Genomic DNA, 115,343 nt, shown 5'->3' with positions numbered 1-115,343 from the left:
GCCAGATGCTCCATATCATTAAAATCCAGCACATTCCGTTCCCGCTTTGCCTCCCGGTAGGCAGCATCAAACCGTTCTGTCACATCTAAGAGCACACTGAGAGGCTTTCTTGTCCCGGCAAGGCTTTTCTCCACCTCCTCCGGGCTTTGGGCCGCGTAATATTCCCTGCATTTGGAGACTGCCTTCTTTACCCTGTCCCGGCATCCGCTCACAAAGGCCTTCTTCTCCTGGTCAATCTCCTTGCTGCGGATGGAAGACAGACGGTCAAAGGACAGGCCCGCCAAGGCCTCATACATGGCTTCAAAGCTTCCCTCTGATGCTGCACGGCCCACTGTTTCCAGCTTTCCCAAATCACTGAACAGCATGGGCTCATAGGCCAGAGGCCCGTTTTCCTCCCGGCATACTGTCAGTGCGCCTCTCACCTGCTCTGCCAGCTCCTCCATCTGAAGGCTCACATCCCTTAAAAGGAACTTCATCCAGGGACTGTCCTCCAGCTGGCTCATATGCTCCTTCCAAAGCTCTTCGCGGCACTCCTCCAGCCACGCAAGGGGCCATGGATGGCTCTGGGCAAACTGCCACATCTGGTAGATCACATCCTCGATCCCCTTATCGGACCGCCCTCTTCCGAAATGCTCCACAAACAGGCCAAAATCCCCGCTGTCCTCTGCATAGCACGCCTCCAGCACCTGGCCCATCACATCCCCCTTCAAGAGGGACAGCTCCCCCTCATCCCCGATGCGGAAGGAGGGGTCAATATCCAGGCTGCTGTAATGGTTCCGTATCACATTCAGACAGAAGCTGTCAATGGTGGTGATATGGGCCTGGGGAACAAGGGCAGCCTGGAGCCAGAGATGTTCATCCTCCGGGTGCTCTCTCAGCTTCTTCTCCACCGCAGCTCCGATGCGCTCCCGCATTTCTGATGCAGCAGCATTGGTAAAGGTCATGACAAGCAGCTGGTCAATGTCCAAGGGATGCTCCCCCTCGCTGATCATCCGGATAATGCGCTCCACCAGCACGGCCGTTTTTCCGCTTCCGGCTGCCGCTGACACGAGGAGGCTGCGGTTCCTGCTTTCAATTACCTGCTGCTGTTTCTCTGTCCATTTTACTGCCATGAGAATCCCTGTCTCCTTTCACGCCATCTATACCTCTGTCCTTTGCAGGATCGTCCGCGGCACTTCCCGCTGCATCCTTTACCGGACCAGACACGGCCCTGCCTGCCGCACCCTCTGCGCCATCTCCTGCAGCACCCTCCACACGTTCTTCCTCCTCGATCTCTTCCCATATCTCCTCCGGCTTCCTGTTCTTCAAACGCCGGAAACCAAAGCCCGATGTCTTCGTATCAAAACCACAGACCGCATGATAGGGACAGTAATCGCAGGAGGTACGGCTGCCCTGCTTATAGGGCTTTAAGTCCACATCTCCTCCCAGGATATCCTGCCCTGCCTCCCTAAGCCGCCTGCCCACAAAGCGCCTCAGGGCGGAAAACCTCTGGGTGCTGGCCACGGAGGATCTGCTTTCCTGGACATACCCGTCCTTTACCGCAACAGGGATCACATCGGATTCCTTCCGGATCTCCCTGTCTAAATGGCTGATGATGGAAAGCTCGCTGTTTACCAGCCCATTCATCCGAAGCTGCCTTAAAATATCCCTTTCGATGTCTTCCTCTGTCATATCCTCCCTCTGGTCTGCAAAGGGATCCTTGATATGATAGTAGAATATCCCCGCAGGCACGGTCTCCTTGCCCGGATGCCTCCTTCCCTCCAGCTCCAGGGCAGCGTCCATATAGACCACCAGCTGGAGCTGCAGGCCGTAATACAGGGCTGCCAGGTCAAAGGCCGTGCTGCCTGATTTATAATCAATGATCTTTACAAATACCCTATCCTCATCCTCACAGACATCCAGCCGGTCAATACGGCCCTTTAGCTGCAGCTCCTCCTCCTCAGAGAGTGCAATGCGCATTGCCTTCAGATTATCCGCCGCAGAAAAGGACACCTCAAAGCCGACTGGCTCAAAGTCTCCCTTCTTCACCTGCTCCGCCAGAGCCCAGATGGTCCTGTCTGTCATGCGCTCCACCCTGCCTGCCAGATATCCATTTCTGGCAGAGCTTGACATGATGGTATTGCCGTAGCCTGCTGTCACCTGGGCCACACATTCCTTCACAAGGTCCCTGCGGCTTTCGTCTGTCATCCTTCTCCAGTCCTGTCCCCGCTCCTTCATGACACCAAAGCACCTGTCAATGGACTCATGGAACAGGTTTCCCATGTCCACTGCCTCCAGCTCATACTCCTGACGCTCCAAAAGCTCCAGGCCGTATTTCAGAAAATGAGCGTAAGCGCAGGAGGCAAACTGCTCCAGCCTTGTGACGCTTCCCTGGAGAATGGAGCCGTAGAGGGCCTTTGCCGCTGCTCTGCCGATTCCCCTCTCCTCAAAGGAATAAAAGGCAGCCTCCACCAGCCATTTCACCTGGTCTCTGCAGGCCTGGCCACTGTAAAAATGGCGGTACAGCTCTAAAAATGCACGGTCCGCTTTTCCTGCCGCCCTGTCACGCAGCCCCTGTATCAGCTTTTCACGCCCATCCTTCGGGCTTAACACCGGCCAGTCCGCCGAACTGCTGTCTGACTCCCTGATCGATGGAAAGAGCTTCTCCACCTCCCCGATCAGGCTGGAGGGCCTCTGGCTCTTGCCGCTTCCTGACATGGAGGCATAAGTGAGGATCAGATACCTCGAAGGCTTGGACAGGATCATGTAGAGGTAATATTTCTGGATACAGCCCTCCTCCTTTGCAGTGGGCGCCAATTCCAGATCCATGGAGCGGAATACCTCCCGGTCCCCGTCTGTGAGAATGCTTCCCCCCGGCTTTTTCTGGGGCACAATGCCCTCGTTGACGCCCACAAAGAACAGGACCTTCACGGACTCCAGACGGCTTCTCGTGATATCCCCCACCATCACCTGGTCAATGGTAGCAGGGATCACGCCCACCTTGATCTCCTCAAAGCCTGCATCCAGGATCTGGATGTAGTTTCTTCTGTCCGCCTTTTCCTCTCCCAGCAGGCTTTCCAGACGCACCAAAAGCTCCAGCACCAGATCATATACCTGCCCGTATTCCCTTGCCAGGTTTTCATCCCCAGGCTCCCTGCGCTCCAGGAAAAACGCCTGGTAATCCTCCAGCTTTTCCCGCAGCTCCATGCTTTCCAGATATTTTCTCAGAGCTGCGGACACGGAACCGATGGTGGCTCCCTCCTCTTTAAAGGCCTGACGCAGCTCCTTTAAGGGCTCCAGAAGCCGTTTACGGTAGGCATTTAACTCCATTAGATCCAGCTTCTCCCCGCCTCGGTACTGTCTCTCCCAGACAGTATCCCACTGCTTCCAGCCCCGGATGCCCAGAGCTCTTACATAATTTTCCAGGCGGTCTGTCATTTCCTCCACATGGGATCTGTCCTCGCCTCTCTCATACACCAGCCCTGTCTTCAGATACCGGAACACACTTTCATAGGAGCAGTCCTTCACGGTCTCCAGGGCTGCCCGGATCAGCTCCACCATGGGATTTTCCAATATGCTTTTCTTGTCATCCAAAAAGCAGGGGATTCCCTCCTCCTCAAACTGGTGGGCGATCTCCCTTCCATAGGAGCTTAAATTCCCTGTGATCACCGCCGCATCCCGGTAGCGCAGTCCTTCCTCCTGCACCATCCTGCGGATACACCGGCATACATAAGCCACCTCATCCTCCGGATTTTTTCCCCTGTAGACCTCCAGGCAGCCCGCATCCCCTTCCCAGCTTTTTCCCCTGTACCGGTAAAGGTTCTGCTCCAGAAAGTCCAGCTGCGGGCTGTCTGCAAACCGCCAGCCCGGACGCTTCCCGCAGCGCACATCCTCCCTGCGCTCCACATTGTGCCGCTTTGCCAGCTCTGACAGGCGGCATACGGTATGGCGTCCCATATAGAATAAATGCTGCATGCTGCATTCCTTATATGGATTTTCCCTCAGATCCACGGTGACAGAGCAGACCACCTCCCTGGCATGGAGCATGAACAGCTCCGCCAGCCTGTACTGCACCGGAGTAAAGCCCGTGAAGCCGTCCAGCAGTATCACGCTGTTCTTAAGCGTTTCCCAGCGCACGATCTCCCTGCAGAGGATGTCCAATACCTCCTCCGCCGTGATGCATCTGGATTCCATATAGTCCTGAAATTCCCTGTAAATAATCTCCAGATCCTCCAGCTTCTGCCGAAGGAGCACATGGTCCGTCTCCTCCCGGACTTTTTTCAGCTCCTGGAGGCCAATGCCATACTGGCAGAGCTCTGAGATCTGGGACTTTAACTGGCTGATAAACCCGGCCTGGTCCAGATGGCTTCCATAGAGGGACAGCTTTCCCCGTTTCCTGCCTGCCACCTTCCTTAAGATCATGGATTTCCCCATATCGTCCAGCACTGCCGGAAGCTGTACGCCCAGATCTTCAAATACCCGGTAGGCCAGACGCTTAAAGCTCAGGATATCAATGTTCATGACCCCATGCCGCGGATGGAGCCGTATGATCTCCTTCTGTGTCTGCATGGTGTACTGCTCCGGCACCACAAAGAGGTACTGGATATCCGGATGGGCAAGGGACTCCCTTACCGCCATTTCATATAATGTCCTGGTCTTGCCGGAGCCTGCCCCGCCCATTACAAACTGCAGTGCCATGTTCTTTCCTCCTACTGGTTTGAAATTTCCTCATATTTCCCCCGGCATCCTCATAAGCTTTAACAAACTATCCCCAGAGGTCCTTACTATGAGTGCTAAAACAAAAATTGTGGTACTTCGGATGAAGGAGATCATCTATACCGCAATCTTCGTAGGCCTTGCCATCTTTCTGATCACCCTGTGCTTCATCATGTTCCGGCCGAAAAGCGGTCCGGCCTCCTCATCCTCAGGCACAGCCATCTATGTACCCGGCGTATACAGCGCGGCCCTGACCCTTGGAAGCGAGCAGGTAAATGTGGAGGTGGCCGTGGACAGCGACCGCATAAACTCCATTGCCCTCATACCCTTAAGCGAGGCCGTCACCACCATGTATCCGCTGATGCAGCCCACCTTAGACAGCCTGGCAAGCCAGATCGTCACAACGCAGTCCACAGAAAACCTTACATACCCCAGCACATCCCGCTACACCTCCGCTGCCCTGTTAAATGCGATCAACACGGCTCTTGACAAGGCTGCTATCCATTAGTATACTGCACCCCGGCCATTTTGACCAGACGCAAAGCCTCCCAGGCCTCCGCATTTTGCGCCACGGCTGCCGTGAGGCTGTCTGGCACTCCGGTTTCAGACATAAGAAGCACTAAGGCAGCCGCGGCGCAAAATGCAAAAGCCCAGAACAAAAAGGATAAGCCGCTGTCCCCTTACATCAAGAGACAGCGGCTCTTTCGTCAGCCCTGCAGACAATCCCTATTCTTGTAACTATTCAGCCATGCCATCTTCTTGTTTTCAAAAAGCATGAAAACAAAAAGCTTTGGCTGTCCGCCATATGTCAATTTGTGCGGAATTTCCTGCTTTTAAACACATATACGTGGATAACAAGGGTAAGGGCAAACACGCCCATGGCAGTCCACACGGCCTCTGCAGGAAAGCGGTTGAGGCCGATGATAAAGCTGCACAGCGCATCTACCAGGAATACCCACTTCTCCACCGCGTAAATCTTATCCAGATCATAGTCCTTCTTATTGGAGGAGCCTACAAACATGAGAAAGTCATCCCCGGTAAACAGGTCAATCCCCTCTGCCAGGCAGACGCCTCCCACACATAAAAACAGTATATCCATCCGGTTCCTCTCCGGCCCTTCGCTATCAGGCCTTGACTGCTTCCGTCCTGTTCTGCTCCACGAACTTCCTGATATTGGAAGCATTTGCAAACTTCTGTACAATGCCGTCACGCACAATCACCAGCGTAGGCGCCTGCATGATGCCGAACTTCTCAGCCAGCTCAGGATGCTCCTCTGCATCGATCACCTGATACTCCACTCCCTTTAAGAACTCCTTCGCACTCCTGCAGTTGGGGCAGGTCTTCGTGGTAAACAGATAGAGCTGGGGCACTCCCTTTCCCTTTGGAGCTCTCTCCTCCTCCATGGAAACAGTACACCTGCAGCCGGCAGCCATTCTGGATATGCCGTGCTTTAAGGTGGAGCGCTTCATGTCATAGTTGGTGCGGTTCTTGTACTCCTGTGTCTTTCCCTCGTTCCAGTTCTGCACCGGACGGTAGTAGCCTGTGATCCTGCTGTATACCTCTGCCTTTTCGCCGCAGATCGGGCAGGTGAAATGCTCCCCGGTCAGATAGCCATGGCTCTTGCAGATAGAATAGGTAGGAGACATGGTATAGTAGGGCAGCTTATAATTCTCTGCAATGGTGCGCACCAGGTTGGCAGCCGCCTTCCAGTCAGGCAGCTTCTCGCCCAAAAATGCATGGAACACCGTACCGGAGGTGTAAAGCGTCTGGAGCTCATCCTGGATGTCCAGAGCGTCAAATACATCTGCTGTGAAATCCACCGGCAGATGGGAGCTGTTTGTATAGTAAGGCGTATCGCCGTCAGCGCCGGCTGTGATGATATCCGGGTAGCGCTCCTTGTCATGCTTTGCAAGGCGGTAGGTGGTGGACTCTGCCGGGGTTGCCTCCAGATTGTAGAGGTCTCCGTACATTTCCTGGTAATCGGACAGGCGTTCTCTCATGTGGTTTAACACATTCTTTGTGAACTCCTGGCATTCCGGTGTGGTCATATCCTTTCTCAGCCACCTTGCATTCAGGCCAGCCTCATTCATGCCGATCAGGCCGATGGTGGAGAAATGATTCTCAAAGGTTCCCAGATAACGTTTCGTATAGGGATATAAGCCCTGATCCAGCAGCTTTGTAATGACCTCTCTCTTTGTCCTTAAGGAGCGGGCACTGACGTCCATCATGTGGTCCAGGCGCTTGTAGAAATCAGCTTCATCCTTTGCCAGGTAAGCGATCCTTGGCATGTTGATGGTCACAACGCCCACAGAGCCCGTGCTCTCACCGGAGCCAAAGAAGCCGCCGGTCTTCTTCCGAAGCTCCCTTAAATCCAGGCGCAGGCGGCAGCACATGCTGCGGACATCGCTGGGCTTCATATCGCTGTTGATATAGTTGGAGAAATAAGGAGTGCCGTATTTGGCCGTCATCTCAAACAGCAGGCGGTTATTCTCCGTGTCAGACCAGTCAAACTCACTTGTGATGGAATAGGTTGGAATGGGATACTGGAAGCCGCGCCCGTTGGCGTCGCCCTCGATCATGGTCTCAATAAAGGCCTTGTTGATCATATCCATTTCCTTCTTGCAGTCCTTGTACTTAAAGTCCATCTCCCTGCCGCCTACAATGGCGTTCATCTCCGCCATATCATCCGGCACGGTCCAGTCTAAGGTGATGTTGGAAAATGGCGCCTGGGTACCCCAGCGGCTGGGGGTGTTCACGCCGTAAATAAAGGACTCAATGCACTTCTTTACCTCTGGATAGGTGAGGTTATCTATCTTTACAAAAGGAGCAAGGTAGGTATCAAAAGAGGAAAATGCCTGGGCTCCTGCCCATTCATTCTGCATAATGCCCAGGAAATTTACCATCTGGTTGCACAGCACGGATAAATGCTTTGCCGGTGAGGAGGTGATCTTTCCTGTAATGCCTCCCAATCCCTCAAGCAGCAGCTGCTTTAAGGACCAGCCTGCACAATAGCCTGTGAGCATGGACAAGTCATGGATATGGATGTCCGCATTGCGGTGGGCATTTGCGATCTCCTGGTCATAGATCTCGCTGAGCCAGTAATTCGCTGTCACTGCTCCTGAATTGCTTAAAATGAGTCCGCCCACAGAGTAGGTCACGGTGGAGTTCTCCTTTACGCGCCAATCCTCCACCTTCACATAGCTGTTCACCACATCCTTGTAATCCAGAATGGTGCTGTTCATATTGCGGATCTTCTCACGCTGCTTTCTGTAAAGGATATAAGCCTTTGCCACGTCCGTGTAGCCTGTCTGCTCCAGCACGTGCTCCACGCTGTCCTGTATCTCCTCAACGGAAATCTTTCCATCCTTCATCTTGCTCTGGAAATCAGCTGTCACTCTCAAGGATAAGAGTTCCAGGATCTCATTGTTATAATCCTTTGATGTTGCTTTAAATGCTTTCTTGATCGCCTCTGTGATCTTATTCAGACTAAACTCAGCGATCTCCCCATCCCTCTTTACTACCTGAATCATTTAAAAAACTCCTTTCACATAACAAACACGAAACCCCGCCTTTTGGCACTCTGCCAAGCCTAAAAGCGAGACATGATCCCATTATAGCAGACCACAATTAAAAACACAATATCTATGTCTTACATTTTTTGTAAGACTAGATATTGTGTCTTATTATTTTTACTTATAACTATCCTCAATCCTTGTAAAGTCCGGCAAAAAGCTCCGCCGGCACATAGGCCTTCACAGCCACTCCGTCCTCTCTGTACTCCTCGCTTAAAAGCTGTCCGTATTTCCGTATGGACTGGATACGGCCTGTCTGGGAATAAGGATACACCTTTTCCAGGTAAACCCTCCTGCTGCGGATAATGGTCTTTAGGACCTCCTCCAGATCCTTTAATCCCTCTCCTGTCCTTGCCGATATCCTGACCTGATAGTCCGAGGAAAAATCCCTGGGGATCTGGCGCTCCTTTCCGTCCTCCTGAAGCTCTCTTAAGCGGTCCATCTTGTTGAACACGGTCACAACCGTCTTGTCAACGATCTCAAGCTCCCGCAGGGTCTCCTTCACCACATGCATCTGCATATCCATCTGCGGATTGGAACAGTCCACCACATGGAAAATGATATCGCTGTAGCGGGCCTCCTCCAGAGTGCTCTTAAAGGCCTCGATCAGGTGATGGGGAAGCTTGCGTATAAAGCCTACGGTGTCTGTGAGCAGCACCTGCTGCCCGTCCTCCATGGTAAAGCTCCTGGTGGTGGGGTCCAGGGTGGCAAACAGCTTGTCCTCTGCCAGGATCCCTGCATTTGTCAGCCTGTTTAACAGGGTGGACTTCCCCGCATTGGTATAACCCACAATGGCGGCTGTCAGAGAAAAATTCTTCCCCCGCTGCTGCCTTGTGACCTCCCTGTGGCGCTTCACATCCTCCAGCTCTCCCTTCAGCTGGCCGATCCTCTGGTGGATCAGGCGGCGGTCTGTCTCCAGCTTCTTCTCACCAGGTCCCCTGGTGCCGATACCGCCTCCCAGGCGTGACAGGGAATTGCGCATTCCCACCAGGCGCACTGCCCTGTATTTTAGCTGGGCCAGCTCCACCTGTATCTTGCCCTCCCTAGTGTTCGCTCTGGATGCAAAGATATCAAGGATCACCATGGTCCTGTCCATGACCTTTGTATCCAGAGCATCCTCCAGATTTCTCAACTGAGCCGGGGACAGCTCATCATCACAGATCACTCCTGTTGCCTGAAGATCCCAGAGCATTTCCCGCACTTCATCGATCTTTCCCTTGCCCAGGTAGGTACCTGGGTGGACATTCTCCCTGTTCTGGATCACGCGCCCGACTGTGCGGGCCCCTGCGGTGGAGGCCAGCTCACCAAGCTCGTCCAGAGAAGCCTCCGCATCATCCTCACTGCCCGTGCTCACCGCCACCAGTATTACCTTTTCCTCTAATTCCTTTAAATCAATCATTTCTGCCATTGTTTCAATCCGCACTTTCCGCAAAGCCGTCTGCCGCAGGCAGCCGCCGTATTGCACCGGCCGGCTTTGGCTGCTGATGCTATCTCGTGCTCAGAAAATCGATCTCATGACGGGCATTTTCATCTTCCCCGAAGACATCGATATATTCCATAAACTGCTCCAGTGCATCTTCATACTGCTGTAAGTATTCACATGCAGCCGCCCTGTTATACGCCAGCTCCTGAAGTAATGCCCAGTCCTTTCCATTTTCCCGGGTCACCGCGGCAGCTACCTGCGAAAGAGGCGCTCCTGTACCGGCATGGTACTGGGTCCCTATGATCTCGAACCCCTTGTTAAACGAATCAAGAGCTCCTTTGTAATCCTCCCCAGCCATCTGGCATAAGCCCATCTGATTATAAATCTGCCCATGTGTGATCCCCTTTCTCACTGCCTCCTCATAGAGAGACATCGCCTGCTCATATTTCCCTGCATCCACACAGGCACTGCCTGCAGCGATCAGAGCCTCCTCCTGGCCCGGTGAATACCCTTCTGCCTGATCCGCCGCAAAGGCCTCCTGATACACGGAAACTGCCTGATCTTCCTCTCCTGATCCTGCCAGGCACACAGCCTTTAAATACTGGTAGGAGACGGCTGATCCCTCATCTGCCTCAATGAGCAGGTCGTAGGTATGGATGGCTGCCCCGTAATCCGCCAGCTGAAGCTCTGCCTCCGCCCGGTAGCGCAGCACATCGCTGTTAAAGGCATGATCCTTCTTTCCTGAGGACTCCAGGGCCTGGTCAAAGGATGCGATGGCGCCCTGGTAATCCCTGTCCGCCATTTTCCGGATCCCCTCCTCGCGAAAGCCCCTCTTTTTCGAGGAGGCTAAGGAGGTGATCAGGCGAAAGGTACCTGCTGCCACAAGGGCCACCAGCAGAAGGCAGACTGCCCAGGCAATAAGGGCCTTTATAAGCCTCTTTCTCCTGCGCCGCCTGCGGGCACTGCTTCCCATCCTTGCCCCTGAGGACATTTTCCCGGAACCAGCTCCCGGTCTGGGGCTATAGCTGCTCCGTTTTCCTGTTTTTCTTCCTGCACTGCCCATAATTACGCCTGTCCCGGATCGGTGCTGCCGAATCCGCCATTGCGCACGCTCACACAGTCATCATCCAATGTGATCCCATAGGGAATGAAGATCCCCTGGGCAAAGCCTGCCCCGGCTGCCAGCTCCACGGTTTTTCCCTCATTGGTATCATTTGTCACTTTAATGAATATGTGGCCTTCATTGTCTGAGTAGAAATAATCGCTGTCAATGATGCCCACGGTATTGTTCAGCTGAAGGCGGAACTTAAATCCCAGGCTGCTGCGCGGGAATACCTGGAGAACCCAGTCCGGATCCATCTCGGCCCGGATGCCGGTGGGTATCTTAACTGTCTCCCCCGGCTTTAAGGTCACCGGCTCAGGAGTAAAAAAGTCATAGCCCGCAGAACCGGAGGTTGCCCTTGCCGGCAGGCGTATGCCTTCATAAACAGCCCTTATCTCCTCCTCTGCCCTGTCCCCAAAGGTATCGGTCCAATCTCCCTTAAACTGTTCAAAACTAACTTTGTGAAATTTTGCAATTCTGTGCATGCTTTGTCCGTCCTTTTCTTGTTTCAATCCACGCTCGTCAACTGAAATCCGTCTCTACTGCTCCTCATAAAGCACAGCCTGTCCCATAAGGAGGGAGCGCTGCACATCGATCACACGCTGGTTGGAGCTGCCCTTCCAGTGGAGCTTGTTGTCCTTCAGCCTGACAATGAATTCTCCATCTACCACCACGTCTATATCACGCATCATGGGAAGCTCACAGACCTGCTCCCAGTCATAGCCTGTGTAAAGCCAGATGGTCTTTTCCGGGAATCTCCTGCGGATCTCCCCTGCCAGCCTTCCGATCTCCTCCCTGTTCTGGGGGTGGAGGGGATCCCCTCCGCTGAAGGTCACACCGGAGATATAATCCTTCTCAAGCTCATCAAAAAGCTCCTTTTTGGCTGCTTCGTCAAAGGGGATCCCTCCTCTGATATCCCAGGTAATGGGATTGTGGCATTCCGGACAATTATGGCTGCAGCCTGCCACCCACAAGACCGTGCGCAGGCCCTCGCCGTTTAACATATCGTCCTTTGTAATATTGTGATAACGCATAAAACTATACTCCTGCTTCTTTTACTGCTTCATCCTCCAGCAGGGATGTGCAGTGAGGACAGCGCACAGCTGCTATATGGATCTTTGTCCTGCAGTATGGGCACTCCTTCTCCGTAGGAGCTGCCGGAGCGGCTGGTTCCTCGTGCTTTTTTCCCAGCTGGCTCAGACGGTTCAGCTGCTTTACAACAATGAACACTACCATTGCCATTAAAATGAAATTAATGGCCTGGGTGATAAAAGAGCCGTATTTGATCAATGCTACAGAGCCTGCCTCCTCCACTGTGGCATAAGACTTTCCATCCAGGGCAATAAACATATTGGTGAAATCAATCTTTCCTGTAAGAAGGCTTAAAATAGGCATGAAAATATCATTAACCAGAGAATTTACAATGGAAGTAAACGCACTTCCGATAATCATACCTACTGCCAGATCGATCATGTTCCCCTTAAGGGCAAACGCCTTAAACTCCTCAAGAAACTTCTTCATCCTTTATACCTCCACATACTTTTCTTCTGTCCGGTCCGCAGACCGGATCTCTGTATAACGATACCAGTCTATCATAAACCCGGAAATTTTACCACTTTATTTTTTCCGGCTTCATTATTAGAAGTATGTTCCATTGCTTATTGTTTAAAATCCAGTTATAACTTCGTTTTTAGAAGTATCAGATTACCAGCTTCGGGAGAAAACATGAAAATTTCCGTCAACAGTACAAAAAAGAATCTTATAGGCGGTCATATACGTGACCTCCGGCTTGCAAACAGGCTTACACAGTACCAGATGGCTGCAAAGCTTCAGTTGGAGGGCTACAATTTCAGCGAGCTTACGATTTTGCGGATCGAAAAGGGCCAAAGGCTTGTAACAGATGTTGAGCTGAAAATTCTATGTGAGTTCTTTGGAGTTTCCCCAAACATACTTCTGGATTTTCCTTCTTAAGCCGCTCTTTTAACTGCTCTCCTTTAAGGCTTTCTGCCGCCAATACAGCTGTCTGGCTATTTTGTTTTTCCCTTTATTCACTTTATAGTGTATACATTCTGTACTTCTTTTCAGCCTAATGTTTTTCCCGGTACTAGGATACAATAATACAAAGATTCTGTGAAACATGTTGTATGTTTGGGTATTGGTGGTGAGAACATGAGTTTTGAGCTGGAACGCATAGAGGAGCTTTGCAGGGAACGTGGCTGGAGCCATTATCACCTTGCGGTTGAAATGGAAACATCTCCCAACAACATCGGGAACCTGTTCCGCCGCACCACCACGCCCAGCATTCCCACGATACGGCGGATATGCGATGTCATGGGGATCACCATGGCCCAGTTCTACAGCACAGACGGCATTCAAGTGACCTTAAGCGAACACCAGAAGCGCATTTTAGATCTGTTCGACCACCTGGATCAGGCAGGCAAGCTCCGGGCAGAGGCCTATATGGAAGGGCTTTCAGCGAAGGATCCTGCCAGAGATTGACAAGCACCCGTGATTTGGTTATGATGAGCCTGTAAAATGTTGCTATGGAGGTATCATAATGGAAATCAGAGAGATCGGAAAGTCAGGGATCAAAACAAGCGCTATCGGCCTCGGCTGCTGGGCCATTGGCGGCGGTACATGGTGGGGAGAGAATGACGACCGCATGTCTGTAGAAACCATACACAAGGCTGTGGACATGGGGATCAACTGGATCGATACAGCCAGGGTATACGGCTTCGGACACAGCGAAGAGGTCGTTGGAATGGCCTTAAAGGAGATCCCCCGTGACAAGGTGGTGATCTCCACAAAATGCGTCCTCCAGTGGTATGAGGAAAAGGGAGAATTCCATTTTTCCAGGGATGGCCACATGGTATACAGGGACCTGTCCCCAAAGGCTGTCCGGAGAGATCTGGAGATGAGCTTAAAGGCTCTTGGCACAGACTACATTGATGTTTACTACACCCATTGGCAGTGCAAAACCTATGGCCTTGTTCCCATCGCCGATACCATGGGCGAGCTTCTGAAAATGAAGGAAGAAGGAAAGATCCGTGCCATTGGCGCCAGCAATGTCGATCTCCGGACCCTAGCCGATTATGCGGCAGCAGGCCAGCTGGATGTGATCCAGGAAAAGCTGAGTATTCTGGACAGACGCCCGGAAGCAGAGCTTCTGCCCTTCTGTGAGGAACACGGTATCTCTCTCCAGACCTACTCTCCCATTGAACAGGGACTTCTGGCCGGAAAGGCTTCCAACAACTACGTGGCAAAGCCCGGCGAGGTACGGGAAGGAAAGCTGTGGTGGCTGCCTGAAAACATCGCCATTGCCAATGAAATGCTGGCAGGCTGGAAGGATCTGACGGAGAAGTATGGCTGCACCCTGGCAAATCTCTGCATCAAGTGGAATTCCATGCTGTCCCCCAATATCCACGTACTCTGCGGCGCAAGGAAGCTGTCCCAGATCGAGGATACAGGCAGGTCCTTGGATATTCCATTAAGCCGGGAGGATTTCCTGCGGATGAAGGCGGACGCGGACAGCGCCATTGCCAGACGCGTGAATCCTTAAAAAGCCGGTAAACGGAACTAAAACGTCAAACCCGGCCGGGACGGCTTTTTTGCCGCCTCGGGCCGGGTTTTCTTTTTTCATCGGTGATCCTTTTTCTATGATTTCTTTTATGACGCTCTTACATGCTCTTTCTCTCAGCGATCTCCGCCATCTTTGCCTCATTGAGCCTGGTATCTCCCTTTACGCGGGAATAGCTTAAGTACCCGTTCATGCGCTCGATCTTTGTCAGGTTCTTGCTGCCGCACACAGGGCATACGTCCATCTCCAGCTCCTCGTGGCCGCAGTCGTCGCAGTAGGCCAGGGACAGGTTCACGCCCTCATAGAAGCCCATCTTCATGGCGCGGCGCACCAGGGTGCGGATCGCCTCCTTGTTATAGCTGATGGGGTATTTTACGTACTGGATCTTGCCGCCGTTAGAGAGCTCCCAGAAGCGGTATTCCAGATCCTGCTTCTGGATCGGGGTGATATCCTCTGTCACATGGCAGTGGAAGCCGTTGCTCACATATTCCCTGTCGGACACATTTTCCACGATGCCGTACTTCTTGCGGAACTGCTTTACCTGGAGGCCGCAGAGATTCTCCGCCGGTGTGGCATAGATGGCGTACAGGTTGCCGTCCTCCTCTTTGAACTGCTCGATCTTCTTATTGATATGCTCCAGGACCTCCAGGGCAAACTTTCCGTCCTGAACCAGGGACTTTTTATTGTAAAGCTCCTGCAGCTCGTTAAATGCAGTGATGCCGAAGGAGGCCGTGGCTGTCTTTAACAGAGGCTTGATCTTGTCGTGAAGACCCAGGTGGCCGCCGTAGAAGCCGCCCTCGCAGTAAGCCAGCGGGTTGGTGGAGGCCTTCATCTCGCCCAGGTAGGCGTATGTCCTGATGTGGATCTTGCGGATGAGCTCCAGATAATAGTCCAGAACCTCATAAAAATCACGGCTCTCCTGTCTGGCCTTGGCCAGGATCATTGGCAGGTGAAGGCTCACCACGCCGATGTTGAAGCGTCCCACGAATACAGGGGTGTCCTTGTCATCTGCAGGATACATGCCGCCTCTCTCATACCAGGGAGACAAAAAGGCGCGGCAGCCCATCGGGGAGATGATCTTGCCGTAGCGCTTGTACATGCTGGCAATGTAGCCCTTTCCTGTCAGGGAAAGCCAGTCAGGATACATGGTCTTGCTGGAGCAGTCCAGGCCGGCCTCAAACACGTCCTCCAGCTCTCCTCCCGGCCCGTGGAGCTTCTCATCATAGAGGAACACGATCTTCGGGAAGAGTACAGGGCGCTTGTGGCCCTTCTTTCCTTCTCCGCCCTTGCGGACATTCAGCATGGTGATCGTGGCCATTTTCGCAAAGCGGCTGGTGCCCGTACCGGCAGTCATGGTGATAAAGGGATAATCGCCGCGGCTGGAGGACACAGAGTTAAACTTGTACTCCCAGCCCTGGAAGCCCTGCTCCATGTCCCTCTGTACGTCCTTCCAGGCCACCTCCTGGGCCTTTTCCCTTGGCAGGCCAAGGTCCATATATTTGTCAATGTATTTCGCGTAGGATTTCTCTGCATAGGGGGCAAGGATCTCCTCCACGCTTGGAACCGTAAAGCCGCCGTACTGCTGGCTGGCTGCGCTGAGCACGATGTCTCCGATAACGTCAAAGGCCACGTCCAGGGTCTTCGGCTCATTGTACCAGAGATTTCCCATCTCAAAACCTCCTGTGAGGACGGTCTTTACATCAAACAGGCAGCAGTTCATGGTATCCCTTCTGGCGGACATATCGTGGATATAAATGTAGCCCTCGCGGCAGGCCTGGAGCTCCTCCACTGTCATGAAGAACTTCTGGTACAGGGACTTATTTAACTCATTAAAGATCAGGCTGCGCTTTGTGGATACCAGAGCGCTGTCTGTATTGCTGTTCTCCTTGTCCCCAATGTACATGATAGACTGGCTCTTCTTGTATACATCATCCAGCATCTGCACAAAATCCTGCTTGTAGTTGCGGTAATCGCGGTAGCTCTTTGCCACTGCAGGATTCACTCTCTCTAAGGCTCCCTCCACAATATTGTGCATCTGTGCAATGGGGATAAAGGGCTGCTCCATACTCTCCGCCTTTTCCTCCACAAATTCACAGATGAACTTGATTTCCGCATTGGAAAATGTTATCATAGCACGGTTGGCCGACTTGCTGATCGCCGCCACAACCTTCTGGACATTGAACTCCTCTTTTGTCCCGTCCTTCTTTACCACCTTTATCTCAGAACACTTCATCCTTCTACCTCTCTTGCTTTATTCTCCCATAAGATACAATATATTGTGTTTTTATATTTTCTCAGACACATGATATACCAATCGATGTATGTTATCGTACCACGTAAGAAGCTGTCCGTCAAGATGGTTTTCACGTTTTTATACGTAGGAAGCCCCCCTGGCCCGGAGCGCTACATTTGGATCCAGCCAAACACATTTGCAATGGAGCTTGTCAAAATGATCACGAGGCATACAGGGGCAAGATACTTTACAACGAAATTATAAAGGCTCTGGCGCTTAAATGCAGACGCGCTCTTAATCTCCTCTGCGATCCGCTCCCTCCCTACTACCTTCACTACCAGGATACAGGTGCACAATGCCGCAATAGGCATCATCACGGAATTTGTCAGAAAATCAAAGAAATCCAGGATGGACATGCCCAGAATGCTTATAAAGCTCCAAACTCCACCTCCCAATACGCTTGCCGTTCCCAAAAGGAGCATAAACACAAACATCAGGATGCAGCAGGCTGTCCTTCCCAGGCCTGTCTCATCCTGGATCGTGGAGACACTGGTCTCCATCAGGGATATGGCGCTGGTAAGGGCAGCAAACATTACCATGAGGAAAAATACCCCGCCTACCAGATTCCCCATCCCCATGCTCTCAAATACCTTTGGGATAGTGATGAACATCAGGGACGGTCCTGCCTTCAGCATCCCCGGATCTCCGCCCGAAAATGCAAACACCGCCGGGATGATCATGAGTCCTGCCAGCAGCGCAATGGCCGTATCAAATAATTCCAGCTGGGAGGTTGTCTTCTCAATGTCCGTATCCTTACTCAGGTAAGAGCCATAGGTATACAGAACTCCCATGGCAATGGACAGGGAGTAGAACATCTGCCCCATGGCTGCAACTACTGTCATGATAGAAAAATTTTTCAGGTTCGGGATAAAGAGATAGGTGATGCCGCCCACTGCCCCCGGACGGGTGACAGAGTAGGCTGCCACAAAGACGGCAAGGATCACAAGCAAGGGCATCATCACCTTCGACACCAGCTCCACCCCGTGCTTCACTCCGGCAGCCACTACACAGAATACAGCAAATACAAATAAAAAGAACCATATCTCCGCGGATCCTGAGTTGGAAATAAAGCCTCCAAAATAATTATCTGCTGCCAGCTGCACCGAATTCCCAATAAGGTATTCAAACAGGTATTTGGCGACCCATCCCCCGATGACGCAATAGTAGGGCACGATCAGCATGGGGATCACTGCATTTACCCAGCCTCCAAACTTCATCCAGCCCTTATTGCCAAAGGCGGAAAAAGCACCCACAGGGCTTTTTCCCGTCATACGTCCAATGGCTGTCTCAGATAGAATGAGCGCATACCCAAAGGTGAGCATCAATATCAGATAAATGAGCAAAAAAATACCCCCTCCGTATTTTGCTGCCAGATAAGGGAATCTCCAGATATTTCCAAGCCCAACTGCGGATCCCGCAACAGCCAGGACGTATCCCATCCTCCCCGAAAAGCTGCCGCGGCCTGTCCCTCCCTGGCCCGGATTTCCCCCTGTCACATTGTCTTTCATTCTTGCTAAACCTCCAATCGTATATTCACGCTATATAGATTACCATTGAAAGTCCGGATGGGCAAGCACAAATAAATCCTCCTGACATGAAAAGAGAGCTGTCCGCGGACAACTCTCCTTTTTTCCTACTGGATCTCGAAATCCACTGTCACCTGGGCCTCCACGCTGACCTCACCTGGCATCACAGCCATATCTGCGGCAGCTGCGCTCTCTAAAGCCATGCGTTTTCCCGCAGTAAGAGAATTATAGCCAGAGTATCTTGTGTAGGGATTGTAGCCAAATTCCTGGATGCTGGAAACCCCTGCCACTGACATGCCCCCGGCTTCCGCCAGTGCCTGTGCCTTTGCCTCGGCAACCGCCATGGCTCCCTTTAAGGCTTCCTGGTAGCTTTCATCATAGCTGCTGGAAAAATAGCTGACAGAGCTGATCTGGTTCACCCCGGCTGCCACGGACTGGGAAAGGATCCCTCCTAAGTCTCCCACCGGGATATCCGATACGGTGATCTGTGTATTCATCTCATATCCTGTGATCTCCTGTCTCCCGGAATCCCAGTTGTAGATCGGGTTCATGCCATAGGATGAGGTCTGGATGGAGTTTTCCGCCACTCCCAGGCCCTTTAAGGTCTCAATGGCCTGCTCTAAGTCCTTGCCATTTTGCTCCTGACAGGCTGCTGCCGTATCTGCCTGAGTGTAGATACCGTACTCGATCTGCGCCATATCCGGCACCACCTTGACCTCCTCCCTGCCTGTGACTGTGATAACATGAGAGCCCTCCGCATTCTGTATCTTAATGGTATCCGGCATCTGCACGCTGGAACTGCAGCCAGCCAGTCCCAGGACTGCCGCTGCAGCCGCCGTCGCCACTCCTGCTCGTAAGAGCTGCTTCATCCGTTTTTCATTTTCTGCATATCTCATCATTGTTCCTCCCTTTTTCTTTCTGTCTCTATCCTACCAGAAAAATGAAGAAATGGTATTTCTTTTCTCTTAAGTATCCGTTTACGATTCATTACAAGTTTATTTACAATTCTTTCGGTAAGTTTTCATGTTTACTCAATGTTTCAATGTTTACAACGATATCGCAATAGGGCGAAAATGGCAGAAATAGCATGATTACTGTGCCATGATGAAGTGCTGCCGACTCTTTCCAGCGGAAGGAGGTGAGCCAGTGGAATTATTTATCTCTTTTATGGTCTCCGTTGGAGCAAGTGTAGTTGGCTACTACATATGCAAATGGCCGGACGGTGATAAGCAGGCAGCAACAGCCAGAACGGAAGCGCTCACCGAAAAAAAACCGCGCAGACACGTCATTTCACGTACCTGCGCGGTTCTGCTCAAAATGGAGCTGAGGGGAATCGAACCCCTGTCCGAAAACCAATTCCCTGTTCTTCTACTATCATAGTCCTTTATTTGACATTCCCTCCGCCATCAGAGAAAGAACACCCGGATGGTTTTAGTAGCTTCATGATACGCCCGCATGCTCAAAGCTTTGCATGTGTCGTTTCCCACATAATCGATGCCAGGGTCTTAAAGTGTGGGTGCTCTAAGTCTGACAGCTGCCATTAGGCAGCGATTGCTAATTCGTCGTTAGCGTTTATTTTTAATTTTGCCATTTAACCCATCGCATGGGGATAGCTTCACCAGCTGCATGACCCCCGTCGAAACCAGTACAACCCCTGAATAGTCCGTATCCTGTGTATCTGGTATGCCAACGAAGCAATTCGCTTTTATAGCTTAACAGCTTTCCTTCTTTCTGTCAAGAGCTGAAAATTTACCGATATGCACGCCATTGGAGTTCCAGATCAATATATCCTCCAGCGCGGGGGATGGGCCAGCGATAATGTTATGAAAACTGTATACCGCAATGTAATTGATCTGGAATCTGCGAGGCAAAGAAGAAAAATCAACAAGCATTTTTCAAAGGTATCACACGAGACCCGAAAAGCCTAGTATTTACGCGGGTTCTAAGTGGGTTCGATCCCCCTCAGCTCCATTTTGAGCAGAACCGCGCAGGTACGTGAAATGACGTGTCTGTGCGGTTTTTATTTGTATAACAGCAAAAAACGGCATCTGGCACAGTTATCCGGATGCCGTTTTGCTGACACTCTGAAGTGCTCTCTGCTCAACCCGGTTTTCTCTTCGTATTTGGCCCCATGCCCTCCCGGCGGGAATTGTGGGCCTGGTTTTGGTTCTCTGGCTTCCCGCTTTCGTACCGTTCTGTGTTCGGTCCCATAAATGTGCCGTTATGCCAGTGGTCGTTAAAGGTTTCCACCTGGCGTGCCTGACGCTCCAGGCTTTCTGTTGATTCCTGCTTTCCCTGCATATTCATCACCTCATAAACAGTATGGACCAGCAGCGGCAAAATTATGCCCATCAGGCAGGTTGTCACACTTTTTCCTCTTGTCCATATATTATTATTATCTCAACAAAGAGATGCGAAAGGAGATCATAATATGATGGAAGATAGAAATACAAACTGCCCGAAACCCTGCCCCAGGTGCTGCCCTTGCCCAACACTGTTAGACATTGCCAACTCCATTGCCCATGAGGAAGATGCCCTTGCCTGTATCTTAAACGCAGAGTGCGCAAAGATCAACAAGGTCGTATCCACCTACAGCGATGTTGAAACCTTAATTGCCATTGACACCTCTGTCCAGGCGACCTTAGAGCGTATTACTGCTCTTGAGGGCGTACTGAAAGCAAAGCTGGATTCCATTCTTCCGCTGTTATCTGACTGCGACTAGAAATTCTTCTGAAAGGAGTTTTCCTTATGTGTGATTCATGCGATAACGAAGCTAGAAACACCTGCTCCCGTACCCGGAGAGAGCAGCATGTACACGAGATCATCGGCAGCACCTTTATTGCCGAGAGATGCGAAGACGCCCATAACCACCGCTTTGCAACGGTTTCCGGCGAAGCCATCCCATGCATGGGCAGCCATGTCCATGAGGTCACCTTCCGCACGGATTCCTTTGACGGGCATGTCCACGAATTTACAGGCACCTCCTCCCTTCCCATTCCGGTAGGCGATGGAAGGCATGTCCACTTTGCCAAAGCATGCACCACTGCAGCAGATGGGCACACCCATCAATTCCGGGTTGCCTCATTGATCGATAACCCAATTGAGGACTGCTAAATAACTGGCCGGGAGCGCTGCTCCCGGCACATGTTATTACAGACCCGTTGGAAGCCTATTATCGTTTATATGTCCTCCCGAACCAACGGCATACTCATGCACCGCGGGCCGCCTCTTCCTCTGGACAGCTCGGAGCTGGGCATTTCCAGCACTTCAAAACATTCACAAATTCGTTACAAACTGTTCATAGAATGCTAAAACTATCTTCATGATTCCCGGATATACTAAATCATGTAAAGAGCTAATGCTATTAAACTTTTTTTCATAATACTCGGCCGGCAGGATTTATCCTGACCGGCCTCCTCCTTTTTCTTTCCTGTTTTTCCATCCGCCAATTGTCTCCTTAATTTATCGAAAATTCGCGAATTTTTCGAAAATAATTTTCTTCAAAAAAACACTGGACAAACTGTAATTCCTATGGTATTATAAATGAGCTGTCAGTGATGAGGACAGCAAAGAGATAAGGCCTGATGGTCAAGCGGTCAAGACGACGCCCTCTCACGGCGTAAACCCGGGTTCGATTCCCGGTCAGGTCATAAAGAGCAAGCAGATTGATGCTTGCTCTTTTTTCGTTATCACAGCTCTGCATTCTGCATTCATCTGCATCAATGAAACAGCAAGGCGCCGCAGCTTCTTCTCTGCAGCGCCTGTCTCCCATCACTCTGTCACAACCACGTAGCTGGCCCTTCCGTAAAACCCCTTTTCCTCCATATTGCTCTCATCCCACTCTGCAACCAGTTCATACACCCGGTCCGGCTTCAGCGCAATGAGATACACATCCTCATAGACCTGACTTGAAAGGACCTTTGCATCGATCGTTCCAACATCCTTTCTATCATATTCCTTTACTGTAAGGCTGTCCGGTTCCCTTATGCATGTGACAGCATAGGAGATCTCCTCCAGCTTATTGTACCTGGGAAGCTTTAAGTGCTCCATGCCCTCTGCTGCCTCCAGAGGGCATGCGCCGCAGGCAGCGATACCAACGCCTTCGCCGTTTTCCACATAATTCCATGTGTAATCCCCCGGCTGGACCTCAAACTCTGCCCACGTACTGGACAGCACATCATTCAGCTTAAGAGAAGGCGCTGATGTCAGAGGGGTATTGTTATCCTTTTTACTCAGAAGCGCACCTGTTCCTGCGTCAAATACATATTCCTCCTCCACATTCCCGCTGCCATAATCAGTTTTCCTGAACATGATCCTGCCCTTCTCCTTGTCCAGCTCCTGTGCATAAATATAGCGGATGCCATCCTCCAGTTTTTCCTTTGATCCGATCCAGAAGGGATAATCTGCCAGCTCCTTGCTCCCCACTAATTGGTTGGAGATCTTCACCTCAACTCCCTCATCTGTTATGATGGGGTGCTCAAAGTCTGCAAATTCTGCGATCTTTGCCTCTCTTCCCAGCTCCTTGAGATACGCCTCGGCATATGCCCTTTCCTGATCCCTCAGCTGATTTCTGATCTCCTTCGGCGGATCAATGCAGGTCTGCCACTGCTCCTGTGGGAACATTTCACGGATAGAACTTAGATAGCCGCTCCCATCCTCCGGCTCTCTGTAGGATATCAGTTTATCTTCACTTTCCGTATCCGTGGAAAATACCATAACCGCCGGGATCACACCGCTTCCTGCTTCCTTTACAAAATACTCCTCATTTTGGAACTGGTATTCGCCGTACATTGTCAGCACATAGGCAGTGACTTTCCCATGGTCTTCCTCTGTCTTTAAGATCACATGGCCTTCTCCTGCACATTCCTCCCCGGTATAGACTCCCCTGTTAGCAAAGAACACAGCCTCTGAAACCAGTGTATCCAGATCAAAAACGTCGGCCTTTTCGGAAGGCTCTGCGGCATTCCCGCTTTCATCTGTGACCTGCGCCTCTGTTCCCAGCACTTTTGTCTCCGCTCTCTCTTGTCCCTGACAGCCCACAAGAAAAGCCGGCGTCACAGCTACAGCCAGAAGCATTTTCATAAACCCTCTCATCATTTCCTCCTTTATGCTGTACTCCTTAGCCCTACTATATCAGATTTTCCTTTGGTAAGCTTTAAGCTTTGCTTACAATTCTGCATGTTTTCTATAACATTCCGCACCTCCTGTGCTTCATTTCTATCGGAATATGGGCTTTCTGCCGGCTCACATGGGTACTTTGGCTTGCATTTCCTTCCTATCTATGATATAGTAGATATAGTACCAAAGGCTGAAACGCCTATAAATCAGGCATTTTCAGCCAACAGAAACCGAGTGTTCGAGACCTTCCACTCGTAAAACAAAACTAAAGGAGATTCGCACCATGAAACATTCATCAAACACAGGCATTTACTTTATGACCCATGCCGCAGCCATTGCAGCGGTCTACATTGTGCTGACAATGATGTTCCAGCCCATCAGCTTCGGGCCAATCCAATTCCGTATTTCAGAGGCGCTGTGCGTTCTGCCATTTTTTACTCCGGCAGCGGTTCCCGGACTATTTATCGGCTGTCTGCTCTCTAACTTCTTCTGCGGGGCAGCTGTGCTGGATGTGATATTCGGAAGCCTTGCCACACTTTTAGGAGCTCTGGGCTCCTACGCTGTCAGGGAGAGGAAGTGGGCCGTATGTGTGCCGCCCATCCTTGCCAACACCCTGATCATCCCCTGGGTCCTGCGCTATGCCTACGGCTCCGAGGATATGATCCTGTTCGCCATGGGAACTGTGGGAGTTGGAGAGATCCTGGCAATCGGAGTGCTGGGAAATGGCCTGTTAGCTGCTCTTGAGCGCTACCGGGGTGTTATTTTTAAGAACAAAATTGCATAAAACAGGAGTTTTGCCCAATAAAAGGGGGTCCCAAAGCTGCGGTCTTTGATCCACGGCTTTGGAACACCCTTTTTGACTGCTTGCTTTCGCTTCTTATTTTCGTAACCTCCGTCTGCTTCCCCTACAGTCCACATGTTCTTTTGTCAGCATCGGTGTACAAACTGTTTCTGCCTTTTGCTCATTAAATGCAATCCAAAATTTTCTGGCATACCGTTTTGCATCTGCACACAATGGATTGCCTCATCACGCGGAAAATCCCCCACATGCCAGACTCCACATCCCAGGCAAAGCTTCCCGAACGGTACAGATAATCTCCGGGGCATGATGCTCCGTCCTGCAGCTCCATATCAAACCGGTTGCCCACACTGACTCCGCCCTGTAACGGAATCACTCTGGAGAAAGCATCTTTCGGCTGCTCTTTCCACAAATGTCCATGCACAGCCAGCGACAGATTTCTTGGCTTATCCGCCGGCATCATCGTCCGGAAAATCACGCGGTCACCGGAATAGGCTTTCCAGACAGGCGTTGCAGGATCTCCATGCACTTTGCTGCTGAATACCTTCCAGATTCTTGAATCCCTCCGAAGACGATTTGCAAACCGTTCGGAATGATAGTTGTACCCTTTCTCTCCTGTATCCTCCGCGTCAACGATTTCTTCACTGTCTGCTGCGGCAGTCTGAACCAGATTTCCATCTTTATCCAAAAGCCGGATTCCGTTTTGTATAAACAAAACATATTCCCGAAAGCTTTCTATCCCCGGCGCAGTTATCACTGCCTGCTCTGCAAATGGGTTTTCTTTTTTTGTAAAATTCTCATACCACCTGGCTCCTGCCGGCTCTACGATCACGGCCCCAAACAGGCCATGGTACCTGTGATTTCGCATGTCCCCAAAGGACTGCAGGATGCAGGCCCCATATTCTCGGTCCGCATGCCAGAGATACCGCTTGCTCTCGCCGATCCCCACCGTCTGTTCTTCACAATTATACCCCACATTGATTCCCGAATCATGGATCGGATCACACTGTAAAAACTGCGGGTTTAAGGAAACTCTCTCCGATGGCTTATGCGGCATATCCAATGGAACTTTTGGATATTCATGATAAGGAACGGGTTGATCAGGATTCCACACATTATGCAGAGTTATCTCCAGCCAATCTCCTACATTTGCACGCAAAATCAAAGGCTTCGGAGTATATTTCCCGCAGAGTGCAAGATCCACATCCTCCAAGGGAACAAAAATCAGTCCGTCAGGGTCATGATCTCCATACCGGTTATAAATCAGCCTGGTCTGAATCGCCGCGATCTCATACCGTCTAACCACATCATCCTTTCCGGGACAGGGAGGAAGAGGCCGTATCCTGTCTTTTCTCTCACAGAGCGGTTTCAGACATTTCTGATACGTATCATAAGCTCGGATAATCCCCCACAGGCCCAGCCATGCATCATCAATTCCTCCGAAGTAATACAGATAGTCTCCTGCCCGATAAGGCTCTTTTATATTCAGGTTAAATGCTTCTGAAACACCGACGGTCTGTGATGCAGCCAGAGGGGACCTGTCATCTGCCACTTCCTTTTTCCATGACATTCCGGTAATATTGAATACATGCTGTTCTTCATGTGCTCCGTCAATCAGACGGATCATCAGTTCATCTCCAGGATACGTTTCCAAAACAGGAGTTGCCGGATCCCCATGCACGTGAGAACTGAAAATGTAGGCCGGATCCTCATGTTTTTTCAGCCTTTCTCTCATAGGCTCCGCGCGATAATTGATTCCCATAACTCCCGGATCATCGTGGGAACCGGGATCCTCAGGAGCATTTAACGGCTTCCCTTTCTTGTCAAACAAAAAGGCAAAATCGTGGACAAACAGGGTGAATTCCCGGAAAGACGATCCGTCCCTTCTTTTTATGACCGCCTGTGTGCCAAAACGCAGTTCCTCTCCGTCACGGATATTGTGGAAGGTTGCCCCCGTTTCCTCAATCACCAGAGCGCCAAACACTCCATGCAGCTGATGGGCATTGGCAAACAGATGGTCATGGAAAAATACTGTCCTCAGTTCTTCATCAGCAAAAAAGCGTTCCACTAACGTCTCATATTTCCTTGCTCCGGCAATATTATTCCAGCCGTTTGCCGCCCCGTCTGCGGTAATCGTATCAAATTTTACCAGATGCACATGATGCCCCACAATATCGGTCCTGGTTCTCAGTTGAAATTCATTGGCCTCCAGATACTCCGGCAGCAGGTTCGTTGTGCGCAGCTCTATGCAGTCTCCCGTATTCGCACGGATCACTAACGGCTCTACCTGAATTTCCTGCTCCTCCACCTTACGGATATAGGCCTCCAGACCTCCGTGGCGCTCCAGCTCCTCCTTAAGGACAAAAAAGCGTCCTTCCGGGTCATGCCAGCCGTACTCATTGTACGTAAGTTTTGCTTGGACCAGTGCAATTTCAAATACCTTAACTTTATCGCATGGTTTCCCACATGGGCATCTCCGGCAGTCTCCCTTTTCCTCACATTCCTCCAAGGGCTTGACCGGTTCTTTGCAGTCCCATTCTTCCTCGCACTCCCGTTCCTCCCCGGCTGTATGACAGGGTTCCTTGCAGTCCTGGCATGCTCCAACTGTGTGACAGGGGCAGGTGTCTGTATACAGCGCCCCGGGAGCCGCATTCTCTACAAAATTTGCTTCTTCTAAAAGAGTGGGACATTCGGTAGGCCTGCCGTCCACACCCAATACCCCGCATGGCGGCTGACGCGGCGGTTCACCTGGTTTTCCGCAGATAAAATTCGGGTATCCCGGATGAAGCTCATCCTTCTTCGGGGGACGTTTCCGGTCTTTCAAAGGCAAAAGCGGAGGAACCTGGGTTCCATCCGGCAGTTTTCCGGTTCCGTCCTCCAGCCGGTCATGAATCCTCCACAAAGTCCACATTCCTTCATGAAAATGCGGGTACAGATGGCAGTGGAAGATCACATCGCCGATCACCCGATTCAGACTCCCGGCCCCATACAGAATGTCCAGTGTATAACATTCCTGCGGGCTTATGGTAATCGAATCAATAATCGTGGAAACCGGATTGTCCTCTTCCAGTCTCCACTGATGATTGTGGAGATGGAATACGTGAGTCTCTTTGATACCTCCATGGATCAGACGGATCTTCGCCGGGTCACCGACATAGGCCCGCAGAATTGGCGGAGCCGGATCCCCATATACCCAGGAACTCATGGAAATTTCCTCCCCGGAGTCTGCAGGGGTCGTGATCCAGGGGCATTCGGTTTCTCATGGGTTCGGATCGGTAACTGATCGCCGTTGTGGAGGAAGGAAGCCCGGTACGGTGATCCATCGGCGGTTCTCCATCTTTATTTAAAATCTCTAATTCATCATGAAAAAATACCGAGTATTCCCGAAATGCCGGTTTCCCTGGCTGATAAATATCTGCCATCAGGCCGCTCTCGATTTCTTCTCCCGTTTCCGGGTGGAACCATTTCGCTTCCGGCGGTTCCACAATCACAGCCCCAAACAGCCCGTGGATATTCGTGGCCGCTTCACTGCTTCTGGGATCCGCCATATCATGGAATAAAAAGACCCCTTCCGTATTTGCATACCATGTATACACAATTTCATTGTCCGTTGTACTGTCCTGATTGAATCCTGTACTGGTACCGTCAGAAGTCATCACGTCATAAGCCAGGCCCTGTACATGAATGGACAGCCTTCGGTCTAATTTATGAGAAAAGCGTACTTTTACTGTATCTCCAAGGTTCACGCGAAGCACCAGCGGCTGCACTTCTTCATAGGGCTGCGGTGGTGTCTGCTGAAACCTTCGCATTGCCTCTTCCTGTATTCTCTGCGAATCCTCTTCCAGCACATACAAAAGTCCATTTGGATCATAATCTCCGTATTTATTGTATACAATAGGAATCTGGATTGCCTCTATCTTAAAATAGCGTGTTTTGCTTTCCGTAGAATATTGACACAGCTGCATATATTATCCCTCCCAACATATTGGTGTCTCCAGAATCCGAAGATAATGGTTGGCTTCCCGAAGTACATGATCTGCCAAAAGGGGCAGGATGACAGAACGAACTTTACAGCTTGTGATCCCTTCCGTACCTGCTGCTTTAAAATTACGATATCTCTCCGTAGTTTCCAGGGTCTTTCTGGTTAATTCCCCCATAGCCCTACAGTCCTGCCTTTTTGCCTCCTCCAACAAAAGACGGAAATCTCCGGCAAAGGTATCGGCAGCCACCAGCAGATCAGCTTCTGTCGGGTCAAGAAGTCCCCGGATAAACTGTGCATGTTCCATCATAATCTGATTCCAGAATACCTCAGCCGATTTCAGGTCTTTTGGCGATATACAGCCCTTTTGCTCAAGCTCCGCCACAATTTGGCGATACAATTCTGCTTCCCGGATAATGTGTTCAATCAACAGCGGATAGTTTGTCGTATACAGATTGCATGTGGTAACATTCTGCAAAATGTTTTCTTTAAACGCAATCAATCCGTTGAGCAGCCACAGGATCCTCTGATTTATCATCTGCACTTGTTGTACCATTTCTCTGTCTGAAGCACACGGGCAGCCTGATCGCAGCCGTTTTTCTGCCTGCGTGATCCGAATATCAATCGGTATTCCTGTCAACTTTTTTGTCTGCTGCTCTGCTATTTCCGTAAATTCTGTTATGACTTCTTCGGAGCGAAGAGCTTCCCGCCCCACTCTTCCGTCGGCCAAATATACCACATACGCAAGAGCTTCCTCAAATTGCTGCCGGAACCAGTCTGCCTTTTCCCGATATTCGGTTTCCCCTGCAGGAAAGCCCGCCAAAAGAAACAATGCATGCTCTTTCATGATCCTTCCAAAAAATCAGTGAGTCTCCAATGATATTCTTACATAATTCTCCATATTCTCTCATATCCTTTATGTTGTATATTACTTTAGGATATGCAGCTATACCACAGGTTGTTCTCATTCGGCTATTTCTGTAAGATTCCCCCATATGCAAGGGATATTGCTGTGTTCAATCGACCAATATGCATCCTCCCCTTCTTAGCGTCTGGCTCTTTCCTATATTACTATTTTACTGATTCACCCTTGCTGTTTTTTACTGCATTGCGGCGCATCAGTCCCTCATACTGGAAACCTGCCTTTTCCAGTGCACACCGGGAACCGGCATTATAAGAGAACGGCTCAGCATAGATTCGCAGGATATCTGTGATTGTATCATGAAATCCTTGAATATAAGTTGTCAACCAAAACTATACCATACCATCTTCCCAACTGACAGAAATATCGTCAAGGTAATAGGATGTAGTTGCCTCAAAACCAGAGTCTGTACCGATGATCAAAAAGACCTCTCCCCGGATATTAGCAGTTACATCAAACTCGGCCTGGAACTCTTTGAACTCATACTCGCCAGGGCGATTATTTTCCGTCTTGGTCATATCGCCCACAACAACCATATCTTTTCCGCTGTTGCCTTGGTTGCCCGTGTCAATGTTCATACGGTAATACTTCAAAGCCTCGCTCTCTGCTACCATAGCCGCAGGCTCCGTAGGTGTAATACCGCATTTAACGGCAACGCTTTCTCCGGGTGCTCCGCCTACTCCTACCAGATTGCCTTCAACATCAGTTGCCAGTTTGAAAGACATGGTGAAGTGGTAAGTCCTTGCCGGTTCAAAGCCGTCCAGCCTTTTTACATATCCCATAAAGAGATCGGCGCTGTGATTATTGCCGGAAATAAAAATTCCGTTTCCGGCGCCGGGGATCGGAATCTGGCCATAACTGTGCTGGAACTCATAGAATTCCTCCACACCTTCATCGTAAGGGTAGTCTGCAAAAATCGGAGTAAAACCGTTGTCATTTTGAGCGAAGTCAAATTGCAAGCCGGAACCGGTTTCCGCCACAGCAGATGTACAGCCTGTCATCATAGTAAGTGATAAAACAGTGGCCATACCAAGTGAAAGAAGTTTTTGTAATCTCATATAAGTCCTCCTGTCGTACCCATTTTATGTTTTCGTTGGGTATCTATTTATTTAGATGCATTACGGCTTTCGATCTGTTGGTATCCTGTCAGAAAATTTGAAAAAGAGTACCCAGACAGCAGCCGTCAGGAGGAAGAATATAGAAAACGCAATCAGCCATGGGGAGAGGGTCGGTTCTGCTGGCGGGATACTGCTGATGCCAACATCTCCCGGTTGTTCTGCGTTCGCTCCAAAATATTGAGATAGCTGATACCAAAAGCCTCCACCAAAGCCGAGAACAAGGCAGGTCAGGGCCGTTAGTGTATGGCGCAATTTTTTAATTGATGTAGCGTAAATCCACTGAACAGTCCCAATAGGGAGGGAAAGGACATTCGATATTTCCTTATGTGTCATATCCCCCAGAATTTTCATTGTTACTACCGTGCGTTGCTTTTCGTTCAGCGATGCCGTCATAGAGTAAAAGGACTCCATATCCACAAAATCTTCAATCGCTTTATCTTGGATAGGTAACTCAAAAGCATCTTCCAACGGTGATGAGACTTTCTCTCTTCTTAAATACATGAGAGCTTCATTTTTTACAACTGTTTGCAGCCACTTGAATTCGTAGTCCATGGGAAAAAGTGCTTCGTCAAGTGCATAAAGCCGCAGCATAACGTTTTGAATGACATCGTAGCAATCGTTTTCATTCTTCAAAACAGAATATGCAATACCAAACATAAAACGGAAATAATCATTGTAAAGCATTTCAAAACCTTGGGGGGCTTTGTCCCTTATCATGCTAATTATTTTTTTGATGTTTTTTGCATCCATTTTATGGCCTCCTGGAAAATTGTTATTTACTATAAAGATGCAAGTTCGTTTGTTTTTTGTTGGTCTATTTTGGAATTTTTCCTGACCATATTAGCATATTATAATAGCGCAAATAACGGCCTCTTTATTCATAGGTTTCCTTCATTCACAGGTTTATAAATTTGGCAGGCAGGCATAATCCCATTTCCTGTCGGAAGTGTATATTTGATAATAAGGCTGGTAATAGCTTCCACTGACTCTGCACAATCCTTTCTAAGCCATTCTGCGGCAATCCCCATAATTCCGTTCATGTAAAAGGATAAAATGTAACTTTTTTCCGTTTCCGTAATACAAAAACGTTCCAATATAGGATTAAATAAATGCTTGAACATTTTTTGAAAAGAAGTATTGGCATGAAATTCTTCCGGCCTCGTTAAGGCTGCTGTAAACAGTCTTTTATGATCCCTTATAAACTCCAGATAAGGGATAAGATATCTGGGGGTTATAAAGATCAGTTCTTCTAAATTTCCGCTTTTAATCTTCTCTATGGTAGCCACAGCGTCTGTCGTAAAATATCCAAGAAACCGGGAGTTGATATATTCCAGCGTCTCCATAAGGAGATCCCGCGTAGTCTCATAGTGAAGATAAAAAGTGGAACGGTTTACTTCTGCATGGTCACAGATTTCTTTTATCGTGATATATTCAAAATCCTTTTTCTCCAAGAGGGAGAGAAACGCCTTGTCCATCCGGATTGCAGTATTAAAATATTTGCTTTCTGACTTATTCATTTCCTATCCCTCTTTCGTTTTTATCAGCATTCCTTATTCATTATCGCTGATCTGCTTTGCAAGTTCAATAATTTCAAAGGCGTATTGTTGCTTTCCTTTTTCCAGAAGCTTCTTATAAATAAAATAATTGATTCCCATTCCTGCAAGTCCCAGAATTCCAATCATAATACCAAGTACCATGAAACCTGCAGTACCTCCTCCAATCACGTCCATAGAGAGACACATTCCAGTACCGGCAATAAGTGAAGTTATGATACCAAATGTATAGGCAAATACATTTGCTGGCCGTTTCGCTTTTCTATCCAATTTCTTAAGTGCCAGCACCTTCGAAGTGTCCTTCGGTGCATATTCATTTGCAAGGGCTTCCGCATAAATTTTATCTGTGTTCATAGCCTGTGGCCTCCTTATATTTGATATTTTCATTATAGGTAACTTTACAAATCAACTGAACATCATAAATCATCAAATATGTTGTTTTCTGATTTTCCGTTTATCCAGAATCCTTTTTCTACTATCAATCATAGCAAAAAAAGGCTATACCATCAATCAAAGTTAAAAGCGGTCCATAACAACAGCTCCATATCCGCCATGGAAATCCCAAGCCGCACACACCGGAGCAGAAGCAATGGCGTGGTCATTTCACGCTCTGTAGGGCGAAGTCTTTTTAGCCTCCACATCCGTCTGCACATTTAGTCCCCACAGCTTGATAAGCTCCGAAAATTGCTGGAAACGGGTAAAAAGAAAGCGCCCCCGAGGAGACGCTGTTCAGATAATTTTATTCACAGAAAAATCATGGCTTACATTTACTTTTCAACATACTCCCATTTTTCCTCTGTCATTTCATAATCCGCCCACGTTGTATTTAGCTTTGTATCAGTAAGATGAAATCCAAAATTGCTATATAGATGTCTTGCTGCCTTACATATATCTATAGTCCACAATACAACATGGGAATAGTTTTTTTCTTTACAAAAATCCATAGCTTTTTGCATAAGCATTTTTCCAACCCCTTTGCCCTGCAGCGATGGGTCTGTGCCAAACAGCCTTAACTGGGCACTTCCATCATCCTTACCTACTATACAAACAGAGCCTACGATTTTCCCATTTTCCTCCGCAATCCATAATTCATTTCTGTCCGGATGATCAAAAAGCTCTGTCATGGCATGGAGAAAATAATTTTCAACATTTGGTAAAAAATCAAACTGCTGCTCAAAAAGCTTGTAATAAAAATGAACCACTAAACTTGGTTCCCCAGGTTTATATGTTCTTATTATAATACTTGAATCCATCCTATTTTCTCTCCTTTGAAATCTCTGAAAATTTATCTAAAATCAGTTCCATAGCATCACATATCTGCCCGCATACATCCATATCAAAAGTTTCTATACAATTGATAAATATCCTTATTTGTTGTCTCAACCAGACCCGGAACCTCTGTCCTGCCCTTATCTGTAAGGTAAACACAGTTTCTACGTTTATCACTTGCGGAAATTCCTTCCTGCCGACTAATTTCAATATATCCATATTTCTTTCGGAATCATACTCCCGAAGTTCTTCTACTATTTCGTCTGATCCTTAATCCTATAGTAATCTTCCATATCCAAACTCGATCTCACATAAGAATCCGGTTTGCGTTTTCGGTTGCTCAAGAGGCACACAGTTTCAATATTCCCGGTAGATGGGAACATGTCCACGCAACAGGCTTTTTTCACCTCGTATCCGCCTTCCTGCAACACTACCAGATCCCTTGCCAGACTGGTAGGCTTACAGGAAATATAGACGATCCTGTCCACACCAAAATCAATGATCTTTCCCAGTGCCTTCGGATGAATACCGTCACGGGGCGGGTCCACTACGATCAGGTCTGGCTTGTCGGTCAGGCTGTCGATGACCTTCAGCACGTCCCCGGCAATAAATTCGCAGTTTGTAAGGCCGTTTAACCCTGCGTTTACACGGGCGGCCTCCACAGCTTCTTCTACGATCTCTACTCCCACTACCTTTTTTGCCACAGGAGCCAGGATCTGGGCAATGGTGCCGGTGCCGCTGTAGAGGTCAAAGACTACCTTGTCCTTTGTCTCGCCTACGTAGCCTCTGGCTGTCTCGTACAGCACCTCCGCTCCCAGAGAGTTGGTCTGGAAGAAGGAGAAGGGATTGATGCGGAAGCAAAGCCCCAGAAGCTCCTCGTAGAAATAGTCCTGTCCATAGAGGATATGGGTGCCATCGTTCTGTACCACGTCTGCCATGGAGTCGTTTTCCGTGTGAAGGATCCCGGCGATCCTGCCCTTAAGCGGGAGGGACAGCAGGCGGTCCTTCCAGTTCTCCAGGATCTCCTTTTCCCTCTCCGTAAGAGAAGAGGCGGTTTGATCCGGGCTCCCCTCTGCTCCCCCGTTAAGATACTCCCTCTGGGTGCTGGTGACCAGATCCACCAGGATCTCACCGGATTTCACGCCGCGGCGCACCAGCAGATGGCGCAGATATCCTTTGTGCTGCAGTTTTCTGTAAAATGCCGTCCCCAGCTTCTCAAAATAGTCTTTCGTCGTCTCTAAAATGCGGCAGAAATCCTCATGGACGATCTGGCAATGGGGCGTAGTGACAATATCATAAAAGCTTCCCCGTTTATGCATTCCCAGGGCAAGGGGACCATCCTTTACCTCATCTCCAAAAGAAAATTCCATTTTGTTGCGGTATCCCTTATCTATGGGACTGCCCTTGATGCCCTGAAAATCATAGGTTCCATCCTCCACCACGGTGTCAAGAAGGGCCTTTACCTGCCCTTCCTTAATTCTTAACTGTTCTGCATAGGGCAGACCCTGATAAAGGCAGCCTCCGCAGATCCCGCTGTGAGGACAGGCCTCTTCCTGCTGCTCTGCGCCGGAAGGCTCCAGCACCGCCAGCAGGCGGCCTTCACATTTTCCCTTTCTCTTCTTTGTCAGCACTCCCTGTATCTTCTGACCAGGAAGAGCATTTTTTACCACGATCTTTTCTCCCTCTGCCTCAACGATCCCTTTATTTGGAAAATCAATACGCAGGACAACGCCCTCGAACATATCGCCTTTCTTCATTGTCTGTTCTCCTTACTTCTATCTTGTTACTAAACCTGCATGCGCCCGGCGGGCGGACGCGCCACCGCACCGTAAAAGTCCGGCGGGCGCATTGGACATACCTGAATGCGTGCCGTCTGTCCGGCAACGGAACTTTCACTGTAATTATACCATGGACGAGTACCATGGCGCAGCTCATTTTATTATAGCAGAAATCCCATAGGTGTCCAATCCTTTCGCTTCCGCATTTTGCCTTATGCCTTAGGCAGGAGCGCAGGATGCGGAAAAATGTCCGCGCAAAAAGAGCTGCCGCATCTCTGCAACAGCTCTCTCATGCTCACAACGCTTTATTCAGCCTTTTCCTCTGCTGGCTTTTCTTCCTTTTTCTCCGGCTCCTCATCTTCAAAGAAGTCGTCGTCAAAGTCATCGTCAAAATCGTCCTCAAAGTCCTCTAGATAATCCGGTGTAAAGAAACGGTATACTGCATAGGCAATACCTGCTACTGCTGCCACTGCGCCAATGATCGCAAGAACCCAGAGAATACAGTTTTTCTTTTTCTCGTCTTCCTCTCTTTTATGGATCAGCTCATTGAGCTTGGAAGCATTCATAAGCTCCTCTACGCGGCTTAATGCCTCTTTCCCCATTGCGTCAAATCGTTCCCTGTCAAATCTGTTCATAGTCACCACACGTCCTTTCCTCGCTCCATAAAAGCAAACGGTAAATGCGAACTACGCTTCGCTCCGTTTGCGTAGCAAATAGTTTCGCGCTCTGGCGCTCAACTATTTTTTATTACGCTCGTTCCTCGCTTCATAAAAACTTGCGGGAACCGCGAACTACGCTTCGCTCCGTTTGCGTAGCAAATAGTTTCGCGCTCCGGCGCTCAACTATTTTTTATTATTATATCATGGAACCCTTTAATTTACTATCCCAATTTATTCAAATTTTATCCAGTTTTGCAAAGGAGGCAAACATCCGTTTCTGGCCTGCGGTATCAAATTCCACTGTGACCTCAAAATCCTTCGGACCATCCTTGACCTCCTTCACCGTGCCTTCGCCAAACAGCTTGTGTTTTACCCTGTCTCCGGGACCATAGTCAAGAGACGCCGCCTTTTGTACGGTAAATGCCTTTCCAAAAGCCGGTTTGCTTCCTCCGCTCCCCTTTCCTGCGCTGGGAGAAGCAGTCTTTGAAGCATAGGCATTGTATCCCTTCCCAAAGGTATTCATCCGGCTTTTGCCCTGGCTGCCCGCTGCCTGAACGCCTCCTGCCTGGTTCCACGGAAGGCCTGCCTCCTCCTCGGAAAGCCTCCTGCCCGCACTGCTTCCCGGACCGCCAAAGCCAAAAAGCGCAGGCTCCAGTCGGTCCTCGTGGAGAAGCTCCGGCGGTATCTCATCCATAAAACGGCTGGGCCTGCAGTATCTCGTCTCCCCATTCACCATACGCTGCCTGGCAGAGGTCATCACCAGCTCCTTCTTTGCCCTGGTAATGCCCACATAGCAGAGGCGCCTTTCCTCTTCTAAGTCTGTCCTGTCATCGGAATTAATGGACATCATACTGGGGAACAGGCCGTCCTCCATGCCTGCCAGATAGACCTTCGGAAATTCCAGTCCCTTGGCGCTATGTAAAGTCATGAGCGTCACCCTGTCCTCAGACTCATCCATACTGTCAATATCCGCCACCAGAGCTACCTGCTCTAAAAATTCATCCAGAGTAGGATTCTCACTGTCCTCCTCGTAGCTCACCGCCTTATTGATCAGCTCCTCGATATTTTCAAGGCGGGTCTGGGCCTCGATCTCTCCTTCTTCTTCCAACTCCTTCTGATAGCCTGTGTCCTCCAGGATATTCTCTATCAGGTCGCGCAGGGAAAGCTCATCCGGCTGCGCCTCCCTGCGGAAGGACTCCATCTGCATCACAAAGGCCTCGATCTTTCCGGCTGCCTTGCCGATCCCCGGCACCTGCTTTGCCTCCTTTAAGGTGTCATAGAGGCTCATTCCATGCTCGGATGCAAAGGCTGTCACCTTTCCCATGGTAGTCGCCCCGATCCCCCGCTTCGGCACATTGATGATGCGCAGCACTGCCAGGTCATCCACGCCGTTGGCAATGGTCTTTAGATAGGCCAGAATATCCTTGATCTCCTTTCTCTGGTAGAAGTTGATACCTCCCACCAGGCGGTAGGGCACATTGTAGAAAATACACCTTTCCTCCAGAAGACGTGACTGGGCATTGGTGCGGTAGAGCACTGCCTGGTCATGATAGGCCAGCCCGCTGTCTCTGATCTGCCTGGCAATAAAGTCCGCCTCATCCTTAGCCGTGTCAAACTGCTTAAAAGAGACCAGATCCCCCTCGCCATTGGCTGTCCAAAGGGTCTTGTCCTTCCTTCCCCTGTTGTGGCGGATAACACCGTTGGCTGCATTTAAGATGTTCTGGGTGGAGCGGTAATTCTGCTCCAGCTTGATGACCCTTGCCCCCGGAAATGCCTCCTCAAAGCTCAAGATATTTTCAATATCCGCTCCCCTAAACCGGTAAATGGACTGGTCGTCATCGCCTACTACGCAAAGGTTTTTGTATTTTCCGGCCAAAAGGCTTATGAGTTTGAACTGAGCTAAATTGGTATCCTGGTACTCGTCCACCATGATATAGCGGAAGCGCTCCTGGTAGTAATTTAACACCTCCGGATTATTCTTAAGCAGCTCCACGGTCTTTACGATCAGGTCATCGAAATCCAGGGCATTGTTCTTCTTTAGCTGCTTCTGGTATTCCTTATAGATCTCCCCGATCCTCCTCTGCCTGAAGTCCCCTCCTGCACTTATGAGAAATTCCTCCGGCATGATCAGCTTGTCCTTTGCCGAGGAGATCACCCCCAGCACAGACCGCTCCTTAAACTGCTTCGTATCCACATCCAGGATCTTAAACACCTGCTTCATCAGTGTCTTCTGGTCGTCACTGTCGTAGATGGAAAAGCTGGTGGTGTATCCCAGATGTTCAATGTGGCGGCGCAGGATGCGGACGCAGGAGGAATGGAAGGTGCTGACCCAGATACTCTCCGCGCCAAAGCCCACCAGCTTATCCACCCGCTCCCGCATCTCTCCGGCGGCCTTGTTGGTAAAGGTAATGGCCATGATGTTCCAGGGATTCACCTGCTTCTCCTCGATCAGGTAGGCCGCCCTGTGGGTCAGAACCCTGGTCTTCCCGGATCCGGCTCCCGCCAGAATAAGGAGAGGTCCCTCTGTGTGAAGGACAGCCTCCTTCTGCATGGGATTTAATGTATCGTAAATGCTCATTTCTGTTACCGCCTTTTCGTTCTCATTTATGGCTTATAGCCAATGGAAACAGTTTACCATATTTTCACCTGCGAGTCCAGGCAAACCAAAACAGATGGACTCTCCAAAAGAAACCACATTTTCTCCTTGTCATCTAGTTTTTAATACTATATAATAAAGACAGCATATGACAGCCAACAACCCCACTGCAAGCAACAGGCATCAAACTTGCAGCGCTGCAGAGCGGCGGGGTATGTGACCCTCGCGGCAGCCGCCAAATGTGCGTGAAGGCATGACACTTGGCTCATTGTCCGCGGGAATCAAACTAGAGGTGACAGCGAATGAGAACAAATGAAGAACGACTGAAGGAACTGCTGGCCTTTCTGAATACACAAACACATGTAAAGCCGGAGCAGATCCCCGATATTGATCTATATATGGATCAGGTCACAACCTTTATGGAGGAGCATTTAAGGGATACGAAGCGCCATCCTGACGACAAGGTCTTAACAAAGACCATGATCAACAATTATGCCAAAAATAATCTTCTCCCGCCTCCGATCAAGAAAAAATATTCCAAGGACCACATGCTGATGCTCATTTTTATCTATTACTTCAAGAGCCTGCTGTCCTTTTCCGATATCGAGACGATCTTTGCGCCTCTCACTGCAAAGCATTTTTCCCGGAAGGAATCAGAGCTGTCTCTGGCAGACATTTACCGGGAGGTGTTTACGTTGGAGGAGCTGGAGATGGAGGAGCTTAAGACAAACATTTCCGAGAAGTTCAGGCGCGCTCAGGAGACCTTCGGGGATGCCCCGGTGGATGAAGGGGATAAGGATTACCTGAAGCTGTTTTCCTTTATCTGCGAGCTGTCCTTTGACGTATACTTAAAGACCCAGATGATCGAAATGCTGGCTGACCAGCTGCGGGAGGAGTGCCCTTCCTCAAAGAAAAAGTAAAAAACATGCATTATCCAGCCATACAGCCGGATAATGCATGTTTTTTATCCCTTTACGGCACCCTCCATCATACCTGCCTTCTGGAAACGCTCCAGCACCAGGTACAAAAGTATGATCGGGATAATGACCAGAGTGGTTCCTGCCAGGATGACGGGCCATGGGGTGGACAGTCCCTCACTGACCGGAAGCAGGGAGATGGTTACCATCAGCGTATATTTTGCCTGCTTTCTCAAGTAGAGCAGCGGCCAGAAGAAGTCATTCCACCTGGCGATCAGGGTGATGGCGCCCCAGGAGGCCATGGCCGGCTTGATCACAGGGAGGATGATCTTCATGAAAATGCCGAAGTCCGTACAGCCATCGATCCGCGCAGCCTCCACCAGTTCGTCAGGCACATCTGTGATATATTGGTTCATATAGAAAATACCCACTGCCGTTGCGATCCTGGGAACCACCAGAGACCACAGGCTGTTGATGAGCCCCACCTTCTTCATGATGATGAACAGCGGCACAGAGCCTACCTCCGGCGGAACCAGCATGGTTGCGATCACAAAATAGAACAGGAAGGTCCTTCCCGGAAATTTGTATTTTGCAAAGGCAAAGCCTGCCAGAGCACAGAAGAACAGGGAGGTGACTGTGCCCATGATGGTGGTGAACACGCTGTTAAAGGTATTCTGTCCCACAGGTATCATTTCAAAAAGTCTCTTAAAATTTGCCAAAGTCGGCTGTGTCACCAAAATGGAATTAAAGCCTGTAATGCTCTCGGAGGTGCTCTTGATGGAGATCAGGCACATCCACACAATGGGGAACAGGCAGATGATGGTGATGAGTATCAAGAGCCCATATATGACTCCAGAGGAAATTGCTTTTTTCCGGTACATTTCAACTCTCCTTTCCTATATCTCGCCCTGCTTATGCCTTACCATGAACTGGATCACGGAGATCACGATCAGGATAAGGATCAGCACAACTCCGATGGCAGATGCATATCCCATATTGAACACATTAAAGCCGGACTCGTACATGTATTGGAACAGGGAGGAGTTGGACGTGCCAGGTCCCGGCAGAATGTAGGATTCATTGAACAGCTTCCACATATCCACAGTCAGGGTAACGGAACAGAAGAACAGGATGTTCTTTAAGGAAGGCAGGGTAATAAACCAGAACTGCTGAAACCCATTGGCTCCGTCCACAGTGGCTGCCTCATAGTAATCAACGGAAATATTCAACAGGCCGGACAAAAGGATCATGGTAAACCAGGGAGTGTACCTCCACACGTTCAGCATGATAACCGGGATCTTTGAATAGGTAGTGCTTGTAAGCCAGGGGATCTTGCTTCCTCCCAGAACGCTTATAAGCTCATTGAACAGGCCCACATTTTCATCAAACAGCATACGGAAGATCAGGCCCATGGCGATGGCCGCGCAGATATTTGGCAGGAAGGTGGCTGTTTTGAAAAATGCCCGCGCACTGCTGCTCTTTAAATACCTGCTGTTTAGCAGGCAGGCGATGAGCAGGGCACAGAACAGGATGAAGACGAGGCCTGTCAGCCAATAGACAACTGTATTGCCCAGGGACTCCCAGAACATATTGTCGATCATCATTTTTTTATAGTTACTGAACCCACAGAATTCCGGCGTTCCGATCCCCTTCCAGTTGGTAAGACTGATGTAAAATGTCCATATGGTGGGAACAAGCTGGAACACAAAGAACAGGATAAAAAAGGGCAGTATGAACAGATAGGGAGCCTTATACTTTTTCAGTGCCTTAAGCATGCTGTACCTCCTTCTTCATTTTCACGGAGCCGGGCGGCTCTCTCTGTTGCGATAAGCCGCCCTGACTGTTTTATTGCTATACAGGTCCTGCCGCCGGACAGGCGGCATACCAGTGTGCTGACACGTTCATATTTTGACGAACTTCCTTGTCTATTTTTCCACCGGAAGTGAACGTGCCAAAACACTAATTTACTGAATGATCTCAGCCTTTCCGATCTTTGCCTTTAAGTTCTTATCCATGTTGGCGATGGCCTGCTCCATGGTCTGATTGCCTGCAACGTAGGTCTCCAGCTCAGCGGAGATAATCTCGTCTGCCTCTGCATCCTGAGGAGTTACTACCAGATTGCTTGCGCCATTTTCCAGGCACTTTCCTTCCATCTCACGGAAGGACTGGCCGCCGTAGAAGTCAGATGGCTCCTTCCAGAACGGATCCTCTAACATTTCTGTGGAAACCGGGTTGGAGTAAGGTGCGTTCTGCTCTTCCATGGAATTTACCCATACTTCCTTTGCCTCAGTGTCAAAGGTAAAATCATACCACATCATGCGGAACAGCTCGGAGTAAGGATTATCACCCTTTTCGATGATTCCCATATACTGGGAAACAGGAGCGCCTGCCTTTCCTACGCCCTCAAACTCAGGTGCGGGCATTACTCTCCACTGGCCCTTTGTGGCCTCACAGTTTTTGCGCATGAACTCATCCCAGAATGCACCGATGCAGAAGGTTGCAACCTGCTTCTTGTTGATGGCATCGTAAAGAGCCGGCTCCATGATGGTGGTCTTTAACAGCAGGCCTTCTTGGTTCATGGTATCTAAAGCGCCCAGGGCCTTCTTGGTACCCTCGTCTGTGCCAATGATAACTTCTCCGTTCTCATCCCAGATCTTCGCACCTGCAGAAGGCATCAGGCCGCGGCGTCCCCAGTATCTCCAGGTCTTGCTGGTGGGATCAATATAGGAAAGATATACCTCTCCGTTGCTCTCCTCCTTTAGCTTGCGGCCTGCCTCGATATAGCCGTCCATCGTCTTCATCATCTCAGGATCTATGCCGTATGTATCAAAGATCTCCTGATTGTAGAACAGCACCTGAGGCCGTACAGAATCCGGCAGAGCGTAGATATGTCCGCTGATGGTAGCATCTGTGGTAGCCCCGTCTACCATCTTGTCAATGAGGGGAGTGAGATATTCTGTCTCATCCTTTAACAGCCCTGCCTTTGCAAGATCCATGATGGTGACCGGATCCAGCATTGCTGCATCCGGGAGATCCTCCGTTGCACCTGAAAGAGCAGTCATAGTGATCTTCTCTCTGATGTCTGCTGTTCCCTCTGTCTGTACAAACTCGATCTTTACCTCTGGTGCGATGTCCCTGTGGTTCTCCAGCCAGGTCTCAAACCACTGCTGCCTGTACTGCGGATTTCCCATGGCATATACAGTCAGAGTGCCTGCCGGGAATACCTGTACTTCTCCGGACTCTCCTCCCTCTGCCGGCTTTTCGCCTGCCTCTGCCTGGGCGCCCGCTGCAGATGTCCCTGCTGTCCCTCCGTTTCCGTCAGAAGCCTTTGAGCCTCCTGCACAGCCTGCAAGGCTTCCTGCCACCATGGCAACTGTAAGTGCCAGCGCAATTCCTCTTTTTTTCATGTTTATTTCCTCCTTTTTACTTTAATGTACTCTCGAAGTCTCTTTGTACTCGACCAAAGTACATTTTATCATGTTCATTTTCTACTCTCTTGCCGCTTCCACAGCTGCCTTTAAGAGCCCCATATCCTGTTCCGTTGCCAGGGTACAATCAGCTCCCAGGATAAAGCCCTTTTTCCCAAAGCTGTTGACCACGTTGTGCACCTCTGCCTTTACTGCCTCTGCAGGACCGTCTACCAGTACTCCGTGACGGTTTGGAAGACCGCCCATGATGGCTGTATTCGGGAACAGCTTTCTTCCCTCCTCCAGGGAATAGGGAGCCTCATAAACACCCCAGTTTACTACATCTGCATACTGACCGTAGTCCTTATAGCGCTCCATGTTGAGCTGGTCCTTACAGATATGTAAGAAACAGTAGCCGCCTGCATCCTTGACAGCCTTCATGATCTGCAGGTCAAAGGGCTTAATATAGGCTTCAAACTCTTCATCAGTGAAAAATCTTGTCTCTCCTCCTAAGGCTGCATAGTACACGCCGTCCACGCCCAACTCAATATAGGTCTTTGCCAGCTCGCACATCACATCAGCGATCCGCTGCATACCTGCTAACACCGTGTCCCTATCCTCATGAAGAAGTCTGCAGAGCTTCTCTCTCACTCCGTCATATGTATAGCTGGGATCCATCTTCTCTAAGGGATGGATGGAGGAAGCCGTGATCCCATGCAGAGTTCCCAGAGTGAATGCGTCCTTATCGCAGCGCTCCAGAATGCTCTTTACCAGTGCCACCTGATCCTGCATAAACTGGTCTTTCATTGACATCTCACGTACCAGGCTGTAATCAGAACCCTTGTTGATCTCGCCCATATAAGGAACCAGGTTTTCATTCATGATCTTTAAGATATCCGTGTCGGTCTCCTCAAAAAATTTGATATGAGTGTCCACGGCTGCTGCTCCATATGCCTGCTCCTTTGGAAAATGAAGGGAAAAACCGCAGGGAACTGCATCCGTTTCCCTTCCCTCAATTGCTGCGATGACTCTCTCTCTTTTTGTCATTGCCCTTTCCTCCTGTATTTTGATAATATTTGTAATATTATTACTAATCTTACCAATTTAGATTATAACATCCTCCAACATATATGTCAAATGTTTTTTGTGCATTTTTATTTTATCATTCAATTATTCGATATTTTCCTTTGTGCTAAATTGCTCATCACTTTCCGTTATTTCTATTACAATATGTTTCTTTTTGCTCAACCCGTTTCTTTTCTGTAACATCCCGCCCCCAAAAGACATATTTTATCATAACCACATGTGATGAATATGGTGGTAGAAAGGACTGGAACGATCTTGTATATCAACAATAACAGCGAAGAGTCTTTAAGGACTGAAAACGGAAATTCCAGGAATCTCCGGCTGGAAGCCGCAGAAACTTCTGCCGAAGAATCCTACTCCGGCAACAACGATGCCGGTTTTGCTCCTATTTCACCGGAAACCCCGTCCTGGGGGCCTCCCTCCGGGGACAATGATGCCGGTTTTGCCCCCATTTCACCGGAAACTCCATCCTGGGGACCTCCCTCCGGGGACAATGATGCCGGCTTTGCTCCCATTTCACCGGAAACCCCATCCTGGGGACCTCCTTCATCCGGCAGCAATAACACCGGAAGCATCACCATTTCACCGGGAACTTCCTGGTCCGGCTGCACCGGATGCGCACCCGTGATCTTTCCAACGGTTGTGATACCGGGGCAGACCGGACAGACCACCACAGGACAGAGCAACGTCCGTTTCCTCTATGCCGCCACGGGCCAGCTTCCCGTCAACATCCGTTTGGGCGGACGCACCGTGATCAACCGCCTGCAGTTTGGCAATTTCACACCCTATTACCTTGAAAATTCAGGCTACCGGACAGTCCAGGTCTTCAACTCCAGCACCGGCTTTCTTCTTTACCAGGGTTCCTTCTACTTTAACAATGGAACCGCCTACACCATTTCCATTGTGAACAATGGGTCCGGCATCTCGCTCCTGCAGCTGACTGATATGCCATGCCGCAACCAGAATTCCGCCTGTGTCCGCGCCGTGAACCTGTCCCCCAACAGCGGCCCCACAGATGTATTCCTCTCCGGCATCGGACGGGTATTCCAAAATGTCAATACCTTCGGCGTTACAAACTACCGGGCGATTCGCCAGGGCTCCTACCGGGCAGCTGTCTCGGAATCCACCAACTGCCCCGCCGGAAGCTCTATCTTCATGGCAGACACCTATGTGGAGTGCAGCAATACCAGGGTCGCACTCCTGGCCTCCTCCAATGTCACCTTTATGAACGGTGTTACCTATACCTTATATACCATTGGCCGCGCCTATCAGCTGCCTTCCGTGCAGCTTCTCTCCCTGGAAAGCGATCTGGTCTACTAGATCAGCATTTCCCGCAGCAAAGAAGCCTGCTTGCGGACTTCCCTGCCTTCGGCGGGTCGCTTTCGCGGCATTATCCCTATCCGCCGCAGGCATTGGCTCACTTAGCGAGCGTAACGGGCTTAGTGAACAAGCCCCTTTAGGGTTGCGATCCTGCCGGCCGGGCTTTTTATTACATGGGAGGCTCTGGAGGAGTTTCCCATGTAACAAAAAGGCCCCAGGGCCCTGCAGCCTGAGAATATCTCAAAAGCCGCAAGGCCCTGGGGCCCTTTTGTTTTATTTCCGTTTCAGATTTCCTTATCTACTGAGGGTATCGCTATCTCACTCCATCGCGAAAGGAGGGATTAAAAAAATAATTTTCCTGTATCTGCTGCTTCACATTCAAAATATCCTTCCGGAGCATTTCAATGGCTTTCTCCGTATCTTCCTGCTCCAGAGCCTCTATAACTGCTTTGTGATAAAAGCTGTTGGATTCCGCATTTTTATTCCAAGCCTCCTGGAAATACTGGGCCACATACTGACAGGATTTGCGCAGAGCCGTCTCGATCACACCGCAGAGATATACATTTCCTCCCAGCTGGCAGAGTTTTAAATGAAAATCCGTGTTCCTGTCCCAGTGAATGGTCACAGTCCGCACATCATTGTCCTTTGTTATGGTGTCAAGCTGCCTTAGCTCCTCCATGTCCTTTTCCGTCAGCCTGGGTGCAAGCCGCCTCAGGTTTGCTGTCTCCAGATCAATGCGCACCTCTAAGAGATCCAGGATTTCCTTTAACGAGATCTGCACCACCTGGTATCCCACTCTGGGAATACTTTTCAGCACTCCATCCTTGCAGAGCTCGATCAAGGCCTCCCTCACCGGGGATTTGCTCATGGCATAGCGCTCAATGATCTCTCCTTCATTGATAATGTCATTAGGCTTATAAAAGCCTTCTTCAACATCGCGGTATATGCCCTCTACCACTTTCTCTTTTAATGTTTTTCTTTCCTTCATCCCGCTTTCTCCCCGCTTTTCCCATGGATCATAGATCTCCATATTTGTAAACATTTTTCATTATACGAGGTTCCCGCCCATTCTTCAATCACTAATTTTTGTGAATTCCAGGTTAAAACAGTATAAAATGATTCCTCTCAAAGGCCAATATCCCCTCATCCCGCATCTTGCAGAGTTCATTTGACATGGCGCTCCTGTCCACAGAAAGGAAATCCGCCAGCTGCTGGCGGTTAAAGGGCAGGTCAAAAGCCGGACCTCCTGCCTTTAAGGACTGCTCGGAAAGATAGGACAACAGCTTTTCCCTGGTGGTACGCTGGGACATATGCTCCAGCTTCTGGGTAAGAGCCTTGTTTTTTGATGCCATGACTGTCAAGAGGTTCCGTATGAGGCGCCCATGCAGGGGACAAGCTGAGGGGCAGGCAGTCAGAATACGGCTGATATCCATGAAGAGTACCGTACTGTCCCTTACCGCCACCGCGTGATACAAGAGCTCCTCATTGCCCAGGCAGGCATAGACCTCGCCGAAGAGCTCCCCCGGAGAGATCTCATTCAGGATGCTTAAATTCCCCCAGTAGTCCTCCTTCTGGATATGGATACAGCCCTCTAACAGCAGGGCCGCACTGGAAACGCGGTCACCCCGGCGGAACACGTATTCCCCCTTCCGGTAGCCTTTTTTCACCGCTGACAGGCATTCCAGCATGGACTCTATCTCATCTTCTTTGATCCCTTTCAAAAGGCCTGACCGGTCTTTTATCTGTGAAAACTGTCCCATAGCCTTCCTTTCGTTGTAAATACAACAGATTTATTTTAAATATCATATTATAATGTGGGAGAAACGTCAAGGAGAAAACTCCTCCGTTTCCGCACTTTGCGCCGTTGCTGCCGGGAGGAGGGCTGGATGCTCCGGTTTCGGATATAAGAAGCACTAAGACACCTGTTTTTTTCTAAAAGCCAGAGCAACATCAACGCAACTCGCTACGCTCAAACAATCATTGATGTTGCTCTGAACGAAAAAACCAGCTGACTAAGTGCTTCTAATATCCTGCAAAGTCGCCCCAGCCCTCCTCCCGGCAGCCACGGCGCAAAGTGCGGAAACGGAGAGAAAAACAATTAGGAGGATAACATATATGATTCGTAGGATCATCCATATCGATGAAGAAACATGCAATGGCTGCGGAGCCTGTGCCGCCGCATGCCATGAAGGCGCCATTGGCATGATAAATGGTAAGGCCGTACTGTTAAAGGACGACTACTGTGACGGTTTAGGAGACTGCCTGCCCACCTGCCCTACCGGGGCCATCACCTTTGTGGAGCGGGAGGCAGCGGCTTATGATGAGGCAGCTGTAAAGGCCCGCCAGGCTGCAGCCGCCCATTCCGGGGCTCACACCTCATCCCAAGATGCCCCCCTTCCCTGCGGCTGCCCTGGTACGAATGTAAAGGAGATCCACCGGGCATCAGATATCTCAGCCTGTCCTGACAATACTCCGATTCCCAGCCGCCTCTCCCAGTGGCCTGTTCAGATCAAGCTGGCCCCTGTCAATGCCCCCTACTTTAAGGGTGCAAGCCTGCTGATCGCCGCTGACTGTACGGCTTATGCCTACGGTGATTTCCACAACCGTTTTATCAAGAACCGCATCACCCTGGTTGGCTGCCCAAAGCTTGACAGCGTGGACTATGCGGAAAAGCTGACTGCCATTATCCGGGAAAATGATGTAAGGAGCGTTACCATTGTCCGCATGGAGGTTCCCTGCTGCGGCGGCTTGGAGCAGGCCGCAAAGCGTGCCCTGCAGGACAGCGGGAAGTTCATTCCATGGCAGGTAGTGGTCATCTCAACAGATGGAAGGATCGTGAGCGAGTAAGCGGGCGCGCCGCCTCCTTATGACAAAAGCCACACAAACAGGCACAGAGAATCCAAAGGACTTCTGTGCCTGTATTCCTGTCAGAGCTTTCATTTTCCGGCTTCCCTGACCCGCTTTCGCCTGTTTTCACCGTTTCTGCCTGCTATGATCTGTTCCGTCTTTCCTTCACAGCTCCCGCCAAGCTTCTGCCGATACCCGGCAGCCATCCTGCGCTGCCCTCCTCCGGCAGCTACAGCTCGTACTTTCCTCTCTCAAGGAACCTTCCCAGCCCCGGCTCCACGACCTGGCCGTCCTTCACTGCCTGGGTTCCTCTCAGGAATACCCGCTCAATGCAGCCTGTGACCTTTGTTCCCTCAAAGGGCGCATAGTCTACATTCTGTATCTGGTCCGCAGCCGTGATGGTGTCGGAAACTCCGGTCCGGAGGATCACGATATCTGCATCGCTTCCCGGAGCGATCACTCCCTTTTTCGGATAAAGTCCGTAAAGCTTTGCGGGATTTTCAGAGAGAACGCGGCACATAGTCTCCTTTGAGATTCTTCCCGCATCCACGCCAAAGGTATAGAGAAGCGTTCCTCTCGTCTCCACTCCGGGCATTCCGCCTGGGATCTTCGTGAAATCGTCTTTTCCCAGCAGCTTCTGCCCTGTGGTAAAACTGCAGTGGTCTGTGGATACTGTCTGGATTGTCCCATCCTCCAGAGCTCTCCAGAGGCAGTCCTGGTCCTCCTTTTTCCTGAGGGGAGGTGCGCAGACATACTTGAGCCCCTCTGTTCCCGGAAGGCTGTAAAGGCTGTCATCCATCAAAAGATACTGAGGACAGGTCTCCGTATACACCCTCTGGCCCCGCCTTCTGGCTTCCATGATGACATCATAGCCAGCCTTGCAGGTGAGATGCACCACAACCACCGGAACATCTGCCACCTCTGCCAGGCGCAGCAGCCTGCCGATGGCCTCTGCCTCCGCAGCATCCGGCCTGGTGGCAGGATGGCTTTCCACTCCCAGCCTGCCTGCCTTCTTCGCCTCCTCCTGAAGGGCGGCGATCATGCCGCTGTTCTCACAATGGACTCCCGTGATGCCGCCCACTTCCTTTAACCGCCTCAGGATCTTAAAAATAGTCTCGTCATCCACCTGTGTATCATATGTCATATAGAGCTTAAAGGAGGTGATGCCCTGATCCATCATGTCCTGGACCTCCTCACACACAGAAGGCGTCCACTCCGTTATGGACATGTGAAAGCCGTAATCACAGGAGCATTTTCCGTCTGCCTTTTCATGCCAGTTTTTCAGTCCCTCTGCCAGGCTTTCCCCCGGATACTGGGTTCCGAAGTCAATGATGGAGGTGGTGCCTCCCCGAAGAGCTGCCTTGGTGCCCGTGGCAAAATCATCCGCCGTCACCGTCCCCGCCACATGAAGGTCAAAATGGGTGTGTGCGTCAATAAAGCCGGGGAACAGAAGGCAGCCCTCTGCATCCACTGCCACGGCCTCCTCCCCTCCCAATCGCTCCATCTCCGAAGGGGTTCCCACAGCCAGGATCTTCTCCCCTTCTATGAGCACATCTGCCGGAAAGCTTCCGCTTCCTGTCACTACTGTTCCGCCTTTTATAATCTGTCTCATAAGCTGCTGCCTCCTGCCGCTTTTCTTAATCGGCTTTTCTAATCGATCTATTATTTCTTCTTTTCACAGTAAGCCTTCCTGCGCCCAGCGGACGGACGCGCCTCCGCACCGCAAAAGTCTGGTGGGCGCATTGGGCATTCCTGAATTTAGGGCCGCTTTGCAGCGGCGGATTTCTTGCAGTAAGGTGTATTCCGGATCGGCAGCTCTGTCTCAAACTCACCGCTCCATTTATAATAAGCACCTGTCACTGCGGGAGCCGTTGGGATCGAGGTGATCTCACCGATACCGATGGCTCCAAAGGCCACATCCACACCAGGCTTCTCGATGATAATGCTCTCCACCTCCGGCGCTTTGTCTGCCCGGAACAGGCCCAGAGTACCGTACTTAGCGGTGGGCGCACAGTGATCCAGCGGATACTGCTCTGTCAGTGCATAGCCGCAGCCCATGACAACGCCGCCTTCGATCTGTCCCTCTACGCTCTTTACGTTGACCGCCTTGCCCACATCATGGGCAGCCACCATCTTCTTGATGGTCCCATCCTCGTTCAGGACGCATACCTGGGTGGCATATCCATAAGCCACATGGGATACGGGATAATCCACATCTGCTCCCATTTTGTCTGTCTGGGCCAGATACTCTCCATAGAATTCCTGTCCATTTAAGAGTGCCAGCTCCTCTCCCTCAAAGAGAACGGCAGCTGTTTTCTCGGACTCCTTCTCGATGATCACATTGGAAAGATAGCCGCTGGGCATGGACTCTGCCTCATACACCTGTCCTGTGGCCTCAAACAATGCCTTTCTGAGGGCCTTTGAAGCCCTTCTGCCGGCCTCACCTGTCACCAGTGTCTGGCGGGAACCGGAGGTGGTGCCGGAATCCGGAGCCATGGCAGTATTTGGATTGTGGTACACAAGGACGTCGCAGGGAAGTCCTGCTCCCTCTGCCACCATCTGTACCAGCACGGTTCCGATGCCCTGGCCGATACAGGAGGCGCCTGCATGGATATGTACCTTACCGTCCTCCACGATCAGACGGACACGGCCTGTATCAGGAATGCCAACGCCAACGCCTGCATTCTTCATGGCACAGCCGATTCCGGCATACTTTTCGCTGTAGAACACATCCTTTACGGCCTCCAGGGTCTCTGCAAGGCCTGTGGACGGGTCTGCCTTCTGACCGTTGGGGAGCACCTGCCCCGGACGGATGGCATTGCGCCAGCGGATCTCCCAGGGATCAAGGCCGGCCATTTCTGCCAACAGATTGATATTCATCTCTGTGGCAAAGCAGGTCTGGGTCACGCCGAAGCCGCGGAAGGCTCCTGCCGGAGGATTGTTTGTATATACTGCAGTGCCGTCAATATCAATGACCTGATAGTTGTAAGGCCCTGCCGCATGGGTACATGCTCTCTGGAGCACAGGTCCTCCTAAGGAGGCATAGGCTCCCGTATCGGATACCACCACAGCCTTCATGGCTGTCAGATAGCCATTCTCATCACAGGCTGTTGTCATGTCAATGCTCATGGGATGGCGCTTCGGATGGATCAGGATACTCTCCTTTCTCGTGAGCTTTACCTTTACCACTCTCTTTGTAATGTAGGCGATGAGGGCTGCCTGGTGCTGCACCGTTACATCCTCCTTGCCGCCAAAGCCGCCGCCTACCAGCATATTTTCCACGATCACCTTTTCCGGCGGAAGTCCCAGAAGGATGGATGTCTCATGGCGTGTATCATAGGTACCCTGGTCTGTAGAGTAGATAAATACCCCGTCCTCAAACGGCATTGCCACTGCGCATTCAGGCTCCAGGAATGCATGCTCTGTCCAGGGCGTCTCATAGTGCCTTGTCACTTTATATTTGGACTTTGCGATCACCTCGTCCGCATTTCCTCTTACCAGGTGCTCATGGCTTAAGATATTACCTGTCTCATGGACCAGGGGAGCCCCCTCCGCCAGAGCCTCTGCCGGGCAGGTCACAGGCGTCAGCACCTCGTACTCTACCTCCACCAGGGCCTTTGCCTGCTCCAGGATCTCCGGAGTCTCTGCCGCTACGATGCAGATGGCATCTCCTAAGTATCTGGTGGTGTCTCCCACTGCGATCATGGTATCCCAGTCCTGCTTTAAATGGCCCACCTTATTCTTGCCCGGAATGTCATCTGCCGTCAGCACACATACCACTCCCGGCAAAGCCTTTGCCTTCTCTGTGCGGATGGCCTTTACAATGGCTCTCGGATGTGCGGAGCGCACAGCGCTTCCATAGATCAGCCCCGGAAAATCCAGCTTATCCAGGTCATCTGCATATTTTCCGGTCCCCAGCACCTTATCCCTTGCATCCACACGGTGGAACCGGCTTCCTACTTTGATGCGTGTCTCCTGCTCTTCCGGTGAAAGATCCTCTCTCAGCATCTCCGCTGCCAGAATGATACCGTCGATGATCTTCTTGTATCCGGTACAGCGGCAGTAGTTGTTCCTGATAGCAAAGGCTGCCTCCACTCTGGAGGGATTGGGGTTCACATCGATCAGTCCCTTTGCACACATCACCATGCCGGGAATGCAGAAGCCGCACTGCACAGCTCCCGCCTCCCCAAAGGCATATGCATACACTTCCTTCTCCCGTTCACTTAAGCCCTCCACTGTCAGGATATGCTTTCCCTCCAAGCGGCCGATCTTCTGGACACAGGACTTTGTCGCCTTTCCGTCGATCAGGACCGTACATGTTCCGCAGGCTCCCTCGGAGCAGCCATCCTTGACGGATTTCAGACGCAGATCATTTCTGAGTACGTCCATTAATTTGCGGTCAGCATCTGCCTCGATCTCCTGACCGTTGATCCATAGCTTACAATAAGAGCTCATAACTCCCCTCCACTTCTATCCCATTTTCCCGTATCAGGGACTCCAGTCCCTGCCTCTCCTCTGCCGGAGCACTCCACGCCATGCCGCATCCGGCGCTTATCTGCCTGGGCACAGGGATCAGGCGGCCCTGTGCGCCTGTCTTTCTGGCACACTGCTCCATCATCATAGCCATTGTGGTTGTATGGAAGGTAAATACCACCCTCCTCGTCTTTTCCCTTGCCATGAGGGACACCTCCTGTATCCTGCACTCCGTCATTTATAAGTTTTGCTAATTATATTTTATCATGATCAATTCTAAAAAGCGATATTCTCATTCAAAAATAACGTTACTTTTTTAACAAATAATGGATAAACATACCCGGAAGGAAAACCTTCCTTCCGAGCATGCAGGTTTTGTTTTCTATTATGTTACAGCATGTAGCTGTAGTCCCTGATCACAGTGGCAATGATCTTCTGGATGCCCTCCGGGATCTCAGGAGCCTCTGCGCCTACGGTGTAATACCTCAGCTTGTCAAAGAGTCTCACCCTGCAGAAGCCGCGCTCTGCATTCAGGACAGTAAAGCCCTGGTTGGTGCTGTTCATCATATCATCCTCATTTGCAAATAAGGTGAATTTGTCAAGATAAGGAGCGCTGTCCCATGGGCAGAAGCTGCGGCAGTTACCGCACTCATTACACATGTAATCCACATGGATGATCTGGTGTTTCTCCATGCCAGGTACCACCAGGGCAATGTTGGCCCTGTTGGGGCATACCTCTACGCAGTTCTCGCAGTAGCTGCTGCAGGAAAGGCAGCGCTTGCTGTCCACCTGATCCTTATCCTCCTCGCAGAGATTTCCCTTCCGTCCGTAGATGGTATCTGCATCTGACAGGCTGAAGATCTTGTCGGCCAGGCTCTTTCCGATGATGGCCTCTGCTGCCTTCTTGCCGTCGCGGATTCCCTCTACCACTGTAGCAGGTCCGAAGAGTCCGTCTCCCACTGCGTATACGCCGCTCACAGAGGTCTCCAGCGTATCCTGGTTCACCTGAGGACGTCTTCTGCTGTCGAGAGCAATGCCGCCAGCCTCGTAGAAGCTGCCGGGAACCTTCTCGCCCACTGCCGCGATCACAGTGTCAGCAGGTACATTTACGATCTCATCTGTTTCCACAACGCCGCGGCGGCCGCTTTCATCCATATCGCCCAGCACCATTTTCTTACATACCAGAACACCGTTCTCCAGCTTTACAGGAGCTAAAAGCTCTGCAAACTCCACGCCGTCCTCTAAGGCCATTACCAGCTCTTCCTCGTCCGCCGGCATATATCTTCTGGTCCTTCTGTATACAAGGGATACCTTCTCCACGCCCTTATTGCGCTTTGCAGCCCTTGCTGTATCCATAGCGGTATTTCCGCCGCCGATCACTACCACGTTCCTGCCTAAGTCCACATTTCCGTCTGTGGCCTTGAACTGTGCCAAAAATTCCAGGGCATTGACGGTCTCTCCTGCCTCCAGCTTAAGGACTCCCTGCTCATAGGCGCCCACTGCCAGGACAATGTAGTCATAGTCCGCCTTTAACTCCTCCACAGAGTTTACCTTATGGTTATTTACCATCTCCACGCCCATGGCTGCCACGATCTTTACATCCTTATCAATGGCCTCATGGGAGATACGGAAGCCTGGGATCACGTTGCGCACAACGCCGCCCATGCGAGCTTCCTTCTCAAACAGAGTCACCTTCATACCGCCCTTTGCCAGGAAGTAAGCTGCTGCCAGGCCAGCGGGACCGCCGCCTACTACGGCTGCCTTTTTGTCTGAGATCACCTCAGGAGCCTTTAATCCGGCCATCACTTCCTCAAAGCCGCCCTCTGCTGCCTCCAGCTTTGTCCTGCGGATGTTCACAGAGGTCTCATAGAAGTTTCTGGTGCACTTACTCATGCAGTTATGAGCACAGATGGTTCCTGTGATAAATGGAAGAGGATTCTTGTTCAGGATGACCTCCAGAGCCTCCCTGTGCTTTCCTGCTCCCTCCAGCTTTAAGTAGCTGGTGATATCCTGGTGGATGGGGCAGCCCTCCTCACATGGAGCGATAAAGCAGTCTGTCAGCGGAACTGGTTTTTTAACCTTTCTGGAGGGCAGGGGCTTTACAGCCTTAACATGGTGCTTATCTGTCTTCACAGCCTCAACCAGCTTCTCCACCTTTGCTGCGTCCACTCCCGCAAAGGCAGCAGCCTCCTTCTTTGCAAAGATGTGTCCGATCTGCTCTAATCTCTGGTAGCCGCCCGGCTTTAACATAGTGGTTGCCATGGTAACAGGCCAGATGCCTGCATCTACGATATCTTCAATATTAAAGTAATCTGCGCCGCCGGAATAGGAGATGCGCAGCTTTCCGCCGAAATCCTTAGACAGCTTTAAAGCAACGGACATGGACAGGGGGTATAAGGACTTTCCTGACATGTACATTTCCTCGCTGGGAAGCTCATGCTGCTTGACATCTACCGGGAACGTATTGGTGATCTTTACGCCAAACTCCAGCCCCTTCTCATCAGCCAGGGCCTGAAGGCGCTCCAGCATGGGAACGGCATCGCTGTACTGAAGGTCATCCTTAAAGTGGAAGTCGCCGAAGGCCACATAGTCATAGCCCATATCATCCATCAGCTTCCTTGCATACTCGTAGCCCAGAAGAGTTGGGTTGCACTTAATAAAGGTATGTACCTTCTTTTCCTCGATCAGGTATCTTGCAATGCGCTCGATCTCCTGTGGAGGACATCCGTGAAGGGTGGAAAGAGTGGCGCAGTTGCACACTGCCGGAGAAATCCCTTCCACATCCTCCTTTGTTACATTTTTAAAGCTTCCGATATTGTCAAGAAGCCACTGTCTGCACTCCTTAAAGATCAAAGCGTCGGAGGCATCCTTCATTCCCTCGATAAAGCGGTCGATCTTTTCTGTCTTGATGCCGTCTAAGTCATAGCCAACAGACATATTGAACTGGAAACCGTCCATATCGCCCAGGCCGTATTCCTTTGCGATCACCTTGCAGGCAAACCATGCCTTGATATACTCGTCATAAGCCTGAGGCACGTAAAGCTCTGTGGACCACTCACAGTTGTAGCACTCGTCATCGGCCTTGATACAGGGCTTTGACACCGGAAGATCCTCGCCGTCCAGCTTCTGTACGGTCTTCAGCTCAAAGAAACGGCTGCCTGCCACATAGGATGCCACAATGTTCTGGGCCAGCTGCGTGTGCGGACCTGCTGCCGGGCCAAAAGGCGTCTCCAGCTTCCGGCCAAAGATCTCATAATTCTTTGCCTTATCTGCCACAAAGGGCCTCTTTACGCCAAAGATGGCTCCCTTTTCATGCTCCTTTAAGATCCAGTTCATTAAATTTCCAAATGGGATAGGTGTCATAATGTCGCTCATATCTTTTCTTCCTCCAATCTTCCTATTATAATTGCCATTAACCGTTAATGGAATCAGCCAGCTTCTTTGCTTCGCTTCTCACCTCGTAAAGGACCTTCTCCTCGTCGATTCCGATGAGCTCCCTGTCCTTCATAAGAACCTTGCCGTTGCATACAGTGGTGACCACACTTCTGCCTGTCATGCCGAACAGGATATGGCTGTTTACATTGCCTGCATGCATAGGCGTTCTCGGCACATAATCAGCCACGATCACGTCTGCTACAGCGCCTTCCTTTAATACGCCCAGCTGCTTCTTAAAGTAGCGGTTCGCGATCTTCGCATTCCCCTCAAAAAGCATCTGCGGAACCTCGCCCCAGGCCGCATTTGCATCGCAGAGGTGGTGCTTGTGGAGTACATTCGCTACCTTATAAGATTCCAGCACATCCTGGGTATAGCCGTCTGTGCCCAGTCCCGTAAGAATGCCCCTGTGGACGATCTCCATGGTTGGCGGGCAGCCGCAGGCATTGCCCATATTGGACTCCGGGTTGTGGACTACCATGGTGTCCGTATCCTTGATGAGCTCCATCTCATGAGGATTCACATAGATGCAGTGGGCCAGGAGGGTCTTCTCTCCTAAGATATTGCAGTCCATCAGGCGGTCCACAATGCGTTTTCCATGCTTCTTTAAGCAGTCATGCAGATCCTCAATGCCTTCTGCCACATGGATGTGGTAGCCAACCTCCGATGGTTTATTGGCAGCTGCCAGGGCCATGGTCTCATCGGAAATGGTGAACTGGGCATGCATACCCATCATTCCTGCGATCATATCAGAATCATCTGCCAGTGCATGCCTGATCCAGGCTGCATTTTCCATTACTGCTTCCTTTGCCTTATCCATGCCGTCCCTGTCGGAGATCTCATAGCACAGGCAGGTCCTTACGCCGAATTCCTTTGCCGCGTCCTCAATGGCAAATAAGCTGTCCTTGATCTGTCCAAAGCTGGCATGATGGTCAAATACAGTGGTAACGCCGTTCTTGATCGAATCAATATAGGTAACTCTGGCGCTCTGGCGTGTCTGCTCATTTGTCAGATGGCGGTCAATAGTCCACCACATGCCGTCTAAGATGTCAAGGAAGCCCTTTGGGTCGTATCCGTTGATGCTAAGGCCTCTTGCCATGGCACTGTAGATGTGCTCGTGGGTATTAATGAAGGCCGGCATGATCACGCCTCCCCTGGCATCGATGTACTCGGCCTCAGGAAATTCCTTTTTGATCTCCTCCAGAGTTCCCACCTTCTTCACTGCTGTCCCGTCAATAGCTACTGCGCCGTTCTCAAAAAATGGCTGCTCCGCATCTCTCGTCACAAGACGCCCGTTCCCGATAATTAACATAACCTTTCTCCTTTACTTACTTTTCTTTTTCTTTTCAAACTACTCCTCATACCCCTATACTAGCACCTTCATACCCCATTTGCAAGCACAAAATACAAAAATTTTTAGTTGTCCAAAATTTTTTTGTAAAAACCTCTTGCAATTCCATATTTTTGTGCTATGATGGAATCATAAACAACACGACAGCAATTTGCAGAAAGGTTGTTGTACAAAGTCACTATAAAGAAGCTTCATCAAACGAGTCCGATAAAAGGAGGCAGCGCAATGTCCTACACACTTGATTTATTGAAACAGCTTGCCGACGGCCTTGCGAAACAGTTCGGACCAGACTGCGAGATCGTTATCCACGATTTAAAGAGGAATGACCTGGAACACTCCGTTGTACATATTAATAACGGCCATGTCACGAACCGCCATGAAGGGGATGGACCTTCCAAAGTAGTCTTGGAAACCCTGAGCAAGGACCCGGCTTCCTTAAAAGACCATCTGGGGTATCTCACACGTACCTCCGGAGGCAAGATCTTAAAATCCAGCACCATTTACATCCGCAATGAGGAAGGCAACGCCATTGATTACCTGCTTTCCATCAACTACGACATCACAGGCCTTATGACTGTAGACCGTTCCATCAAGGCGCTGATCGACACAGAGCCTCAGCAAGACGCAAGACAGCAGCCTGAACCGATCGTACACAATGTCAATGACCTGCTGGACACTCTGATCGAGCAATCCGTAGCCCTGGTCGGAAAGCCGGCCGCGTTGATGAATAAAGAAGAAAAGGTCACTGCCATCCAATTCTTAAACGATGCAGGCGCCTTCCTTATCACAAAGTCAGGCGATAAGGTTTCCAAATATTTTGGGATCTCCAAATTCACTTTGTACAGCTACATTGATGTGAACAGCCGCAAATCGTCAGAAGACAAAAAGTAAATTAGAAAAGGTGCATTTATAAAGGAGGATGAATGATCATGAATCAGAAGATTCAGTGGGCAGTGAACCATATGCCCAAAACCGATGACAAGAACCTGCCAGTCATGGGTCTTGATGAGATCGGAAAGGCCCGTACCTTCCATGAAAGCTTTCCGCAGTACAGCAAGACACCGCTCACAAAGCTTTCAGAGATGGCAAACTACCTGGGCGTAAAGGAAGTCTATATCAAGGATGAGTCCTACCGCTTCGGCCTCAACGCCTTCAAGGTATTAGGCGGCTCCTTCGCAATGGCCCGCTACATTGCAAAGGAAACAGGAAAGGATGTTTCAGAGCTTCCTTACTCCGTCCTGACCTCAGATAAATTAAGAGAGGAATTCGGTCAGGCCACATTCTTCACTGCCACAGACGGCAACCACGGAAGAGGCGTTGCATGGGCAGCAAACCGTTTAGGACAGAAGGCAGTTGTACATATGCCAAAGGGCTCCACACAGACACGTCTCCAGAACATTGCAAAGGAAGGCGCACAGGTAGATATCCAGGAGATGAACTACGATGACTGTGTACGTCTGGCTGCAAAGGAAGCGGACGAGACAGAGAGAGGCGTTATCGTACAGGATACTGCATGGGACGGCTACGAGGAGATACCGGCCTGGATCATGCAGGGCTACGGCACCATGGCAATGGAGGCCGGCGAGCAGTTAAAGGAATATGGCTGCGAGCGTCCAACTCACATCTTCGTTCAGGCAGGCGTTGGTTCCCTGGCTGGCGCAGTGGTAGGCTACTTCTCCAACCTCTACGCTGACAATCCTCCTACCTTTGTAGTAGTGGAAGCAGAAGCTGCCGCATGTCTCTACAAGGGCGCTGCTGCCGGAGACGGCGACATCCGCATCGTAGACGGCGACATGGAAACCATCATGGCCGGTCTTGCCTGCGGCGAGCCAAACACCATTTCCTGGGATATCTTAAAGAACCATGTAAAGGTATTCATCGCTGCTCCTGACTGGGTAGCTGCAAACGGTATGCGTATGTTAGCTGCTCCCATCAAGGGCGATGCACCTGTTACCTCCGGTGAGTCCGGAGCCGCACCGTTCGGCGCGCTGGCTGCCATGATGACCATGGATGAGTACAAGGATCTTAGGGATGACATCGGCCTTGACGAGTCTTCCAGAGTTCTGCTCTTCTCCACTGAGGGAGACACTGACCCGGACCGCTACAAGAACATTGTATGGAAGGGCCTTGACAAGTAAATTCATATTACAAATTTAATATATAGAAGGAAAGGGATATAGAAATGAATCTGGATTACGCAAAAATCAAAGAAGCTGCACAGAATTATGAGAAAGATATGACAAAGTTCCTGCGCGAGATCGTAAAGAACCCAGGCGAGAGCTGCGATGAGAAGGCACACATTGACCGCATTGCAGAAGAGATGAAAAAGCTGGAATTCGACAAGGTAGAGATCGACCCAATGGGCAACGTGTTAGGTTACATGGGCACAGGAAAAACTCTGATCGGCTTTGATGCACACATCGATACCGTAGGTATCGGCAATAAGGCCAACTGGAACTTTGATCCATACGAGGGCTATGAGACTGAGACTGAGATCGGCGGCCGCGGCGTGTCTGACCAGTGCGGCGGTATCGTATCTGCTGTTTACGGAGCAAGGATCATGAAGGATCTGGGCCTGCTTTCCGACAAGTACACGGTTCTGGTAGTTGGCACTGTACAGGAAGAGGACTGCGACGGCCTCTGCTGGCAGTACATCATCAACGAGGATAAGGTACGTCCTGAGTTCGTAGTATCCACAGAGCCTACAGACGGCGGCATCTACCGCGGCCAGAGAGGACGTATGGAGATCCGCATTGACGTGAAGGGCGTTTCCTGCCACGGCTCTGCTCCGGAGCGCGGCGACAACGCAATCTACAAGATGGCTGACATTCTCCAGGATGTAAGAGCATTAAATGAAAATGACGCTGCTGACGACAAGGAAGTAAAGGGCCTTGTAAAGATGCTGGATGCAAAATACAACAAGGAATGGGAAGAGGCAAACTTCTTAGGCCGCGGCACTGTTACCGTATCCGAGATCTTCTTCACCTCCCCAAGCCGCTGTGCAGTTGCTGACTCCTGCGCAGTATCCCTTGACCGCCGTATGACAGCAGGCGAGACCTGGGAAAGCTGCTTAGATGAGATCCGTGCTCTTCCGGCAGTGAAAAAGTACGGCGATGATGTCACCGTTTCCATGTACGAGTACTCCCGTCCATCCTATAAGGGCCTGGTATATCCGATCGAGTGCTACTTCCCAACATGGGTTATCCCGAAGGATCACGATGTAACAAAGGCCCTGGAGGAAGCTTACACCAATCTGTACGGCGATGCACGTATCGGCGCAGAGGAGACTCTGGCTATGAGAACTGCAAGACCTCTGACCGACAAGTGGACCTTCTCCACCAACGGCGTATCCATCATGGGCCGCAACGGCATCCCATGCATCGGCTTTGGCCCAGGCGCCGAGGCTCAGGCTCACGCTCCAAACGAGAAGACCTGGAAGCAGGATCTTGTTACCTGTGCGGCTGTTTATGCAGCACTTCCAACTGTTTACTGCAAGTAATCGGTCTTATACAAAACATGTATCAAAAGCCCGGCTCTTGCCGGCCGGGCCTGCAATAGAAATCAAATATATATATTAAGGAGAACGAAAAATGAAGACATTACAGGATTATATCGATAAGTTAAATTCCCTGAACTTTAAGGAAATGTATGAGGGAGATTTCTTCCTGACCTGGGAGAAGACAGATGACGAGCTGGAGGCTGTATGGACCGTAGCTGACGCTCTGCGCTACATGAGAGAGAACAACATCTCCACAAAGGTATTTGAGAGCGGACTGGGCATCTCCTTATTCCGTGACAATTCCACACGTACACGCTTCTCCTTTGCTTCTGCCTGCAACCTGTTAGGCTTAGAGGTACAGGATCTTGACGAGGGCAAGTCCCAGGTTGCTCATGGCGAGACTGTTCGTGAGACAGCAAATATGATCTCCTTCATGGCTGACGTTATCGGTATCCGTGACGATATGTACATCGGCAAGGGCAATGCTTACATGCACGAGGTTGTTGACTCTGTTACCCAGGGCTACAAGGATGGCATCTTAGAGCAGAAGCCAACTCTTGTAAACCTGCAGTGCGATATCGACCATCCGACACAGTGTATGGCTGATATGCTCCACATCATCCATGAGTTCGGCGGCGTAGAGAACTTAAAGGGCAAGAAGCTGGCTATGACATGGGCTTACTCTCCTTCCTACGGAAAGCCATTATCCGTTCCTCAGGGCGTGATCGGCCTGATGACACGTATGGGCATGGAGGTTGTTCTGGCTCATCCGGAGGGCTACGAGGTAATGCCTGAGGTAGAAGAGGTTGCTAAGAAGAACGCTGAGAAGTCCGGCGGCTCCTTCCGCGTATCTCATGACATGGCTGACGCATTCAAGGATGCTGATATCGTATATCCAAAGAGCTGGGCTCCATTTGCTGCAATGGAAAAGAGAACCAACCTGTATGCTGACGGCGACACTGACGGCATCAAGGCTCTGGAGAAGGAGCTCCTTGCACAGAATGCAGAGCACAAGGATTGGTGCTGCACCGAAGAACTGATGAAGACCACAAAGGACGGCAAGGCTCTGTACCTGCACTGCTTACCTGCTGATATCAACGGCGTAAGCTGCGTAGACGGCGAGGTTGAGGCTTCTGTATTTGACCGCTACCGTGATCCTCTGTACAAGGAAGCAAGCTACAAGCCATATGTGATCGCTGCTATGATCATGCTGGCTAAGTTCGCTGATCCGGCTGACATTTTAAAGAAGCTGGAAGAGAAAGGAACTCCTCGCGTATTCAAATAGAATGACCGTTTGACACTCAGGGGCTGCCGGACCAGGTCCAGCAGCCCCTTCTTTCTTAAAACCGGAAAAGGGGAAGCAAAAAATGGAGAATAAAAAGAAAAAACGCATTGTCATTGCCCTGGGGGGCAACGCTCTGGGAAACACTCTGCCGGAGCAGATGAAGGCTGTAAAAATTACCGCCAAAGCAATCGTAGACTTAATTGAAGAGGGCTGTGAGGTGATCGTAGCCCATGGAAACGGCCCCCAGGTGGGCATGATCAACAACGCCATGGCTGCTTTAAGCCGCGAAGATGCAAACCAGCCCAACACACCCCTCTCTGTCTGTGTGGCAATGAGCCAGGCCTACATTGGCTATGACCTTCAGAACGCACTCCGGGAGGAGCTTTACAACAGGGATATCTACGATATTCCCGTTGCAACCATGATCACTCAGGTAAGGGTCGATGCAGATGATCCTGCCTTTGACGCACCTTCCAAGCCTATCGGACATTTCATGACCGAGGAACAGGCAAAGGTAGCGGAGGAAAAGTACGGCTATATCATGAAGGAGGATGCCGGCAGGGGTTACCGCCGCGTAGTTGCATCCCCGAAGCCTGCTGAGATCGTTGAGATCGGTGCTATCCGCTCTCTGGTGGATTCCGGACAGCTGGTGATCGCCTGCGGAGGCGGCGGCATTCCTGTGACACGCCAGGGCAATCACTTAAAGGGAGCCAGCGCTGTCATCGATAAGGATTTCGCCAGCGAGCTCTTAGCAGAGGACTTAAACGCGGATTTCCTCATTATCCTTACTGCAGTAGAAAAAGTAGCTGTCAACTTCGGAAAGCCGGAAGAAAAATGGCTGGATGATCTGAACACAGAGGAGGCAAGGGCACTGATCAAGGAGGGCCATTTTGCTCCGGGCTCCATGCTTCCCAAGGTTCAGGCCGCTGTAAAATTTGCTGAATCAAAGCCAGGGCGCACTGCTCTCATCACGCTCTTAGAAAAGGCAAAGGACGGTATCCAGGGAAAAACCGGTACTCATATACACTTAGCATAAAGGAGGGCATCCCAAATGAATACAGAAAAGCAGCATGCATCCCTGTTTGAGTTAGACGGAATACCAAAAATGAGCCAGGCAATCCCCCTGGCTCTCCAGCATGTAGTCGCAATGATCGTTGGCTGCGTTACCCCGGCCATCATCATTTCCGGCGCAGCCGGTATCGAGACAGCTGACCGTGTGATCCTGATCCAGGCATCCTTAGTGATCTCTGCTCTTGCCACTCTCCTGCAGCTCTTCCCTCTGGGCAATAAGAAAGGCTTTCATCTGGGAGCCGGCCTCCCCGTTATCCTGGGCGTAAGCTTTGCATACGTGCCCAGCATGCAGGCTATTGCTGAACAGTCCGGCATTTCCGCCATCCTGGGAGCCCAGGTGGTAGGCGGTATCTGCGCCCTTCTGGTGGGACTTACCATCAAGAAGATCCGCAAATTCTTCCCGCCGCTGATCACAGGTACTGTGGTATTTACTATTGGTCTTTCCCTCTACCCCACTGCCATCAACTACATGGCAGGCGGCGCCGGACAGCCAAACTATGGCTCCTGGCAGAACTGGGTGGTAGCAGTCTTTACTCTGGCAGTTGTTACTCTGCTCAACCACTTTGCAACAGGCTTCCTGAAGCTGGCCTCCATCCTGATCGGAATGATCGCTGGCTACATTTTCTCCATTCCCTTTGGAATGGTCAGCCTTTCCAGCGTGGGAGAAGCAGGCCTTCTCCAGATGCCGAAGGTGATGCATTTCGGTATTACCTTTGAGGCATCTGCATGCATCGCTCTTGGACTTTTGTTTGTCATTAACTCCGTTCAGGCCATTGGTGACTTCTCGGCTACCACAGCAGGAGGCCTTGACAGGGAGCCCACCACAGAGGAGCTCCAGGGCGCCATTCTGGGCTACGGTGTCTCCAACATCATTGGCGCCATCTTTGGCTGCCTTCCCACCGCTACCTACAGCCAGAACGTAGGTATCGTGTCCACCACAAAGGTGGTAAACCGCGTGACCTTAGGACTTTCCGCCCTCATCATCCTGGTGGCAGGCCTCTTTCCTAAGTTCTCCGCTCTTTTGACAACCATCCCATATGCGGTGCTGGGCGGTGCAACGGTGTCTGTATTCGCTTCCATTGCCATGACAGGCATGAAGCTTGTAATGTCCGAAGAGATGAACTACCGCAACACCTCCATCGTGGGACTTGCCGCTGCCCTGGGCATGGGCGTTTCACAGGCCTCGGCCTCCCTGTCCGCCTTCCCGTCATGGGTAACCACCATCTTCGGCAAATCCCCCGTGGTCATTGCCACCCTGGTTGCCATTTTCCTAAACATCACTCTTCCGAGAGACAAGGCCCCCGTAAAACGGGCTTAATATATTCGATGCAGTCTGCCTAGTTGCTGCGTGAGAAAATCCCTCTGGCTTTTGGCCAGGGGGATTTTGCTCTTCTCCTCTGTTATCTCCAAACAAGCTCCGCTTTTCCTGCTCTGATCACCGTTTACTGCTGCAGATCAATTCCTGATCTGATCCAGAATAAACGGATCCTTTATCTTCTTATCCTCTGCCAGCAGCACGATCTTTGACATGATCTCCGCTGTCTTCGGGTCCTCATCCACAAAGGGGAGGAACAGCTTGCCCCGCTTCTGGCTGTGGACTGGGAGGATGTGGAGCATGGCTCCGCCCTGCTGGTGGATGACACCGCTTCCGAGATGGACAGTATAGGAGGCTCTGGCCCCCTCTATCAGGGCATGGCTGTCCTTTAACGTCACGTTCTTTAAGCCGAACAGAGGCAGATTGAATTCTACGATGGCACGGCGCATCTCGATGGTGGAATGGCTGGTCTCCGGGTCAACGCCGCCTGCATGGGCCACACTGACTGCCAGGTCCACATCGCGCATGACCTCGCTGTAGATCAGATCCGGTACCTTTTCAATGGTAAGGGATTCATAGGTCTTGCGGTCGGAAAATTCCACCCACTCCAAGGTCGGTGCCTCCACATCGCTGGGCGAGAACCAGTCTGCCAGGGCATAGATGCGGGCCACGATATTCTCCTTGTAGTAGATCTTCTGCAGCCCTTCCTCATAGTCCGCTACCCAGCGGCGGCTCTTTAAGCAGCCCACGGTCTTCTGGGGCTGGATCTGGTTACCTGCAAACATGCGGGAGGCCTTCTGTCCCAGCTCCTCCGGCAGCTTTACATAGAGCTCCCTGAATACCTGCTTGAAGGGCTGGCGTATCTGGCGGTCAAACAGGGCCTTCTGGTACTCATGCCAGCTGCCCAAGCGGTACAGATCCAGAGGATGGGCGATGCGTATCCGGCTGTCCGGGGAGAGCAAAGTCACATCTCCATCCCAGGACAGGAGGCAGAGGCCTTCCCCTCCAACCTGCAAAAATCCCAGCTTCTCCCCATATCCGAACACCAATGGCCGGAGGATCGCCTGCACCACCGGATTCTCATAGAGCCTGCCGATCTCCGCTGCCTCGAAGACTGCCCCTGTCTCCATGGACTCCTCCATCATCTTCCTTGTCCTTAAGTACTGGTCCTTAAGCTTCTTATTAGCCTCCTTTACCTCTGTTACATAGGGGTTCTTTCCCAGCCTGGAGGGCAGTGATTTTAATGTCTTTCCGCCCTTGCGGCAGAGGATGCTGCTCTTACCGTCCTCATTGATCGTGAGCATAATTTCCACATCATCCACTGCCGTCCATTCCATATAGGGCTTAAACTGCTCTGCCAGCCGCGTCTCCATGTTCAGGGTCAGGCGGGTGACATCGGTAAAGCCTGCATGGGTACTTAAGTTTACTAGGGCGATCTGGGCAGCCTTGCCCTCGCTGGCCCGCCTCTGGGCCCCGAACTGGCGGCTTTCCTTTAAATACTGCTGGATAAATTGATACCTCTCCAGCATATCCTTCTCCTTGTCCTCCCCAAAGGGCACAAGGCCGTAGCTCATGATCAGATCCTTATTCCGTTTTTCCTTAATCTCTTTACCCAGAGCAGAAAGCTTTGTCTTTCCAGTGGCTGCATCCGCATATTTCCTGGCCCTGGAATGCTTCTGGCCATCGGAAATGTATTTGGCAGCATTGTAGAGCATACTGAAATTCTTTTCTCCCAGCAGGCCATAAGCCTCCCTGAACCAGTCAATATCAAAGGCACCATCCTGAAGCTCCTCCGGCGACAGGGGGGTATATCTGGCAATAATAGCTGCCTTCTGATCGTCAAAGCGCTCATTCATATGGGCCATGAAGTAATAGCAGCCGCTCTTTAATCCCTCCCAGCCCAGATATTCCTGGATGATATCGATCCACTGGGGCGCGTACATTGCCACCTCTACCAGTCTGGCCGCCTTGATACTCGTTCCCTTCAGGGCTTCCTTCAAGACAGCGCCATTTTCCCCCTCTGCGGGATAGCAGGCCTTTAACAAATGGCTCAGCACATCCCTCTTTGTCACCAGTCTGGAACGGTAGTACCAGTAGTAGTAGGCCTCCCGTCCCAGGGTGTCCTTTCCCAGAGCCATCAGGATACGGGTGAGATAGCCGATCCCCCGGATATAATTGATCCCGCGGATATCCCCGGAAAACTCGGTCTCCGCCTCGCCCCGGCGAAGCTCCGTATCCACCATCACAGGAACGATTGTCTGGTAGAGCTCTCTGATCAGGCTTCCCAGCCAGGTATCCGGGCCCAGAGAGGACTCTCCCTTCTCATACAGCTCCTTTGCCACATCCTGCCCAAAGAATACGTTCATATAGCGGCGGTTTAAGGGCTTGATGCATTCCCCCTTTTCCACCTTTGTGATGATCTGCAGGTTGTCATAGCGCCCGAAATATTCCAGCACTGCCTTATACAGGATATCCCTGGATATCAGGCCCAGATGATAGGCCTTTAAAAACCAGTAGGTATTTATGGGCGTAAGCGCCCCGCTCCCGCCTCCTATGGTAATACTGTTGGAGTTTGTATTTGACGCAACAAACTGACGCTGCTTTTTATTCTCCCGGCATTTTTTCTCAAAGGTCCAGGCTGCCTCAAAGGCCTCTGCAAATTCTTCATCCGTCTCCCAGCAGGCCAGGCCTTCAAAATACCGGTTAAGAACAGGCAGGCTGTTTAAAAGGCTGGAGGTATCATACATTTTCCCATTCCATCCTTTATACTGGTATTTGATATTCTTATTTTCCGCTGTTACCACCTTTGTCAGAGCCCGGACAGCCTGAAGCCCGGCCTGAAGGAGAGCCTTCTTATCCAGATATTCAAAGCGGAAGTTCAGCCGGATATCCTGCACCTGCCGCCAGTAGACCAGATTTAAGGGCAGCGGCTTAAAGGGCATTCTTCCAAAAACTGCCTTATAGAAGATCCCTGCATTCTTATAGGAATCCCCTGCATTAGCAAAGATCCTTGCCTCCCACTGCACAAAGGTCAGGTAATCCCCGATCTCTTCCTCGTAAAATTTGGCAAATACCTCCTGCAGAGGGTAATTCTTCAGGCGGTACCGCTCTCTCATACCCGCATTTTCCTTTGTCATACACGTATAGGAATTCCCCAGAAGAGCCTTCTCCCCATAAGCCGTATCATACTCATAATCCTTATACTCTGCTATGAGCCTGTCCAGCTTTTTGATCTTCTCTATGGCCTCCTCCTCCGAAAGGGGCAGCAGGCAGTCCGGCCCAGGGCTGGTCTTTTGGGCAGCCAGCATGGTCTCCGGCGCATCCGGATCATAAATGCCAAAGCCCTTCTGGCTTGCAGCCGGCAAAGTGCCCTCCTCCCCTCCCAGGATCTCTTTTAGCAGGATCTTCTCCTTATCCGTAGGATTCTCTATGGTTTCCGCCAGGGATCTCACGCTCTCATAGCATTTTTCCCGCTTCTTTTCCTTTGAAAGGCGCAGGAGCATATCCAGCCCGGCACTGCGCTTTTCCTCTTTCTTATCAGCCAGAAGGCGTGAAAGGCAGCCCTTCATGTCCTCCCCGTCCTGATCCATCAGAAAACAGATCAGCTGTGCTCTGAGGCCGCTCCTCTTAAAGCGCAGCATGTCCTCCATAATGCGGTAATCCTCCGATGTCAGTGTCAGCTTCTTTACCATCTGGACCGCTTTTTCCGAGGAGGTGGAATCTGCACTTCCCATGTACTCGATCAGGTATTTTCTCTGATCTGCGTTGGCAGGAGAAAAAAGCAGCAGGTTGATAAGATAGCTTCTCTCATAGGAGCTTCCTGTGATCTCTCCCAGCCGTCCCGCCATATATGTGATCTTCTCCTCATCCTGGAGCACATAGGCAGTAAATGCCAGCTGCTCGATCACCACAGAGGGCGTAAGCCCCACGCTGTACCACGGGAAAATACAGGGAGACCAGGTAATCCCCTTTTTAGGCAGGCGCTTGTAAATATCCATGAAAATATCGTAGACCTTTTCCGCCTCCTCCCTGTCCTTAAAATACTCTGTCAGTTCAGGCTTTCTGGGCGTCACAGACTCTCTCGGATACACGCTGCGCCCGCCGCTGCCATAGAGCAGGTCACGTATCTGCCTGTAAAGAGGCGCCAGGTAGGCCGGAAGAAAGGCTGCCGTCAGCTCCAGGTCATCACTGTGTTCCAGCACTACCTTTTTTGCTGCCCGGATCTTCAGGCTCTCGTCATGCAGGTTAAGATTATAATAGGAGGCTGCCAGCTTCTGGGCCTTCGTGCCCTTATCAATGAGGACTTCCATGGCCTGTATGGCCTCCTGCACCTCGAAAAAGCCCAGGGCCCACAAGCTCGTGTTGATGGCAACTGCGTCATTTGTCTCCAGCTGTTTTCTGCAGAACTCTTTATCCCTCAAGGATTGTCCCATCAGGCTTAAAAGCTTTCCATTCACTCTGTCCACATTGTTCTCATCAAAGATACCGATCCAGGCGGACACTGCCCGCTTTACCGAAGAGAACCGGATGAGATCATTATCCTCAATTACCTTTAAGAGCTTTCCGTAAGCCGCCGGTGTTCCCTCATCCATAGTCTCACAGATCGCCTGCCTTAGCCCCTCCTGGAGCCTGGCGGCCAAAAGCAGGCGGCAGATCAGCTCGTGAAGCTCCCCGCTGTCCGAGCGGAGGATGCCCAGGATCATCTCCCGGTCCAGATAAGCCGTATTGTTCTCGCTTAGGATCAGCTCTTTTAAGGCCCCGATCACTGCCTGATTTCCCCTGTCGATCTCCGCCGCATAGATATAGGAAAAGCCCCTGTTGATCTCCCACTCATTTTTCACATAATCTAACATCTCCGGATCCATACGCCTTAATATGTAATCCTCGATCCGGTCTCCCAGATAGAACAGCTTTTCATACACAGACAGCAGGGAAAATGCCTGGACCATCTGAGGCCCGTAGCTTGCTGTGCGCACAGTCCTCCTGTTCCAACCGCGGGAAAACGGAAACTGGTTCAGCTTGTCAATGATATAGAGGAAGGAATCCTGAAAATGCTCCGGCACAAAAACGTCTAACAGCGCCTTGTGGGGCCGCATACCCGGCAGCAGTCCTTTCTGATTGAACCACTGGGAGGGCTTTTTCTCCGGCTTGCTGTAAAATTCCTTTGCAACACGCAGCGTCACGCTTCCCATCCGCTCCCGGCCCTTTACCTCTTTGGCCAGCTCCTTATCATTGCCGGAAAGCTTTTCAATCCTCTTATCCAGAGCCGCCTGGCGCTTCCTTGTGATCTCCCGCCTTGTATTGTAATCAAAATCTGCCATCTTACCACATCCTCCCCGCTAACATTGTAAGTCTCACAAAGGTAAATACCTGCTCCTCCGTCACCTGGATGTCCTCATCCAGTTCCTCTAAGGGCTTATCGTCCATAAATATCCTGTATATCCCATCCTCAAAGCACTGGATGGCGTTCTCCTGGGCCTTGACGATATCTGCCGGCTTTCCGCCGTAGTTCACCCCAAAGCCGACCTTCCCTGTCCGGGCTTTGTCCTCGATCTCCTCTGGGCTCAGGATCCCAAAAAGCCCTGCTATTTCCCGTCCTGGCTCCTCCCCGGAGCTCTCCCATCTGCCTGGCTCACAGCCCTCCTTTCCGGATGCCTGGCCCCGGAGCCTTCTGTTGTACTCCCCTGCACAGCTTTCCGTCACTGCCAGGATCAGCTCCCGCACCGTTGACGGCCTTCCTCCGATCTCATATACCGCCTCCTGGACAGCGGCCTTTTTCCTGCCGATCTTCTTTACATTTACTTTTATTTTCAAAAATCCTACCTCCTGTCTGCCAGCAGTCCTCTCTTCTTTTATTGAAAGAAATTTTACAATAAATGTCAAGTGTTTTCAGAAATAATTAAGGCAGCAGGTGAACCTCATCCTGCTGCCCTTGTTTCCTATATTTCTCCATGAAATTCTCTGTCCTTATAGTAATACTTCCTGTCCTCCTCCGTGACGGCCCGGATCACGCGGCAGGGATTTCCGGCGGCAATGACCCAGTCGGGAATGTCCTTTGTCACAACGCTTCCGGCGCCAATGACCGTGTTGCTTCCGATATGGACTCCGGGAAGGATAACAGAATTTCCTCCGATCCACACATTATCTCCGATCGTGATGCCAATGCCGTACTCATAGGCTGTGTTCCTGGCTTCCGGGTGCACCGGATGACCTGCTGTGTAGATGGCTACATTAGGGGCCAGCATACAGTTGTCACCGATGATGATCTTTGCCGTATCCAGCATGGTACAGTTGTAATTGGCAAAAAAATTCTTCCCAACTTCGATGTTAAAGCCATAGTCACAGTAAAACGGCGGGTTGATAAATGCATTTTCCGATTTTCCAAGGATTTCCTTTATCATGGAGGATAGTGCCTCAAAGTCCGATCTGTCTGCAGTGTTGAATCTCTGAAGCAGTCTCCGGCAGACCTTCTGCTCCTCCATCACTGCCTTATCTGAAATATAGGGCAGTTCCAGCCGCCTTCTCTCTATATTATCCATTTTCTCATTTCTCCTCTGTACGGTATTTTCTGCTGTTTTCCGATTGTTTTCTTCCTGTCAGCCTCCCAGGGCCTTCATAACCCCCAGGGCTATCAGCAGCGCGCCGCTGACCCAGCCCAGATCACAGTTCCATCTCATGGCAGCCTTTTTCCCCAGCCACAGTCCTGCCTCCATCGTACCGATTCCGAGTACAAAAGCCAGGGCCACCGTGAACATCCCGGATAGATCCAGAAATGCTGCCATGGTGCCCACTCCCAGACTGTCAATGGACATTGCCAGAGCCAGAAATATGGTTTCCCGCCATCCCAATGACTTTGAGTTATCTGCATCCGCAGCCATGGGATCACCATAAATATGGATGATCACCTGAAGGCCTGAGAGGGAAAAACGAAGACTGCGCACAGAGCTTAAGCTCCTGTTGATCATTTCTTTTATTCCATAATCCAGACATTTTACAAGGCCCAAAAGGATCAGGCTCACTGTACAGATCACCCTGGCAAGGTTTTCCGGCACCAGAGCATCTAAAACAGTGCCCAGGCCCAGTGCCAAACCTAAGGAGCCGCTGCAGATGGCATTCAACAGCACGGCCTTGCCCCAGGAAACCTCCACACGGTGGGCTCCGTAGGCCATACTTGCCACGAAGGTATCCATGCAGAGGGCAAATACTAAAATAAGACTTTGAACCATTTCATCATCTTGATTCTTTTTCTTTTAGTATATTCCCCTGTCTCCTGATTGCCCCTGCTCCTCCTGGGACTGCTCTTTGGAAAGCTCCTCCATCTTAAGCTGGAGCTCTTCCTCCACCTCTGCCTTGATCTCTGCCTCCTGCTCCGGGTTAATGTCCGGCAGGTCCTGAACAGAGCCCACGCCAAAGCGGCGCAAAAATTCCTCTGTAGTGGCAAATAAGGCCGGGCGGCCAGGCGCATCTAAGCGGCCCACCTCATATACCAGGTTATATTCCACCAGGCGGTTGACTGCGTGGTCGGACTTCACTCCGCGTATCTTCTCGATCTCCATCTTCGTTACCGGCTGCTTATAGGCAATGATGGACAAGGTCTCCAGAACCACCTCTGTGAGTACCTGCTTTTTGGGAGAAGCCGCAACACGTATCAGGTTTTCATAGTATCCGGCTTTGGTGCACATCTGGTAGCTGTCCTCCAGCTGAGTGATCTCCATGCCCCGCTTCCCGCTCTGATAGCGTTTCATCAGCCGTTCCACTGCCTTTTTTGCAGTCTCCTTACTCTGTCCGATCGCCGCCGCCAGCTGTCCCAGCTCCACAGAATTTCCCATAGTAAAGAGCACGGCCTCTATGACCGCCTCCTGCTCCTTTTCATCTTCTGTGGGCGGGAAGGCAGGCTCCTGCTGCTTCTCTTCCCCAGCTGCTGCCTTTCCTGCCGTATCCCTCTCTTCTGCCCTGACACCGACGTCCTTTTCTTCATTTTTGCCCATATTCCCATCAACCCTATCCTTCAAAATCATCCAGCCCTGCCAGATCCAGCTCTTCCTCTTCTCCTTCAGGCTCCAGTGTCTCTATCTCCATATCCCCGAAGATCTCCTCCTGACTCAGGGATATCTTCCCGATCTTCATCAGTTCCAGCACTGCCAGAAAGGTCACGATCACCTCCAGCTTGTCCCTCTGTCCCTCCAGGAGCTGGCGGAAGCTGAATTTTCTCTCCCTTCTTGCAAAGGCCATCACAGAGCCGATCTTCTGCTCCAGGCTCACAGGCTCCCGTTTTATGGTTCCAAAGCTGCTTCGTATGGGATCGATCTTGTCCTCCCTGCGCTTCATCACCTGCTCAAAGATGCGCTGGAGCTTTGCCAGGGTCAAGCCGTCCAGAAGCTGATCCAGATCCACTGGAGGCTGGTAGCGCGCCACCTCAGGAGGCAGGGTGGATGGCTTGTAAAAATGGCGCAGCGCATCCTTTTCCCGGTCTGCCAGCTCATCCGCCATGAGCTTGTAGCGCTTATATTCCAACAGCCTTGCTACCAGCTCTGCCCTGGGGTCGATCTCCTCGCCCTCCTCGTCCACTTCCTTCGGAAGGAGCATCCGCGCCTTGATGTCCAGCAGTGTGGCTGCCATCACCAGAAATTCGCTGACAATATTCAGATCCTCCCTCTCCATGTTCCGCACATACTCCAAATATTGAGCAGTAATATCCACAATCGGGATGTCATATATATCGATCTTATTCTTCTCTATGAGATGGAGCAGAAGATCCAGAGGACCTTCAAAATGCTCCAGCTTATACGTTATGGTTTCCATTGCTTCTCCTGTTCACGCCTTTTCGAGTGCTCTCCTCTTCACCTTCAGAACCACCAGCTGCGGCCGGTTGTTCAGCCGTATATTGATCGAATGGGTGCCCAGGCCCCGGCTCACCACCATGGCCTTTTCTCCTATATAAAATGTTCCTGCACAGACAGGAAGGAAAAACTGGTACTGAGGCGTCATGACGCCTCCCAGCCATGGAAGCCGTATGGTGCCTCCGTGGAAATGGCCTGACAGGGTCAGATCTGCTCCCCAGTCAGCGTATTCCTTAAAATAAAGGGGAGAGTGGGCGAGAAGGATCTGAAAGGGCTCTCCAATAGGCCCCTGTCCAGAAGGCCCGGCCCCCAGCTTTTTCTCAAGATACCCCTGCTCCATGGGCTCTTTCCTCTGGAGCAGAGCCTTCCTGTAAAAGCATTCGTCCAGATCCAGGGCCGTTATGCGTATATCACATTCCAACAGTGCCGACTCATCCTCTAAGTATATCACTCCCATGTCTGTCAGCTGCTTCTTATAGACCTCATACTGTCTTCCGTAGGTCTCCCGCTCCCACGTCATGCGGTTCTCATGATTTCCATTGCCGCAATACATCGGATATCTGGATGACAGGCTGGAAAATAGTGACAGAGGCACACGTGTATCCGCATTTCCCTTTGCTATCATCATATCTCCGCCGGAAAGGACAGCATCTGGCCTCACACTGTCAATCGCTTGAAGAAGCTCTGCATTTCCCTTGCCAAATTCCTTATTATGTAGGTCCGACAAAAACACAAGCGTTCTATCCCTTAACACCTTATCCGTCACAATCTCTACGGTCTCTACTGCCAAAGCACCTCTCTCATACTGAGAACGTGCCAGGCAGAGTAAGCCTGCCCCAATGGTTACGGCTGCTGCTTCTCTCCACATAGCCACCTCGATTTTTTCTGCCGCGGAAAGCGGCCTTTTTTCCCTACAATTCAAAGGTTCCATTCTTAAACAGGCCGATGACCTCCAGCAGGCTTTCACACTCCGCTGCAAGAAGGGCCTTGATCTCCGGCGTGGGAAGGGTCAGGTCAGGCACCATTACCGGATAAAATCCCCCTGCTGCCGCTGCACGGATGCCGTTGAAGCTGTCTTCCAGCACCATGCACTCCCCTGGCTCTACCCCCAGTCTCTTTGCTGCCAGAAGAAAGATCGCCGGATCAGGCTTGGCCTCCTCCACCATATCTCCGTAGATAAACTCATCAAAATAGCTGTCAACCCCTGCTCCCTTTACATTTCCCTGGGTCCACTCCTTGCTGCTGGCCGTGGCAATTGCAAGCTTTGCACCATTTTCTTTTAAATAGGAAAGAAGCTCCTTTAAGCCCTTCTTTACCGGAACGCCCTTTTCTGCCACCCACTGGTAGGAAAACCCGCGTTTCACCTTCCGTATGCTGTCATAATCAATGCTGTCCCCAAAGCGCTCCCGGAAAGCCGCTGCACCCTTTTCCGGCCTGGCCCCTCTCAGATCCCTGAAAAAGTCCTCTCCCAGCTTGATGCCATAGGGTGCAAGAGCCGCATCCCATGCCTTCACGGAAAGGCGTTCTGTGTCAAACATAAGGCCGTCCTGGTCGAATATCACTGCCTTTATCTTCTTTCCCATTTTTTATTCTCCTCTGTACCTTTCACTTCTTGCGACATTGTAACATACTTCCCAGTCTTTGTAAAACCAATTCTGCCTGCGGCGGAGGAAGGGAGCGGCTCTCTGCCCCGCCCCCGCAAAACCAGCTCCGTTACTGCTCCTGCAAAAACCAGGGAGCCAGCTCCTTTCTGGCAAAATATCCCTGTTCATGATGGCACACCGGGCATTCCTGGGGTGCCTCCTCCCGCTCGCAGATATAACCGCAGTTGGTACATACCCATGCGGTCTTCTTACTTCCCTTAAACAGATCCCCCTGGGACAGCAGATCTGCCAGGTACTGGAAGCGGTCCCCATGTGTCTTCTCGATCTCAGCGATCATGCGGAAGCTGGCTGCAATCTGGGAAAATCCTTCCTTTTCAGCAATTTCCCCGAAGGATCTGTACACCACATCATGCTCCTCATACTCATTGTGGGCAGCAGCCCTGAGCTGGGCCAGGGTATTCTGCTCTGCATCCACCGGATAGCCGCCGTCTATCACGATCGTCTCCTTGTCAAGAGGCTCCAAATACTTGTAAAAAATTTCCGCATGCTCCTTCTCCTGATTGGCCGTATATTGGAGCACTGCCTCCACCATAGGCATTTTCTGGGCTTTTGCGAGCTCTGCTGCGAAGGTATAGCGCGCTCTGGCCTGACATTCCCCTGCAAAGGCCCGCATAAGGTTTTTGGCTGTTTCACTTGCTTTCAAATCTGGCATATGTGATTTCTCCTTCCATTTTAAACATTCAGGCGCTGCCTGCACAGGCCTCCTCCTGATATCGATCCGATACAGCTTATACTATGTGTAAATTCCCGAAATTTTATTCCTTTTTTCCAACTTTTCCAACTATTTCTTGTATTTCCCCTATACACATGATATAATCCAATTACTGATAACAAAGCTGCATGTGCCGGCAGCGGACGCACCGATGCGCTGCGAAGGTCCGGCGGACGCATGTGGTATATCTGAATACATGCCGCCTGTCCGGCGGAGGATTTTTTTCGTAAAGACTGCCAAAAAGGAGGAACATACTATGATCCGATACGACCGTCTGTGGGAAACAATGGCTGCCAAAGGCATGACCCAGTACAGGCTCATCAAGATGCACAATTTCAGCGCAGGCCAGATTGGACGCCTGAAGAAAAACATGCATGTCTCCACCCACACTCTCGACACACTGTGCAGCCTGCTAGAATGCGGGATCAACGATATCATCGAATATGTACCTGACCATCCCGCAGGCTCTGCGGAGTCTCCAGCGTCCAAAGCACCCGAACCAGAGACGCAAAAAGCTCCGGAAGCTCCAAAAGAGCCCATTGCACCTGTGCCAGCCGAAAAAGCCCCTGCACCAAAACAGAAAAAAGCCGACTCCTCTAAAAATGACAAGCCCAAAAAGGCCGCGAAATCAAAAAAGGGAGAAAAAAAGGCTTCCAAGGGCGAGAAGAAGGGGAAAGAAGGAAAGAAAAATAAATAATCTTTAAAAAAGGAGGCCGCGTTTATGTACAAATTATGGGAAGATTTAAAGAAAGCAAAGGAATACAAATGGGTGGAGCTGTCTCACTCATTAAACAACGAAAGCCCCTACTGGGCTGGTATCCCGGAGGGTTCTTTGGAGCTGTCAAAGACCGTATTCGACTGGGGCAATGAAATGCTGGACTGCCTGATACAGACCTTCAAATTTCCGGGACAGTTTGGAACACACATTGATTTTCCGGGCCATTTCATCAAGGGCGGAGACCTTTCCGAGAAATACGGTGTGAAGGACATGACCTTCCCCCTCTGTGTCATTGATGTGACCGGGAAGGTAAAGCAGGATGTGCACTATGCGGTGACCGTAGAGGACATCAAGGCATATGAGGCCGCCTACGGCGAGATTCCTGAAGGTGCCTTTGTAGCCCTTTACACCGGCTGGAGCAGGCATTGGCCTGACATGGACGCGATCTCCGGGCTGGACGAAAATGGCGGTGAGAATTTCCCAGGCTGGTCCATGGAAGCATTAAAGTACATTTACGAGGTGAGAAATGCCGCAGCCAACGGTCATGAGACCATGGATACAGACGCCTCGGCCCTGGCAGCAGAGGCCGGAGATCTGGCCTGCGAGCGCTATGTGCTCAGCATGAACAAAATACAGGTTGAAGTCATGTGCAATCTGGACCAGGTTCCTGCTGCCGGAGCCGTTGTCATCGTATCCTTCCCCAGGATCGAAGGTGCTACCGGGCTTCCTGCACGGGTATGGGCAGTATTTGAATAGGAAAAAGAATCTGAAAAAAGGGGGGCTATACCCCCTTTATAAATTTTGTAGGCGATTTTAACGTATATTTCTTAAACACAGAGCAGAAATGCTTATAATCGGTAAATCCCACTTCCTCTGATATCTCGCTGATCCGGTACTGCCTGGTATTTAACAGGACAATGGCCTGCTGCACCCTGTATTTATTCAGAAAATCCAAAAAAGTCTGGCCTGTGATCTCCTTGAACTTGCGGCTTAAATAGCTGGCGCTGACTCCCAGCTCCTCACTGATCCCCTCAATGCTGATCTTCTCTGCGTAGCGTTCCCGGATGGCCTCAATGGTCCGGGACACATACCGGTTTTCTGAAAGGTCAAGCTGCATATAATATTCCAGGTTCAGATTGCCGCCCTCCAGCTCTGCCTGCTCCAGGGCATGCTCTACCTGGCGGGTGCTCGCGATCTCCTCTCCCAGCTTTTTCATGATCTCCCCCAGAGCTTCCTCATCCACCGGCTTTAACAGGTATTCGCTGACCCTGGCTTCAATAGCTCTTCTGGCATACTCAAAGTCTGCATAGCTTGTCAGGAGAATGCTCCGAAACCGCACCTGCTCTGAGGCCTTTTTTATCATCTCAATGCCATCCATAAAGGGCATGCAGATATCTGCGATCACCACATCCGGCTTGTATTCCACGATTTTTTCCAGTCCCTCCCTGCCGTTGGCTGCCTCTGCCACCACCACACAGTCCATGGAAAGCCAGTCCGTGGTATACACAAGGCCTTTTCTTATCATATCTTCATCTTCTGCAATCAAAACCCGCAGCATGTTTTCTCCTTTCTGTCAATAATGCCTGATCCGGCCAGCCCCTTTTCCCTGCGGTCCGCAGCCTGATACCAAAGACTGCTCTGGAAATATGGCCCGCTCAAGCTCCTGCCCTTCTCACAGGAACTGTCACCACCAGCGTTGTGCCGTGTCCCTCCATACTCCGTACCTCCACCCCATAAGGCCTGCCATACAAAAGCGTGATCCTTCTGTGGATATTGTAAAGGCCGGAGTGCCTGCTGGTATTCTCCTTCTGCTCCAGCAGATTGGTGATCTCACTCAACACTGTCTGAGACATTCCCACGCCGTCATCCCTGCATATCATCGTAAGCGTTCCTTCATGGATATAGGCTTTCAGCTCTGTCTTTAAATTCAGCTGGTTTCCAAAACCGTACTTGACCGCATTTTCGATCATAGGCTGCAGCACCAGCTTCGGGATGCGGCAGTCAAGAGCCTCCTCCTCCACATCGATCCGGTATTCAAACCGGCTTCCAAAGCGCCTTTCCAGTATGGTAAGGTAGTTTTTCAGGTGCTCCAGGTCTTCCCGCAGAGGCACCTGGTCCTTGCTGCCATCCAGACTGTAACGCAGCAGGTTTGACAGGCTGTACACCATGCGTTCTGCTGTAGCCGGCTCCAGCTTACACATGTATCGGATGTTCTCCAGGGTATTGTAGAGGAAATGGGGGTTAAACTGGGATTCCAGCTGCTTATTCTGAGAGATAGCCACCAGCTCTGTCATCCTCCTGTTGTTCTCCATCTGTCTCTTTAAGCTGTCTATGGTCTCATTCCAGGCCTCCGCAATGATCTTAAATTCATTGTCGCTGTCAATATGGATCACGCTGTCCAGCTGGCCTTCCCTGACCTGCCCCATGACCTCCAGTATGCGGTACAGATCCGCCGTCTTCTTCTCTGTCACTACCCTGGAGCTCACAAATACCCACACGGTCATGAGAGCCAGGGCCGTCACCACCAGGGCGCTGCAGATGGTCAGGGATACTACGATATTCTGGATATCTGATACCGAGTATACCTCAAACATCCCCCCGCAGACCGCCTGCCTGTCCGCCAGGTACATCTTCCCGTCATATGTCAGATAGCTTCCCGCCTGTTTTAACACAGGGCGTATCTGATTGCTGTCTGTCAGGAAAATGTAGCTGCTGTTAAAGAATACCCACCCAAAGCGGTCCACAATAATGGTTTGGGCATCCTGCTGGTCCATTGCGTTTAGGAACCGGCCGCTTCCAATGGAAAAGAGAACATACCCCTCCTGTCCCCGGTCAGACACAAGGCTTCTTCCCAGCACAATACTGCCCTCCTGATTTTTCCAGCCGTTCATAAGGCGCACGGCTGTCTCTCCCGGATGGCTTTCCATGGACTGGAAGATTCCCCAGGAAATATCGTCTTTGATATCCAGGTAATCCGGAAGGATCCGGCTGTTTGTCAGATACAGCTCCCTTTCCTTATCCAGGATATAAAAATCCGCTTCATAGCCCATCCGTCCCGCTGCCCGGTAAACACACTCAAACACCTGGGCCCGCTTTTCCTCATCCACAGGTCCCGCTGCCAGACCGGGGATGCGCGAGAGCTCTTTAAGGGCCTCCTCATAGCCGGAGATCACCTGCTCCAGCTTTCCTGCCACATAGCGGTTCTGCTCCAGATTGCTGCTCTTTCTGCCATGGATCAGGGCTGCCATAAAAAGGATGCCGCAGACAAGGGTAAACAGCACAGCAGGCACCACGGCATAGCCAAAGAACAGCCGCTGGAGCTCATCTCTGAAATATTTCTCCCGCTTCATTCGCCCGGCTCCTCTCTGTCTTCCCTGCCTGAGGCCTTTATGAACAGATCCATAAAATGCCTCTGCCACTCCTTCTTGTTCTGATTTACCACAGTCTCCTCATCATAGATCATATGAATGCTGTCCTTTGCCGGAAGATACTCCGCCTCCTTCACATCCACCCGCACAGACCGCCTGTTAAGCGTGGATGCGATCATAGCCTGGGCATCTCGCCCTGTCACAAAATCCACAAACTCCTTTGCCTCCTCCATATGGCCTGTCCCCTTTGCAATGCAGACCACATCGGGCTTTGAAATGACTCCCTCCTTCATATAGACCAGCCTGACCGGCCCATCCTCCTCTACATATCTGGCAGCTCCCTCCTCAAAGGTCAGTCCCACTGCAAACCGCCCTCTGGCCACTCCCTGGTAGACCTCGCTGGAGCTTTTTAGCAGCGTCCCATCCAGGTTTTCACAGAAGGCTTCCACATAATCCCATCCCTTTTCCGGCTCTCCTCCTCCCATGGCATAGAGCATGTTGATGAGATGCTCATAGGCCGAGGATGAGGTGGAGGGATTGCACATGGCGATCTTTCCCTTCAGCTCCGGCTTCAGGAGATCCTCATAGCCCTCGATCACAAGGCCGCCTGTCAGGTTGGTATTTACCATGATCACGCTGGGGATATCTGTAAAACGCGTCATACTGCCCTCTGTATTCTTAAATTCCTCCTGGACCATGGGTTCATTTTCGCTGATATATTGTTCAAAAAGCTCCTTTTTGGGAAGGTTGCTGGACAGGGACCCGCCCCAGAAAATGTCGCAGGCAGGCTCCTCGTGCTCTTCCACCATGGCAAGAAGCTCTCCGGTTCCCCCTGTCTGGACATATACCGGGATCCCTGTCTGTTCCTCAAACTCAGAGACGATCGGATTGATGAAATCCAGAGGGTGTGGACAGTAGATCACCAGCTCATTGTCAGAGGGAAGAACGGCCACTGCTCCATACGGACCCTTGCCCGGATCCCCTCCCCTCCCACAGGAGGCCAAAAACAGGACTGCCCCTGCTGTCAAGATCAAAAAAATGCCTGTTTGAAATAAATGTCGCTTCATACTGTTACCTGCATAAAAAAGAATCCTGCGGAGCATTTTGATTTTATAGGGAACGAAGTTTCCTATGAAATCAAAAAGGGAGGCAGATCCTCTGTGTGCAAGCACAACACAAAATCTGCCTCCGCGGTTTCTCTATTGGTCATTGCCTACCTGAACAGTTTAACCCTAAGCCTACAAAATGTAAACACCTTTCGGGTCAAAATCAAGGTATGCCTTTTCGCCCACCTCATAGATCCGCCTGTTGACCGGATTGTAATCGGTGATCTGGATCTCCATATCCCCCAGCATTACCTGGTAATACTGGTAAGCTCCCATAAAGGTGGACAGCGTCACGGTCACCTCCAAAATGCCTTTTTCCGCCAGGGTCACGCCCTCAGGACGGATGACAAGGGTGGCATTATCTCCTGCCTTTGCATCTGCAAAGTTGTTGACCTCCAGCTGCTCTCCCACCACATCGATGACAGCCTTGCCTCCGGAAGCAGACATCACCTTTGCATCCAGGAAGTTGGCCTCTCCGATGAAATCTGCCACGAATTTGGATGACGGATGGTAGTAGATCTCCCTTGGAGTTCCGATCTGCTCCACCTTGCCCTTGCTCATGATGATGATCTTATCAGAAATGCTCATGGCCTCGGACTGGTCGTGGGTAACGTAGATGGCGGTGATCCCCACCTTCTGCTGGATCTTGCGGATCTCTGTTCTCATTGTCACGCGCAACTTTGCATCCAGGTTGCTTAAGGGCTCGTCAAAGAGCAGTACGCTGGGCTCGATCACCAGGGCTCTCGCCAATGCCACTCGCTGCTGCTGGCCGCCGGAGAGCTGGTTTGTCATACGTGATTCCATTCCCTCCATCTCCACCAGCTTCAGGATGTTCATGACCCGCTCCTTGATCTCATCCTTCGGCACCTTGCGGATCTTAAGGCCATAGGCAACATTGTCAAATACATTGTAATGGGGAAGCAGCGCATAGCTCTGGAACACCATGGCCGTATCCCTCTTGTTGGGAGTCAGGCTGTTAATGGCCTCATCCCCTAAGTAGATCTCTCCCTCATCCGGGCTCTCAAAGCCTGCGATCATGCGCAGGGTCGTAGTCTTGCCGCAGCCGGAGGGGCCAAGCAGAGTCACGAAGGAACCGGGCTCAATATCCAGGGTGGTATCCTGCACTGCATAGAACTCCTTCCCTGTCTTCGGATCTGTATATATCTTTGAAATATGCTCCAGGCGGACGCCCTTTTTCTGTTTTTCCATCACTTAACCTCCTAATCTTCCTTTATCTTCCGGCTGACGCCAAAGAACTTCATCATCGTATTCATGATCAGAACCGCTCCGTATGTGATCACGATCAGCACCGTAGCATAGGCGCAGGCCACGCCGTAGTTGCCCTTTTCCGCCTGCTCATTGATCTGGCAGGTGATCAGCAGGAAATCTGGTGTTACCAGCAGGATGATGGCGGAAATAGCGGTGATGCTCCGCACAAAGGCTGTTACCAGGCCGCTGAAGAAGGAGTCCTTGATCAGCGGCAGGGTGACTGTCATAAACACCTTTGCAGAGTTGGCACCCATATCATAGGCGGATTCCTCGATGGATTTATCGATCTGGCGCAGGGCGGAAATACCGCTTCTGGTGCCTGTGGGGAGGCTTCGAACGATAAATACGATGATCAGGATCAGCCCGGTTCCGTAAAGACTGCTTAAGATCCCTGAGCGGAACAGGCCGTTTGCATAGCCGCGGATATATCCAATACCGAGTACGGTACCTGGCACTGCCATTGCCAGCATGGATACAAACTCGATAAAGCCCTTTGCCTTGAATTTCTTCTTTACAACAAGATAGGAAATTACCATGGAAAGGAAGGCAGTAAGCGGAGAAGCAATAAGAGACAGCACGAAAGAGTCCTTAAATGCCTTGAGTCCGCTGGTCTTAAACATGTACTGGAACCATTTCAGGCTCAGACTATAGTCTCTGCCCCAGAGAGTGAACAGCGCCCCAAAGGGAACCATGATGTACATTAAAAGTACGAAGGCTGCTACCAGACCGCAGAAGATCGTCAGCGGAACAGTCACGCTCTTGTCCTCAATGAGCATCCTCATGCGGGAGGCTTTACCTGTGAGAGTTGCAGCTGTCTTCTTCTCCAGATAATACTTCTGGATCAGGAACAGCACAACGGTCAGGGATAAGAGCACAACAGACATGGCCGCTGCTCCTGTGGAGTCATAGGCTCCTGTTACCTGCAGGTAAATGGTGGTGGCCAATGTATCGTAGGAGCCTCCGATCAGCATGGGGTTTGCGAAATCAGCCACAGACTCGATGAAGGTTACGAGAAACGCATTTCCCAATCCCGGAAGGAGCAGGGGGAAGGTCACGCTGGTGAATACCTTCCATCTGGTAGCTCCCATATCCCTGGTGGCCTCCTCCAAAGAAGGATCGATGTTTTTCAGGAGTCCCTTTAACATCAGATAGCACACAGGGAAAAAGGTCAGTGTCTGCACGATGGCAATGCCCTTCAAGCCATAAACATTGGAATCGTAGATCCCCAACAGGGAACGTGTGATGATGCCGCTGCGTCCAAACAGCATGATCATGGAAAGAGATAACACAAAGGGCGGTGATACTACCGGAAGCATGGATACCAGCCCGAACAGCTTCTCCAGCACCTTAGTCTTCAGCTTTACATAGACCTCCACATAGGCAAACAACAGGCCGATGGCCGTGGACGCCAGCCCTGTGATAAAGCCTAATACCAGGGTGTTTTTAAATGCATTCTGGAAACGCTCCAGGCTCAGTACCCGCTTGAACACATCGAGGGTGATCCTTCCCTCCGCATAAAAGCTGTCCACCAGCAGCATGAGGAGCGGATACAGGATAAACAATGCCAAAAATACCAACAGCACCACGATCATGCTCACCAGTATGGGGTCTGAGAAAAATTTCTTGCGCTCCAGTTCAGCGCTCTGTCTTCTGGCCACAACAAGGCCCCCTTCCTTTTTACTTACTTGTAAAGAAAATGCTGCGTAATGTTTTGATATCCATTACGCAGCACTCATTTATACCCTTTTCAAATCAGCTTGGCTGCTTTGCTGCTTCGCAGCTTTCGGGAGCCGCAAACTCCGCTACAGCTGCGCTTTATTCGGTCTTGAAACGGCTGGAGTCTGCGCTGTCTGCGGAGCTTCCTAATGCCTCAAAGAAGTCTTCTACGTACTTCGCGCTGTTTGCCTTTGCATCCTCGAAATCGTAATCAATAGTGTTGTTCATATCAAGTCCGAACTTTTCAGCTTCCTCTGGCTGTGCTGCATTGCTCAGTACCAGGAACTGATAGGAACCGTTCTCCTTTGCGTGGTCTACGCAGTCAGGAGACAGAGCATACTCGATCCACAGCTTAGCTGCGTTTGGATGAGTGCATCCGTTGAAGATAGCAGTTGCGCCTACCTCGAAGGAGGTGCCGTCCTCAGGTACTATTAACTGGATGTTGTCATAGCCCTGAAGGATCTGGTAAATGCCGTCATGCAGGAAACCGATACCGATCACACACTCGCCTGGGCCAACCATCTTAGATGGGCCGGAACCGGACTTTGTGTACTGTGCAATGTTTGCATCCAGCTTCTTGAAGTACTCCATAGCCTCGTCATGACCTTTCATCTGGATCATGGTGTTGATCACCAGCTTTGCTGTGCCGGCTGTATTTGGGTTAGACAGCATGATCAGGTCCTTGTACTCTTCCTTTGTCAGGTCGTCCCATGTCTTAGGAGCTTCCAGTCCCAGACGCTCTAACTCCTCGGTGTTCACCATAAAGCCCAGGATGCCCTTGTAGATGCCGTACCAGCAGTTGGTCGGATCCTTGTAATCCTCGCTGATCAGATTTACCGCATTCATAGCCTCGTATTCCATTAACAGGCCATCTGCAACTGCTTCATTGTAAGGATCTGTTGTGCCGCCGAACCATACGTCAGCAGATGGTTTTCCGGCTTCCTCGGAAATCTTTGTGTAAACCTCAGATGTGGAAAGTCTCTGGAACTTTGTCTTGATCCCATAGAGCTTTTCAAAGTTCTGGCAGGCTGCTGATAAATACTCCTCCTCGCAGGAGCCGTATACGGTCAGCTCGCCCTCTGCCTTTGCAGCTTCGATCAGCGCATCCATGCCGCCGGCTGCCTCTGTCTCAGCAGCTGCTTCACTCTCGCCCTCAGCAGGAGCCTCTGCGGCAGCGGCTGTGGTGGCAGGTGCAGCTGTGGTAGCGGGAGCCTCTGATTTGCCTCCGCAGGCAGTCATGCTGAGTGCCATGGTGCATGCTAACAAAAGTGCTAGTTTTTTCTTCATAATAATACCCCTCCAATCTTTTCTGGTGTTTTCATTTTACCAGAAAGCCGGAGGGGGAAAAACTGTTTTTTAGGTAATAATGTCGTAATTTCTGAACTTGTCCCGTATTTTTTTGTCAGTTATGTCACTGCACCCAGGAGCCATCCGCTCCCACCTTGCAGCCGTCAGGAGTGGTGGTGTTTGTAAGCATAGCCCCGTCGCTTCCCAGGTAGAACCACTTGCCGGTCTCCTGGACCTGGGCCCAGTAGTTCTTTGCCATAGCTCCGTTGGAGCGCAGGTAATACCAGGTTCCGCCCACCTGGCGCCAGCCCTTTGCCATATATCCGTCTGCATCAAACCAGTAGGACTCGCCGTCAGCGCTTATCCACTCGTTTGAAGCCTTTGTGCCGTTGTCCTTTATATAATGCCATTTATCGCCGTCCTTTACCCAGCCTCTCGCGCTGGATACGCCAGGGTCGCCTGCTGTCCCGGCGGTTCCTGTAACGGTGCTGGCTCCTGCTGTGCCCGCAGCGGCCGTTCCTGTGGCACCTGTTCCTGCAGCGCCTGTTCCCGTTCCTGCTGAACCAGCCCCTGAAATTCCGTTCGCTGCCGCCAGCTCAAAACCGTAGTCAAACAGGGCCTTTGTATCTGTATAATGGGTGGACTTGCTCTTCATGATGACGGCTATGAGCCTTACGCCGTCCTTTTCCGCCGCTGTCACCAGGGTATTCCCGGCCTTGGAGGTATAGCCTGTCTTTCCGCCGATAATGCCCGGATAATAGCGGGAATCATTGGGATTTAACATTTTGTGGCCTATGGTGACGGTCAGGCCGGAGGGGTTGTTCTTTGTAGCAGGAAGGGTGTAGGTTCTGGTGGATGCCACGGTTTTTACCGTATCATTCTGAAAGGCCGCCCTGGCGATCAGAGCCATGTCGTGAGGCGTAGTATAATGCTGCTCGTCATTCAGGCCGTGCGGATTGGTAAAATGAGTATTTGTACAGCCTAAGGACACTGCCTTCGCGTTCATCATATCCGCAAAAGCCCCATTGCTCCCGGCCACATGTTCTGCTAAGGCATTGCCCACCTCATTGGCTGATTTTAGCAGCAGAGCATAGAGACACTCCCGGACAGTCATGGTGTCTCCCTCCGCCATCTTGATGGAAACAGCCCCTGACTCCAGGTTAGTGGTGGCTGTGGCAGAAAAGGTGACTGTATCGTCCAGGCTGCATTTTTCTGCCACAAGCAGGGCGGTCATGAGCTTTGTGATGCTGGCCGGATAGAACTGTGTTTCCCCGTTCTTTGCGTAGAGGACCGCACCTGTGGCGCTGTCCATGAGCACAGCGCCCTCTGCCTCAATAGCGGGCTGGCTGATCTCAGAGCCTGCGGCAGTCCCGGCTGTATCGGCGCCGCCCAGGCCTGTTCCAGCTGTTCCCGGCTGGCTGTTTGCGGCAGTTCCTGATCCCGCGTTCCCTGACGGACTGATACCCGCAGTTCCTGCTCCGCTGCCTCCTGACGGACTGACGCCCGCCCCGGCGCTGCTGCTCGTTCCTCCCGGTCCCTCAGAGGAGACCCCCTCGCCTGCACCTCCTGGGGATACCGTGCTTCCTGCCTGGTCCAGAGGCGTTATCGTGATCTGACTCCCGTAAGCTGCTGTGGAAAAGGCCAAAACTGCCGCTGTACTTATACAAAGGAATGGTTTCCATTTTTTCCATTTCATGTTTTTTCTCTCCTCGTTCACAGATATCTTCCCAAATTATACCATAGTCCTCCACAGCAAAACATATCTATTTCTGACAATAACCTTACAATTTTTCTAACTGTTCAGAACGGCGGGAAAACAGGCGAAAAAAGCTGTGTTAAGCTTGCTTATAAGCAGCTTCTTCCGTCTGTTTTTACATCAGAGGTTCTGAATAGTTGCCAATTTTTCCAAATAATCCTTCACGATCATCAGCTCATCCATGTAGATACAGTTGGGGATCGTACCCTTTTCCACAGCCTCCTCACATTCCTCCAGACTTATCCACATAACAGACTCCACTTCTTCTACCTGGAGTTCAAGATTGTCTGCATCCACGGGTTTATCATAGACATAGACCGCACTGATCTCCCTGTCCTTAAACATATGCCCGTAAAACATTTCCTCCATATATCCCCCGTGAAAGCCTGCAAAGGCCAGATCCCCGGCCTCTGCCTCAATCCCCAGCTCCTCCTTCAGCTCACGGACAGCCGTCTCCAGAAAGCCGTCTCCTGCCTGGACATGGCCTGCAGAGGAGATGTCATAGCAGCCCGGATAGGAGTCCTTATTCCTGCTGCGTTTCTGAAGGAGCAGGTCAAAGCCCCCCGCTTCCCTCCTTCTGGCAATCCAGGTATGGGCTGTTCCATGGAGGTCTCCGTCCCGGTGCACCAGGGTCCGCTCTCTCACCTGCCCGGTCACATTTCCAGCCTCATCCCGGATATCAAACAGCTCCAGCCTGCGCCCATCCAGAACAGCCTCTTTTAGCCGGTCGCCATTGTAGGAGAGCTTTAAGGAGAAGAATGGGACATCCTCATTTAAAAGACGGAAGAAAATCTTATCTCCCTCCCAGAGGTTCAGCTTCAGCACCTCCTCCTTCTTTACCCACTCCAGCACGCCTTCATTGCAGTCCGCCATCTCTCCCTCATATTTGTCCGCAGTATAAAGACACATGTATTCCGTAGGCCAGCCCTCTGCCATAAAGGTCACAAGGCCCCGGAACCGGTAGGAGGTCAGCGTAAGGCCGGTCTCCTCCTTTGCCTCCCGCAGCAGGCATTCCTCTGGGCTTTCTCCCTCCTCAAAGTGGCCTCCAATGCCGATCCATTTGTCCTTATTCACATCATGCTTCTTGCTCACCCTGTGGAGCATCAGATAAGCGCCGTCCCGCTCAATATAGCACAGAGTCGTCATCCTCGATTTTTCCATCTCTTCCTCCATATAGAATCCGGCAAAAAAGAGGATGCCGCAGATCGCAGCATCCCCATCTCTGTCAGATATTACTCATCGATTGAATAGTTTGGAGCTTCCTTCGTGATATGGATATCGTGAGGATGACTTTCCTTCAGGGAGGCGGCAGAGATCTTCACAAATCTTGCAGTCTCCTGGAGAGTCTTGATATCCTTTGCTCCGCAGTATCCCATACCGGCTCTTAAGCCGCCCAGCAGCTGGAATACCGTATCCTCCACCAGGCCTTTGTAAGCCACACGGCCCTCAACGCCCTCCGGCACAAGCTTTTTGGCATCGTTCTGGAAGTATCTGTCCTTGCTTCCGTTCTCCATCGCTGCGATGGAGCCCATTCCGCGGTATACCTTGTACTTACGTCCCTGATACAGCTCAAAGGTGCCTGGGCTCTCATCGCATCCTGCAAAGATGCTGCCCATCATACAAACGCTGCCGCCTGCTGCGATCGCCTTTGTAACATCACCGGAATACTTGATGCCGCCGTCTGCAATGATCGGAATGCCATACTCCTTTGCCACGCTGTAGCAATCCATAACAGCAGATACCTGAGGAACACCGATGCCTGCAACCACACGTGTGGTACAGATGGAACCAGGTCCGATACCAACCTTTACACAGTCTGCTCCAGCCTTGATCAGCGCCTTTGTAGCCTCCCCTGTTGCCACATTTCCTGCAACTACCTGAAGTCCTGGGAATGCATCCTTTATCATCTTTACACAGCGCAGCACATTGGCAGAATGTCCATGAGCGGAATCCAGTACGACAACGTCCACCTTTGCCTTTACCAGAGCTTCCACACGCTCCAGAACATTCGCGGTGATGCCCACGCCTGCACCGCACAGCAGACGTCCCTGTTCGTCCTTTGCGGACAGTGGATACTTGATCTGCTTCTCAATATCCTTGATGGTGATAAGGCCCTTCAAATTGAAATCATCATCAACAATGGGAAGCTTTTCCACTCTCGCCTTTGCCAAAATGGCCTTTGCTTCCTTTAAGGTAACTCCCTCTTTTGCTGTTACCAGATTCCGGGAGGTCATGCACTCCTTAATGGGGCGGTCAAAATCCTCCTCAAACTTCAGATCACGGTTGGTTATGATACCCACCAGCTTTTTTCCTTCTGTGATCGGAACACCGGAAATACGGAACTTTGCCATCAAGTCATTGGCATCCTTTAAGGTGTGCTCCGGAGAGAGGAAGAAGGGATCTGTGATAACACCGTTTTCAGAACGCTTTACGCGGTCAACCTCTTCTGCCTGGGCCTCAATCGACATATTTTTATGGATAATACCGATACCGCCTTGTCTTGCCATGGCGATTGCCATGCGGTGCTCTGTCACTGTATCCATACCAGCACTCATCAATGGAATATTCAGTTTGATCGTTTTTGTCAGATAGGTGGTCAGATCCACCTGGTTGGGAATCACTTCGGAATAAGATGGCACCAGAAGCACGTCATCAAAAGTAATTCCGTCGCCGATAATTGTACCCATTGAAATTTCCTCTCTTTCTGCCTGTTGGCTTTGATTTTATTTTCCCTCTTTGTTATTAGTATCTTATACTAGCAAATTTTCCAGAGCTTGTCAAATGCTATACGCGGGAAATATTCATTGAATTTACTTATAAGGTTCATGAGCCGTTCTAATAGAAAAGCCCCCCACTTATCCGGGAGACTTTTGATGTTTGACAGGCTATACGAGCATCTTGCTGGGGAAGCTGCGGCGCATGGCAGATATCATTTTTTCGTTTGGCTCAATGAGCACCTTCATGTGTTCTGAGCCCTTTTGATAGATCACTGCATAGACCTTCGCGCCCTTCTGCCCGGAGGAATAATCCTGCACCTTGATGCCTGCACTCTCATAATCCTTCAATTTATAGGAATCTGCAGGAGCGATGAACTGGATATCTGCTTTCTCACAGTCAAATGCCTTTTTCCGTCTGGCACGGCCCATGATGCGGTCAATGCGGAGGCCGCCCTCAGCGAAAAGATATTCATATTCAATACTCAAATTAATGAATAAAAAGTATGCCGCAATGGCTGCCAGAGTCATAAATACAACGCCCAAAACTGTCCGCAGGGCGGAAAAGACTGACAGCACCACAACAATAACGATCAGTACCTTTGCCGGCAGGGCATAAACGGGATCCTTGCGTTTTACCAGCCATTCTACGTAATTTTCTTCCATGGGTTCTTCTCCGTTCTTTCCTTGTTTTCAAGCATTGCTGCTTTTTACAGATAGTATACTACATTCTCCTCCACTTTTCCAGTATTTTGGCTTTAAACAGGAACCAATCTGCACATACCTCAATACTATAACATCAAGAAGGATTCTCTCTTAGAGTCTGTTATGAGGTGTTTTGATATATGAAGAATATCTATTGTCTTAGCGATATAAGGCCCGGAGAAAGCGTCCGGGTGAAGGAGCTGGTGGCTACAGGGAGTATGAGGAGACGCTTTCTGGATATCGGACTGGTAAAGGATACAAGGGTGGAATGCCTGGCAAAAAGTCCTGCCGGAGATCCGGGGGCTTACCTGATCCGGGGAGCTGTGATCGCCATACGCGACCAGGACTGCCAGGGTATTCTGGTGTATTGAAAGGAGCCTGATATGGGACTGACAGCCAGCTCCACCGGGATGAATGCCCTTGATTCCGGACTGGAGATCAAAAAACGAACGCCCAAAGATAAAGTGGTTGCCATTGCCGGCAATCCCAATGTAGGGAAAAGCACGTTATTTAACAGTCTTACAGGCTCCAGCCAGCATACGGGGAACTGGCCCGGAAAGACCGTTTCCAATGCCCAGGGCTGCTGTGAAACTGCTTCCCACAGCTATGTATTCGTGGATATTCCGGGAACCTATTCCCTTATGGCCCATTCGGCGGAGGAGGAAGTGGCCCGGAATTTTATCTGTTTTGGAGAAAGGGACGCTGTGGTGGTTGTCTGTGATGCCACCTGTCTGGAGCGGAACTTAAATCTTGTCTTACAGACCATGGAAATCTCCCAAAATACCATGATCTGCGTAAATCTTCTGGATGAGGCAAAAAGAAAGCACATTTCCATTGACCTTGAAAAGCTCTCTAATCTTTTGAAGGCTCCCGTAGCAGGAACCATTGCCAGAAAGAAAAAGACCCTTCATCATATGATGACAGAGCTGGATCACCTGATGGACTCCCCGAAGGGCTCCTACTTTCACGTGGAATACTGTCCTGCCCTGGAGGAGGCCATTGCCCTCTCCCAGCCGGCCATTGAGCGGTGCCTCTCCTCTGCCTCCTTGCGCCGCTGCCTGAACCCGCGCTGGCTGGCCTTAAAGCTTTTGGAGGGAGATCCCTCCCTTCTTCTGGAGCTTGAGCATTTCCTGGGAAAGGATATTCTGAAGGATGAGGCAGTGGCAGAGGGCCTTTCAAAGGCCAGGGCCTTCCTGGAGGATCAGGGCATTTTCAGGGAACAGCTAAAAGACAGGATCGTCCAGGGACTCGTTGCCTGCGCGGAACGTCTGGCAAAGGAAACCGTCCATTTCCATGAGCCTGGCTACAATGAGCGCGACAGAAAGCTGGACCAGATATTGACCAGCCGCCTGACCGGCTATCCCATTATGGCAGGGCTGCTGGCCTTGGTCTTCTGGCTGACGATCACAGGGGCAAACTATCCCTCCCAGCTGTTATCCCATTTTCTGTTTGGAATACAGGACTGGCTGACAAAATGCTTTCAGGCAGCGGGCGCGCCTGAGTGGCTCCACGGGATGCTGGTGCTGGGCGTCTACCGGGTCCTGGCCTGGGTGGTATCTGTCATGCTTCCTCCCATGGCGATCTTCTTCCCCTTGTTTACTCTTTTAGAGGATTCCGGCTATCTGCCCCGCATTGCCTTTAACCTGGATAAACCCTTCCAGCGCTGCCATGCCTGTGGGAAGCAGGCCCTCAGTATGTGTATGGGTTTTGGCTGCAATGCAGCCGGGATCGTGGGCTGCCGCATTATCGACTCCCCCAGAGAGAGGCTGATCGCCATGATCACCAACAGCTTTGTGCCCTGCAACGGACGATTTCCCACCCTTATTGCCATCATATCCATGTTTTTTGTGGGGACTGCAGGCGGCCTTCTGCCCTCCGTTCTCTCAACCCTTATACTGACTGCCTTTATCCTCTTAGGTATTGCCATGACATTTCTGGTGTCAAGGCTTCTTTCCCTGACAGTCCTGAAGGGGATCCCCTCCTCCTTCACCCTGGAGCTTCCTCCCTACCGCAGACCCCAGATCGGGAAGGTTATCGTGCGCTCCATCTTTGACCGCACGCTGTTTGTTCTGGGGCGGGCCGCCTCCATCGCTGCCCCGGCAGGACTGCTCATCTGGCTTATGGCAAATGTCACTGCGGGCAATATGACCCTGCTGGCCCATTGTGCCGCTTTTCTCGATCCCTTTGGAAAGCTGATAGGGCTGGACGGCGTTATCCTCATGGCCTTCATCCTTGGACTCCCTGCCAATGAGATCGTACTTCCTATTATTATCATGGCTTATATGGCCCAGGGAACCATTGTGGAGTTTGACAGCCTCACAGAGCTGAAGGCCCTGCTGACAGCCAACGGCTGGACCTGGCTCACCGCCGTCAATACCATGCTGTTCTCCCTCATGCACTGGCCCTGCTCCACCACCCTTATGACGATCCACAAGGAGACGGGAAGCTTCAAATGGACTGCAATATCCCTTCTCGTTCCTGCTGCCTGCGGCATTGTGCTCTGTATGGGCGTTGCGGCTGCGGCACGCACCCTGGGCTTTTGACTATGAACGTTCGGGTAATCCACGGCATATGGGCATAGAAAAATCCCGCCTGCCTACAATGAGGCAGACGGGACTGTTTTATTTCATCCTTTATGAATAGATTAATACATACCGCCCATATCAGGTGCAGCCGGAGCAGCCGGAGCCGGCTCCTTGATGTTTGCTACTACGGACTCGGTTGTCAGCAGGGTGGATGCTACGCTGTTTGCATTCTGCAGTGCGCTTCTTGTTACCTTTACAGGATCCAGGATGCCTGCCTCGATCATGTCAACATACTCTTCCTTGTAAGCGTCAAAGCCCTGGCCTACTGCGGACTCTTTTACCTTGTTTACGATAACGGAGCCTTCCAGGCCTGCGTTTGCTGCGATGTGGAACAGAGGAGCCTCCAGAGCCTTTAAGATGATCTTAGCGCCGGTCTTCTCATCGCCCTCCAGGCTGTCTACTACCTTCTGTACGTCGGAAGCAGCGTGTACGTATGCGGAGCCGCCGCCTGCAATGATGCCTTCCTCAACTGCTGCTCTTGTTGCATTCAGAGCATCCTCCATGCGGAGCTTTGCTTCCTTCATCTCTGTCTCAGTAGCTGCGCCTACACGGATAACTGCTACGCCGCCAGCCAGCTTAGCCAGACGCTCCTGCAGCTTCTCTCTGTCGAAATCAGATGTGGTCTCGCCGATCTGCTTGCGGATCTGTGCAACTCTTGCTGCAATGTTGTCCTTATCGCCCATACCGTCTACAATGATGGTATTCTCCTTCTGAACCTTTACGGACTTTGCACGGCCCAGCATCTCCATGGAAGCATCCTTTAACTCAAGGCCAACCTCCTCAGAGATCACAGTACCGCCAGTCAGGATAGCGATATCCTGCAGCATTTCTTTTCTTCTGTCGCCGTAGCCAGGAGCCTTAACAGCAACAACATTGAAGGTACCTCTTAACTTATTTACGATCAGAGTGGTAAGAGCCTCGCCCTCTACATCCTCAGCGATGATAAGAAGTCTTGCGCCCATCTTTACGATCTGCTCTAATACCGGCAGAAGATCCTGGATATTGGAGATCTTCTTGTCTGTGATCAGCACGTACGGATCATCCAGGTTTGCTTCCATCTTATCCATATCGGTGCACATATAAGCGGACAGGTAGCCTCTGTCGAACTGCATTCCTTCTACCAGGTCAAGCTCTGTCTTCATGGTCTTGGACTCTTCGATGGTAATAACGCCGTCCTTGGAAACCTTCTCCATAGCGTCTGCTACCATAGCGCCTACCTCATCATCAGAAGCAGAAATAGCTGCTACTCTTGCGATCTGGTCCTTGCCGCTGATCGGCTTGCTCATAGCCTTGATAGCCTCAACTGCTGCATCGGTAGCCTTCTTCATGCCCTTTCTCAAAACGATCGGGTTAGCGCCTGCTGCCAGGTTCTTCATACCTTCGTTTACCATAGCCTGTGCCAGAACGGTTGCTGTGGTGGTTCCGTCGCCTGCTACATCGTTTGTCTTGGAAGCAACTTCCTTGATCAGCTGTGCGCCCATGTTCTCAAATGCGTCTGCCAGCTCGATCTCCTTTGCAATGGTAACACCGTCGTTTGTGATCAGCGGTGCGCCAAAGGACTTATCCAGAACAACATTGCGTCCCTTCGGTCCCAGGGTAACACGTACGGTATCTGCTAACTGATTTACGCCTGCCTCTAATGCCTTGCGGGCGTCTACGCCATATTTAATCTGCTTTGCCATGATAATCAACCTCCAAATTTATGTTCTATAAAATATCATCATTCTCACTTGGTTCCGAAAGGGAAACCGTAAAATAAGCCTTTACTCAACAACAGCCAGAATATCGCTCTGCTTTACGATCACATACTTTTCATTGTCCAGCTCAACCTCTGTGCCGGAGTACTTGGAATAGATCACCTTATCGCCAGCCTTCACCTGCATGGTAACTTCCTTGCCCTCTACTACTCCGCCCGGGCCTACTGCAATAACCTCTGCCTGCTGCGGCTTTTCCTTTGCTGCTCCCGGAAGGACGATACCGGACTTTGTGGTCTCCTCAGCTACTAACTGCTTTAAAACAACCTTGTCAAACAATGGAACTAACTTCATGTCTAAATTCCTCCTTGCAATTCATTCTTGTTTTCTTTCTCAAAAAGCATCCCTGCTTCTTCTGTGTTTCTTTTGCTCACAATGTATGTTATATCATCTATTATTAGCACTGTCAAGAGTTGAGTGCTAATTTCTTGTATTTTTATCCTTTTTTTATTTTTTATTGTTTCTTTTTTTTTCCATTCGTATTACAATAATAACAATAAGGTATACTATGAAAAATGCCTTTATTTTATGCACGGAGCAGGGCCGCGAAGAGCCCGGTGTATGGGATATGGCTATTATGAAAGGGGTTTTTGGTATGGCAAAAAAAGGTTTGGGTAAGTTCGTTGCATTTGCAGCAATCGCAGGAGCAGCCGCTGCCGGCGTTTCCTATGTACTCCAGTATAAGACCTTCCACAAGGAACTGGAAAAGGATTTCAGGGAATTTGAAGAGGACGAGGAGGAGGATTCCCAGGAGAATGAAGAAGACCATTCCTTTGATCCCCGCAAGCTGAACCGCAATTACATCTCCCTGGCATCCAGCAGGGATGAGTTTAAGGTTGCGGCAAAGGATATTGCCCAGGCTACCAAAAACGTACTGAAGGACGCCGGGACTCTCTTTTCCGATACTGCCCATGAGGCTGTTTCCGCAGCAGTTGACACCGCTCACCTGGCCATCAACACCATGAAGACCAAAAAGGACGAATTGATGGAGAGCCGTGCAGAGGGCAAGAGGGAGGATGACTCCGATCTCTTCGAGGATGAGGGCTTCCTGGACGATGATTACGTAGATGATGAGGACCTCTATGATTATGCCCGCATGGAGGGCGGTGACTCTGAGGAGGGCCGCAGGTTCCGCACAGGAACACCCCATGAGGAAGACTACAGCAGCGACCTGATGGAGGAGGCTCCCGCCGAAAAGCCGGCACCTGCCCCCGCTCCGTCCGCAGCAGAAGAGCAGGAAACTCCTGCTGTGCCTGAAGCCAGTGCAGAAGAAGAACCTGCTGCAAAAGAGACTACGGTCATTGAGGAGGATACGATGGAATAGGAGATTCCAATCCCTATTCCTCCCACACTAATATATTCTTCCACATATCAAGGGCCGCCTGCTCCTCTGACAGGATGTAGGCATGGCCCTTGTTTTCTTTTGAAAGAAGCTGGTATTCCTTCTCCTCCTCCAGATAAGCCCACCGGTCATCCAGCTCCACAACGCCCGCTCTCACTGTCATATGAAAGCGTGAGCCTTCTCCTCCCGTGCTCTCGCAGGTGATCTCACCCTCCATCTTGTCTTTGCTGAACATCCCTGACTTGCAGACAGACTCTGCCTCCCCGGCAGGTGCTTTTTCATAATAGCAGTAGCCCGTGCGTCCCATTCCTTCCATTTTCCCCTGCTCCCATAATCCCTGGGAATAGTCATATCTGGGGGCATCCAGATTCACTGTTTGGAGAACCTCACACCGCCCCTCTGGCCGCCCGTCCTTAAAATTGCCGTAAAAAAGGCAGGAGGGCTTTATGAACACCAATCCCTTGCCCTCTATGTCCGCCTTCAGCATTTCCCCATCCCAGAGATAGCGCTGTCCATCCATTGTCTCATAGATCAGGCTGACAAGGGTCTCCTGCTCCTTTTCCATGATTTCTGCAGCTGCCTTCAGCCTTCCCTGGTCCAGTGCTTCGGATAGCTCCTTGAGAATCTCAGACTGACCTTTCTCCAGCACAGGCACCTCCTGAGAAAGGCTCTCTTCTGTCTCTACAGCTTCTTCTGCCTGCCCGGCATCCCTATTGGAACCCGTTGTCCCTCCGGCACAGCCCTGTAAGCCCAGAGCAAGAGCCAGCACCAGAATGGGGATCCGGTTTCTTCTATTATTATATTGTCCTGTCACAGCCTTCCTACCTTCCTTTCCGCTTTCCGTTTTCCATATCTCACTGCTGCAGCCAGGCTTTCTTTAACAGGCGGCAGCCCCGGTCAATATCCTTTTCGCTTAAATTCGCATAACCTAAGAGCACAGTGGAAGAGCTCTTATTTTCTTTTGTGTCAATAAAATAATCTGACATGCCATAGACCTTCACTCCGGCCTCCGCCGCCTTCTCCACTAACTGCTTCTCCGTCATTCCCTTAAGGTGGGTCAGCAGTACATGGAGCCCCGCATATTCCCCGCCCATGGAAAAAAAGGGCTCCAGCTCTTTGAGTCCGCTCAGCAGCGCGTCATGCTTTCCTTTATAAATTGCCCGCATCCTGTTCAGATGGCGCTCATAATATCCCTGAGTGATGAACTGATACAAAATATGCTGGTCGATCCTGGATACGGTGGAGGAAAAAAAGCCGGCCTTTTCCCTGTACAGAGAGACCAGGGGCTCCGGAAGCACCATAAAGCCCACACGGATGGCAGGGGCAATGGAATTGGAAAATGTCCCCATATAGATCACCCTGCCTCCCATGTCCATGCCCTGAAGGGCTGGGATCGGTTTTCCCTTGTAGCGGAATTCACTGTCGTAATCATCCTCGATCAGATACCGCCTGCTTCCCCTGTAGGCCCAGCTTAAAAGCTCCTGGCGGCGCGCCACAGGCATGACGATCCCTGTGGGATACTGGTGGGACGGCATCACATAGGCGATATCTGCCCTGCTGGCCTCCAGGCGCTTCAGCTCCATGCCGTACTTATCCATCTTAACGGGAATCACCTTATGGCCCTGCCCGCAAAATACTCTGTAGGCCTGCTTGTAAGTGGGATTTTCCATTGCAATGGACATTTCCCGGCCCAAAAGCCTGGAGAGGAGCAGAAGAAGATATTCATTTCCGGCGCCGATAATGATCTGCTCCGGCGAACAGTTCACCCCTCTGGCAGAGTGGAGGTAATCTCCTATGGCCATGCGGAGTGCCCGTTCCCCCTGGGTATCTCCCGCTGCAAACATCTCCTTATTGTCATCCACCAGCGTGTTCCGGCTGATCTTCCGCCAGGTATTAAAGGGAAAGCTGTCAAGGTCAATGCCGCGGGGAGAAAAGTCCACCTGGTAGGACCGTTCCTCCTCCTTCTTCTGGGCGAACACCGCTGTCTCCTTCTGCTTTACCTCCAGCAGCTCATCGATCTTGCACACAAAATAGCCCCTGCACGGAAATGCCTCTATATAGCCCTCCGACAGGAGCTGGTCATAAGCCATCTGGCTGGTGCTGCGGCTGACCTTCAGGTTCTGGGCCAGCACCCTGGTGGAGGGAAGCCTGCTCCCTGCCTCCAGTCTGCCTTTTCTGATATCATTTTTAATATATTCATAAATCTGCTCGTAAAGCGGGCAGTCTGACTGGCTGTCAATGGGCACCATCAGCTCCATCCTCTGTATCTCCTTCCGCAAACTGGCATCACAAATCGGCTCATTCTATTGCTTTTTCATAATACCAAATGCACAATTTGCTGTCAACTGACATGTCCTCTGATATGGCTTTGTCGGCGGTTCACGGCTTTTCCGAAGCACAAAAACGGATGGGCATTCTGCATACCCATCCGATACGTTTGCTTTTCTATCTCTTATTTTTTTGGAAGCTTAAAGGAGCTCTTTAAGGAAACAATGCGGTTAAACACAGGCGCTCCCTCTCTGCTGTCCTTGCAGTCCGCACAGAAATATCCGTTTCTCACAAACTGGAAGCTGTCATAGGCCTTGGCCTCTGCCAGAGCAGGCTCCGCATAGCAGTCCGTGAGGACTGTCAGGGAATTAGGATTTAAGTTCAGGGTGCCGTCTGCATTCAGCTTGCCTTTTTCCTCATCCACGATGTTCTCGTACAGGCGGCATTCCACCTTCTTTGCAGTGGGCACAGCCACCCAGTGGATGGTTCCCTTTACCTTGCGCCCCTCAAAGCCGGAGCCGCTCTTTGTCTCCGGGTCATAGGTGCCGTGTACAACAGTAACATTGCCGTCCGCGTCCTTCTCACAGCCTGTGCATGTCACGAAGTAGGCGCCCATGAGGCGTACCTCATTGCCTGGGAACATGCGGAAATATTTCTTCGGAGGCTCCTCCATAAAGTCCTCCCGCTCAATGTAAAGCTCACGGCCAAAGGGAACCTTTCTGCTTCCCAGCTCCGGATTCTCCAGGTTGTTGGGCACATCCAACTCCTCGGTCCGGCCCTCCGGATAGTTGTCGATCACCAGCTTTACCGGGTCAAGGATCGCCATCATACGGGACTTTTTAAGCTTTAAATCCTCTCGGATGCAGTATTCCAGCATCGCATAATCCACAGAGCTGTTGGCCTTTGACACGCCTACCAGCTCCACAAACATCTTGATGGCCTCCGGTGTATAGCCTCTTCTTCTCAGCGCGGCAATGGACACCAGGCGCGGATCATCCCAGCCGTCCACAATGCCGTCCTCCACCAGCTTCTTGATATAGCGCTTACCTGTCACCACATTTGTCAGGTACAGCTTTGCAAACTCGATCTGGCGGGGCGGATTCTCAAACTCGCACTCGCGTACCACCCAGTCATAGAGAGGCCTGTGGTCCTCAAACTCCAGTGTACAGATGGAATGGGTAATGTGCTCAATAGCATCCTCGATCGGATGGGCGAAATCATACATTGGATAGATGCACCACTTGTCCCCTGTGTTGTGGTGGGACATGCGGGCCACGCGGTAGATGACCGGGTCCCTCATATTGATGTTTGGGGACGCCATATCGATCTTTGCTCGGAGCACCTTTTCCCCGTCCTTGTATTTGCCCTCCTTCATCTCCTCAAAGAGCTGAAGGTTTTCCTCGATGCTGCGGTTTCTGTATGGGCTTTCCTTGCCGGGAGTGGTGAAATCACCGCGGTAAGCCCTGATCTCATCCGCTGTCAGATCGCAGACAAAGGCCTTGCCCTTCTTGATCAGGAATACGGCACACTCATACATCTGCTCGAAGTAATTGGATGCAAAGAAGAGCCTGTCCTCAAAATCAGCTCCCAGCCACTTCACGTCCGCTATAATGGACTCTACAAATTCCGTCTTTTCCTTTGTGGGGTTCGTATCATCAAAACGCAGGTTAAACTTTCCACCGTACTTCTGCGCCAGCCCGTAATTCAGTAAGATGGACTTTGCATGTCCGATGTGCAAATAACCGTTAGGCTCAGGTGGAAAACGTGTCTGGACATGGTTGTAAACGCCCTCTGCCAGATCCTTGTCAATCTCCTGCTCGATAAAGTTTTTGGAGACTACCTCCTTCTCCTCTGTTTCCATTACGGTGTCTTTCTCAGCCATAATTGTTCCTCCGTTATCATGCTTTGGTTAAATATAATATGTAATCATAGCACATTTCTTTTTCCGGGGGAAGGGGAAAATGCAGAAAGTGCGGCATTTTTACAGGATAAGCTGTTATTCAATTTACTCTGGAAATCTAATTCCCTGTCTGATATACTATAGGAATGCGTGAAAACCTGGCGGGCGCATTTGGCATACCTGAATTTAGTGCCGCCTGACGGCGGCGGAACTTTTATAGTAAACCTGCATGCGCCCGGCAGCGAACGCGCCACCGCACCATGAAAACCCGGCGGGCGCATTTGGCATACCTGAACTTAGTGCCGCCTGACGGCGGCGGAACTTTTATAGTAAGGAGTACACAGATATTATGAAAAAAGCCGCAAGCTTTGCCCTGGTAAAATCCATCCCCATTTTCCTGGGTTATATTTTTCTGGGGATCGCCTTCGGACTTCTACTGCAGAAATCCGGACTGGGAGTCTTTTGGGCCTTCCTTATAAGCCTTCTGGTATATGCAGGCTCCATGCAGTTTGCCCTGGTAGGCATTCTGACGGGCGGCCTGAATGCCGTCACTACAGCTGTCATGACCTTGTTCATCAACAGCCGTCATGCCTTTTACGGCCTCACCTTCATTGAGCGCTTTAAGGAAATGAAAAAGGCCTACCCTTATATGGTGTTTTCCCTGACAGATGAAACCTACTCCCTGCTCTGCTCCATGGAGAGGCCAAAGGATTTTTCCGACAGGGAATGGAGGCTTGCCACCTTATTCGTTTCCCTTTTCGACCAATTCTACTGGGTTGCCGGCTCCGTCATCGGGGCACTGATCGGGGAAATGATCACATTTAATACCACCGGCATTGACTTTGCCATGACTGCCCTCTTTGTAGTCATCTGCGTGGACCAGTGGAGGGCGGCGAAGACCCATATACCGGCTGTCACTGGCTTTGCCTGCGGCCTTTTGTTCCTGGCCCTTATACGATCCTCCAACTTTATCCTGCCCGCCCTGGCAGCCACTGTGGCAGTCCTTCTGTTCCAGCGCAAATACATTGAAAGGAAAATGGATCCGGCCAAACCGGATCCCAGAGCTTAATCTATGATAATAGAAAATAATCGATACATACTGATCACGATCCTCATCTGTGCCCTCTGCACCCAGATCACCCGGTGGCTTCCCTTCCTTCTTTTCGGAGGAAAGAAGGAGATCCCATGCATCATACGTTATCTGGGAGCCATCCTGCCTGCCGCCATTATGGCCGTGCTGGTGGTCTACTGCTTAAAAGGCATCACACCTCTGGCCTACCCCTACGGCCTGCCGGAGCTTTTGTCTGTGGCAGTTGTTGTGCTGCTCCATCTGTGGAAGAGGAATACCCTGGCGAGTATCGCACTGGGGACTGTATGCTATATGGTGCTGGTGCAGATGATATTTTAGCCTTTCTTATGTCAAAAAAGCTAGGAATCTCTCATGATTCCTAGCTTCTTAATGTTTCGAGCTGCTGACGGGAATCGGACCCGTGACCTCCGCACTACCAATGCGACGCTCTACCGACTGAGCCACAGCAGCTTGTTTTGTTTCGCTCACGCGAACCTTGTATATATTATCATGGACGATTCATTTTGTCAACTGATATTTTAAACTTTTTTTATCTTCTTTCGTGCACTGCATTCCCCCTGGTGATACCATGGGGGAATGCCCTTTTCTCAGATAACCCCCTCAAAGCTCTCCCTCAGCATATCACAGGATTTCCCCAGCTTCTCAAGCTCCTCCTCCGTCAGCGACAGCGGCAGTATCCTCTGTATACCGTTCTGATTGATGATGCAGGGCACGCCTGCATAGACATCACGCTGGCCGTATTCTCCCCGCAGCATGGCGGAGACAGTGAGGACACTGTGTTCATCTCCCAGGATGGCCTTGGTGATCCTTGTGAGAGCCATGCCGATGCCGTAGTAGGTGGCGTTTTTGGCTTCAATGATCTTGTAGGCGGCTGTGCGTACCTCCTCCTCGATTGCGTTCAGATCCTTTGTAATATTTTCCCAGCCTGCTTCGCTTCCCAGCTCCAGAATGGGCTTTGTAGCCAGGAGGGCCTGGCTCCAGGGGACGAACTCGCTGTCGCCGTGCTCTCCCATGACGTAGGCATGGACATTTCTGGGATCGGCTTTTAAATAATCTCCCAAAAGGTAGCGCAGTCTGGCTGTGTCCAGGGCGGTTCCGCTTCCCAGCACTCTTCTGGGGTTAAAGCCGGAGAGGGCACAGGTGATCCTCGTCATGATGTCTGCCGGATTTGTGGCAACCAGGAAAATGCCATTAAAGCCGGAGGACGTCACTGGCTCTATAATAGAACGGAAAACCTCTCCGTTGCGCTTTAACAGATCCAGCCTTGTCTCCCCCGGCTTTTGGGCAACCCCTGCGCTGATGACCACAATATCGGCATCTGAGCAGTCACTATATTCTCCTGCATAAATCGTCATGCTGGAATTGGCAAAGGCCAGTCCATGGTTCAGATCCATGGCCTCCCCCTCTGCACGCTTTTTGTTCACATCAATGAGCACCAGCTCATCACAGATCGACTGGTTTAACAGGCTGTATGCATAACTCATGCCCACCATACCAGTTCCTACGATCACGACTTTTCTCTTATCCGCTTTCATTTACAGGCTCCTTTTCTGTCATACTGTGTTCCATATTTTCTATAGCTATAAAACATAGTATGCCATGGAAGGCCTGTTTCCATTCTGCTGTTCTTCCCTGAAAACAGCTTTGCTTTGAATAGCAGAAGCTTTACTTCGCCATGCGCTGCCGCACGATCTCATAGGCCAGCACGCCTGCGGCAACGGAGGCATTCAGGGAATCAATATCGCCCTTCATGGGAATGGAGGCAACCATATCACAGTGCTCCCGCACCAGCTTGCTCACCCCGTCCCCTTCATTGCCGATTACAAGGCCAATGGGGCCGGTGAGATTCATTCGATACATCACCTCTCCGCCCATGTCGGCGCAGACAAACCACAGGCCCTGCTTTTTCAGTTCCTCCATGGTGGCCGTCAAATTTGTCACCTTTGCCACCGGCGTGTAATTGAGCGCCCCGGCGGAGGTCTTTGCCACAGTGGCCGTAAGCCCTACGGCCCGCCTCTTTGGGATGATGACCCCGTGAGCACCTGCCAGATTGGCAGTACGGATAATGGCACCCAGGTTATGAGGGTCCTCAATGCCGTCTAACAGGAACAAAAAGGGCGGCTCCCCCTTCTCCTTTGCCAGGGCCAGCATATCCTCCACCTCTGCGTATTCGTAAGCAGCGGCGTAGGCAATGACGCCCTGATGCTTTCCTGTCTCAGACATCTGATCCAGGCGCTCCTTTGCCACGTAGTTGATGATGGTATCATATTTTCTGGCTTCTCTTACAATGGTGCGCACAGGCCCATCCTGACAGCCGTCCAGCACGAACAGCTTGTCAATGGTCTTGCCGGAGCGGAATGCCTCCAGCACTGCATTGCGCCCCTCAATGGTCAGTTCTTCATATCTCATGGTATTCTCCTAATCTTCCGGACATTCTCACTTTGCGCCGTCAAGGGCGCCCAGCCTCTCAAGTCCCATGCTCACCAGCTCCGCCAGCCTGTCAAACCGTTCTGTGAGGAACAGCCAGCCCACCAGAGCCTCCAGTCCCGTAGCCATGCGGTAGTCGATCATAGTGGCATTCTTCGCCATGGTAAAGGATTTGGCATTGCGGCCGCGGCGGTAAACGCTGTGCTCCTCCTCCGTGAGCTCCTCCTCAATGGCCTTAAAGAGGGCTGCCTGGGCACCTGCCTTCACAAGCTCCGAACTATGCTTATGCATTTTGTTCACCTGCATGCTGCCCCGGTTGATGACCTTTGTCCGTATCATCACCTCATATACAGCGTCCCCTATATAAGCCAGAACCAGTGGCGAATAGCTCTGGGCGTCCACTGGTTCCAGCTTCATGCATTGTTTATAATATGTGAGAAAATCCTTAAGGCTTATACTCTCTTCCACTTTACGCCCTCTCTGGTGTCCTCAAGCACGATCCCCATATCGAGCAGCTTGCCGCGGATCTCATCTGCCAGGGCAAAGTTCTTTGCTTTTCTGGCCTGCTGCCTGGCGGCGATCATCTCCTCGATCTCACTGTCTAAAGCCTCTTTCCCCCGCTCTGTGATAATGCCTAATACATCGCAGAGTTCCTTGATGGTCTTATTTAAGAAGGATACATATGCCTTCGTGCTGCCTGCAGCTGCTGTGGAGTTTGCCAGCTTCACCAGCTCAAATACAGCGGAAACAGCATCTGCCGTGTTGAAGTCATCGTCCATAGCCTCCTCAAATTTTGCCTTGAGTTTTCCGGCAGCTTCCATGTTCTCCTGCTCGCCGCAGGTCTCTGCTGCGCCTTCTGCCTTTGCCTCTAAGTCATTTAACTTATCCACGCAGGTCAGGATGCGCTCCAGGCCGTTCTTGGAAGCCTCCATTAGATCTGCGCTGAAATTTAATGGGCTGCGGTAATGGGCGCTGAGCATGAAGAAGCGGAGCACCTGAAGGTCATATTTTTCTCCGATCTCCCTTACGGTAAAGAAATTCCCCAGGGATTTGGACATTTTCTTATTGTCAATATTTAAAAAGCCGTTGTGCATCCAGTAGGTGGCAAAGGGCTTTCCGTTGGCGCACTCGCTCTGGGCGATCTCATTCTCATGGTGGGGGAAGATCAGGTCCTCGCCGCCTGCATGGATATCGATCTGCTCTCCCAGATAACGCTTCGACATCACGGAGCACTCAATATGCCAGCCCGGACGGCCCTGGCACCAAGGGGACTCCCAGTATGGCTCTCCCTCCTTTTTGGGTTTCCAGAGAACGAAGTCGTTGGGATCCTCCTTGTCCTCCTCCCCTGTCACCTTCAGCTCGCGCAGTCCTGACATGAGCTCATCTAAGTTCTTGTGGGACAGCTTTCCGTATTCTTTAAAGGAGCTTACCCGGAAATAGACGGTTCCGTCCTTCGCCACATAGGCATGGCCCTTGTCGATCAGGGTCTGTATCATCTCCAGCATGCCGCAGATCTCCTGGGTGGCCTGGGGATGAACGGTGGCCGGCTTTACATTCATGGCTGCCATGTCCTTTTTACACTCTGCAATATAGCGCTCGGAAACCGTGTTTGCATCCACGCCCTCTTCAATCGCCTTCTTAATGATCTTGTCGTCCACATCTGTAAAATTGGATACAAACCGCACATCATAGCCCTTGTATTCAAAATACCGGCGCACCGTGTCAAATACGATCATAGGCCTGGCATTTCCAATGTGGATCAGATTGTATACGGTAGGTCCGCAGACATACATTTTCACCTGGCCCGGCGTAAGGGGGACAAATTCTTCTTTTCTTCTGCTCAATGTGTTAAATATCTTCATACTCTTTCTCCTCGATGGATTGATTTTCGGAATGCTCTTCCTGCGGGCAGGCTTCCGGCCCCAGGACTGGTCTGTGTCTGTTTTCTTATCCCCGGCCGCAGCCAGGACAGCTCCCACAGCCCTCTGCCATCATCTTATTATCATAGCAGTAGTCTGCCGCTTCCGTCAATAAGGTAATTGCCTGGGAGGATATCCCTTCTCCGCTGCCTGTAAAGCCCAGTCCCTCCTCTGTGGTGGCCTTGACGCTGACTCTGGACGGGTCTAAGTGCAGGGCTTCGGCGATATTGACTGCCATCTGAGGACGGTAGGGCGCTAATTTGGGCCGCTGGGCTATAATGGTGGCATCGATATTTTCTATGACATAGCCCTTCTCCTCCAGCAGGCCTCCCACCTTTTTTAACAGCTCTATGCTGGAGATCCCCTTATATGCAGGATCCGTGTCTGGAAAATGCTGTCCGATGTCTCCTAAAGCTGCCGCGCCTAACAATGCGTCCATCACTGCATGGACCAGAACATCAGCATCCGAATGGCCTAACAGCCCTTTTTCATAAGGGATCTCCACTCCGCCCAGGATGAGCCTGCGCCCCTCGGTGAGCTTGTGGACATCGTATCCTTGTCCGATTCTCATAATGTCTCCTTTGATCTATAGAGTGCTCCTATACCATCATGCGCACCTTGCGCGGTATGCAGCCTGCCTGGATATCAGTCTGAAGGCCGCAGAACTCGCCGTCCACATGGACCGGAAGGGCGGCATCCGTGTGGATGACGACCTCCCTGCATTCGTAGCTGCGGACGCCCTTGCGCTTCCCCCTGCGCCTTGCGGCGGCTGACAGAAGAACGGGGATTAGCTTGCGTCTGGTCGGATGGCTGAATACGGAAATATTCATCCTTCCGTCGCTTCCGTCCGCCTTGGGGGCAAAGAGGAAGCCGCCGCCCTCTGACGGCTGTATGTGGCATGATATAAATAATATGTTGTTAAATTCTATTTTCTTCACTCCGTCCAGGATAATGTATCCTTTGGAGGTTTTACTGCGGAAAAACTGGCGTATGCCGAATATAATGTAAGATAATTTGTCCAGCCCTATGCAGCCTAAGCGCTGGCGCAGGGTGGATGAAAGTACATCCTGGCATACAGCGGCATCGTAGCCGATGCCTGCGCTTACTAAGAAACGCCTGTGGGATACCTCCTGAGTCCCATAGGACAGCACACCATAGTCGATCATGGTGAAATGTCTGGGCGTGAGCTGCTTTTTTAAGCATTTGAGGCGGTTTCCGGGAAGGCGGAGGCTTCTGGACAGGTCGTTGCCTGTGCCTGCCGGGATATAGCCGAGGCTTAGGGGAAGATGGAAGGAAATTCCGTCTAATACCTCGTTCATGGTGCCGTCTCCACCTACTACCAGGATGAATTTGGGATCCTTGGCTCCCTCTGTCAGCTCTCTGGCAATGCTCCTGGCTTCACCAATGCTGGCGGTGAGACAGACTTCGTATTCTATATTGTTCTGCTCCAGATAGCGGGATATGGCATTCCAGGTTTTTAAGCCTCTGCCGGAGCCTGCATTTGGATTTACAATGAAGTTATACATAAGGCTGTTGGGGTCCTTTCTTGCAATTGCCTTGGGGGGTGGGGATGGGAAATGGGTTGTGTGCCGGCATAATATTGGGGGGCTTGCTGGAGCTTTGCGGTGCGCGCTCGCTTCCGCTCGCTCACGGGCATCTTCGCTCCGCTCCGGTCGTTGCTAAACAAGTGCCACTGGCACTTAGCAACGCCCTATGAAAAAAGTCCGCTTAAAAAATGCTTACGTGCTAGCACGACGCCTTTTTTAATCAGCCTTTTTTCGCACTGCTCATTGCCTACGTGGACATTATACCATACTCCCCCCTAAATGACTAATAAAACGGGAAGAAAATTTGTATAAAAAAACCGGGAAAAAAATTGCAGAAAAAGTCTTGACAATTTCCACAATTTATCATATACTGTACAAGCAGTCGCGAGTGAGTGATTGCGATGGAATCTGTATGTGGGGTCTTAGCTCAGCTGGGAGAGCATCTGCCTTACAAGCAGAGGGTCACAGGTTCGAGCCCTGTAGGCCCCACTACCTTTTCAAATTTCATATGGCGGAATAGCTCAGTTGGCTAGAGCACACGGTTCATACCCGTGGTGTCGAGAGTTCGAATCTCCCTTCCGCTACTTTTAAAGCCTCGAATTTGTTGATTTTGTCAGCAATTTCGAGGTTTTACTTTTCTTAAATTTCTAAAATCTTTTAAGCTTTTTGAGAGCATACATAAATATCTACAGTTTGTTCAAATATGAGTACATTTATGTGCTATTCTGATTTGCAAAGTACATTTCTTAATGTGCAATCATCCCATCAGGCAGACAAGCGTACCTTGAAAATTCAATAGACTTTACACTCTGACCGTGGTAGAATAGAATCACGCAGGAGGAATGAAGAATGAGCGATAATGAATTACTGTTGGCGTTGTCTGATATGATAGACAAAAAGCTGGATTCCAGGCTGGAACCAATGAAAGCAGATATGCTTGGAATGAAAACAGATATACAAAGCATGAAAGCAGATATGCAGAGCATGAAAGAACGATTAGAGATTTTAGAAATCAAACAAGATCTCACTCATAAAAAACTTGACAATCTGACACTTGACGTAAAAGTATCAGAGAGGGCAATCAAGAAGGACATTAAACTGTTACAGGATGCACAGGAAACCTTAATTGATATATTAGAGCATCAGGGTATCTTGCCCATTGTAAAATAAACGGAATAACCTGCCACCATAAGAGTGTAAGGCCTATTAAATTTTCAAGGCCCCCGCACTCTTTTGGATGGAGGTTACCACATGGCGCAAAATAGTATTATCCCATGGCATAAACCATGAGCGGGGGTACCGACTGGCGTCCATGCTCAAGCAGGCAAAAGCCTGCAGTCTCTTACATCAAACGCGCTATTCCCCCTTTTTCTCATCCAGGTACTCCAATATCTCCGCCGCATTCGTATCCGGCTTCGCCTTTTCGAAGACTTTTTCAATGACTCCATTTTCATCGATCACATAAGTGCTGCGCACCACGCCCATGGATACCTTTCCGTAAAGCTTTTTCTCCTTCCACACATCGTAGGCCTGGATGGCGGTGAGCTCCGGGTCGGATATCAGGATGAAGGGGAGGTCGTATTTCGCGGCAAAGTTTGTGTGGGATCTCACGCTGTCTTTGCTGACTCCGATCACCTCCACGCCCCGGTCCTTAAAGCCCTGATAAGCTCCTGCAAAGGCGCAGGCCTGCCTGGTGCAGCCCGGCGTATTGTCCTTTGGGTAAAAATAGAGGACCACCTTTTTTCCGAGAAAGGAAGACAGCGTTATCTCTTTTCCGTCTTTATCGGGTAATGTAAAATCCGGTGCTTTTGTTCCTGTTTGAAGCATTTCTTTTCCTCCTTTTGTATGTGGCTCCCGAAATATCCCTTGCCCGGACTTGCGGCTGCTTTTTTCGCAGCCCATGTTCAGATTTAACCGGCATTTCTGCCGTGCATGCCTCTTACATTCGGGCGCGGCTGGCAAAAAACATCCCGCAGCGCCGGTCACAAGGGGGGCCGAAAGCACATGTATCCTGTAATGTCAAATTGCTTGGATTTCTTCTTTCCGACTTATAGCTTATATCATTTATAAGCATTTCGCAAGGAGTTCTCTCTCCGTCTTCCTCCTTTCACAGTATGCAGGAAGCAGCCGCAGCTGCATCGGCTGCCAGACAAACAGGCGGCCTGCCTCCGTTTTCGGAAACAAACCGCCCATTTTTCAAATACTCCCCTGATTCTATTTACAGATATGGTTTCTATTCTTCCATATTCTTTTTCAGGAATCCCATTACCACACAGCCAACAACTGCTCCGGCCACAACGGCTGCCAGATACATGAAGGGATTTCCAATGGTAGGCAGCACGAAGAGGCCGCCGTGAGGCGCTCTTAAGGTACAGCCAAAGGCCATGGACAGGCCGCCTGCGATGGCTGAACCGGCGATGCAGGCCGGGATGACGCGCAGCGGATCCTGTGCTGCAAAGGGAATGGCTCCCTCTGTAATAAAGGACAGTCCCATAATATAGTTCACAATACCGGACTGGCGTTCCTTTTCTGTGAATTTCTTCTTAAAGAAGGTGGTACACAGCGCAATGGCGATAGGAGGCACCATTCCTCCTGCCATAACGGCTGCCATTACCTCAAAGTTGCCCTCCGCCAGCTGGGCTGTTCCGAATACGTAAGCAGCCTTGTTGAAGGGGCCGCCCATATCAATGGACATCATTCCGCCTAAGATCATTCCCAGCACCACACGGCTTGCTCCGCCCATGCCGTTTAAGAAGCCTGTGAGCCCGTCATTGATCATGCCCATATAGGGATTGATGAAGGTGGTGATGACTGCTGCCAGAAGGATACCGATCACGGGATAGAGGAGCACCGGCTTGATGCCCTCCAGGGACTTTGGAAGCTTGGAAAACAGCTTTTTCAGTCCCAATACCAGGTAGCCTGCTGCAAAGCCTGCAAACAGGGCGCCCAAAAAGCCTGCATTTACGTCGCCGCCTCCGGGATTGCCAAAGGTAGCGCCTGTCTTTGCGATGATGCCTGCCACAAGTCCCACTGCCAGTCCCGGACGGTCAGCAATGCTCATTGCAATGAAGCCTGCAAGGATCGGGAGCATCATGCCAAAGGCCTGCTCTCCTACCGTCTTTAAATAAGCTGCTAACGGTGTGTTCTTACCAAAATTCGACGGATCTATGGAATAATCATCAAACAGGAATGCCAGAGCAATGAGGATACCTCCGCCGATCACAAAGGGAAGCATGTGGGAAACGCCGTTCATCAGGTGCTTGTAGATCGTGCGGCCAATGCTGTCATTTCCGCTGTCAGAAGCGTTCTTCTCCTCCCCGCCTGCGTGATGGTATACGGGAACAGTGCCGCTTACTGCCCGGTTGATCAGCTCCTCTGCCTTGTGGATGCCGTCTGCCACAGGAACCATGATGACCGGCTTTCCCTCAAAGCGTGCCATTTCCACATTTTTATCTGCTGCAACAATGATGGCCTCTGCAGCTGCGATCTCTTCTTTTGTGAGGATATTCTGGGCGCCGCCGGAGCCGTCTGTCTCTGCCTTTAAGGAGATGCCCAATTTTTTACCAGTATTTTCCAGGTTTTCCGCTGCCATATAGGTATGGGCAATGCCTGTGGGGCAGGCTGTCACTGCCAGGACGCGGTAGCTGCCTTTTTCTTTGTCTGCCCTTCCAACTGCCCCTTTTTCGGCCTGTTCGCTGGCCGCCACGCCATCTCCGGAAGAGGCGCCGCTTTTTCCGGCTGCTTTCTCCGGTGCTCCGAATCTTGCCACCTCGGCCTCATCGATCACCTTCAAAAACTCCTCTTTGGAGGAGGCGGCCAGAAGCCCTTCCTTAAAGCCCGGATTCATAAGCAGTGTGGAAAGACGGGACAATGCCTCCAGATGAACGTCTGCTCCCTCTGCCGGAGCTGCTATCATAAAGATCAGGTTTGCCAGAGAGCCGTCAAAGGCCTCATAATCTACGCCCTCCGGCACTACCATTGCCGCCAGGCCCGGCTCCTTTACTGCCTCCACCTTTGCATGGGGGATAGCGATGCCTTCTCCGATGGCTGTGCTGCCCAGCGCCTCTCTGGCTAATATCCCTTCTTTATAACCCGCCATGCTTCTAAGCCTTCCGCCTGCATTCATGAGAGCTACCAGACGGTCAATGGCCTCCTCCTTGGAAGAAACCTTTACACCCAGCTCAATGCTTTCCATTTTTAACAATTCTGTAATACGCATAAAATGTTCCCCTCCTGTTTTCATCTGATCATGAAAGTGTGTCTAACAGCCGGAAGATCTCCTCCCTGCTTCCAATTCCATCGGAAAATGCCGTAGCGCCTCCGCAGGCAGTTCCCAGCTTCAATGCCCATGCATAGTCCCTCTTCTCCAGATAGCCTGCAAGGAAGCCTGCTACCATGGAATCTCCTGCTCCTACAGAGTTTTTCACAGTACCCTGACATACGCCCTGGCGGTAGACCTGTCCGTCCTCTGCGATCAGGATGGCTCCATCCCCTGCCATGGAGACGAGGACATTGACCGCTCCCTTTTCCTGGAGCAGCCTGGCGTGAGCTATGATCTCCTCATCTGTGTGAAGCTCCTTTCCAAACATCTGTCCCAGCTCATGGTTGTTCGGCTTGATCAGGAAGGGATGATACTTTAAGACGTTGAGGAGCAGATCCTTCTCCGCATCTACAAACACCCGGACGCCCTTTCCGTCCAGCTTCTCCATGATACGCTCATAAATATCGTCTGCAATGGAGGATGGGATACTTCCTGAAAGTACCAGGGCATCTCCCTCCTTCAGCCCCAACAGCTTATCAAATAATTCTTCCACATCCTTGGGAAGGATCTCCGGCCCCATGCCGTTGATCTCACTTTCCTCATCGGATTTCAGCTTAACATTGATGCGGGACATTCCCTTTTCCACATGGATGAAGTCGGACTGAAAGCCCAGGGTCTTTACTCCGTTCTCGATCTCCCTGCCTGTGAAGCCTGCCACAAATCCCAAAGCCGTGCTCTCCACCCCCAGATTTGCCAACAGAGCTGATACGTTAATGCCCTTTCCCCCGTAAAAGATGTTCTCCTTCACCGTGCGGTTCACCTTTCCCGGAGTAAAATGATTTACGGCAACTACGTAGTCCAAAGCCGGATTAAACGTTACTGTGTAAATCATATGTCATTCTCCTTTCTTATAAAGAAAATTCATTTCATCTCTTGTCTATATCATAGTATGATATTTGTTTTTCGTCAATAATATTTTTCAAGAAAATTATTTTCTTTCGATTTTTCGTCCAAAGCGACAAACCGGCAGCTCCTTTTTTGTGCACATTTCGCAAATTGACACGCTTCACATCCTATGATAAAATGAAGGCACTAAAATACCATGTGGATCTTTTCAGTTGCACATTGTGACTTTTTTCGCCGCATAATTACTTGTCAAGAGTAATTGTGCGGCTTTTTTATATCATGGGATACTCCTTCGGAGCCTCCTATGATGCAAAAAGAATACGGAGGAACAGCAGATGAATGAAAATTTCATGAAAGAAACGCCCATTTTTCCACTTCTCACATCCATGGCCCTTCCCATGGTACTCTCAATGCTCGTCAATTCTTTGTATAATATTATTGACAGCTTTTTTGTGGCAAGGATAAACGAAAATGCCATGACTGCCCTGTCCCTTGTCTATCCTGTCCAGAATCTGATCAATGCCGCTGCCATTGGCTTTGGTATCGGCATCAACGCGGCAGTTGCTTTCTATTTGGGATCAGGCAATAAAGAGCAGGCAAACACAGCTGCTTCCCGCGGCCTGCTGCTGTCAGGCGTCCACGGTATGTTCATCACCCTGATAAGCCTTCTCTTTACCCCATTCTTTCTTCGGATGTTTACCTCCTCGGAGGAGGTGGCAGACATGGGGATACAGTACTCTGCGATTGCATTCTCCTTCTCTCTGGTTATCATGCTGGATCTTTCTTTTGAGAAGATCTTTCAATCCGTGGGGGCTATGAAGGTCACAATGGCCAGCCTCCTGTGCGGGTGCATTGCCAACATCATACTGGATCCCCTTCTCATCTGGGGGATCGGCTTTTTCCCGGCGCTGGGAATACGGGGAGCTGCCTTGGCTACCGGCATCGGACAGGTCCTTTCCCTGGCTGTCTACCTGATCGCCTATGGAAGGTATCCCCTGCCTGTGCGTATCAGCAGAAAGTATCTGAGCGCCAACAGGGAGATCGATATCAGGCTTTATGCTGTCGGAATACCAGCTGCTATAAATCTCGCCCTGCCCTCCTTTCTTATCTCTTTCCTGAATACGCTTTTGGGCCTGTATTCTCAGAGCTATGTTGTGATCCTGGGGATTTATTATAAGCTGCAGACCTTCCTTTACCTTCCCGCCAATGGCATTGTCCAGGGAATGCGTCCCATCATCGGCTATAATTTCGGGGCAGGGGAAGGAAAACGAGTGAAGAAGATATACGATACTGCCCTGTACATGACCGGGGCCATTATGGCTTTGGGGACAGCCCTGTGCCTGACTGCCTCCCGGCAGCTCATCAGCCTGTTTACGGATAATCCGGAAACGATCCAGGCCGGGAAGCAGGCTCTCCGCATTATCAGCGCAGGCTTTCTGGTTTCTGCCGTTTCCGTTACCTCCTCCGGGGCCTTGGAAGGCTTAGGAAAAGGGACTGCCTCACTTATTATTGCCGTCTTCCGGTATACGGCAATCATCATTCCTGCCGCCTATGTCTTGTGCAGGCTTTTTGGAGCAGCAGGAGTCTGGCATGCGTTCTGGATCACAGAAATGATAACAGCAGTGGTTGCATCCGTTGTCTACCGCCGGGCTGCGGCGCGAAAATAGTTACTTTTTATCCGGTGAGATCGCCTGCTCGTGGCGGCGGATGTGCTCCACTGCGTCCTTTTTGCCTGCCATGAGCAGAAGGTACAGCATTTCGATCACTGCTGTGGCCGTTACCCTGGAAAACCAGAATTCCTCTGTGAGGAGCTTTTCACGGGTAGCTGTGACGATCTTATAATCGCACATCTGGGCAAGGGCAGATTCTCCATTGTTTGTAATAAGGATCAGCGTAACTCCATTTTCCTTTGCCCCCTTTGCCAGGGTAGCTAAGCGCTGGGACATGCCGGAATTGGAAATAATGAGCACCACATCCTCAGGTCCCAGATTAAACGTATAGGCTGTCTGGCCTTCCCAGATATCTCCAGCCACTGCCGGTATCCCCAGCTGGTTGAACTTAAATGCACCGTCCAGTGCAACGGGAATCGTATTGCCCACTGCCGCCAGCTGCACCATCCTGGCATGCTCAATAGCTTTTAAGATCATCTCCAGATTCTCTGTATCTATCATGCGCACGGTCTCTGTCAGCTCCGCCACCTTATTTGCCAGTATGTTTTTTAATGACTGGGCCAGGTCATTCCTGCTGATATCATTTGTGACCTCCTGATTTCCATGCTCCTCCTCCAACACCTCTCTTGCCAGAGCCAGCTTCATGCTGTGAAATCCCTTAAAGCCGCACCTGCGGCAGAACCTGGACACCGTGGCATCACTGGTATTGCTGGCCTTTGCCAGCTCTCCCACCGTCATATCCACCACCTCTGCCTTGTGCTCCATCATGTAATCGGCGATTTTTTTCTCCGCATCAAAAAAACTGTCATAAGAGGAACAGATTACCCCCAGCACACTTCGCGAATCATTCATTTCATCATTCACCTGCTTCATGTAATTTTTTTTCTCATTTTAATATAGCACAGAAAAATGAAAAATAAAAGCGGTTTTCTGTCATATATTATAATGCTTTCTGAATCTTTATTAACTTTTCGTTACTCCCCTTGTTTTTGAAATTCAACTGTGCTATAATCTCAAAGCATTAACATAATCTTAACAGATTGTTTACACTTTGTTTCTTTTTGTACGTTTTAGGCGTGACATGAGGTTATTAATATGAAACAGATTTCATCCTTTTTACACAAGTACAGGCATATGTGGCTTCTGTCCTATGGCTTCATCTACCTGCCCTGGTTCTGTTACCTGGAAAAAACAGTCACCAGAGACTATCACATTATGCATGTGTCCCTGGATGACCTGATCCCCTTTAATGAATATTTTATTATACCCTATTTGCTCTGGTTTTTATACGTAGCCGGAACTCTTCTCTTTTTCCTGTTTACCAGCAGGGAGGATTACTACAGGATGTGTATTTTCCTGTTCTCCGGAATGACGATCAGCCTGATCATATGCACCTTTTTCCGCAATGGTACGGATTTCCGCCCCGCCATTGACCCGGATAAAAATTTGTTTTCCGCCCTGGTAGCCACGGTGTACAAGACAGACACCTGCACAAATGTATTTCCCAGCATCCATGTGTACAACTCCATCGGCACCCACATTGCCATTATGAGAAGCGGGATCCTTAAGAAATACCATTGGGCCCACATAGGCTCCGGGATCCTCATGGTCTCCATCTGCCTGTCCACTGTCTTTTTAAAGCAGCACTCAGTGATCGACGGGGTGGGCGCCATTATCCTGTCCTATATCATTTATGGGATCGTCTATGGATACAACTGGTCCGCCCAGGACAAAAAGGTTGCCCAGAAGGCATTGGGATAAGGAAAGCGGCAGAATGCCAGAAATCGAGTAGGAGGCGGTGATTAACCGCCGTCCTCTCATACCACCGTGCGTACCG

General features: G+C 50.8%; 98 protein-coding genes, 4 tRNA genes, 1 other RNA gene and 1 pseudogene (1 of these 104 running past the window's edge). 29 read left to right on the top strand and 75 right to left on the bottom strand.

The features are described from left to right. Window positions 1-1,112 carry the 5' end (the start) of a UvrD-helicase domain-containing protein gene (locus LIZ87_RS06770; protein ID WP_227145955.1) on the bottom strand. The gene continues 2,782 nt to the left of window position 1, outside the view, so only the first 1,112 of its 3,894 coding nucleotides appear in the window; the start codon lies at window positions 1,110-1,112; its stop codon lies off the left edge, out of view. Continuing rightward, window positions 1,072-4,677, bottom strand: coding sequence for a helicase-exonuclease AddAB subunit AddB (gene addB, locus LIZ87_RS06765; protein ID WP_227145953.1), 3,606 nt, complete (start codon window positions 4,675-4,677; stop codon window positions 1,072-1,074). The genes LIZ87_RS06770 and addB overlap by 41 nt, the downstream gene beginning before the upstream one ends. An 88-nt stretch (window positions 4,678-4,765) precedes the next feature. On the opposite strand from addB, the gene LIZ87_RS06760 reads away from it, so the two are divergent. After that, the gene (locus LIZ87_RS06760) at window positions 4,766-5,203 is read left to right on the top strand and encodes an FMN-binding protein (protein ID WP_178317157.1); all 438 of its coding nucleotides are present in this window, start codon (window positions 4,766-4,768) and stop codon (window positions 5,201-5,203) included. Window positions 5,204-5,503: 300 nt separating this feature from the next. On the opposite strand, the gene LIZ87_RS06755 is transcribed toward LIZ87_RS06760, so the two are convergent. From LIZ87_RS06755 to mscL, 7 genes are all read right to left on the bottom strand, one after another. Further along, complete coding sequence (locus LIZ87_RS06755) at window positions 5,504-5,794, bottom strand: hypothetical protein (RefSeq protein ID WP_178317156.1); 291 nt, start codon at window positions 5,792-5,794, stop codon at window positions 5,504-5,506. Window positions 5,795-5,819: 25 nt separating this feature from the next. Then, on the bottom strand, window positions 5,820-8,225 hold the full coding sequence (locus tag LIZ87_RS06750) for a ribonucleoside triphosphate reductase (RefSeq protein WP_227145951.1): 2,406 nt from the start codon (window positions 8,223-8,225) through the stop codon (window positions 5,820-5,822). 175 nt (window positions 8,226-8,400) lie between these two features. Next, window positions 8,401-9,675, bottom strand: a complete 1,275-nt coding sequence (gene hflX, locus LIZ87_RS06745) for a GTPase HflX (RefSeq protein WP_178316224.1) — start codon at window positions 9,673-9,675, stop codon at window positions 8,401-8,403. Window positions 9,676-9,754: 79 nt separating this feature from the next. Beyond that, window positions 9,755-10,753, bottom strand: coding sequence for a tetratricopeptide repeat protein (locus LIZ87_RS06740; RefSeq protein ID WP_178317242.1), 999 nt, complete (start codon window positions 10,751-10,753; stop codon window positions 9,755-9,757). A gap of 2 nt (window positions 10,754-10,755) precedes the next feature. Then, a complete protein-coding gene (locus LIZ87_RS06735) occupies window positions 10,756-11,277 on the bottom strand; it encodes a dUTP diphosphatase (protein ID WP_178317241.1) in 522 nt (173 codons plus the stop codon). Window positions 11,278-11,331: 54 nt separating this feature from the next. Then, entirely contained in the window at window positions 11,332-11,826 is a 495-nt protein-coding gene (gene nrdG / locus LIZ87_RS06730; RefSeq protein WP_227145949.1) for an anaerobic ribonucleoside-triphosphate reductase activating protein, read from the bottom strand. A gap of 4 nt (window positions 11,827-11,830) precedes the next feature. Continuing rightward, window positions 11,831-12,313 (bottom strand): large conductance mechanosensitive channel protein MscL, encoded by a 483-nt coding sequence (gene mscL, locus LIZ87_RS06725; protein WP_178316104.1) that lies wholly within the window; start codon window positions 12,311-12,313, stop codon window positions 11,831-11,833. A 204-nt stretch (window positions 12,314-12,517) separates the two neighbouring features. On the opposite strand from mscL, the gene LIZ87_RS06720 reads away from it, so the two are divergent. The 3 genes from LIZ87_RS06720 (at window position 12,518) to LIZ87_RS06710 (ending at window position 14,351) form a co-directional block, all read left to right on the top strand. After that, a complete protein-coding gene (locus LIZ87_RS06720; protein ID WP_178316105.1) occupies window positions 12,518-12,763 on the top strand; it encodes a helix-turn-helix domain-containing protein in 246 nt (81 codons plus the stop codon). Between the two features lie 198 nt (window positions 12,764-12,961). Next, the gene (locus tag LIZ87_RS06715) at window positions 12,962-13,291 is read left to right on the top strand and encodes a helix-turn-helix domain-containing protein (protein ID WP_178316106.1); all 330 of its coding nucleotides are present in this window, start codon (window positions 12,962-12,964) and stop codon (window positions 13,289-13,291) included. Window positions 13,292-13,349: 58 nt separating this feature from the next. Next, window positions 13,350-14,351: an aldo/keto reductase gene (locus tag LIZ87_RS06710; RefSeq protein ID WP_178316107.1), complete on the top strand. Its 1,002-nt coding sequence runs from the start codon at window positions 13,350-13,352 to the stop codon at window positions 14,349-14,351. A gap of 118 nt (window positions 14,352-14,469) precedes the next feature. Here LIZ87_RS06710 and nrdD read toward each other — a convergent pair whose 3' ends face one another. The 5 genes from nrdD to LIZ87_RS06685 form a co-directional block, all read right to left on the bottom strand. Continuing rightward, entirely contained in the window at window positions 14,470-16,602 is a 2,133-nt protein-coding gene (gene nrdD / locus LIZ87_RS06705; protein ID WP_227145947.1) for an anaerobic ribonucleoside-triphosphate reductase, read from the bottom strand. A gap of 170 nt (window positions 16,603-16,772) precedes the next feature. Further along, window positions 16,773-18,170, bottom strand: coding sequence for a sodium-dependent transporter (locus LIZ87_RS06700; protein WP_227145945.1), 1,398 nt, complete (start codon window positions 18,168-18,170; stop codon window positions 16,773-16,775). Between the two features lie 125 nt (window positions 18,171-18,295). Next, window positions 18,296-19,087: an SIMPL domain-containing protein gene (locus tag LIZ87_RS06695; RefSeq protein WP_442912183.1), complete on the bottom strand. Its 792-nt coding sequence runs from the start codon at window positions 19,085-19,087 to the stop codon at window positions 18,296-18,298. 416 nt (window positions 19,088-19,503) lie between these two features. Next, window positions 19,504-19,843: a transfer-messenger RNA gene (ssrA, locus tag LIZ87_RS06690) on the bottom strand. A 445-nt stretch (window positions 19,844-20,288) separates the two neighbouring features. Further along, a complete protein-coding gene (locus LIZ87_RS06685; RefSeq protein ID WP_227145942.1) occupies window positions 20,289-20,555 on the bottom strand; it encodes a hypothetical protein in 267 nt (88 codons plus the stop codon). A gap of 64 nt (window positions 20,556-20,619) precedes the next feature. Here LIZ87_RS06685 and LIZ87_RS06680 point away from each other — a divergent pair, with 64 nt between their 5' ends. After that, complete coding sequence (locus LIZ87_RS06680; RefSeq protein ID WP_227145940.1) at window positions 20,620-20,910, top strand: hypothetical protein; 291 nt, start codon at window positions 20,620-20,622, stop codon at window positions 20,908-20,910. 26 nt (window positions 20,911-20,936) lie between these two features. Continuing rightward, entirely contained in the window at window positions 20,937-21,302 is a 366-nt protein-coding gene (locus LIZ87_RS06675) for a YmaF family protein (RefSeq protein ID WP_227145938.1), read from the top strand. Between the two features lie 65 nt (window positions 21,303-21,367). Here LIZ87_RS06675 and LIZ87_RS06670 read toward each other — a convergent pair whose 3' ends face one another. Continuing rightward, the gene (locus LIZ87_RS06670) at window positions 21,368-21,454 is read right to left on the bottom strand and encodes an arginine deiminase family protein (RefSeq protein WP_330664557.1); all 87 of its coding nucleotides are present in this window, start codon (window positions 21,452-21,454) and stop codon (window positions 21,368-21,370) included. A 312-nt stretch (window positions 21,455-21,766) separates the two neighbouring features. Here LIZ87_RS06670 and LIZ87_RS06665 point away from each other — a divergent pair. After that, window positions 21,767-21,838, top strand: a tRNA-Glu gene (locus LIZ87_RS06665). Between the two features lie 121 nt (window positions 21,839-21,959). Here the strand turns inward: LIZ87_RS06665 and LIZ87_RS06660 are convergent. Next, complete coding sequence (locus LIZ87_RS06660; protein WP_178314772.1) at window positions 21,960-23,282, bottom strand: hypothetical protein; 1,323 nt, start codon at window positions 23,280-23,282, stop codon at window positions 21,960-21,962. Window positions 23,283-23,589: 307 nt separating this feature from the next. Here LIZ87_RS06660 and LIZ87_RS06655 point away from each other — a divergent pair, with 307 nt between their 5' ends. After that, a complete protein-coding gene (locus tag LIZ87_RS06655) occupies window positions 23,590-24,090 on the top strand; it encodes a QueT transporter family protein (protein ID WP_178314774.1) in 501 nt (166 codons plus the stop codon). 181 nt (window positions 24,091-24,271) lie between these two features. Here the strand turns inward: LIZ87_RS06655 and LIZ87_RS06650 are convergent, their stop codons facing one another. The 13 genes and pseudogenes from LIZ87_RS06650 to pcrA form a co-directional block, all read right to left on the bottom strand. After that, window positions 24,272-27,310 (bottom strand): copper oxidase, encoded by a 3,039-nt coding sequence (locus LIZ87_RS06650; RefSeq protein WP_227145936.1) that lies wholly within the window; start codon window positions 27,308-27,310, stop codon window positions 24,272-24,274. Continuing rightward, a complete protein-coding gene (locus LIZ87_RS06645) occupies window positions 27,252-28,070 on the bottom strand; it encodes a multicopper oxidase domain-containing protein (RefSeq protein WP_227145934.1) in 819 nt (272 codons plus the stop codon). Before LIZ87_RS06645 ends, LIZ87_RS06650 begins: the two co-directional genes overlap by 59 nt. A 3-nt stretch (window positions 28,071-28,073) precedes the next feature. Further along, window positions 28,074-28,934, bottom strand: coding sequence for a DUF2935 domain-containing protein (locus LIZ87_RS06640; protein WP_319638572.1), 861 nt, complete (start codon window positions 28,932-28,934; stop codon window positions 28,074-28,076). 404 nt (window positions 28,935-29,338) lie between these two features. Then, entirely contained in the window at window positions 29,339-30,064 is a 726-nt protein-coding gene (locus LIZ87_RS06630) for a hypothetical protein (protein WP_227145933.1), read from the bottom strand. 60 nt (window positions 30,065-30,124) lie between these two features. Further along, window positions 30,125-30,874: an RNA polymerase sigma factor gene (locus LIZ87_RS06625; protein ID WP_178314781.1), complete on the bottom strand. Its 750-nt coding sequence runs from the start codon at window positions 30,872-30,874 to the stop codon at window positions 30,125-30,127. A 128-nt stretch (window positions 30,875-31,002) separates the two neighbouring features. Next, window positions 31,003-31,467, bottom strand: coding sequence for a TetR-like C-terminal domain-containing protein (locus LIZ87_RS06620; RefSeq protein WP_264467928.1), 465 nt, complete (start codon window positions 31,465-31,467; stop codon window positions 31,003-31,005). Window positions 31,468-31,476: 9 nt separating this feature from the next. Beyond that, window positions 31,477-31,599 (bottom strand): annotated as a pseudogene (locus tag LIZ87_RS22850) (TetR family transcriptional regulator); the annotation flags it as partial. Between the two features lie 75 nt (window positions 31,600-31,674). Beyond that, a complete protein-coding gene (locus tag LIZ87_RS06615; RefSeq protein WP_178314785.1) occupies window positions 31,675-32,031 on the bottom strand; it encodes a dihydropteridine reductase in 357 nt (118 codons plus the stop codon). A 413-nt stretch (window positions 32,032-32,444) separates the two neighbouring features. Continuing rightward, window positions 32,445-32,930, bottom strand: a complete 486-nt coding sequence (locus tag LIZ87_RS06610) for a GNAT family N-acetyltransferase (protein WP_227145931.1) — start codon at window positions 32,928-32,930, stop codon at window positions 32,445-32,447. Window position 32,931: 1 nt separating this feature from the next. Beyond that, window positions 32,932-33,165, bottom strand: a complete 234-nt coding sequence (locus tag LIZ87_RS06605; protein WP_227145928.1) for a hypothetical protein — start codon at window positions 33,163-33,165, stop codon at window positions 32,932-32,934. A 35-nt stretch (window positions 33,166-33,200) separates the two neighbouring features. After that, the gene (gene rlmD / locus LIZ87_RS06600; protein WP_178314792.1) at window positions 33,201-34,703 is read right to left on the bottom strand and encodes a 23S rRNA (uracil(1939)-C(5))-methyltransferase RlmD; all 1,503 of its coding nucleotides are present in this window, start codon (window positions 34,701-34,703) and stop codon (window positions 33,201-33,203) included. Between the two features lie 326 nt (window positions 34,704-35,029). Then, window positions 35,030-35,359 (bottom strand): DUF4366 domain-containing protein, encoded by a 330-nt coding sequence (locus LIZ87_RS06595; protein ID WP_178314794.1) that lies wholly within the window; start codon window positions 35,357-35,359, stop codon window positions 35,030-35,032. A 259-nt stretch (window positions 35,360-35,618) separates the two neighbouring features. After that, on the bottom strand, window positions 35,619-37,961 hold the full coding sequence (pcrA, locus tag LIZ87_RS06590; RefSeq protein ID WP_178313154.1) for a DNA helicase PcrA: 2,343 nt from the start codon (window positions 37,959-37,961) through the stop codon (window positions 35,619-35,621). A 320-nt stretch (window positions 37,962-38,281) separates the two neighbouring features. On the opposite strand from pcrA, the gene LIZ87_RS06585 reads away from it, so the two are divergent. Then, complete coding sequence (locus tag LIZ87_RS06585; RefSeq protein WP_178313155.1) at window positions 38,282-38,899, top strand: DUF1836 domain-containing protein; 618 nt, start codon at window positions 38,282-38,284, stop codon at window positions 38,897-38,899. Between the two features lie 44 nt (window positions 38,900-38,943). Here LIZ87_RS06585 and LIZ87_RS06580 read toward each other — a convergent pair whose 3' ends face one another. The 4 genes from LIZ87_RS06580 to LIZ87_RS06565 form a co-directional block, all read right to left on the bottom strand. Beyond that, window positions 38,944-39,777, bottom strand: a complete 834-nt coding sequence (locus tag LIZ87_RS06580) for a carbohydrate ABC transporter permease (protein ID WP_178313156.1) — start codon at window positions 39,775-39,777, stop codon at window positions 38,944-38,946. 15 nt (window positions 39,778-39,792) lie between these two features. Beyond that, complete coding sequence (locus LIZ87_RS06575) at window positions 39,793-40,671, bottom strand: carbohydrate ABC transporter permease (protein WP_178313157.1); 879 nt, start codon at window positions 40,669-40,671, stop codon at window positions 39,793-39,795. Window positions 40,672-40,860: 189 nt separating this feature from the next. Beyond that, entirely contained in the window at window positions 40,861-42,303 is a 1,443-nt protein-coding gene (locus LIZ87_RS06570; protein WP_227145926.1) for an ABC transporter substrate-binding protein, read from the bottom strand. Between the two features lie 81 nt (window positions 42,304-42,384). Next, window positions 42,385-43,350 (bottom strand): uroporphyrinogen decarboxylase family protein, encoded by a 966-nt coding sequence (locus tag LIZ87_RS06565; protein ID WP_178317217.1) that lies wholly within the window; start codon window positions 43,348-43,350, stop codon window positions 42,385-42,387. Window positions 43,351-43,611: 261 nt separating this feature from the next. Here LIZ87_RS06565 and LIZ87_RS06560 point away from each other — a divergent pair, with 261 nt between their 5' ends. Continuing rightward, entirely contained in the window at window positions 43,612-44,709 is a 1,098-nt protein-coding gene (locus LIZ87_RS06560) for a DUF4397 domain-containing protein (protein WP_227145924.1), read from the top strand. Between the two features lie 313 nt (window positions 44,710-45,022). Here LIZ87_RS06560 and LIZ87_RS06555 read toward each other — a convergent pair whose 3' ends face one another. Both LIZ87_RS06555 and LIZ87_RS06550 read right to left on the bottom strand, forming a co-directional pair. Continuing rightward, the gene (locus LIZ87_RS06555) at window positions 45,023-45,751 is read right to left on the bottom strand and encodes a GntR family transcriptional regulator (protein ID WP_227145922.1); all 729 of its coding nucleotides are present in this window, start codon (window positions 45,749-45,751) and stop codon (window positions 45,023-45,025) included. A 58-nt stretch (window positions 45,752-45,809) separates the two neighbouring features. Beyond that, window positions 45,810-46,469 carry a Crp/Fnr family transcriptional regulator gene (locus LIZ87_RS06550; protein WP_227145920.1) on the bottom strand — a complete coding sequence of 220 codons (660 nt, stop codon included), beginning with the start codon at window positions 46,467-46,469 and terminating at the stop codon, window positions 45,810-45,812. Window positions 46,470-46,824: 355 nt separating this feature from the next. On the opposite strand from LIZ87_RS06550, the gene LIZ87_RS06545 reads away from it, so the two are divergent. Beyond that, complete coding sequence (locus tag LIZ87_RS06545) at window positions 46,825-47,556, top strand: ATP-binding protein (protein WP_227145918.1); 732 nt, start codon at window positions 46,825-46,827, stop codon at window positions 47,554-47,556. Between the two features lie 229 nt (window positions 47,557-47,785). On the opposite strand, the gene hydA is transcribed toward LIZ87_RS06545, so the two are convergent. The 5 genes from hydA to ssnA form a co-directional block, all read right to left on the bottom strand. After that, window positions 47,786-49,168 carry a dihydropyrimidinase gene (gene hydA, locus LIZ87_RS06540; protein WP_227145916.1) on the bottom strand — a complete coding sequence of 461 codons (1,383 nt, stop codon included), beginning with the start codon at window positions 49,166-49,168 and terminating at the stop codon, window positions 47,786-47,788. 146 nt (window positions 49,169-49,314) lie between these two features. Further along, entirely contained in the window at window positions 49,315-52,011 is a 2,697-nt protein-coding gene (gene xdh, locus LIZ87_RS06535) for a selenium-dependent xanthine dehydrogenase (RefSeq protein ID WP_227145914.1), read from the bottom strand. After that, window positions 51,995-52,234, bottom strand: a complete 240-nt coding sequence (locus LIZ87_RS06530; RefSeq protein ID WP_178315450.1) for a DUF3343 domain-containing protein — start codon at window positions 52,232-52,234, stop codon at window positions 51,995-51,997. The genes xdh and LIZ87_RS06530 overlap by 17 nt, the downstream gene beginning before the upstream one ends. 185 nt (window positions 52,235-52,419) lie before the next feature. Then, the gene (gene ygfK, locus LIZ87_RS06525) at window positions 52,420-55,404 is read right to left on the bottom strand and encodes a putative selenate reductase subunit YgfK (protein WP_227145912.1); all 2,985 of its coding nucleotides are present in this window, start codon (window positions 55,402-55,404) and stop codon (window positions 52,420-52,422) included. A gap of 37 nt (window positions 55,405-55,441) precedes the next feature. Continuing rightward, entirely contained in the window at window positions 55,442-56,773 is a 1,332-nt protein-coding gene (gene ssnA / locus LIZ87_RS06520; RefSeq protein ID WP_227145910.1) for a putative aminohydrolase SsnA, read from the bottom strand. Between the two features lie 264 nt (window positions 56,774-57,037). On the opposite strand from ssnA, the gene LIZ87_RS06515 reads away from it, so the two are divergent. The 6 genes from LIZ87_RS06515 (at window position 57,038) to LIZ87_RS06490 (ending at window position 63,985) form a co-directional block, all read left to right on the top strand. Further along, window positions 57,038-57,703, top strand: coding sequence for a helix-turn-helix transcriptional regulator (locus tag LIZ87_RS06515; RefSeq protein WP_178316150.1), 666 nt, complete (start codon window positions 57,038-57,040; stop codon window positions 57,701-57,703). A 38-nt stretch (window positions 57,704-57,741) separates the two neighbouring features. Continuing rightward, window positions 57,742-58,950 carry a diaminopropionate ammonia-lyase gene (dpaL, locus tag LIZ87_RS06510; protein ID WP_227145908.1) on the top strand — a complete coding sequence of 403 codons (1,209 nt, stop codon included), beginning with the start codon at window positions 57,742-57,744 and terminating at the stop codon, window positions 58,948-58,950. Between the two features lie 44 nt (window positions 58,951-58,994). Next, entirely contained in the window at window positions 58,995-60,311 is a 1,317-nt protein-coding gene (locus LIZ87_RS06505) for a YgeY family selenium metabolism-linked hydrolase (RefSeq protein ID WP_227145906.1), read from the top strand. 91 nt (window positions 60,312-60,402) lie between these two features. Next, entirely contained in the window at window positions 60,403-61,596 is a 1,194-nt protein-coding gene (ygeW, locus tag LIZ87_RS06500) for a knotted carbamoyltransferase YgeW (protein ID WP_178313950.1), read from the top strand. Between the two features lie 82 nt (window positions 61,597-61,678). Continuing rightward, window positions 61,679-62,632 carry a carbamate kinase gene (gene arcC / locus LIZ87_RS06495; RefSeq protein ID WP_178313948.1) on the top strand — a complete coding sequence of 318 codons (954 nt, stop codon included), beginning with the start codon at window positions 61,679-61,681 and terminating at the stop codon, window positions 62,630-62,632. Between the two features lie 15 nt (window positions 62,633-62,647). Continuing rightward, complete coding sequence (locus LIZ87_RS06490) at window positions 62,648-63,985, top strand: uracil-xanthine permease family protein (protein ID WP_227145903.1); 1,338 nt, start codon at window positions 62,648-62,650, stop codon at window positions 63,983-63,985. A 137-nt stretch (window positions 63,986-64,122) separates the two neighbouring features. Here the strand turns inward: LIZ87_RS06490 and LIZ87_RS06485 are convergent, their stop codons facing one another. From LIZ87_RS06485 to rbr, 9 genes are all read right to left on the bottom strand, one after another. Then, window positions 64,123-69,303 carry a DUF4132 domain-containing protein gene (locus LIZ87_RS06485; protein ID WP_227145901.1) on the bottom strand — a complete coding sequence of 1,727 codons (5,181 nt, stop codon included), beginning with the start codon at window positions 69,301-69,303 and terminating at the stop codon, window positions 64,123-64,125. Window position 69,304: 1 nt separating this feature from the next. Then, complete coding sequence (locus tag LIZ87_RS06480; protein WP_178317105.1) at window positions 69,305-69,796, bottom strand: hypothetical protein; 492 nt, start codon at window positions 69,794-69,796, stop codon at window positions 69,305-69,307. A 125-nt stretch (window positions 69,797-69,921) separates the two neighbouring features. Beyond that, entirely contained in the window at window positions 69,922-70,521 is a 600-nt protein-coding gene (locus LIZ87_RS06475; protein ID WP_178317104.1) for a sugar O-acetyltransferase, read from the bottom strand. 57 nt (window positions 70,522-70,578) lie between these two features. Next, the gene (locus LIZ87_RS06470) at window positions 70,579-71,208 is read right to left on the bottom strand and encodes a manganese efflux pump (protein WP_227145899.1); all 630 of its coding nucleotides are present in this window, start codon (window positions 71,206-71,208) and stop codon (window positions 70,579-70,581) included. 24 nt (window positions 71,209-71,232) lie between these two features. After that, window positions 71,233-71,970 carry an SMC-Scp complex subunit ScpB gene (gene scpB, locus LIZ87_RS06465; RefSeq protein WP_227145896.1) on the bottom strand — a complete coding sequence of 246 codons (738 nt, stop codon included), beginning with the start codon at window positions 71,968-71,970 and terminating at the stop codon, window positions 71,233-71,235. 13 nt (window positions 71,971-71,983) lie between these two features. After that, window positions 71,984-72,784 (bottom strand): segregation and condensation protein A, encoded by an 801-nt coding sequence (locus LIZ87_RS06460; protein WP_227145894.1) that lies wholly within the window; start codon window positions 72,782-72,784, stop codon window positions 71,984-71,986. A 12-nt stretch (window positions 72,785-72,796) separates the two neighbouring features. Continuing rightward, window positions 72,797-73,690: a metallophosphoesterase gene (locus tag LIZ87_RS06455; protein ID WP_227145892.1), complete on the bottom strand. Its 894-nt coding sequence runs from the start codon at window positions 73,688-73,690 to the stop codon at window positions 72,797-72,799. Between the two features lie 43 nt (window positions 73,691-73,733). Next, on the bottom strand, window positions 73,734-74,405 hold the full coding sequence (locus LIZ87_RS06450) for an HAD family hydrolase (protein ID WP_227145890.1): 672 nt from the start codon (window positions 74,403-74,405) through the stop codon (window positions 73,734-73,736). Window positions 74,406-74,535: 130 nt separating this feature from the next. After that, window positions 74,536-75,138 carry a rubrerythrin gene (gene rbr, locus LIZ87_RS06445; RefSeq protein ID WP_227145888.1) on the bottom strand — a complete coding sequence of 201 codons (603 nt, stop codon included), beginning with the start codon at window positions 75,136-75,138 and terminating at the stop codon, window positions 74,536-74,538. Between the two features lie 256 nt (window positions 75,139-75,394). On the opposite strand from rbr, the gene LIZ87_RS06440 reads away from it, so the two are divergent. Together LIZ87_RS06440 and LIZ87_RS06435 are read left to right on the top strand one after the other, a co-directional pair. Beyond that, window positions 75,395-75,895 (top strand): helix-turn-helix domain-containing protein, encoded by a 501-nt coding sequence (locus tag LIZ87_RS06440; protein WP_319638568.1) that lies wholly within the window; start codon window positions 75,395-75,397, stop codon window positions 75,893-75,895. A gap of 24 nt (window positions 75,896-75,919) precedes the next feature. Beyond that, window positions 75,920-76,672 carry a cyclase family protein gene (locus LIZ87_RS06435; protein ID WP_227145885.1) on the top strand — a complete coding sequence of 251 codons (753 nt, stop codon included), beginning with the start codon at window positions 75,920-75,922 and terminating at the stop codon, window positions 76,670-76,672. Between the two features lie 25 nt (window positions 76,673-76,697). Here LIZ87_RS06435 and LIZ87_RS06430 read toward each other — a convergent pair whose 3' ends face one another. The 10 genes from LIZ87_RS06430 to LIZ87_RS06385 form a co-directional block, all read right to left on the bottom strand. Continuing rightward, window positions 76,698-77,474, bottom strand: coding sequence for a response regulator transcription factor (locus tag LIZ87_RS06430; protein ID WP_178316493.1), 777 nt, complete (start codon window positions 77,472-77,474; stop codon window positions 76,698-76,700). A 97-nt stretch (window positions 77,475-77,571) separates the two neighbouring features. Then, on the bottom strand, window positions 77,572-79,266 hold the full coding sequence (locus tag LIZ87_RS06425; protein ID WP_227145882.1) for a sensor histidine kinase: 1,695 nt from the start codon (window positions 79,264-79,266) through the stop codon (window positions 77,572-77,574). Further along, window positions 79,263-80,351 carry an extracellular solute-binding protein gene (locus LIZ87_RS06420; RefSeq protein ID WP_178317368.1) on the bottom strand — a complete coding sequence of 363 codons (1,089 nt, stop codon included), beginning with the start codon at window positions 80,349-80,351 and terminating at the stop codon, window positions 79,263-79,265. The genes LIZ87_RS06425 and LIZ87_RS06420 overlap by 4 nt, the downstream gene beginning before the upstream one ends. A 171-nt stretch (window positions 80,352-80,522) precedes the next feature. Continuing rightward, on the bottom strand, window positions 80,523-81,599 hold the full coding sequence (locus tag LIZ87_RS06415) for an ABC transporter ATP-binding protein (protein WP_178317367.1): 1,077 nt from the start codon (window positions 81,597-81,599) through the stop codon (window positions 80,523-80,525). Between the two features lie 11 nt (window positions 81,600-81,610). Beyond that, on the bottom strand, window positions 81,611-83,317 hold the full coding sequence (locus LIZ87_RS06410) for an ABC transporter permease (RefSeq protein WP_178317366.1): 1,707 nt from the start codon (window positions 83,315-83,317) through the stop codon (window positions 81,611-81,613). A 157-nt stretch (window positions 83,318-83,474) separates the two neighbouring features. Continuing rightward, window positions 83,475-84,662, bottom strand: a complete 1,188-nt coding sequence (locus tag LIZ87_RS06405) for an ABC transporter substrate-binding protein (protein WP_178316073.1) — start codon at window positions 84,660-84,662, stop codon at window positions 83,475-83,477. Window positions 84,663-84,786: 124 nt separating this feature from the next. Beyond that, on the bottom strand, window positions 84,787-86,358 hold the full coding sequence (locus LIZ87_RS06400; protein ID WP_227145880.1) for a serine hydrolase: 1,572 nt from the start codon (window positions 86,356-86,358) through the stop codon (window positions 84,787-84,789). A gap of 180 nt (window positions 86,359-86,538) precedes the next feature. After that, window positions 86,539-87,579, bottom strand: a complete 1,041-nt coding sequence (locus LIZ87_RS06395; protein ID WP_330664553.1) for an NUDIX domain-containing protein — start codon at window positions 87,577-87,579, stop codon at window positions 86,539-86,541. Window positions 87,580-87,650: 71 nt separating this feature from the next. Continuing rightward, entirely contained in the window at window positions 87,651-89,105 is a 1,455-nt protein-coding gene (gene guaB / locus LIZ87_RS06390) for an IMP dehydrogenase (RefSeq protein WP_178316343.1), read from the bottom strand. Between the two features lie 198 nt (window positions 89,106-89,303). Then, on the bottom strand, window positions 89,304-89,798 hold the full coding sequence (locus LIZ87_RS06385; RefSeq protein WP_178316344.1) for a DUF6106 family protein: 495 nt from the start codon (window positions 89,796-89,798) through the stop codon (window positions 89,304-89,306). 179 nt (window positions 89,799-89,977) lie between these two features. Here LIZ87_RS06385 and LIZ87_RS06380 point away from each other — a divergent pair, with 179 nt between their 5' ends. Together LIZ87_RS06380 and feoB are read left to right on the top strand one after the other, a co-directional pair. After that, window positions 89,978-90,208 (top strand): FeoA family protein, encoded by a 231-nt coding sequence (locus tag LIZ87_RS06380; RefSeq protein WP_178316345.1) that lies wholly within the window; start codon window positions 89,978-89,980, stop codon window positions 90,206-90,208. A 12-nt stretch (window positions 90,209-90,220) separates the two neighbouring features. Further along, the gene (gene feoB, locus LIZ87_RS06375; RefSeq protein ID WP_227145876.1) at window positions 90,221-92,380 is read left to right on the top strand and encodes a ferrous iron transport protein B; all 2,160 of its coding nucleotides are present in this window, start codon (window positions 90,221-90,223) and stop codon (window positions 92,378-92,380) included. 101 nt (window positions 92,381-92,481) lie between these two features. Here feoB and groL read toward each other — a convergent pair whose 3' ends face one another. Together groL and LIZ87_RS06365 are read right to left on the bottom strand one after the other, a co-directional pair. After that, a complete protein-coding gene (groL, locus tag LIZ87_RS06370) occupies window positions 92,482-94,104 on the bottom strand; it encodes a chaperonin GroEL (protein WP_227145874.1) in 1,623 nt (540 codons plus the stop codon). Window positions 94,105-94,185: 81 nt separating this feature from the next. After that, window positions 94,186-94,470, bottom strand: coding sequence for a co-chaperone GroES (locus tag LIZ87_RS06365; RefSeq protein ID WP_178313281.1), 285 nt, complete (start codon window positions 94,468-94,470; stop codon window positions 94,186-94,188). A 301-nt stretch (window positions 94,471-94,771) separates the two neighbouring features. On the opposite strand from LIZ87_RS06365, the gene LIZ87_RS06360 reads away from it, so the two are divergent. Then, window positions 94,772-95,500, top strand: coding sequence for a hypothetical protein (locus LIZ87_RS06360; RefSeq protein WP_227145872.1), 729 nt, complete (start codon window positions 94,772-94,774; stop codon window positions 95,498-95,500). Between the two features lie 13 nt (window positions 95,501-95,513). Here the strand turns inward: LIZ87_RS06360 and LIZ87_RS06355 are convergent, their stop codons facing one another. The 3 genes from LIZ87_RS06355 to LIZ87_RS06345 all read right to left on the bottom strand — a co-directional run bounded on the left by LIZ87_RS06355 (window position 95,514) and on the right by LIZ87_RS06345 (window position 99,668). Next, window positions 95,514-96,332 (bottom strand): hypothetical protein, encoded by an 819-nt coding sequence (locus LIZ87_RS06355; protein ID WP_227145870.1) that lies wholly within the window; start codon window positions 96,330-96,332, stop codon window positions 95,514-95,516. Between the two features lie 40 nt (window positions 96,333-96,372). After that, entirely contained in the window at window positions 96,373-97,776 is a 1,404-nt protein-coding gene (gene pdxR / locus LIZ87_RS06350) for a MocR-like pyridoxine biosynthesis transcription factor PdxR (RefSeq protein ID WP_227145868.1), read from the bottom strand. Between the two features lie 194 nt (window positions 97,777-97,970). Continuing rightward, complete coding sequence (locus LIZ87_RS06345; RefSeq protein ID WP_227145867.1) at window positions 97,971-99,668, bottom strand: glutamine--tRNA ligase/YqeY domain fusion protein; 1,698 nt, start codon at window positions 99,666-99,668, stop codon at window positions 97,971-97,973. A gap of 367 nt (window positions 99,669-100,035) precedes the next feature. Between LIZ87_RS06345 and LIZ87_RS06340 the strand changes: the two genes are divergently transcribed. Together LIZ87_RS06340 and LIZ87_RS06335 are read left to right on the top strand one after the other, a co-directional pair. Then, window positions 100,036-100,755: an AzlC family ABC transporter permease gene (locus LIZ87_RS06340; protein WP_178313285.1), complete on the top strand. Its 720-nt coding sequence runs from the start codon at window positions 100,036-100,038 to the stop codon at window positions 100,753-100,755. A gap of 3 nt (window positions 100,756-100,758) precedes the next feature. After that, a complete protein-coding gene (locus LIZ87_RS06335) occupies window positions 100,759-101,094 on the top strand; it encodes an AzlD domain-containing protein (protein ID WP_227145865.1) in 336 nt (111 codons plus the stop codon). A 59-nt stretch (window positions 101,095-101,153) separates the two neighbouring features. On the opposite strand, the gene LIZ87_RS06330 is transcribed toward LIZ87_RS06335, so the two are convergent. The 7 genes from LIZ87_RS06330 to LIZ87_RS06300 all read right to left on the bottom strand — a co-directional run bounded on the left by LIZ87_RS06330 (window position 101,154) and on the right by LIZ87_RS06300 (window position 106,648). After that, window positions 101,154-101,226 (bottom strand) — tRNA-Thr (locus LIZ87_RS06330). A 137-nt stretch (window positions 101,227-101,363) separates the two neighbouring features. Beyond that, window positions 101,364-102,311 carry an L-lactate dehydrogenase gene (locus LIZ87_RS06325; RefSeq protein WP_227145863.1) on the bottom strand — a complete coding sequence of 316 codons (948 nt, stop codon included), beginning with the start codon at window positions 102,309-102,311 and terminating at the stop codon, window positions 101,364-101,366. Window positions 102,312-102,441: 130 nt separating this feature from the next. After that, window positions 102,442-103,185: a 23S rRNA (guanosine(2251)-2'-O)-methyltransferase RlmB gene (gene rlmB / locus LIZ87_RS06320; protein WP_178316803.1), complete on the bottom strand. Its 744-nt coding sequence runs from the start codon at window positions 103,183-103,185 to the stop codon at window positions 102,442-102,444. Window positions 103,186-103,212: 27 nt separating this feature from the next. Then, complete coding sequence (locus LIZ87_RS06315; RefSeq protein WP_264467926.1) at window positions 103,213-103,620, bottom strand: ribonuclease III domain-containing protein; 408 nt, start codon at window positions 103,618-103,620, stop codon at window positions 103,213-103,215. Between the two features lie 35 nt (window positions 103,621-103,655). Further along, window positions 103,656-105,065: a cysteine--tRNA ligase gene (gene cysS / locus LIZ87_RS06310; RefSeq protein ID WP_227145861.1), complete on the bottom strand. Its 1,410-nt coding sequence runs from the start codon at window positions 105,063-105,065 to the stop codon at window positions 103,656-103,658. Between the two features lie 85 nt (window positions 105,066-105,150). After that, entirely contained in the window at window positions 105,151-105,693 is a 543-nt protein-coding gene (ispF, locus tag LIZ87_RS06305) for a 2-C-methyl-D-erythritol 2,4-cyclodiphosphate synthase (RefSeq protein ID WP_264467923.1), read from the bottom strand. Between the two features lie 28 nt (window positions 105,694-105,721). Beyond that, on the bottom strand, window positions 105,722-106,648 hold the full coding sequence (locus LIZ87_RS06300) for a diacylglycerol/lipid kinase family protein (protein WP_227145859.1): 927 nt from the start codon (window positions 106,646-106,648) through the stop codon (window positions 105,722-105,724). 437 nt (window positions 106,649-107,085) lie between these two features. Between LIZ87_RS06300 and LIZ87_RS06295 the strand changes: the two genes are divergently transcribed. The 3 genes from LIZ87_RS06295 to LIZ87_RS06285 all read left to right on the top strand — a co-directional run bounded on the left by LIZ87_RS06295 (window position 107,086) and on the right by LIZ87_RS06285 (window position 107,839). Beyond that, window positions 107,086-107,158, top strand: a tRNA-Val gene (locus tag LIZ87_RS06295). Window positions 107,159-107,179: 21 nt separating this feature from the next. After that, window positions 107,180-107,253: transfer RNA gene (locus LIZ87_RS06290), tRNA-Met, on the top strand. Between the two features lie 265 nt (window positions 107,254-107,518). After that, the gene (locus tag LIZ87_RS06285) at window positions 107,519-107,839 is read left to right on the top strand and encodes a hypothetical protein (RefSeq protein WP_227145857.1); all 321 of its coding nucleotides are present in this window, start codon (window positions 107,519-107,521) and stop codon (window positions 107,837-107,839) included. Window positions 107,840-108,025: 186 nt separating this feature from the next. On the opposite strand, the gene bcp is transcribed toward LIZ87_RS06285, so the two are convergent. The 3 genes from bcp to pfkB all read right to left on the bottom strand — a co-directional run bounded on the left by bcp (window position 108,026) and on the right by pfkB (window position 111,822). After that, entirely contained in the window at window positions 108,026-108,496 is a 471-nt protein-coding gene (gene bcp / locus LIZ87_RS06280; RefSeq protein WP_227145855.1) for a thioredoxin-dependent thiol peroxidase, read from the bottom strand. A gap of 406 nt (window positions 108,497-108,902) precedes the next feature. Next, window positions 108,903-110,888, bottom strand: a complete 1,986-nt coding sequence (locus LIZ87_RS06275) for a PTS fructose transporter subunit IIABC (protein WP_227145853.1) — start codon at window positions 110,886-110,888, stop codon at window positions 108,903-108,905. A 28-nt stretch (window positions 110,889-110,916) separates the two neighbouring features. Then, window positions 110,917-111,822, bottom strand: coding sequence for a 1-phosphofructokinase (pfkB, locus tag LIZ87_RS06270; RefSeq protein WP_227145851.1), 906 nt, complete (start codon window positions 111,820-111,822; stop codon window positions 110,917-110,919). Window positions 111,823-112,171: 349 nt separating this feature from the next. Here pfkB and LIZ87_RS06265 point away from each other — a divergent pair, with 349 nt between their 5' ends. Further along, a complete protein-coding gene (locus LIZ87_RS06265; RefSeq protein ID WP_178313428.1) occupies window positions 112,172-113,503 on the top strand; it encodes an MATE family efflux transporter in 1,332 nt (443 codons plus the stop codon). Here LIZ87_RS06265 and LIZ87_RS06260 read toward each other — a convergent pair whose 3' ends face one another. Then, the gene (locus LIZ87_RS06260; RefSeq protein WP_227145849.1) at window positions 113,504-114,358 is read right to left on the bottom strand and encodes a MurR/RpiR family transcriptional regulator; all 855 of its coding nucleotides are present in this window, start codon (window positions 114,356-114,358) and stop codon (window positions 113,504-113,506) included. It abuts the gene before it with no gap. A gap of 243 nt (window positions 114,359-114,601) precedes the next feature. Between LIZ87_RS06260 and LIZ87_RS06255 the strand changes: the two genes are divergently transcribed. Beyond that, a complete protein-coding gene (locus LIZ87_RS06255; RefSeq protein ID WP_178313424.1) occupies window positions 114,602-115,267 on the top strand; it encodes a phosphatase PAP2 family protein in 666 nt (221 codons plus the stop codon). Window positions 115,268-115,343: the final 76 nt, after the last annotated feature.

Origin of the sequence: Lacrimispora sp. 210928-DFI.3.58 (assembly GCF_020554865.1) — a bacterium.
Lineage (GTDB): Bacteria > Bacillota > Clostridia > Lachnospirales > Lachnospiraceae > Enterocloster.
The sequence above is the reverse complement of the archived record's forward strand: the minus strand, read 5'-3'. Positions and strand labels throughout refer to the sequence as shown.

Coding starts and splice junctions, on each gene's coding strand:
- addB (WP_227145953.1), bottom strand. CDS start 4,677: ATGGCACTGCAGTTTGTAATGGGCGGGGCAGGCTCCGGCAAGACCAGG.
- LIZ87_RS06760 (WP_178317157.1), top strand. CDS start 4,766: ATGAGTGCTAAAACAAAAATTGTGGTACTTCGGATGAAGGAGATCATC.
- LIZ87_RS06755 (WP_178317156.1), bottom strand. CDS start 5,794: ATGGATATACTGTTTTTATGTGTGGGAGGCGTCTGCCTGGCAGAGGGG.
- LIZ87_RS06750 (WP_227145951.1), bottom strand. CDS start 8,225: ATGATTCAGGTAGTAAAGAGGGATGGGGAGATCGCTGAGTTTAGTCTG.
- hflX (WP_178316224.1), bottom strand. CDS start 9,675: ATGGCAGAAATGATTGATTTAAAGGAATTAGAGGAAAAGGTAATACTG.
- LIZ87_RS06740 (WP_178317242.1), bottom strand. CDS start 10,753: ATGGGCAGTGCAGGAAGAAAAACAGGAAAACGGAGCAGCTATAGCCCC.
- LIZ87_RS06735 (WP_178317241.1), bottom strand. CDS start 11,277: ATGCACAGAATTGCAAAATTTCACAAAGTTAGTTTTGAACAGTTTAAG.
- nrdG (WP_227145949.1), bottom strand. CDS start 11,826: ATGCGTTATCACAATATTACAAAGGACGATATGTTAAACGGCGAGGGC.
- mscL (WP_178316104.1), bottom strand. CDS start 12,313: ATGAAGAAGTTTCTTGAGGAGTTTAAGGCGTTTGCCCTTAAGGGGAAC.
- LIZ87_RS06720 (WP_178316105.1), top strand. CDS start 12,518: ATGAAAATTTCCGTCAACAGTACAAAAAAGAATCTTATAGGCGGTCAT.
- LIZ87_RS06715 (WP_178316106.1), top strand. CDS start 12,962: ATGAGTTTTGAGCTGGAACGCATAGAGGAGCTTTGCAGGGAACGTGGC.
- LIZ87_RS06710 (WP_178316107.1), top strand. CDS start 13,350: ATGGAAATCAGAGAGATCGGAAAGTCAGGGATCAAAACAAGCGCTATC.
- nrdD (WP_227145947.1), bottom strand. CDS start 16,602: ATGAAGTGTTCTGAGATAAAGGTGGTAAAGAAGGACGGGACAAAAGAG.
- LIZ87_RS06700 (WP_227145945.1), bottom strand. CDS start 18,170: ATGAAAGACAATGTGACAGGGGGAAATCCGGGCCAGGGAGGGACAGGC.
- LIZ87_RS06695 (WP_442912183.1), bottom strand. CDS start 19,087: ATGATGAGATATGCAGAAAATGAAAAACGGATGAAGCAGCTCTTACGA.
- LIZ87_RS06680 (WP_227145940.1), top strand. CDS start 20,620: ATGATGGAAGATAGAAATACAAACTGCCCGAAACCCTGCCCCAGGTGC.
- LIZ87_RS06675 (WP_227145938.1), top strand. CDS start 20,937: ATGTGTGATTCATGCGATAACGAAGCTAGAAACACCTGCTCCCGTACC.
- LIZ87_RS06660 (WP_178314772.1), bottom strand. CDS start 23,282: ATGAGAGGGTTTATGAAAATGCTTCTGGCTGTAGCTGTGACGCCGGCT.
- LIZ87_RS06655 (WP_178314774.1), top strand. CDS start 23,590: ATGAAACATTCATCAAACACAGGCATTTACTTTATGACCCATGCCGCA.
- LIZ87_RS06650 (WP_227145936.1), bottom strand. CDS start 27,310: ATGAGTTCCTGGGTATATGGGGATCCGGCTCCGCCAATTCTGCGGGCC.
- LIZ87_RS06645 (WP_227145934.1), bottom strand. CDS start 28,070: ATGCAGCTGTGTCAATATTCTACGGAAAGCAAAACACGCTATTTTAAG.
- LIZ87_RS06630 (WP_227145933.1), bottom strand. CDS start 30,064: ATGAGATTACAAAAACTTCTTTCACTTGGTATGGCCACTGTTTTATCA.
- LIZ87_RS06625 (WP_178314781.1), bottom strand. CDS start 30,874: ATGGATGCAAAAAACATCAAAAAAATAATTAGCATGATAAGGGACAAA.
- LIZ87_RS06620 (WP_264467928.1), bottom strand. CDS start 31,467: ATGGAGACGCTGGAATATATCAACTCCCGGTTTCTTGGATATTTTACG.
- LIZ87_RS06615 (WP_178314785.1), bottom strand. CDS start 32,031: ATGAACACAGATAAAATTTATGCGGAAGCCCTTGCAAATGAATATGCA.
- LIZ87_RS06610 (WP_227145931.1), bottom strand. CDS start 32,930: ATGGATTCAAGTATTATAATAAGAACATATAAACCTGGGGAACCAAGT.
- LIZ87_RS06605 (WP_227145928.1), bottom strand. CDS start 33,165: ATGGATATATTGAAATTAGTCGGCAGGAAGGAATTTCCGCAAGTGATA.
- rlmD (WP_178314792.1), bottom strand. CDS start 34,703: ATGAAGAAAGGCGATATGTTCGAGGGCGTTGTCCTGCGTATTGATTTT.
- LIZ87_RS06595 (WP_178314794.1), bottom strand. CDS start 35,359: ATGAACAGATTTGACAGGGAACGATTTGACGCAATGGGGAAAGAGGCA.
- pcrA (WP_178313154.1), bottom strand. CDS start 37,961: ATGAGCATTTACGATACATTAAATCCCATGCAGAAGGAGGCTGTCCTT.
- LIZ87_RS06585 (WP_178313155.1), top strand. CDS start 38,282: ATGAGAACAAATGAAGAACGACTGAAGGAACTGCTGGCCTTTCTGAAT.
- LIZ87_RS06580 (WP_178313156.1), bottom strand. CDS start 39,777: ATGTACCGGAAAAAAGCAATTTCCTCTGGAGTCATATATGGGCTCTTG.
- LIZ87_RS06575 (WP_178313157.1), bottom strand. CDS start 40,671: ATGCTTAAGGCACTGAAAAAGTATAAGGCTCCCTATCTGTTCATACTG.
- LIZ87_RS06570 (WP_227145926.1), bottom strand. CDS start 42,303: ATGAAAAAAAGAGGAATTGCGCTGGCACTTACAGTTGCCATGGTGGCA.
- LIZ87_RS06565 (WP_178317217.1), bottom strand. CDS start 43,350: ATGACAAAAAGAGAGAGAGTCATCGCAGCAATTGAGGGAAGGGAAACG.
- LIZ87_RS06560 (WP_227145924.1), top strand. CDS start 43,612: ATGAATATGGTGGTAGAAAGGACTGGAACGATCTTGTATATCAACAAT.
- LIZ87_RS06555 (WP_227145922.1), bottom strand. CDS start 45,751: ATGTTTACAAATATGGAGATCTATGATCCATGGGAAAAGCGGGGAGAA.
- LIZ87_RS06550 (WP_227145920.1), bottom strand. CDS start 46,469: ATGGGACAGTTTTCACAGATAAAAGACCGGTCAGGCCTTTTGAAAGGG.
- LIZ87_RS06545 (WP_227145918.1), top strand. CDS start 46,825: ATGATTCGTAGGATCATCCATATCGATGAAGAAACATGCAATGGCTGC.
- hydA (WP_227145916.1), bottom strand. CDS start 49,168: ATGAGACAGATTATAAAAGGCGGAACAGTAGTGACAGGAAGCGGAAGC.
- xdh (WP_227145914.1), bottom strand. CDS start 52,011: ATGAGCTCTTATTGTAAGCTATGGATCAACGGTCAGGAGATCGAGGCA.
- LIZ87_RS06530 (WP_178315450.1), bottom strand. CDS start 52,234: ATGGCAAGGGAAAAGACGAGGAGGGTGGTATTTACCTTCCATACAACC.
- ygfK (WP_227145912.1), bottom strand. CDS start 55,404: ATGAGCGACATTATGACACCTATCCCATTTGGAAATTTAATGAACTGG.
- ssnA (WP_227145910.1), bottom strand. CDS start 56,773: ATGTTAATTATCGGGAACGGGCGTCTTGTGACGAGAGATGCGGAGCAG.
- LIZ87_RS06515 (WP_178316150.1), top strand. CDS start 57,038: ATGTCCTACACACTTGATTTATTGAAACAGCTTGCCGACGGCCTTGCG.
- dpaL (WP_227145908.1), top strand. CDS start 57,742: ATGAATCAGAAGATTCAGTGGGCAGTGAACCATATGCCCAAAACCGAT.
- LIZ87_RS06505 (WP_227145906.1), top strand. CDS start 58,995: ATGAATCTGGATTACGCAAAAATCAAAGAAGCTGCACAGAATTATGAG.
- ygeW (WP_178313950.1), top strand. CDS start 60,403: ATGAAGACATTACAGGATTATATCGATAAGTTAAATTCCCTGAACTTT.
- arcC (WP_178313948.1), top strand. CDS start 61,679: ATGGAGAATAAAAAGAAAAAACGCATTGTCATTGCCCTGGGGGGCAAC.
- LIZ87_RS06490 (WP_227145903.1), top strand. CDS start 62,648: ATGAATACAGAAAAGCAGCATGCATCCCTGTTTGAGTTAGACGGAATA.
- LIZ87_RS06485 (WP_227145901.1), bottom strand. CDS start 69,303: ATGGCAGATTTTGATTACAATACAAGGCGGGAGATCACAAGGAAGCGC.
- LIZ87_RS06475 (WP_178317104.1), bottom strand. CDS start 70,521: ATGGATAATATAGAGAGAAGGCGGCTGGAACTGCCCTATATTTCAGAT.
- LIZ87_RS06470 (WP_227145899.1), bottom strand. CDS start 71,208: ATGGTTCAAAGTCTTATTTTAGTATTTGCCCTCTGCATGGATACCTTC.
- scpB (WP_227145896.1), bottom strand. CDS start 71,970: ATGGGCAAAAATGAAGAAAAGGACGTCGGTGTCAGGGCAGAAGAGAGG.
- LIZ87_RS06460 (WP_227145894.1), bottom strand. CDS start 72,784: ATGGAAACCATAACGTATAAGCTGGAGCATTTTGAAGGTCCTCTGGAT.
- LIZ87_RS06455 (WP_227145892.1), bottom strand. CDS start 73,690: ATGTGGAGAGAAGCAGCAGCCGTAACCATTGGGGCAGGCTTACTCTGC.
- LIZ87_RS06450 (WP_227145890.1), bottom strand. CDS start 74,405: ATGGGAAAGAAGATAAAGGCAGTGATATTCGACCAGGACGGCCTTATG.
- rbr (WP_227145888.1), bottom strand. CDS start 75,138: ATGCCAGATTTGAAAGCAAGTGAAACAGCCAAAAACCTTATGCGGGCC.
- LIZ87_RS06440 (WP_319638568.1), top strand. CDS start 75,395: ATGCCGCCTGTCCGGCGGAGGATTTTTTTCGTAAAGACTGCCAAAAAG.
- LIZ87_RS06435 (WP_227145885.1), top strand. CDS start 75,920: ATGTACAAATTATGGGAAGATTTAAAGAAAGCAAAGGAATACAAATGG.
- LIZ87_RS06430 (WP_178316493.1), bottom strand. CDS start 77,474: ATGCTGCGGGTTTTGATTGCAGAAGATGAAGATATGATAAGAAAAGGC.
- LIZ87_RS06425 (WP_227145882.1), bottom strand. CDS start 79,266: ATGAAGCGGGAGAAATATTTCAGAGATGAGCTCCAGCGGCTGTTCTTT.
- LIZ87_RS06420 (WP_178317368.1), bottom strand. CDS start 80,351: ATGAAGCGACATTTATTTCAAACAGGCATTTTTTTGATCTTGACAGCA.
- LIZ87_RS06415 (WP_178317367.1), bottom strand. CDS start 81,599: ATGGAAAAACAGAAAAAGGGCGTCCGCCTGGAGCATATTTCAAAGATA.
- LIZ87_RS06405 (WP_178316073.1), bottom strand. CDS start 84,662: ATGAAGAAAAAACTAGCACTTTTGTTAGCATGCACCATGGCACTCAGC.
- LIZ87_RS06400 (WP_227145880.1), bottom strand. CDS start 86,358: ATGAAATGGAAAAAATGGAAACCATTCCTTTGTATAAGTACAGCGGCA.
- LIZ87_RS06395 (WP_330664553.1), bottom strand. CDS start 87,579: ATGGAAAAATCGAGGATGACGACTCTGTGCTATATTGAGCGGGACGGC.
- guaB (WP_178316343.1), bottom strand. CDS start 89,105: ATGGGTACAATTATCGGCGACGGAATTACTTTTGATGACGTGCTTCTG.
- LIZ87_RS06385 (WP_178316344.1), bottom strand. CDS start 89,798: ATGGAAGAAAATTACGTAGAATGGCTGGTAAAACGCAAGGATCCCGTT.
- LIZ87_RS06380 (WP_178316345.1), top strand. CDS start 89,978: ATGAAGAATATCTATTGTCTTAGCGATATAAGGCCCGGAGAAAGCGTC.
- feoB (WP_227145876.1), top strand. CDS start 90,221: ATGGGACTGACAGCCAGCTCCACCGGGATGAATGCCCTTGATTCCGGA.
- groL (WP_227145874.1), bottom strand. CDS start 94,104: ATGGCAAAGCAGATTAAATATGGCGTAGACGCCCGCAAGGCATTAGAG.
- LIZ87_RS06365 (WP_178313281.1), bottom strand. CDS start 94,470: ATGAAGTTAGTTCCATTGTTTGACAAGGTTGTTTTAAAGCAGTTAGTA.
- LIZ87_RS06360 (WP_227145872.1), top strand. CDS start 94,772: ATGGCAAAAAAAGGTTTGGGTAAGTTCGTTGCATTTGCAGCAATCGCA.
- pdxR (WP_227145868.1), bottom strand. CDS start 97,776: ATGGAGCTGATGGTGCCCATTGACAGCCAGTCAGACTGCCCGCTTTAC.
- LIZ87_RS06345 (WP_227145867.1), bottom strand. CDS start 99,668: ATGGCTGAGAAAGACACCGTAATGGAAACAGAGGAGAAGGAGGTAGTC.
- LIZ87_RS06340 (WP_178313285.1), top strand. CDS start 100,036: ATGAAAAAAGCCGCAAGCTTTGCCCTGGTAAAATCCATCCCCATTTTC.
- LIZ87_RS06335 (WP_227145865.1), top strand. CDS start 100,759: ATGATAATAGAAAATAATCGATACATACTGATCACGATCCTCATCTGT.
- LIZ87_RS06325 (WP_227145863.1), bottom strand. CDS start 102,311: ATGAAAGCGGATAAGAGAAAAGTCGTGATCGTAGGAACTGGTATGGTG.
- rlmB (WP_178316803.1), bottom strand. CDS start 103,185: ATGAGATATGAAGAACTGACCATTGAGGGGCGCAATGCAGTGCTGGAG.
- LIZ87_RS06315 (WP_264467926.1), bottom strand. CDS start 103,620: ATGAAGCTGGAACCAGTGGACGCCCAGAGCTATTCGCCACTGGTTCTG.
- cysS (WP_227145861.1), bottom strand. CDS start 105,065: ATGAAGATATTTAACACATTGAGCAGAAGAAAAGAAGAATTTGTCCCC.
- ispF (WP_264467923.1), bottom strand. CDS start 105,693: ATGAGAATCGGACAAGGATACGATGTCCACAAGCTCACCGAGGGGCGC.
- LIZ87_RS06300 (WP_227145859.1), bottom strand. CDS start 106,648: ATGTATAACTTCATTGTAAATCCAAATGCAGGCTCCGGCAGAGGCTTA.
- LIZ87_RS06285 (WP_227145857.1), top strand. CDS start 107,519: ATGAGCGATAATGAATTACTGTTGGCGTTGTCTGATATGATAGACAAA.
- bcp (WP_227145855.1), bottom strand. CDS start 108,496: ATGCTTCAAACAGGAACAAAAGCACCGGATTTTACATTACCCGATAAA.
- LIZ87_RS06275 (WP_227145853.1), bottom strand. CDS start 110,888: ATGCGTATTACAGAATTGTTAAAAATGGAAAGCATTGAGCTGGGTGTA.
- pfkB (WP_227145851.1), bottom strand. CDS start 111,822: ATGATTTACACAGTAACGTTTAATCCGGCTTTGGACTACGTAGTTGCC.
- LIZ87_RS06265 (WP_178313428.1), top strand. CDS start 112,172: ATGAATGAAAATTTCATGAAAGAAACGCCCATTTTTCCACTTCTCACA.
- LIZ87_RS06260 (WP_227145849.1), bottom strand. CDS start 114,358: ATGAATGATTCGCGAAGTGTGCTGGGGGTAATCTGTTCCTCTTATGAC.
- LIZ87_RS06255 (WP_178313424.1), top strand. CDS start 114,602: ATGAAACAGATTTCATCCTTTTTACACAAGTACAGGCATATGTGGCTT.